We start from the raw sequence: 115343 nt of genomic DNA on the forward strand, positions 1-115343 counted from the left end.
GAGCAACAAAACCGATACCACAAGCGTCATGCTCCAGCTCCGGAGTATATAGACCTTGGGCATTTTGCTCTCTATCTACCATAGATACATCCTTCCAGTTAAAGAGGCGCGAAAGTGCTAGTCGAAACTAGTTCTACGACCTGTCCTTTATTATTTTGATTCGAAGTCAGCCTAGGTTGGCGACTTTGATTCCTTTCCGTATCTCGCAGAAATATATTGCGAGAAAAACAATCCTTGGTGATTTCCCGTTTTTTAGTATCACAATCTAGTGATTTATATAGGTGGGAGTGGGATAACACCGATGTTTCACCGAGTTTTCATGTAACAAAAATCACAAAAACCAGCGAAATCTGTAAGTATCCTACAATTTAGTAAGGATGAAATGCAATCAAAACTCGATGTTGTTGCCCACTTTTTTTGGGTTATAAATGAATATTATGTTTAACTTTTGCGTAACAATTTAACTGAAGCACATTATTTCTGCATGTTTATTGATATTGAATAATGCTGAGACTGTTTGAAATCATTACATTTGCCACTCTATTTTTTTCAATATTGTAATTTAATTACACCGATCTTAATGAGATTTATTTCGATCTCAAGCTGAGGACATCATGCAGCTTCATGAGTTGGTCAACACCATAGGACAAGATTTACAACGTCGTTATGGTGAGAAAGTGCACAAGCTTACCTTGCACGGGGGATTTAGCTGTCCTAACCGCGATGGCACTCAAGGCTCACTGGTAGATCAACCATTTGTATATATAAAACCAACAATAAAGGCTGATTATTAAGCATTAAGCTGATATCTTCTATACACTTACACAACGAGTGGCAATAACAGGTACGAGAGCTGAATGGAACAAGCATTAGGTTGGTTATGGGGTAGTTCCCATGAGCATGGACATGGACTTGCTCTCGTTGTCATTCTGCTTTCGATCTCGGCGCTCATCATCATATACACTCGCCACCAAGCCCATTTAACCCAATTACTTAAATCTGCTCCCAACCCGCTGCTGGTGGTTGATAGTAAATCGGGTGAACTCAAATTAGCCAACAGTGCGGCCAATCAAGTGCTGGGGGTGCGCAAAGTTGGTAAAAGTTATCTGTTACCAGAGATGGTGACAACGCAATTTCTCCTGTCTATTTTTTCTCCCTTCAGGGAGTCGAGCTTTTCGGCGCAAAAACTGAGTTGGCCAATCTCATCCAGTCGAGTAATTAAATTAAATGTCACTGGACGAAAAACCTCTTATCGTCGTCGCTCGGTGTGGTTGCTGAACTTTACTGCCTATCAACTGACTGAACTAGAGTTAAAGCAAGAGGTTGAATCGCTATCGATGATCAAGAGTGCGTTCGATAACTTGTCTGAACTGATATTCATTAAAAACAATCAAGGTCAGATTGTCTCGAGCAACCGAGCTTTTCAACGTTTCTGGCAGGATCGCGAAGAAGAGGGCGCAGCCGACATTCAGAGTGTCATCAAAGGTCGTGCTAGCAAACGCCGTTGGACCACTAATCCCGATGGTAAAAGTTGTTTGCTTGAGAGCTACCAAAGTGTGTTGATCTCTCAAGATGGTGAAGGTATTGGAACTTTGGGGATTAGCCACGATGTGACCGATTGGCACGATATGCAGAAAAATCTTCGTGACGAAATGGAAAAACGCAAAGATACCGAAGCAGCCCTCGCACAGCGAGATACTATCTTGCAGAATATTCTGGAGTCGAGTCCGGATTCTATCGGTATTTTCAATGAAAATATGGTTTATCAGGCGTGTAACCTCCCATTTGTCAAAGCATTGGGCATTGCTGATGTGGACGAACTTATCGGCAAGCGACTGCAAGACGTTATTCCGGGCGACACGTACACACGCTTTTCTGATACGGACAATAAAGTTTTGTATGAAGGAAAGTCATTGCGTTACATAGACCGTGTCATAAATAGTGATGGACATTCGACTTGGTACGATGTGGTGAAATCACCTTTTAGAGACCCTGCATCGGGTACCAATGGCGTATTGATTATGGCGCGAGATGTTTCTGAGCGTTACCTGGCGGAACAAAAACTTGAGGCAGCCAACCAAGAGCTGGAAAGATTGAGCTTTGTTGATGGACTGACTCAAATCTCCAATCGCCGTCGTTTTGACGAACAGCTAGAAACATTATGGTATCTGCATATTCGCGAGCAGCAACCGTTGACCGTGATGCTGTGTGATATTGATTATTTCAAAGGTTACAACGACAGATACGGTCACCAACGTGGCGATGAAGCCTTAAATAAAGTTGCCCAAGTATTTCAAAAAGTTCTCTCTCGCTCAACGGATTGCGTGGCTCGTTATGGGGGGGAAGAATTTGGTTTTATCCTACCGAACACCACAGTAGAGGGGGCCTTGCTGGTGGCTGACCGAATTCATACCGAAGTGCGCAATTTAGCGATTGAACATGAATCTTCCAAGGTATCTGAAGTGGTCACTGTGAGTATCGGCCTAGTGTCGATTATCCCGCAGAGGTTAGATCTCAGTGAAACGATTGTGGCTTTGGCCGACAGTGCGCTTTATCAAGCGAAAGCGAATGGCCGCAACCAAACTTGCGTGCATCACACATCAGATAATTAACCTGCTATGAACTGGGATTCTTTTCGCCGTCAATCGGGAAAACAGGTAGTATGAGCTATGGCCTTCTATTCAAGTCCTTGTTTAGATTGCCGTTGCTTTGTATTACCTTTCGGAGCTCTTGATGAAGCCGATAAAAAACCTCGCCCAATATTATGTCGACCTACTGGTTAAGTTGGGCATCCTTCGTTTCTCTATTCTGTTAGCCCTTGCTCTGGTTGCGCTAGCCGTAGTTGTTCAAGTCGGGATCACTCTGGTCTTAAGCGGCCATGTTGACGATATTGATATCGTCCGTTCCGTTTTCTTTGGCTTGTTGATTACACCGTGGGCGGTCTACTTTTTGTCTGTGGTGGTTGATCAGCTTGAAGAGTCGAGACAGAGATTGTCTAAACTCGTCTCTAAGCTCAAGGACATGCGTTCGCGAGATCAAGAGCTTAACCATAAGCTGCAACAAAATATCGCCAAACTCAATCAAGAGATTGAAGAGAGAATTAAGGCCGAAGAAGCCCGTGAAGAGGCGATGAAAGATCTTGAAAACGAGGTCTATCAACGTGAAAAAACGCAAGTAGAATTGGCTGAAAGGACTGCACTTTTACGTTCATTTATCGACGCGTCCCCTGATTTGATTTATTACCGCAACGCTGATGGTGTTTTCTCTGGCTGTAACCGGGCAATGGAAGAACTGACCGGCAAAAAAGAAAATCAGTTAGTCGGTTTGACTCCGTGGGATGTCTACAGCAAGGAAGTAGCCCAACAGATCGTTGATACTGACCAGAAAGTATTTTCAGACAACCAAGCACTCACTTATGAGCAGTGGCTTGAATACCCTGACGGACATCGTAACTACTTCGAGCTACGTAAAGTACCATTCTACAGTAAGGAAGGGCGTCACTTAGGTTTGGTTGGTTTTGGCCGTGATATTACAGAACGCAAGCGTCATGAAGAGTCTCTCGAAAAGGCGAGTCGAGATAAGACGACCTTCATTTCGACCATCAGTCATGAACTCCGAACGCCGCTCAACGGCATTGTCGGTTTAAGCCGTATGCTGCTAGATACGCCATTGACGTCTGAGCAGCGTAATCATATGCAAACTATCAATGTCAGCGCGATTACGTTAGGTAATATCTTTAACGACATTATCGATATGGATAAGTTTGATCGCCGCAAGCTCGAGCTGTTTCCATCGGCCCTCAATTTTGAAGAATTTGTCGCCGAAATGGAGAGTATTTCAGCCTTGATGGCCTCTCAGAAAGGGCTACGTTTCGACCTAGAGCGCCTGAGTGAGCTACCTAGCGGGATAGAAGTCGATGCGACGCGCCTACGTCAAGTGCTGTGGAACTTGGTTAGTAACGCCATGAAGTTCACTAAAGAGGGTGGCGTGGTGATGACAGTAAGCGCCGATGTTGAAGATGGCTTTGCCAACATTACCATGGAAGTTGAAGACAGTGGTATTGGCATTCCAGAAGCTGAACTAGATAAAATTTTTGCCATGTATTATCAAGTTAAATCGGGCAAAGATAACCTTCATGCGGTTGGTACTGGTATTGGCTTGGCCGTTTCCAAACAGCTTATCAATATGATGGATGGTGATATAAGTGTTAGCAGTGAGGAGGGCTTTGGCAGTACCTTTACGGTGACGATTCGTGTTCCACTGGTTGATGTTGAACAGCCCAACACAGATGCACCCCACTGCACACAAGAACTCAATATCTTTATGGTCGAAGATATCGAACTCAATATTACGGTTGCTCGCTCTTTACTAGAGAGTATGGGGCATGAAGTTTCTGTCGCCATGACGGGGGCAGATGCAATGGAAATGTTTGATCCAGAAATCTACGATTTGGTGTTCTTAGATATTCAATTGCCCGATATGACTGGCTTTGACGTCGCACAGTACTTTAGACGGACCTACTCAGATTTACCACCTCTGGTTGCGCTTACTGCCAACGTGTTGAAAAACAAACAAGAGTACTTAGATAACGGTATGGATGACGCGATCAGTAAGCCTTTATCTGTGACGGCGGTGCAGGATGTACTGGCTAAGTTCACCCAACCGAAAACGCTACAAGAGACTCGCGCAGTTCCAACGCCGGAACCTGTTGCAGAAGGTGGGGAAATATACGCTCGCTTGCTCGATCTCGATATGCTCGAGTCGTATATTGGCATCGTTGGTCCCAAGCCTGTGCTTGACAGCATCACCATGTTTGAAGAGATGATGCCTGATTATCTGCAAGTACTCGATTCAAATATGACCGCGAAACATCAAGAAGGCATTGTCTCTGAAGCGCATAAGATTAAGGGCGCAGCAGGCTCTATCGGACTAAAGCACATTCAGAGTGTTGCTCAGAAGGCTCAGTCGCCAGATTTACCAGCTTGGTGGGAAAATATTGATGATTGGGTTGAAGAAATGAAGAATGAATATAAAAATGATATTCAAATACTTAAAGAATGGTTAGGACAACAGTCGTAACGTCAGAGGTGATAAAATGAAAAAACTGGCATTGGTCGCTCTCGGAGTCTCATTGTTGGCTGGGTGTGTGAATGACGTCATTGATTGGCAGCAAAACAACCAAACTATCATCTCACAGACAAGCGTGACGTTAAAAAGCAATCTTTGGCTCAACAAAATGCCATCGATAGGGGAAGGGCAGGATAATACGCTACACGGCTCATTGTACTTAGAGTCAAACACCATGTTGCCTGCAGAACTGGATGTAAAAAGCCTGTCTATCGCTCAAGGTGGAGAAACTTGGTAGATAGAGGGTGATGCGCTTGAGCTTCGTACTCATAACCAAAATCAGTGGGAAGTCGCTTTCGAATGGCAAGTACCGGTTGATGTTGAAAAGCCAGTTGATATTGCGTTGATGCTCAGTGACCAAGGCAAGGTTGAGTGGTTAGTTGAGAAGCGTATTCAGATTGATACGGTGTATTAATCATTTCCTTGCATAATTAAAAAAGGCTTACTCCATTGGGGTAAGCCTTTTGCTTTTTAGGTCAAGTGGTTAGTTACTTGCCGCTTTAAGACCTGCGTTAATATCTAACACATCTTGCTCACTTAGCGTACCGACGGCTTGGCGTAGCTGAAGTACGCTAAGAATGTAGTCGTAACGAGCATTCGATAGGTTCTTGTTCGCATCGTAGAGGCGACGTGTTGAGTCTAGAACATCAACAATAGTACGTGTACCAACATCGAAGCCTGCTTCGGTTGCTTCTAGTGCAGATTGTGCCGATACAACGGTTTGCTCATAGGCACGCAGAGCACCAATCGAGGCACTGATATTGTTGTTAAACGCACGTACATCTTTAACCACACTACGGTAAGTTGCTTCAAGATCTTGGCTTGCAGCAACATAGTTAAATTCTGCTTGTTTGGTTAGTGAGGTTGTCGCGCCACCTGTGTAAAGAGGAACGGCAAGGTTTACCCCAATATTGAAATCGTCCGTTTGTGGGTCAGTCGATGTTGCGTTTGATACATCACTGTAGCTGTATCCAGCATCTAAGCTAAGTTTTGGAAGATGGCCTGAGCTCGCTTTTGAGATGTTGTCTTTAGCTATGTCTTGCGAGATTCGAGCAGACAGTAGGCTTAAGTTCTTTTGCTGTGCTTCTGAAACAAGTGCGTCAATGGCGGCCGCGGTTTTCTGTGCAGAGAAACGGTCAGTATCAAGAACGTCCAAGTTTGAGTGCTCTTGACCAGTGATTTCACGTAGACCTTCGTAGCTGTTTACTAGGCTGTTTTGTGCCAACACTTCATCTGCTAATACTGAGTCATATTGAGCTTGAGCATCATGCACGTCGGTAATTGCAGATAGACCAACTTCAAAGCGCTGTTTGGTTTGCTCTAATTGACGACCAACCGCCGCTTTTTCAGCTTGGACGAACTCTAAGTTGTCTTGAGCGCGGAGTACGTCAAAGTAGGCCGTTGAAACACGAAGAATCAGCGCTTGTTGAGCTGCGGCATAAGAGGCGTCACTCTGGCGAGCGGTCTTCTCTGCCGTATCAAGAGTGATCCAACTGCTGCGGTCATATAATGCTTGAGAAAATGTTACACCTGCAGAAAGCGCTTCAGTATCATTGTCTAGATCGGTTGTGTTCTGTAATTCTGTATCACCACGGGTAATGTTGTAGCCAGCAGTTAAATTGATTTGTGGCAAGAGGGCGGCGCGGCTTGAAGTAACGGCTTCAAAAGCAGCGTCACGTTGTGCTGCGGTACTTAGCAACGTTGGATCATTTTCTTTTGCCTGATTGTATATGTCCGTCAGAGTGTCAGCGAAAGCGTTTGTGCTTAGGCTGCCGAGTGCTGCACTGATAAATAGTGGAAGCAGTTTCTTCATAGTTCCTATTCCTGCCAAATGCGAAAGATATTTGTCTTCAAGAGTTTAACTTAAATGGTGTCGATTCACTCAAAAACTTTGCAAAGTTTTACACCTAACTATACATGTGTGCAATAAAAATAATTCATCAATTTAAATTAAATTATAAAAATTATATAAAAAGTTGAGCCATATCCTTGGAAGTTAAGCTTTTGTCTGCGTACACTATAAGATTCACTCACAGAGGTGCCAAATGCAACAGTCTAACCATCAACATCAGTCGTTTACCCCTAAAGATGTGGAAATAATCTCAAAAGAAACACTGTTTAACGGTTTTTTTAAGATGATTAAATACCGTTTTAAACATAAATTGTTTGCTGGCGGATGGAGTGAACCGATTGAACGGGAAATGTTTGAACGTGGGCATGCTGCCGCGATGTTACCGTACGATCCCGAGAGCGATCAGGTGGTTATCATTGAGCAAATCCGTGTTGGTGCACTCGAACATCACAGCCCATGGCAGTTAGAAATTATCGCTGGCATGATTGGTGAGGGAGAAAGTGCGCAAGAGGTTGTAAGGCGCGAAGCGGTAGAAGAAGCGGGAATTCGTATTGGTGAGCTTGAAAAAGTGACTTCTTATTACCCTTCTTCGGGAGGCTGCTCTGAGCTGTTGGACGTTTATGTGGGTCAGGTTGATGCGAGTACAGCGTTTGGCATTCATGGTTTAGACTATGAAGGGGAAGATATTCAAGTTCATGTTCTTTCCCGCCAGCAGGCATATCAATGGGTAACAGAAGGAAAGTTTGAAAATGGTGCGTCTATCATTGCCTTGCAATGGCTAGAGCTCAACTATCAACGATTACAGCAACAATGGCACAAGTAGCAATTAAGAAACCGTATCATGTTGATCTTGCAGATTTGATGCGGACATACGAAACTAATTACGCCAAGCTCAACGCTCTGTTACCTAATCAACCGAGCGTAGGAGAGGTTCGCTGCTACCAAGCCGCCTACTTGACTTATCAAGTTCAAGTGGTAGAAGTCACAAAGTACACAACTTTGGTCGATATCTGTCAAAGCGATGACGTTCCAGTGTTTCCATTACCAACAATGTCTGTCAGGCTCTACCACGATGCTCGCGTAGCAGAGGTGACAAGTTGTGAGCATCTCAAACGTGTCGATGCCCGATATGATTACCCAAATGATAAGATGCTTCAACAGGATGAGAAGGTTCAACTCAACCGCTTTTTAGGTGACTGGCTCTCGTTTTGTTTAAAGCTCGGTATTAGCCGTACACCATTGAATATTTAGGTTTTTAGTTTTGAAAGTAACGTCAAGTTCATCAGATAGCGACAGTATTAAGCTACTCCAGATTACTGACACTCATTTGTTTGAGCCTGCTGATGGCAGCCTGCTTAGTGTCAATACATTAGACAGCTTTAACGCAGTCGTTGAAGCGATCTTAGAAGATAATCGATGTTTTGATGCGATTATCTCGACGGGAGATATTTCTCAAGATCATACCGCGGTCTCTTACCAACGCTTTGAACAAGGCATTGCACCACTTGAGAAAACCTGTTTTTGGTTGCCCGGTAATCACGACTTTAAACCCAGTATGACCTCAGTCTTGCCTTCAGAACAAATTAAGCAGCTGCAACATGTACTGTTGGGAGAGTCGTGGCAAATGGTCATGCTCGACTCGCAAATTGTCGGTGTACCTCATGGCCGTCTGAGCGACTATCAGCTATCTCTGCTTGAAGAAAAATTGCTTGAGTACCCAGAGAGACACACTCTGGTTTTACTTCACCATCACCCACTTTTAGTCGGTAGTCGTTGGCTAGACCAGCATACGCTGAAAGATGCGCATCACTTTTGGCAAGTGGTCGAAAAGCACCAAAATGTCAAAGCGGTTGTTTGTGGCCACGTTCATCAAGATATGAACGTGCTTCATAACGGGGTTCGAGTTATGTCGACACCTTCAACATGTGTGCAGTTTAAACCTAATAGTGACGATTTTGCTCTTGATACGCTTTCTCCCGGTTGGCGTGAGCTAGAGCTGCACAGTGATGGCCGGCTTACGACACAAGTTAAACGTCTCGCTAAGGGCTGTTTCCAGCCTGACTTTAGTTCTGCGGGCTATTAAGGGAACACGATGAAACCATCACTTTTACTTTATATTCATGGCTTTAACAGCTCGCCGTTATCGCACAAAGCGAATGTGATGCAGAGTTACTGTCAGTCTCAACGCCCTGATATTAAACTCGTGATCCCTCGTCTACCTTGTTTTCCACAACAAGCGGCACAGCACTTGTTAGATCTAGTGAATCAATATAAAGATGATTTTTACATTGGTTTAGTTGGCAGTTCACTAGGTGGCTATTTGTCTATGTGGCTTAATGCGCAATTTGGTTTTAAAGCGGTTGTAATTAATCCTGCGATTAAACCTTATGAGCTACTGGCGGATTTCTTAGGAGAACAAGAAAACCCCTACACTAAGGAACGCTATCTGCTTGAGGCGAAACATATTGAAGAGTTAAAAGCCTTAGATACACCAAGCATCAATAATCCAAGCGATTTCTGGTTACTGCAACAAACTGGCGATGAAGTGTTGGACTATAAGCAAGCGGTGGATCATCTTCGCGGGGCAAAACAGAACGTCGAGCAGGGCGGCGATCATAGTTTTGTCGATTTCGAACGCTATCCTGCTCAAATCATAGATTTCTTACAACTCTGACCTTCATTGAGGGAGGAGTCATAATTTTGCTTGTTACTTCGCTATCTCTCTTGACATAATTGGGTCTGTTCCAGACTATGTCTCACCAGTACTTGTGTGGGTTTGACGCAATGTGAACGTTGTCTCCAGCTTGATTGCTCGCAGTCATGGCTGCATTTGTGAGCCAACGTCTTTATCTCATCCAACAAGTAACCTTTTCATTCTTTATAACGATATTCCGTATTATGACTGAACAATATAATGCTGGAGCCATTGAGGTTCTTAATGGTTTGGAGCCAGTACGTCGCCGACCAGGGATGTATACGGATACGGCGCGCCCAAACCATTTGGGCCAAGAAGTCATCGATAACAGCGTCGATGAAGCGCTTGCCGGACATGCTTCAAAGGTTCAAGTAATTCTCCATGCCGACCAGTCACTCGAAGTGATCGATGACGGCCGTGGTATGCCTGTTGATATTCACCCAGAAGAGAAAGTCTCGGGTGTTGAACTTATCCTGTGTAAACTGCATGCCGGTGGTAAGTTCTCGAATAAAAACTATCAATTTTCAGGTGGCCTACACGGGGTAGGTATCTCGGTAGTTAACGCTTTATCTAAGCGCGTTGAAGTGACCGTTCGCCGGGATGGCCAAGTGTACGAAATTGCATTTGAACATGGCGACAAGGTTTCTGATTTGACCGTGACAGGCACCTGTGGCCGTCGCAATAAAGGCACGAGCGTTCACTTCTGGCCAGAAGCTAAGTATTTTGACTCGGCGAATTTTTCTGTCACGCGTTTGGTGAATAACTTACGCGCCAAAGCCGTTCTTTGCCCAGGACTCGAAATCACCTTCAGCGACAAAGTTAACGGCAACGAGTACCAGTGGCGATATGAAGATGGCCTCAAAGACTACCTTGCAGAAGGGGTAAAAGGCTATACAGTTTTACCTGAAGAACCTTTCACTGGCGAGTTTTCCGCTGAAACAGAAGCGGCCAACTGGGCGGTGATTTGGCAGCCAGAAGGCGGTGATATGATCACCGAAAGCTACGTCAACCTGATCCCGACAGCCCAAGGTGGTACGCATGTTAACGGCCTACGCCAAGGTTTATTGGATGCGATGCGTGAGTTCTGTGAGTTCCGTAACTTGCTACCACGCGGAGTAAAACTCACTGGCGATGATGTTTTCGACCGCTGTTCCTACGTGTTGTCAGTCAAGATGCAAGATCCACAGTTTGCCGGTCAAACCAAAGAGCGTTTGTCTTCTCGTCAAACCGCAGCCTTCGTTTCTGGGGTAGTTAAAGATGTGTTCAGTTTGTGGCTCAATGAGAAGCCACAACTAGCCGAGCAGCTAGCTGAAGTGTGCATTGCCAACGCTCATCGCCGTATGCGTGCGAGCAAAAAGGTGGTGCGTAAGAAGGTCGCTTCTGGCCCGGCACTGCCAGGCAAGCTAACCGACTGCTCGGTACAAGATTTAAATCGTACCGAAATCTTCTTCGTCGAGGGTGACTCGGCGGGCGGCTCGGCAAAGCAAGCTCGCGACCGTGAATTCCAAGCGGTTATGCCGCTACGTGGTAAAATTCTTAATACTTGGGAAGTCTCTCCTGATCAAGTCTTAGCTTCGCAAGAGGTGCATGATATCTCGGTTGCACTCGGTATTGACCCAGACACAGATAATCTTGATGGTTTGCGCTACGGTAAGATCTGTATCCTTGCCGATGCGGACTCGGATGGTCTGCACATTGCGACTCTGTTATGCGCGCTATTCACGCGCCACTTCCGCGCCTTAGTTGAAGCGGGGCACATCTATGTTGCTATGCCGCCACTGTATCGTATCGACTGCGGTAAAGAAGTTTTCTATGCCTTAGATGATGATGAAAAAGAAGGCATTCTAGAGCGTCTGTCTAAGAAAAAAGCCAAAATCAACGTGCAGCGATTCAAAGGTCTGGGTGAGATGAACCCACTCCAGTTGCGCGAAACGACAATGGATCCCAATACTCGTCGTTTAGTGCAATTGACCATCGATGATGATCAAGCAACGATGGAAATGATGGATATGCTGCTTGGTAAAAAGCGGGCAGATGATCGCCGCTCATGGCTACAGAACTACGGCGATATGGCAGAGGTTTAACGTATGTCTACTGAAATAACTTATGATGGCGTTGAACAACTGCCAATGCGCAAGTTCACCGAAGACGCTTATCTAAATTACTCAATGTACGTCATTATGGACCGCGCGCTGCCATATATTGGCGATGGCTTAAAGCCTGTTCAACGACGTATTATCTACGCAATGTCAGAGCTTGGTCTCTCGGCAGCAGCGAAGTACAAAAAATCAGCTCGTACCGTTGGTGACGTGTTAGGTAAATATCACCCACATGGTGATTCCGCATGTTACGAAGCTATGGTGTTGATGGCACAACCATTCTCTTACCGTTATCCATTAGTGGATGGTCAAGGTAACTGGGGTGCACCGGATGATCCTAAATCCTTTGCTGCGATGCGTTATACCGAAGCAAAACTGTCAAAGTTTGCCGAAGTACTGCTAGGTGAATTGGGTCAGGGTACGGTCGAGTGGCAACCTAACTTTGACGGCACAATGAAAGAGCCGCAGATGTTACCTGCGCGTTTGCCACATATCCTACTCAATGGCGTAACCGGTATTGCTGTCGGTATGGCAACAGATATTCCCCCGCACAATGTACGTGAAGTGGCGGATGCGACGATTCATCTGATTGATAACCCGAGTGCGCAACTTAGTGACGTCATGAGCTTTGTTCAAGGGCCAGATTACCCGACCGAAGCTGAGATCATTTCACCACGAGCGGATCTAGAGAAAATTTACCGCACTGGCCGTGGTAGTATCAAAATGCGTGCGGTATGGCACAAAGAAGGCTCAGAGATCGTGATTACCTCTCTGCCGCATCAAGTATCTGGCGCCAAGCTGCTTGAACAGATCGCCAACCAGATGAGAGCGAAAAAGCTACCTATGGTTGATGATCTCCGTGATGAGTCGGATCACGAGAATCCAACCCGTATTGTGGTTGTTCCGCGTTCAAACCGTGTCGATTGCGATCAGTTGATGAACCATCTGTTTGCTTCTACGGATCTTGAGAAAAACTTCCGTGTTAACCTCAACATGATTGGCTTGGATAACCGTCCTCAGGTCAAAGGCCTAGTACAAATCTTGTCGGAATGGATTGAGTTTCGCCGTTCGACGGTACGCCGTCGTCTTCAATATCGTCTAGACAAAGTATTAGCTAGGCTGCACATCTTAGAAGGTTTGTTGGTTGCTTATCTCAACCTTGATGAAGTGATTGAAATCATTCGGACTGAAGACGATCCTAAAGCGGTTCTGATGGCGCGTTTTGGTATTACTGATATTCAAGCCGATGCGATTCTGGACACCAAACTTCGCCACCTAGCGAAGCTTGAAGAGATGAAGATCCGTGGTGAACAGGAAGAGTTAGAAAAAGAGCGCGAGAAACTAGAGCTGCTATTAGGCTCAGAGCGCCGTCTAAATACCCTACTCAAGAAAGAGATCAAAGCTGACGCCGAGAAATACGGTGATGATCGTCGTTCACCTATGGTTGAGCGTGAAGAAGCGAAAGCACTGACAGAGCGTGATCTTGTGCCTAGTGAGCCGATCACGGTTGTGTTGTCAGAGAAAGGCTGGATTCGTCATGCGAAAGGGCATGATGTTGATTCGGAAGGTTTGAACTACAAGTCTGGCGACAAGTATCTTGCTCACGCACGTGGTAAGAGCAATCAGCAAGCCGTCTTCTTGGGCACTGATGGCCGAAGTTACTCATTAGAGTCGCACTCATTACCATCAGCGCGTAGTCAGGGTGAGCCGATTACAGGACGTCTGAATATCAGTGCGGGCACCAGTATTCGTCACGTTGTTATGGGCGAAGAAGAGCAGTTGTGGTTGGTCGGTTCTGATGCAGGTTATGGCTTCGTATGTAAAGGCAGTGACTTACTTTCGAAAAACCGCAGCGGTAAAGCTTTGGTGAGTTTGCCGCAAAATTCAGAAGTTCTTTTGCCACAAACGGTGGGTAACCTAGATGCTGATGAAATCTTGGCGATCACTAACCAAGGGCGTATGTTGTTGTTCCCGATTAAAGACTTGCCACAGCTAGGTAAAGGTAAGGGCAATAAGATCATCAATATTCCAGCAGCTAAGGCGAAAGAGCGTGAAGAGTTAGTCTCTCATCTTATCGCTCTGCCTCAAGGAAGTGCGGTGACCTTATATGCAGGAAAACGCAAACTTGGCCTTAAACCAGCCGATTTAGACAACTTCCGTGGTGAGCGTGGACGCAGAGGTGCATTGTTGCCAAGAGGTCTACAACGAGTCACTCGGATTGAGGTAGAGTCCAACTCCACTCTTGAGCCAGATACCGACGTTTCTGAATAGTAATAAAAACCCATGCTCAGCATGGGTTTTTTATTTGTCGTTTTGTTAGATTTACTCGCGGGTATCTTCTCTAATTGTAACCGTCAATGTTGTCTCTACACCTTTACGTAAAACCAGTACATCTACTGTTGTCCCCGGTCTAAGTTCGGTGACAATGTCCATCACACTTTGTCGACCGTTAATCTTCTGCCCATCGATTTTTAGAATGATATCTTGAGTTTCAAAGCCCGCTTCTGCGGCAGGTCCGTTCGGGTCGATTCCTAACACGACAATACCACCCAGATGCTCGTTGCCGAGTAACCTTGAGGTGACCGAAGTTACGTCTTGACCGTCAATGCCAATATAGCCACGTATTACCCGTCCATCAGCAATGATTTTTTGCATGATTTTATTAGCTAATGAGAAAGGAATGGCGAACGAAATGCCGTAAGTTTCGAGTTCAGTCGCTTGTTGGAAAGATGCGGTGTTAATGCCGACAAGTTCACCGAGCGTGTTGACCAGAGCGCCGCCTGAATTACCTTCATTGATTGCAGCATCCGTTTGAATGAAAGCTTGATGACCATCCGCGCTAATTGAAGAGCGGCCGGTGGCGGAAATAATACCGAATGTGGTGGTTTGGCCTAGGTTATAGGGGTTGCCAATTGCCAGCACAATATCGCCCACTTTAGGTGAATATTGAGGGTTGAGCGGAATAACCGGTAGGTTTTCGCCTTCAACACGCAAAATCGCAATATCTGTTCGCCTGTCTTTACCAACCAGTTGAGCGGCGGCAATTCGCCCATCTTGTAGCGCGACAATGATTTGGTCGGCCTGAGCGACAACATGGTAATTGGTAATAATATAGCCTTTGTCACTAACAATGACCCCAGAGCCCAGCCCTTGAGTGAGTAATTTAGATCGATCGTTCTCTTGGTATTTACGACTGTATATGTTGACCACAGCAGGTGCTGCCTTGCGGACTGCTTGATTAAATGACACCTGGACATCAGAGTAGTCAGTCACTGTGGGTTGAGTGGTTTGAGGAAGAATGTTTGACCGCAGAGACGGTACCGCGATTAATAGCAGAGCAGCCGTTGCTAAGCCTAAGCCAACAGAACGCAACATAAATTGCAGCATGCTTTCCTCGTGAAGGTCATAAATGGATAAGTTGGTGAAGAATAGCATTAGATGAGAAAATAACAAAAGGACAGCGTTTGATGCCGCTGTCCTTTTAAAGCGATATCGCGTTTTTAGCTAAGCTAATTAGCGAATAACAAGATAAATACTTCGTTCGCCACGCTGGATATTGAGTGCTAGTACACCGGATTGTTTTTCAACCACTTTTCTAAAGTCGGCTAAATTTTTCACCCGTTGACGGTTCACACCAATAATGATGTCCCCTTTTTGCAATTGGTACGCTTCCGCATTGGAACCTTCTTCTACGTCGCTGACTTTAACCCCTTGCACCTTATCACTGGCATTGGTATTGGTCAGTTGAGATCCTGATAAGCCGTCGTGTAGCTTGTCGGCCGTGGTCTTGATGTTGGTTTGTTCTCCTAGTGTGACATCATAAGAGCTTTGTTTGCCGTCACGGATCACACCAAGCGTAATTTTTTTACCTGCGCCTAAGGTGGCGACTTTCGCCCGTAGCTCACTAAAAGAGTTAATCTCTTTGCCGTTAACGGAAACAATCACGTCACCGGCTTCAAGTCCGGCTTTATCCGCTGCGCTATCGGGGACTACTTGACTAACAAAGGCACCTTTACTCGATTCATAACCTAGCGCTTCAGCCAGTTCCGACGTGATTTCTCCGCCCTGCACACCGAGCATGCCGCGTTTCACCTCACCAAATTCAAGAATTTGGTTGGTGAGATTGTTCATCATGTTAGACGGAATTGCGAAGCCAATACCGACGTTGCCACCGTTTGGTCCCAAAATAGCGGTGTTGATGCCAATTAGTTCACCATTGAGGTTAACTAGTGCGCCACCTGAATTACCACTGTTGATTGCCGCGTCGGTTTGAATAAAGTTTTCAAAGTTTTCTAGATTCAACCCGCTACGACCGAGTGCAGAGACTATCCCTGATGTGACGGTCTGACCTAGGCCGAATGGGTTACCAATCGCTACTGTGAAATCACCAACGCGCAGTTTATCTGAGTCTGCGATTTTAATCTCAGTTAGGTTCTTAGCTTGCTCTAATTTGACCAGTGCAATGTCCGACATTTGGTCGCCACCGACCAATTCCGCATCGTATTCACGACCATCGCGTAGTTTGACTCGTATCTTCTCCGCGCCATTAATGACGTGATAGTTGGTTACAATGTAGCCTTGATCAGCATCGATAATGACACCTGATCCTAAGCCTCTGAATGGGCGCTCTTGGAGCTGTTCGGCTGGGAAGTCAGGGCCGAAGAAAAAGCGAAACTGATCTGGGATTCGTTGTTTAGAAACTTGAGTGCCCTCAACTGAGATACTGACAACCGCGGGTGTCACTTTCTCAAGCATTGGAGCGAGACTGGGGAGCTGTTCGCCATCAACCATAAAAGGCAAAGCGGCCGTAGCCTGCATTGGTGTGATGATTGAACTTAGGCTTAAAGATAGAACGGTTAATGCAAGCAAAGGTTTTTTCATCGGAAACTCCTCGTTAGTTAAGGACCTATCTCTGAAATTGGTTCAAAAAAACAAATTTCAATGGTCACTTGCAGGAGTTATGACTCAAAAACCTTTGCAAAGTTCAGCAAATATAGATTGCAATTATGACGCTTTCGCCGATACCACGTCTTGAGAATCTAAAATCTCTTTTTTCTGTTCTTTCAGCAAGCCAGTAGAACCAGATGCATAATCTTTTGGCGCTTCGCTTAGAGGCGCTAGATCGATGTCGTGGTGTATCTCTGATTCGTCAGTCGATTTCTGGGTAATCTTTTTCACAAATGGGTTATCTTGATCTGGGATATTCGGTAACAGCTCCGAAGAGGTCTTCGCCATTTGTTGGTACAGCTTAGTGTACTCTTTTCCGAGTGAATCCAGCATTTCCGCCGTTTGAGCAAAATGATCGGCAAGATCTTGTTTTTGCTGTTCTAATTCAAACTTGGCATTCTCTAGATCTTTTTGCACGCTCTTTTGTTTTTTGTAACCAGGCGTTGTTAAGCGAGAAATGACGACTCCCAACACTGCACCGATAAGCAAACCTACAAGGGCATAAATCCAAGGCATAATTGCTCCTTATCATTGTTATTTAACATGTTTTTTACTGGTTAGTTACACATGTTCAAATCACATGGTACTATGAGAACTTAAGCCAATAAAGAAAAATGCATGTGCTCTACATAGCAGTTTGACAGTCTTCTTGAGTAGGTAAAGAAGCAATGACCCCATTAGAAATTTATAACAACGATATAAAACAGCATGGTTTTCAAAAGGATGCTGCGCAGCTACAAGCGGTTTCGGCGCTTGATAAGCTCTATCATGAATTTATTGACTATATCAATACACCAGTCGAGCAGTCCGTAGGATGGAAAAGCTGGTTTGTGAAAAAGCAATCTAAGAAGGCTCAATCCCCAAAAGGACTCTACTTTTGGGGAGGAGTAGGGCGCGGTAAAACTTATCTGATGGATACTTTTTTTGAGGCTTTGCCAACAGACAAAAAGATGCGCGTTCATTTTCACCGATTTATGTATCGCGTCCATGATGAGTTAAATGGATTGGGTGATGTTAATGATCCACTAGAGCTGGTGGCTGATAAATTTAAAGCGGAAGCGGAGATCATCTGTTTTGATGAGTTTTTTGTCTCTGACATCACCGATGCCATGATTCTGGGGACGCTATTCCAAGCGTTGTTTAAGCGTGGAGTTATTTTGGTCGCAACGTCCAATATTCCTCCTGAAGATCTATATCGCAATGGTTTGCAACGCGCGCGATTCTTACCTGCGATCGCGCTGATTCAAGAAAATTGTCAAATATTGAATGTTGATAGTGGTATTGATTATCGCTTGCGCACGTTGGAGCAGGCTGAAATCTACCACTCCCCACTTGATGAACAAGCGAATAGAAACTTACGCCACTACTATGAGCAGCTAGTTGGTGAAGGCAAAGCCGCGTTGAGTACGATTGAAATCAACCATCGTGAAATCGCCATCATTCAAGCGTCAGACGGGGTATTGCACGCGAGCTTTGAACAATTATGCCAGTCGGCACGTAGCCAAAATGACTATATTGAGATTTCTCGCCTCTACCATACAGTGCTGCTCTCCGATGTTAGATTGATGGATAGAAGCATTGATGATGCGGCAAGACGTTTTATTGCCTTAGTTGATGAGTTCTATGAACGTCATGTCAAATTGATCATTTCCGCAGAGGTGCCTTTAGATAGCTTATATGCGGGAGGGCAACTTGAGTTCGAATTTAAACGCTGTCAGTCCCGTTTGATTGAAATGCAAAGCCATGATTATTTGGCGAAAGAACATTTGGCTTAACCTAGGCTGGCGTGCGTTGGTCTGAATAAAAAAATGAAATTTTCATACGAAAAAAGGTGATTTTTTCAACTGACTTCTCTATAATCCTGCGACCCACCGTTACTGCAGACCTTATTATCGAAGGTATTTCGACATAACGGGTCGAGAGTGCCAACCACTCGAAGGGGTGTTGACTGGACTCTTAGTCAGTGGGAGCGAAAGCTCCTTAAGTGTAAATTTAATTATTGAACGGGTTATTATTAGCATGAAAACTTTCGTTGCTAAACCAGAAACTGTAAAACGCGACTGGTACGTTGTAGACGCTGAAGGTAAAACTCTTGGCCGTCTAGCAAGTGAAATTGCATCTCGCCTACGTGGCAAACACAAAGCTGAATACACTCCACACTGTGACACTGGTGATTACATCATCGTTGTTAACGCGGAGAAAGTTACTGTAACTGGTAACAAGGCTAAAGGTAAGATTTACCACCGTCACTCTGAATTCCCAGGCGGCCTAAAATCAATCAGCTTCGAGAAGCTAATTGATCGTAAGCCTGAGATGGCTCTTGAACTAGCAGTTAAAGGTATGCTACCACGTGGTCCTCTTGGCCGTGCTATGTACCGTAAGCTGAAAGTTTACGCTGGCGCTGAGCACAACCATGCTGCTCAACAACCACAAGTACTAGACATCTAATCGGGGATTTCGAAAATGGCAGATAATCAATACTACGGTACTGGCCGTCGCAAAAGCTCAGCTGCACGTGTTTTTGTTAAACCAGGTAGCGGCAACATCGTAATCAACAAGCGTAGCCTTGATGAGTACTTCGGTCGCCCAACTTCTCGCATGGTTGTTAAACAGCCTCTAGAGCTAGTTGAACTAACTGAGAAACTAGACCTATACGTTACTGTTAAAGGTGGCGGTATTTCAGGTCAAGCAGGTGCTATCCGTCACGGTATCACACGTGCTCTAATGGAATACGATGAGTCTCTACGTCCTACTCTACGTGCTGCGGGTTACGTTACTCGTGACGCTCGTTGCGTTGAACGTAAGAAAGTTGGTCTACGTAAAGCACGTCGTCGTCCACAGTTCTCTAAGCGTTAATCTTTTTTCGAAAAGATTCGCTTCCAATATTTATATTGGAACGTGGTACCAAAAGCCTGGCTTATCGCCAGGCTTTTTTGTTTTTGTCGATTTAAAAAGTCCTTTCCCTGCGCTACTTATCGTTTGATTTCTCTCACTTAACCTCCTTTTGTGACCTCATAGGCGATTCGCCTCACAAATGTTACAAAAAGGTAGCTTTATCTTGTCAAAAAGTAGGGTTTTATTTATCATTTGCCATCAAATAAATACAACTAAATTCGTATTTTGTTAGCCATGCTCTTTAAGCGGAATAACAATAATCCACAAGGAGCAAATGGGAGAATGTTTGGATGAGCAATGCGCCTTTAAATAACGGTCGCAGACGTTTCTTAACCGCAACAACAGCTGTTGTTGGTGGTTTGGGAGCAGCTGCTGTCGCCGTTCCTTTTATAAAATCTTGGAACCCAAGTGAAAAAGCCAAAGCTGCGGGTGCCCCTGTTGAAGTTGATATCGGTAAACTTGAAGAAGGGCAAATGGTACGCGTCGAATGGCGTGGCAAGCCTGTTTGGGTTGTACGCCGTGCACAAACTGTAGTTGAAGGGCTAAAAGCGATTGACGGTCAATTACGCGATCCGTCATCCGGTGAAGAACAACAACCAACTTATGCTCAGAATGCTTATCGCTCAATCAAGCCTGAATATTTTGTTGCAGTCGGTATCTGTACTCACCTTGGTTGTTCTCCAACCTATTTGCCTGACAGTTTTAGCGAACAAGTTCAGGGTGTTAAGTCAGGTTTCTTCTGTCCATGTCACGGCTCTAAGTTCGACATGGCCGGACGTGTATTCCAAGGCGTTCCAGCGCCACTAAACCTAGTTGTTCCAAAACACATGTATTTAAGCGATACACGAATCCTTATCGGTGTTGACGAAGAAGGGGAGGCATAATGCAAGCTCTACTTGATTGGGTAGAAAAACGCATACCCGCAATGAATGCGTACAAGAAGCACCTTTCTGAGTATCCGATGCCGAAGAACTTCAACTTCTGGTATCTATTTGGCTCACTAGCGATGCTTGTTTTGGTAAACCAAATCCTGACGGGTATTTGGCTTACTATGAACTATGTACCATCAGGTGATGGTGCCTTTGCGTCAATTGAATACATCATGCGTGATGTTGAATACGGTTGGCTACTTCGCTACATGCATTCGACTGGTGCATCAGCTTTCTTCGTGGTTGTTTACTTGCATATGTTCCGTGGTCTTATCTACGGTTCATACCAGAAACCACGTGAGCTACTGTGGATCTTTGGCATGCTAATCTTCCTTGTGTTGATGGCGGAAGCATTCATGGGTTACCTACTTCCATGGGGACAAATGTCTTACTGGGGTGCTCAGGTAATCATTTCTCTATTTGGTGCGATCCCTGTCATCGGTGATGACCTAACACTATGGATTCGTGGTGACTACGTTATCTCAGGTGCGACACTGAACCGTTTTTTTGCCTTGCACGTAATCGCATTGCCAATCGTACTGCTGCTATTGATTGTTTTACACGTTCTAGCATTGCATGAGGTAGGTTCAAACAACCCTGACGGCATCGACACTAAGCTGCCTAAAGGTTCAATGGGCGACGATTACAAAACTCAGTTCAAGTTCCATGATGACTACACCAAGAAGTATGACATCATTGACTCTATTCCTTTCCATCCATACGGTACGGTTAAGGATATGGTTGGTGTCGCAGGATTCTTGTTCTTGTTCTGTTATGTTCTGCTCTTCAACCCAGAGATGGGAGGCTACTTCCTAGAGCCGCCTAACTTTGAAGCAGCAAACCCACTGAAAACACCTGAGCACATAGCTCCTGTATGGTATTTCACACCGTTCTACGCGATTTTGCGTGCGGTTCCAGACAAGCTAATCGGTGTGATCGCGATGGGTGCTTCGATTGCGGTTCTATTCGTACTGCCTTGGCTAGACCGTTGTCGTGTGCGTTCTTACCGCTACCGTAGTAAGTTCCATTTATTTAATATCATCCAGTTCACGATCAGCTTTATCGCGTTGGGTATTCTTGGTGCGCTACCAGCAACACCGACCTACACGCTATTGGCTCAGATCTTCAGCTTAGCTTACTTCATGTTCTTTGTATTGCTGTACTTCTACAGTAAGAACGAAGCGACTAAGCCACTACCAGAAAGGGTGACATTCAAATGAAAAAATGGATTGTAATTTTATTTGCAATGCTGCCTTCATTGGCAATGGCAGCGGGTGCGAACGTACCACTTGATAAAGCAAACAATGACCTGGGTGATCAAGCATCACTGCAAAACGGTGCGAAACTGTTCATGAACTACTGTTTCGGCTGTCACTCAGCGCAATATCAACGTTACGAGCGTGTTGCTCGCGACATTGGTATTCCTCTCGATCTGCTTAAAGAAAACCTCATCTTCAACCCTGAAGCAAAAGTGGGTGATTTGATGGAGAACGCGATTCCTGAGACGTCAGCGGCGAAGTGGTTCGGTGCTCCACCACCAGATCTTACCTTAGTCGCTCGTGTTCGTGGTACAGATTGGTTATACACCTACTTACGTTCATTCTACGAAGATCCAAGTCGTCCGTTTGGCGTTAACAACATTGTTTTCCCAAGTGTTGGTATGCCTCACGTGCTAGAAGAGCTACAGGGTATTCCTAAGCCAGTTTTCGAAACTCATATGGTTGACGGCAAAGAAGTTAAAAAAGTGGTTGGCGTACAATCAAGTGGTACTGGTGAGCTCAACAGCGATGAGTACGATGATGCAGTACGTGACCTAGTGAACTTCTTAGAGTACTCAGGCGACCCAGTGAAACTAGAGCGTCATGCGCTTGGTTGGTGGGTAATGGCGTTCTTAGTGATCTTCACTATTGTCGTTGTGCTTCTCAAGAAAGAGTATTGGCGTGATGTGCACTAATTGTGCTATCATGCCGTGCTAATTCCGATTTTTTAAACTTAACAATGGAGGCTTAGCCTCCATTGTTTTTATATTTGTAAGTGTGCTGGAGGGCTCCATGGCTGTAGCTGCCAATAAACGTTCTGTGATGACTCTATTTTCAAGTGCATCTGATATGTATAGCCATCAGGTACGTATTGTTCTAGCTGAGAAAGGTGTAAGTGTCGAAGTAGAGCTTGTCGATGAAGCAAATCTACCTGCTGAACTTATCGAGCTTAACCCGTATAAGACAGTACCAACGTTAGTTGACCGTGAACTAGCGCTTTATGACTCCAAGATCATCATGGAATACTTAGATGAGCGTTTCCCTCATCCACCATTGATGCCTGTTTACCCGGTCGCTCGTGGTAATAGCCGCCTAATGATCTTCCGTATTGAGAAGAACTGGTACACGCTTGCTGAAAAAGTAGTGAAAGGTAATGCTGAAGAAGCGGAAGCAGCACGTAATAAATTGCGTAATGACTTGCTAACTCTTGGACCAGTGTTTGCTGAATACGAATACTTCATGAGCGAAGAGTTCAGCCTAATTGACTGTTACTTAGCTCCGCTATTGTGGCGTCTACCTCAACTTGGTATCGAACTGGTTGGTCCTGGCTCTAAAGAGCTGAAAGTTTACATGAACCGCGTATTTGAGCGTGATTCATTCCTTGCTTCTTTAACGGAAGCTGAGCGTGAAATGCGTTTGGTTCGTTAATCGGCGAGAAGATGGATAACGTAAATATGACACCACGCCGACCATATATGCTTCGTGCATTTTATGATTGGCTGGTGGATAACGATTTGACACCTCACTTGGTGGTGGAAGCGGATTTACCAGGCGTTCGAGTTCCAGTCGAATTTGTTCAAGACGGCCAAATTATTCTCAATATTGCTCCTAGAGCAGTCGGTAATTTGGAACTGGGCAATGAAGCGATAACTTTCAATGCTCGCTTTAGTGGTCGTCCTCACTCTGTTATTGTCCCTTTGTATGCCGTTCAAGCTATCTATGCACGTGAAAACGGTGCAGGTACTATGTTTGAGCCTGAAGAGGCTTATATGGCTGAATATGAAGAAGACGATATGCAAGGTGGAGATCAGCCGTTAACGGTTGCAACAGAACTTGAGCCAGAAACAGTGGATTCCAACTTGTCTGGCGATGAACCGCCAAGACCGAAAGGTAGACCAAGCCTCAGAGTCATCAAATAATAAAAAAGCAGCACTGAGTGCTGCTTTTTTGTCTTTTCTGCCTAGAGCTTATTCTTGATAGAAAGCTCGAACAACCTGCTTTACTCCTGAAATATTGCGCGCAATATCCGTGGCAATATCTGCATGTTGTTGTGACACATATCCCAGCAAGAACACTTCTCTATCTTCAGTAATCACCTTGATTTTGATACTGCTTAGCTCTGAGTTAGCCAATAAAGCTGATTTAACTTTGGTCGTAATCCAACTATCTTGGCTAATTTGACCAACCGACAATGGTGGCTTAACACGTAACTGGTTATGAACTTGATCAACCCCTTTGATATCACGAACACGGCTTTCGACGTCACGTTTTAGCTGTTCGGTACTGGCTTGGCCGATTAAGACAACGGTTCCATTGTAAGAGCTTGCTGATACGCGGGCATTACCGTAAAACGGTGCTTTGTTTGCGATGCCAGCGACTTCCAGTTCGATACTGTTGTCGTTCCAGATTTCTTGAGTTGTTCGCGGGTCGATAACTATGCTAGCCGTGGTTGCTGCGCCGGCAACAAATAGCCCGGCACATCCGGTTAAGCTAAGTGCACATAATGAGAGAACAATGCCTTTGACTATCTTCATTTCTTACTCTTCATGAGCTGGGAACAGGACTTGGTCGATAAGATCGCACAAGCAATGCAGAGTCACCATGTGCACTTCGTGAATTCTTGCTGTTCTGTGAGATGGAATGCGGATCTCGACATCATTCTCACCAAGCAGGCCGGCCATTTCACCACCATCTTTACCTGTGAGGGCAATAATAGTCATGTCACGTGTTACAGCCGCTTCCATTGCTTTAATGATGTTCTTGCTGTTACCACTGGTTGAAACCGCTAACAGGATATCTCCTGTCTGGCCAAAAGCGCGTACTTGCTTGGAAAAGATTTCTTCGTAGTGATAGTCATTGGCAACGGCGGTTAAAGTGGTATTGTCGGCAGTTAAAGCCATACCAGGGAGGCTTGGACGCTCAGTTTCAAAACGGTTGAGCAAGCAAGAAACAAACTGTTGAGCGTTCGAAGATGAACCACCATTACCACAGCATAGAATTTTATTACCGTTGAGTAAGCTGGCTACCATAGCTTGCGCTGCGTGGGTGATAGCGTCTGGCAGTGCCTCTGCTGCTGCGATTTGAATTTGAATACTTTCTGTAAAGCTGTCTTTAATGCTATCTAGCATCGATTATCCTTGAGTAATTGCGTTTTTAATCCACTCGATTTGCTCGCCTTGCTGATGTATAGCGACAAGGTCAAAGCGAAAGTCGCTTGAATAGACAGATAAGCCTTGTTTGCCTAACCACAAGGTCGCAGCCTTGATGAGCTTCTTCATCTTGCTTGCGGTCACCGTTTCTGCAGCATGTCCATAGGCTTGGTTTTTTCGATAGCGAACTTCAACGAAAACAATCGTCTCTCCATCACTCATGATGAGATCAAGTTCACCGCCTTTGATATGGAAGTTTCTCTCAATTGGCGCCAAGCCGCAACTGATTAGATATTTTTCAGCTGCGACTTCATAGTGTTGCCCCTGCGCTCTTTTACTCAGCAGCACCGTACTCTGCCCAACTGATTTCTCGTTGAACGATGCAGTCAGCGTTGATGCTCAGTACGCCAGTATTGCCCTCAACCGTATAATCGTTGACGACTTTCATCTGCGGTAAATGTTCCATCAGGCGATAAGCGTCCATACCAAGGGCTTGTAGTCGTTTTTCAGCGTTCGAGTCTTTTGGCCAAAGCTGGTCCATCTGAGCCTTGAGTGCGGCATCAGGTTGAATTAGTAGTGGGATATCACTATACATCACGCCCGTGAGGTCTTCGTACTGCTGACGGCCGCTATTACTACGTGAGTTTGAATATAGCTTTGGCGGTGTAGTGTCTGGATTAATCGCCACCTCAATAAATGGCTTAATCAAGGTGAGCTCAGAGCCATTTGCCACTATGTATACCGCATCGATATCTCGGCGGCTTCGTGGTTGGCTTTCCAGTGGAATATCTAGCAGTGCTTCCATTTGCGCGATATGTTGCTGGCTATCTTGCAAGCCAAAGACTTTATTGATGTCGCGTTGCAGTTGACGTTTATCGCCAAACAAGTTTACAGCAACTTTGTTGTCACTGTGCTGTTGCCACTCTTGTTCAAATGCTTCGACAACGCGCGAGCCCAAACGACCTTGTGGTGCAAGGATTAACGGATATTGATAGCCTTGTTGTGCTAGGTGCTTAGCCGCTTGTGCCACTTCCTGTTCAGGCGAGAGTGCTAGGTAACAGGTATTGTTGCCGATTTGAATCTCATCTGGAATGTTAAGCGCCAGTGTTGGCAGTGGATTGGTAAAGTTTGCTTGAGCTTGTTGCAGTTTTTCAATATTGCTCTTAAGTAAAGGGCCAACGATTGAATCAATCTGCTTTTCTACCAGTGTTGCCTCAAGCTTTTCCACCGACTCGGTATTGGTGTCAATAACCGTCAATGTGGCATTTTCGTCGCGCTCGTTGTCATTCATCATGGCAAGAATAAAGCCATCGCGAATCAGTTGAGCTTGCTTGGCAAACTTACCAGACAGAGGCAGCAATAACGCGGTGTTGACTGGCTTTATGATCTCCAACGCGAGAATATCACTCACAGCTTGCGGTGTGTTTAAAGCGGCTGGATGGGTTGGATTATCCACAAACCATTGCTCAAGGCTTGATTTAAGCTGAGGAAGGTTGTTAGACAAGGTTTTGCTATAGCCTGAAACTTCGAGCCAACCAGCCATAACAGGATCGGTTTCTCGCTGCTTAAATGAAGCGATTTGCTGCGCAGTGTATTGGTTTAGGTTGTTCCAAATCCCCTGGGCAACGAACGCCTGTTCGCTTTCTGGCAAGTAACGGCTACTTAGCGACAGTTCACGAGCCGCGTTGAAAAAATCACCTTGCTTAGTAAACAACGCTGAACGTAGCTGGTGATAGCTTAACCACTGATCTTCGCCTAGCTGCCAGCTCGGTTGAAAATTAAGCGCTTGTAGTGCCTCCGAGTGTTCACCTTGAGCAATCAGGAGATCTGCACGAGCTAGTTGCCATTCTGCTTGCTGCATCTCAGTTAGCGACTGGCGGGCGAGTCTTTTGATCAGCAGTTGAGCTTGAACCGAATCGCCAGCATCAACCGATGCTTTTAATGCCATGATTAACCAATCATTTTGCAAGCTACCTTGGCTACTGTCCGCTCGCATCAGGTACGTTTGTACTGATTGGTTCGGATCTAAGGTAATATCGACACTTCGCGGCGTCTGGGGAGCAGAAGAACACGCTGCCAATGTGACAGCAAGTGCTACAGGAGTCAGTAAGCGTGTTACACTTAGACGCTTGTGGTTATTCATGGCCATGAGTTCTTTATTAATTCCGTATAAGATTGTGTCTATATTAATCGTTGAAGTGATGGTAAACAAATGACAGATAACAAAACCTTACCAACTGAGGTTCCGACCCTCTATATCGTTCCTACGCCAATTGGCAATTTAGGCGATATAACGCAACGAGCAATCGATGTTTTAACCAACGTTGATCTCGTTGCTGCTGAAGATACTCGTCATACTGGTAAGTTATTGTCTCACTTCGGTATCCAAACTAAAACATTTGCTCTCCATGATCATAACGAACAACAAAAAGCGCAAGTCTTAGTCGACAAATTGTTAGCTGGGCACTCTATTGCATTAGTTTCTGATGCGGGAACCCCATTAATTAGTGATCCAGGTTATCATCTTGTGACTCAGTGTCGTCAAGCGGGCGTAAAAGTTGTGCCATTACCTGGTGCATGTGCCGTTATTACTGCTCTTAGTGCCTCGGGTCTACCTTCTGATCGTTTCAGTTTTGAGGGTTTTTTACCTGCCAAGAGTAAAGGCCGAAAGGATAAGTTTTTAGAGATCGCCAAAGTGGAGCGTACATGCGTATTTTACGAATCCCCGCACCGCATTTTGGATTCATTAGACGATATGCTTGAAATCCTTGGCCCAGAGCGAGAAGTTGTTCTTGCCCGTGAGTTAACTAAGACTTTCGAAACGATACAAGGCATGCCACTTGGAGAGTTGGTTGAATGGGTAAAATCGGACTCCAATCAACAGCGTGGTGAAATGGCATTGCTGATTCATGGCTACCGTTCGACAGACGATGACTCGATTGCTGAGGAAGTGAAGCGTACGCTGGCAATTTTGACCAAAGAACTGCCACTTAAGAAGGCCGCAGCTATGACGGCTGAAATCTACAATTTGAAGAAGAACGCCCTCTATAAATGGGGATTGGAAAATCTAGATTAACCAATTTGCTATTAAGGCTGAAGCTGAGTCACTTTGGCTTATTTGTTCTTCGGCTGTTTTTTCGCCACTTAACTCGTCGATTGCAGCAATTCTGTGATCTCGCTAGACACTTAGCGCTTAACTCTATACAATCCGCCCTCGGAGCTGACTGGGTAGTCGCTGCTTTGTTGATGTCCTTCGGGAGACTGACGTTGAGGTCCTTTTGGAAACTGACGTTGACGTCCTTCGGGAGACTGACAAAGGGGAGGAAAGTCCGGGCTTCATAGAGCAAGGTGCCAGGTAACGCCTGGGGGGCGCAAGCCTACGACAAGTGCAGCAGAGAGAAGACCGCCGATGGCCCCTACTTTCGGGTAGTGGTGCACAGGTAAGGGTGAAAGGGTGCGGTAAGAGCGCACCGGACAACTAGTAATAGTTTGTAGCAGGGTAAACTCCACCTGAAGCAAGACCAAATAGGCCTCCACATTGCGTTGCTCGCGTAAGGAGGCGGGTAGGTTGCTCGAGCCAGTGAGTGATTGCTGGCCTAGACGAATGGCTACCGCCGCGCAAGCGGAACAGAACCCGGCTTATGTGTCGGCTCCACCTATTCGAGACCCATCGTAACTTTGTTATGATGGGTTTTTTGCTTTTAATTGACCAAATTTATTTTTGAAGCATTAAACTTAGCGCAAAATCACGTGTTCTCACTCGCTAGTGGTGGCGATAAGCCATTAAATCAGTACACTGGAGAGTCTGAATTCGTCAATGCGTCAGCCACATGAGATAACTATGACCGAAGCATTTAAACACATATCTGTACTCCTTCATGAATCGATCGATGGTTTAGCCATTAAACCAGACGGCATATACATTGATGGTACATTCGGTCGTGGTGGGCATAGCCGCACGATTCTCTCAAAGCTCGGTGAAAATGGTCGACTGTATAGTATCGACCGCGACCCTCAAGCAATTGCTGAAGCCAACAAAATCAAAGACCCACGTTTTACGATTATTCATGGCCCGTTTTCTGGTATGGCCGAGTACGCCGCTCAGTATGGTTTAGTCGGAAAAGTCGATGGTGTATTACTTGATCTCGGTGTTTCGTCACCTCAGTTGGATGACGCCGAACGTGGTTTCAGCTTTATGAAAGACGGTCCACTTGATATGCGTATGGACCCAACCTCAGGCATTCCGGTTTCTCAATGGTTAATGGAAGCTGATCTCGACGATATTACTTGGGTGATTCGTGAATTTGGTGAAGATAAGCACGCGCGCCGTATTGCTAAAGCGATTGTTGCGTACCGTGAAAACGAAGAAAACGAACCGCTTACCCGCACAGGTCAGCTCGCTAAGCTGATCTCCGAAGCCGCACCAAAAAGCTTTAAAGAGAAAAAGCATCCGGCCACTAGGTCATTCCAAGCGTTTCGTATCTACATCAACAGTGAACTCGAAGAGATAGACACTGCACTTAAGGGCGCAGCCAGCATTCTCGCCCCGCAAGGTCGCTTGTCTGTGATTAGTTTTCACTCCTTAGAGGATAGAATGGTTAAGCGTTTTATCCGTAAGGAAAGTAAAGGTCCTGAAGTGCCACATGGCATTCCAATGACAGAAGAGCAAATCAAAGCGCTCGGCAGTGCCAATCTAAAGCTGGTGGGTAAAGCGATTAAACCATCACAACAAGAAGTCGAAGAGAATACGCGCTCACGTAGCTCAGTTCTCCGTCTAGCTGAAAAACTGTAATATTATGAATCACTCTGCGCCCAACCTCGCTAAATTGATTGCACTCGATCTATTGAGTGTCGGTCGCGTCCCATTGATCTTATTGGTACTGATATTTAGTAGTGCGATGGGCGTTGTTTTTACCACGCACCACACTCGTCAAGCGGTGACTGAAAAAGATCAGGCGCTTGTCGAGCGTGAAAGACTCGATAATGAGTGGCGTAATTTATTAATCGAAGAGACAGCGCTCGCAGAACATAGCCGAGTTCAAGCGGTAGCAAAAAACGAGCTTGAGATGAAACGTCCCGATTCAGATAAAGAAGTTATCATTAACCTTCCATGAGCAAGAAAACTCCCCCGGTCGAGCCTAAAGATCAGCAGCCAACGACTTTAATTCGTTGGCGATTCTACGTGGTACTCTTTTTTGTCTTGTGCGCTTTTGCTGCATTGGCGGGGCGTATCGCTTACATTCAAATTGTTGAGCCTGATAATTTGATTAAAGAGGGTGACCTGCGCTCGATTCGTGCTAAAACTCTTCATTCGGCACGTGGCATTATTTCTGACCGCAATGGCGAACCGCTGGCTGTTAGTGTGCCAGTGGAGGCCGTATGGGCGGATCCAGTCGCTATTTTTAAAGCGGGTGGCCTACAAGATATTGATCGTTGGCATGCTTTGGCGGACGTTCTGGGTCTAAAGCGCCAAGGACTGATCGAGAAAATCAATCGCAACAAAACTAAACGATTTATCTATCTGCAGCGTCAGGTGAGCCCGGCGATGGCTCACTATATTCGCGAATTAAAGTTATCGGGTATCGGACTAAAAGCGGAGTCTCGACGTTACTATCCTGCAGGGGAAGTTAGTGCTCACTTGGTTGGTGTGACAGGTATTGACGGTCACGGTTTAGAGGGCGTTGAGCGTAGTTATGATAAGTGGTTAACAGGCGAAGCGGGTAAGCGCATTATCCGTAAAGATCGTTATGGGCGCGTCGTTGAAAACATCTCGCTTGAAGAGCGTGAAGAAGGCAAACCGCTAGAGCTGACCATAGATCAACGTCTTCAGGCGATCGCCTACCGGGCAATTAAGCAGGCGGTGGCAGACCACCGCGCAACTTCTGGCTCGGCGGTTATTTTGGATGTGAAAACAGGTGCTGTGCTGGCAATGGTTAATGCACCGTCATACAACCCTAACAACCGTTCTGACCTGCAATCCGCCAAAATGCGTAATCGAGTGATTACCGATGCCTTTGAGCCGGGCTCCACTGTTAAGCCATTTGTGGTACTTGCTGCGCTGGAAAATGGTACCGCAGATGACAATACCATTATCGACACTGGAAACGGCATCATGCAAATTGGTGGAAGTCGAGTACGTGATACCTCAAAAGTGGGCAAAGCCGATTTGACCACGATTTTGAAAAAGTCGAGTAACATCGGCGTGGCAAACCTTGCACTAGAAATGCCGCTTGAAGCCTTGCTCGGCATGTATAGCTCGGTTGGGTTTGGCGAAGTATCCGGGCTCAATTTGGTTGGTGAAACCCAAGGTATATTCCCAAATCGACGTCGTTGGTCTAAGTTTGAAATCGCGACGCTTTCCTTTGGGTACGGGTTAACCATAACACCACTTCAACTTGCGCATGCCTACGCGACGTTAGGTAATCTAGGCAAGTATCAGCCCGTTCATATCATAGAGAATAATCAGCAAGATTTTTCTAAGCAGGTTATTGACCGTAATAACGCACAAAAAGTGCTAACCATGCTTGAAACCGTAACCCAACCCGGAGGCACCGCAACCAAAGCCGCCGTTCCTGGCTACCGTGTTGCAGCAAAAACCGGTACCTCGCGTAAAGCCATTGCGGGTGGTTATGGTGACGAATATTTTGCTTATACCGCGGGAGTCGCACCAGCGAGCGATCCGCGAGTCGCACTCGTTGTGGTGGTGAACGAGCCGCAAGGTGACAGCTACTATGGTGGCTCGGTAGCCGGCCCTGTATTTGCCGAAATTTTAAAGGGTACGCTGCAAATTCTTAATGTCGCACCTGATGAAAACAAATTTAAACAAGATTAAGTGAGTTTACTATGTCGAAGGAACTGACCTTAGCGGTACTACTTTCTCCATGGTTAGACATCTCTAGCCAACATGAAGCGAGCATAGTTGTTCAGAGCCTTGAATTAGATAGCCGAAAAGTTGCCACGGGCTCAACCTTTGTGGCAATTAAAGGCCATGCTCTTGATGGACGGCGCTTTATTGCGTCTGCTATTGAGCAAGGCGCAAACGCCGTTATTGCAGACGCTTGCGAATCTCACCCACATGGAGAGCTGACCCTTGTCGATGGTGTCCCCGTCGTTTACCTAGATGATCTCACCAGTCACTTATCGGCATTGGCGCAGCGTCTTTATCCGTTAAGTCATAACAAGCTTATCGCTGTCACGGGAACCAATGGTAAAACCACCATCACTCAGTTGATCGCTCAATGGTTAGAATTGGTCGAGAAAAAAGCGGCGGTGATGGGAACGACAGGAAATGGTTTTCTTGCAGCTCTGCAAGTTGCGCAAAATACCACAGGGAATGCGATCGAAGTTCAACAAACCCTTGCTCAACTTGAGCAACAAGGGGCGGACTTTACTGCTTTGGAAATCTCTTCTCATGGTTTAGTTCAAGGCCGAGTGAAAGCGTTGGAGTTTGAAGTTGGCGCATTTTCAAACTTAAGTCGCGATCATTTAGATTATCACGGGACAATGGAAGAATACGCTGAAGCTAAGTTCTCTCTATTTAGCCAGCACCTGTGTCATCATGCGGTGATTAATATTGACGATCCTGTAGGAAGAACTTGGTTCGAGCACCTTGACTCTGCCATTGCGGTGTCATTGACGCCTAGTCGTGAGTCACGCGCGGTTTGGGCACAGCAAGTCAGTTATTCTGAAGCGGGGATTAGCCTTGCATTCAATGGGTTTTATGGTGCAGGCCGGTTTACCGTTCCCTTGATTGGCGAGTTCAATGCCAGCAATGTATTACTGGCAATGACAGTGCTACTTAGCCTCGGCATTGATAAACAGCAGTTACTTGAAACTGCCAGCTCTTTAAAGCCCGTTTTAGGTCGCATGGAGTTGTTTGCTACTGAAGGTAAAGCCAAGGTTGTAGTTGATTACGCACACACACCGGACGCATTAGAAAAAGCGTTGCAAGCTCTGCGCGTACATTGCCAAGGCAAACTGTGGGCGATTTTTGGTTGCGGTGGTGACCGTGATACAGGCAAGCGACCTATGATGGCTCGTATTGGCGAACAACTTGCCGACAACATTATCCTCACCGATGACAATCCGCGCAGCGAATCCCCACAAGCGATAGTGCAAGATATGCTAAAGGGCGTAATGGAACCTAGCCTTGTGACTGTTGAGCACAATCGTTTTGATGCCCTGAAATATGCATTGGACAACAGCAGTACTGACGACATTATTCTCCTTGCAGGTAAAGGCCACGAGGATTATCAAGTGATGGCTGAGCAAACTATTCACTATTCAGACCGCGAGTCTGCGGCATTGCTACTGGAGCTAGGATTATGATTTCACTAATGTTGAGCCAAATAGCACCGGCTTTAGATGCGGAGTTAGTGGGAAATGACCGAGTGATTAGCTCTGTTTCGACAGACACACGTGCTATTGAACCGGGTGCTTTGTTTGTTGCCTTAGTCGGAGAGCGGTTTGACGCGCATGACTTTGTCTCACAAGCGATTGAATCCGGCGCCGGCGCCCTGTTGGTCAGCCGTCCTGTCGAAGCGGATGTACCGCAACTGATTGTGAAAGACAGCAAAATCGCCTTGGGTCAATTAGGTGCGTTAGTTCACCAGACTTGCTTAACACCAACCGTCGCGATCACAGGCAGTTGTGGCAAGACTACGGTCAAAGAGATGGTTGCCAGTATCATGGATCAGAAAGGGCAGGTACTGTTTACCGCCGGAAACTTCAATAACGACATTGGCGTGCCGCTGACTTTATTGCGTTCAACCCCAGACGATGACTACGCTGTGATTGAAATGGGCGCAAACCATATCGGTGAAATCGCATATACCACGCAACTTGTTCAGCCTGATGTCGCCTTGGTGAATAACGTCGCGGCTGCTCATCTAGAGGGCTTTGGTTCAATAGATGGTGTAAAGCAAGCCAAAGGCGAGATTTACCAAGGCTTAAAAGCGGGGGCTGTGGCGATTGTTAATCTCGACAGCAACGGTGGAGAGTATTGGCAAGGCGTATTGGCAGATAAGCGGGTCAAAACTTTCTCTGTGCATGATTCGTCGGCTGACTACTTTGCACAAGATATTACAGTTAATGAACTTGGCGAAGCGCAATTTACGCTAATCACACCAGTAGGCAATATTGCATTGAAATTGGCTATTATTGGCCAACACAATGTTGCCAACGCTTTATCTGCATCGGCGCTGGCTATTGAACTGGGCGCTTCTCTTGAGATGATTCAGTCCGGACTGGCGAAATTAGCCAAGGTCAAAGGTCGAGTCGAACTGGTGAAGTTGAGCGAGACGGTTAAACTGATCGACGACAGCTACAATGCTAGCGTGCCTGCTATGAAAGCTGCTGCTGATCTACTGGCTGGCTTTGAAGGCATTCGCTGGCTAATTTTGGGCAATATGGCTGAGTTAGGTGATGAAAGTCTTGCACTTCACCGCCAAGTCGGACAACATGCTGCCCCATTCAAATTTGAACATGTGCTTACTTATGGTGCTGATGCAAAGGCGATCAGTACTGAGTGTGGTGGACTTCATTTTGATGATCACCAAAGCATGATTGATTATATAAAACAGCAGATTGAACAGCATCAACAACCGCAAACACTGTTAGTCAAAGGCGCTAACAGTGCAGGTATGAGTAAAATTGCTGCTGCTGTCAAGGAGATGTATTCATGATTATTTGGCTCGCCGAGCTGCTCCAGCCATATTTTTCATTCTTCCGACTGTTCGAATACCTATCGTTTCGTGCAATTGTTAGTGTTCTAACTGCATTAGGTATTTCGCTATGGATGGGGCCTATCATGATCAGACGTTTGCAGTTATTGCAAATTGGTCAGGTGGTGCGTAACGAAGGCCCAGAATCCCATTTTAGTAAACGTGGTACACCAACTATGGGTGGTATCATGATTCTAACGGCGATTGTCACGACCGTATTGTTGTGGACCGATTTGTCCAACCCTTATGTATGGGCGGTGCTAGCTGTTTTGATTGGCTACGGCGCGGTGGGATTTGTCGATGACTATCGTAAAGTTGTGCGTAAAAATACCGACGGGCTTATCGCACGTTGGAAATACTTCTGGCAGTCTGCCATTGCTTTGGTCGTTGCGTTCGCACTTTATGCGCACGGCAAAGATACTGCAGCGACTCAGCTCGTGGTGCCCTTCTTTAAAGAAGTGATGCCGCAGCTAGGCCTACTGTACATTGTTCTTACTTACTTCGTGATAGTGGGGACGAGTAATGCGGTTAACTTAACCGATGGTCTAGATGGACTAGCCATCATGCCTACGGTGCTTGTTTCTGCAGGCTTTGCGGCAATTGCTTGGGCAACGGGCAATATTCAATTTGCTAACTACTTACATATTCCCTATATCCCTCAAGCGTCTGAACTTGTCGTGGTCTGTACTGCCATTGTCGGCGCTGGGCTTGGCTTCTTGTGGTTCAATACTTACCCTGCTCAAGTGTTTATGGGGGATGTGGGTTCATTAGCACTGGGTGGTGCGCTCGGCACTATTGCTGTATTGGTTCGACAAGAATTTGTCTTGGTGATTATGGGCGGTGTTTTCGTCATGGAAACTCTGTCGGTTATCTTGCAGGTGGGTTCATACAAGTTGCGTGGTCAACGTATCTTCCGCATGGCACCGATTCATCATCACTATGAGTTGAAAGGCTGGCCGGAGCCACGGGTTATCGTCCGCTTCTGGATTATCTCCATCGTGCTGGTTCTTATTGGCCTAGCCACACTCAAGGTTCGTTAAGGAAGATTGCACCATGACCATGGATCACTGGCAAGGTATCAATAAAGTGGTGGTAGTAGGGCTCGGTATGACTGGGCTCTCTGTCGTGAACCATTTGCAAAAGCTAGCCAAATCACTGGATATTCGCGTGATCGATACTCGTGACAATCCTCCCGGTAGTGGTGATTTACCTCAAGGAGTGATGCTGCATTCTGGCGGCTGGAATCAAGAGTGGTTAATGGCTGCCGATCTGGTTGTAACTAATCCAGGTATTGCGCTTGCTTTGGATGAAATTCAGCAGGTAGCTAACGCAGGTATTCCCGTAGTGGGAGACATCGAGCTGTTTGCTTGGCAAGTGCGTAAACCTGTTATTGCTATAACGGGCTCTAATGGTAAGAGTACTGTTACCGATTGGACCGGGCAAGTGGCGAAAGCAACAGGACTGACGGTTGGTGTCGGTGGTAACATCGGTGTTCCGGCATTAGATCTTCTTGAGCAAGATGCAGACCTTTATGTGCTGGAGTTATCGAGTTTCCAACTGGAAACAACTAAGTCATTAGCCCCGGTAGCGGCTGCATTTCTCAACTTGTCTGAAGATCATATGGATCGCTACCAAGGCATGGAAGACTATCGCCAAGCCAAATTGCGTATTTTCAGTCACGCACATTCGTGCATTGTCAACGCGGATGACAGTCAAACCTACCCTGATCAAGCCAAGCATTTAGTTGAGTTTAGCCTGAATCAGCAGGCTCGTTTCTCTGTGGTTAATCAAGCTAATGGCGAGTATTTGGCCATTGATGGTAAAGCCGTCTGTGCCACGAACGAGCTTTCTTTGGTAGGTCGCCATAATGTCGCCAATGCGTTGGTCGTGTTAGCGCTGCTCACTGAAGCTGGCGTTGATGTTAATTCTGGGCTGTGTGCACTTAAGTCATATGCTGGTTTAACCCATCGCTGCCAAGTTGTCGCGGATAAACAAGGCATAAAGTGGGTTAATGACTCAAAAGCAACCAATGTGGCAAGTACTCTGGCCGCACTGGCTGGCTTAGAGTTAGCGGGCAAGTTGTACTTGCTTGTTGGTGGAGTGGGGAAAGGGGCTGATTTTACTGACCTAAGGCCGATTTTAAACACACTCAATGTGCAGTTGTGTTGTTTTGGTCAAGATGGTGATCAGTTTATGCCGCTACACAACAGCGCAAAACGTTTTGACACTATGCACGAAATTATCCATTGGGTTGCCACTCAGGTCTCTTCCGGTGATATGGTGTTATTGTCTCCGGCTTGTGCGAGCTTCGATCAATTTGATAATTTTATGGCTCGCGGCGACACCTTTACTGAGCTTGCAAAAGCCTACGCTTAATTACATCGAGAAATATGCAGATTCGAAACGTTTTTGCCAGCGCTAAACGTTGGATGGCGACTTCCTCTCCAGAGGTGCTGTACGATCGTCAACTAGTATGGATTTCATTGGGCCTTATGTTAACAGGCTTAGTGATGGTGACGTCTGCATCATTTCCAATCAGCTCGCGTCTCACAGACCAGCCGTTTCACTTCATGTTTCGTCATGCCATATTCTTAGTTTTGGCTCTCTCTACTTCGGCCGTTATCCTACAAGTGCCAACTAAACGTTGGGCTCAGTACAGTACTTGGTTGCTGTTGCTATCGATATTGTTGCTTTTTGTGGTGCTGGTGGCGGGGAAATCGGTTAATGGCGCATCGCGTTGGATTCCATTGGGGTTATTTAACTTACAACCTGCCGAAGTCGCCAAGTTGTCGCTGTTTATTTTTATGTCTGGCTATCTAGTGCGGAAAAATGAAGAAGTAAGATCAAGCTTCTTTGGCGGCTTTATTAAACCCATCATTGTTTTTGCAACCCTAGCCAGTTTGCTGCTGCTGCAACCAGATTTGGGCACTGTGGTGGTGATGCTAGTGACCTTGTTCGGCATGTTATTTATCGCCGGGGCTAAGTTGACTCAGTTTCTCGCCTTGATGGTGGTTGGATTGCTCTCTGTGGCTACGTTGATCTATATCGAACCTTACCGTATGCGCCGCGTCACCTCTTTTTTAGATCCTTGGGAAGATCCGTTCGGTAGTGGTTATCAATTAACTCAGTCGCTGATGGCATTTGGCCGTGGTGAATGGTTTGGTCAAGGGCTAGGAAATTCGATTCAAAAACTAGAGTACTTACCTGAAGCGCATACCGACTTTGTGTTTGCAGTACTGGCTGAAGAACTTGGTTATGTCGGGGTGGTGTTGGTTCTTATGCTGATATTTAGTTTAGTTCTTAAAGCTATCTTCATTGGACGTAAAGCATTTGAAAGTAACCAACTATTTGGCGGTTATTTGGCTTTTGGTATCGGTATTTGGTTTGCTTTCCAAACCTTAATCAATGTCGGTGCCGCTGCGGGGATGGTGCCGACCAAAGGCTTGACCTTACCGTTAATCAGTTATGGTGGCTCAAGTCTGATCATTATGTCGGTCGCGGTTTCGATACTTCTACGTATTGACCATGAGTGCCGCTTGCCTGCGAAAGAAACACAACACAATATAGATAATGATGAAAAACAGTAAAAAATTAATGGTGATGGCTGGAGGTACGGGGGGGCATGTGTTCCCTGGTCTTGCGGTTGCCAAACAACTCCAATCTCAAGGATGGGAGATACGCTGGTTAGGTACCGCTGATCGTATGGAAGCCGATCTTGTGCCAAAACACGGCATTGATATTGATTTTATCAAGGTTAAAGGGCTACGAGGACAAGGATTCACTCGCTTAATTAAAGCGCCTTTCCAAATCGTCAATGCGATTCTCCAAGCGAGAGCGCATATGAAAAACTGGCAGCCTGACGCGGTGCTTGGCATGGGGGGCTATGTTAGCGGTCCAGGTGGTATTGCGGCGTGGCTACTTGGTATCCCTGTTGTGCTGCACGAACAAAATGCGATCGCCGGTCTTACCAATCAATGGTTGTCCAAAATTGCAAAAAAAGTCTTTCAAGCCTTTCCCGGTGCTTTTGCCAACGCACAAGTGGTGGGCAACCCGGTAAGACAAGACGTTGTTGCTATCAGCGAACCGCAGGAGCGTATGACACAGCGTGAAGGCAGCGTGCGTATATTGGTCATGGGGGGCAGCCAAGGGGCGCAGATACTGAATCGTACTTTGCCTGATGTAATGGCAAAGCTGGGGGACGGTTTTGAGATTCGTCATCAAGCAGGCAAAAACAACGTCGCAGAAGTGACCCAAGCCTATCAGGCGAACAAGGTAGTTAATGCGCAAGTGACGGAGTTTATTGACGATGTAGCCAGCGCATATGAATGGGCTGACCTTTTAGTGTGCCGCTCTGGTGCGCTAACTGTATCTGAGGTCTCAGCGGCTGGTGTGGGGGCTATTTTCATTCCATTTATGCACAAAGACCGACAGCAAGCATTAAATGCTGACCACCTTGTCGAATGTGGCGCAGCGAAAATGATCGAACAGCCAGAGTTAACGGTTGATAAACTAGCGGCTGAAATTCAGGCGCTTGACCGTGATAAGCTAATAGATATGGCATACAAAGCCCGCGCGGCGGCTAAGTTAGATGCGGATAAAGTGGTGGCTGACGCCATCATTGCACTGACGAAATAACGAGAAGATTCATGACAATTAAACATACTCAAGATTTAGTTCAAATTCGCGCAATGGTACCAGAGATGCGTCGCGTGGAATGTATCCACTTTATTGGTATTGGCGGCGCTGGAATGAGCGGTATTGCTGAAGTCCTACTCAATGAAGGTTATCAAATCTCAGGCTCTGACATTGCCGCTAATCCAGTTACCGAGCGCTTGACTCAGAAAGGGGCGAAAGTCTATATCGGTCATGCCAAAGAAAATGTCTCCAAGGCCAGTGTGGTCGTGGTGTCTACCGCTATCAACGAAGAGAACCCAGAGATAATTGCTGCTCGAGCAGCGCGTATTCCTGTGGTTCGTCGCGCGGAAATGTTGGCTGAGCTGATGCGTTTTCGTCACGGCATTGCTGTGGCAGGTACACATGGTAAAACCACCACAACGGCGTTGGTCACTCAGATTTACTCAGAAGCTGGCTTAGATCCTACCTTTGTCAACGGTGGCTTGGTTAAAAGTGCAGGAACCAATGCACGTCTGGGTTCCAGCCGAATTTTGATTGCAGAAGCGGATGAAAGCGATGCTTCATTCTTACATCTACAGCCTATGGTTAGCATTGTGACTAATATCGAAGCCGACCACATGGACACCTATGGCGGTGATTTTGAGACCTTAAAGCAGACTTTTATCGATTTCCTCCACAACTTGCCATTTTACGGTCAAGCGATTGTTTGCATTGATGATCCTGTGGTGAGAGAGCTGGTGCCGAAAATCAGTCGCCAAGTGATCACCTATGGATTCTCACCGGATGCCGATGTTCGTATCGATAACTACCGCCAAGAAGGGCAACAAGGTAAGTTTACCGTGATCCGTCAAGGGAAAGCAGACTTAGAAATTACTTTAAATATCCCAGGTCGCCACAATGCACTTAATGCTTCGGCAGCAATCGCAGTCGCCACCGAAGACGATATTGCAGACGAAGCAATCTTAAAGGCAATGGCGGGCACTCAAGGTACTGGGCGTCGTTTTGATCATCTCGGTGAGTTTGATACTGGTAATGGACAAGCGATGCTGGTCGATGATTATGGTCATCATCCGACTGAGGTGGATGTGACGATTCAAGCGGCGCGTAATGGCTGGAAAGAAAAGCGTCTGGTGATGGTGTTCCAACCACATCGTTATAGTCGCACACGTGATTTATACGATGACTTTGCTAATGTCCTAGAGCAAGTCGATGTCTTGATTATGCTCGATGTTTACGCTGCGGGTGAAAAACCTATTGCGGGGGCTGATGGACGTGCATTGTGCCGAACGATTCGCAGTCGTGGTAAGCTAGATCCGATTTTTGTTCCAGAAAGCAAGGCGTTACCTTCAGTTCTCGCCAATGTTTTACAAGATGGTGACTTAGTACTAACTCAAGGTGCAGGTGATATCGGTAAAGTAGCAAAACAGCTTGCTGCTTTTGAGTTAAATGTCGATAAGATGACTCAGGCGTCGGTTTAAACATCGAATTTTAGGTATTTGCGTCACTTATTGAATTTTAAGTAGCGATTTATCACTTTCAATGTTTGATACTTTCTATGACGCCAGTATAATCCGAAGGTTAAAGTAAGTGCTTTTGCCTCTATATACGAATTGGGATAGGGAAAGATAAGCGAGCTAATGGCAAGGACTATGGACTTTGATTAAAAGTGCTTTTAATGAAGGCCGTCGTATAAACTCTGTGCCACTGCTAAAAGAACACGCCGTTGGTGGCAGTTTTTTACTGGTGGTCCTGTTATTAATTGGCTCTCTCCTCTACTCTACGATCTCTTGGATGTGGGACGACCAGCGTCTTCCTCTTTCAAAAATCGTACTTCAGGGTGAATTACACTACGTTTCTGCGTTAGATGTTCAGCGAGCTTTTGCTCGGCTGGAGCATGTGGGGACATTTATGTCTCAGGATGTCAATGTATTGCAGAACGTAGCGGAGTCTATTCCCTGGGTTTCTCATGCCTCTATTCGTAAACAGTGGCCAGACACCGTTAAAGTCTTTCTCACCGAACATCATGCAGAAGCTATCTGGAATGGTAATGCATTGCTTAACGACTATGGTCGAGTTTTTGATGGTGATATTGGTAAGCTGAACGAAGAACGGGTTAAGTTATATGGGCCGCAAGGTAGCAGCGAAGAAGTGCTACAAGTGTGGCGAGAAATTAGCCCGAAACTTGAAGCACTGAATTTAACGATTACATCCTTGGTTCTCAATGACCGTCGTGCGTGGCAGATAATCCTCGATAACGGCATTCGTTTGGAATTGGGTAAAGAGTCGTTAGAAGAGCGAATTGAACGCTTTATCTCGCTTTATCAAAATTTGGGTAGTGATACGCAAAGAGTAAGCTACATAGACCTCAGGTATGATACGGGAGCATCAATAGGATGGTTCCCAGAACAAGAGTTAGAACAAGAGAATACAGATGACTAAGACCGCTGATGACAACATTATTGTTGGTCTTGATATAGGCACTGCTACCGTATCGGCTCTCGTCGGCGAAGTATTGCCTGATGGTCAAATAAATATTATTGGTGCGGGCAGCAGTCCTTCGCGAGGAATGGATAAAGGCGGCGTCAACGACCTTGAGTCGGTGGTTAAGTCAGTTCAGCGCGCAGTTGATCAAGCTGAACTAATGGCTGAGTGCCAAATTAGCAATGTTTTTATTTCGCTTTCAGGGCGACACATTGCGAGCCGTATTGAAAAAGGCATGGGAACCATCTCTGACGAAGAGGTTTCTCAAGAAGACATGGATCGCGCGATTCATACGGCAAAATCAATCAAAATTGGTGACGAACAACGCATTCTGCATGTAATTCCTCAAGAATTTACGATTGATTACCAAGAAGGAATTAAAAATCCGCTAGGTTTATCAGGAGTGCGCATGGAAGTCAGCGTGCACCTAATCTCTTGCCACAATGATATGGCGAGAAATATTATTAAAGCGGTTGAACGATGTGGACTCAAAGTCGAGCATCTTGTTTACTCTGGTTTGGCGGCGAGTAACGCTGTAATCACTGAAGATGAACGTGAGCTTGGCGTATGTGTGGTCGATATCGGTGCTGGTACCATGGATGTATCCATTTGGACTGGCGGTGCATTACGTCATACTGAAGTTTTCTCGTATGCAGGTAATGCGGTAACAAGTGATATTGCTTTTGCGTTTGGCACACCAGTCAGTGACGCGGAAGAGATAAAAGTAAAATATGGCTGTGCTCTAAGTGAGTTGGTCAGCAAAGATGATACGGTTAACGTTCCAAGCGTTGGCGGGCGACCATCACGAAGTTTGCAAAGACAGACTTTGTCTGAAGTGATTGAGCCTCGTTATACTGAGCTTATGGGATTGGTTAACCAAACTATCGATACAGTTCAAGAACAGCTGCGTGAAGAAGGGATTAAACACCATCTTGCAGCAGGTGTGGTGCTCACTGGTGGTGCAGCACAGATTGAAGGGCTGGTCGAGTGTGCGGAGCGTGTCTTCCGCAACCAAGTACGAGTTGGCAAACCGTTAGAGGTGAGCGGCTTAACAGATTATGTGAAAGAGCCGTATCATTCTACGGCAGTTGGTTTACTTCATTATGCAAGAGACAGTCAAATTAACGAAGAAACTGAATACAACGAGCCTGCTCGAGCTTCAGTAACGGGGTTATTTGGTCGTTTGCGTAATTGGATACAAAAAGAGTTTTAACCTGAGCGGCAGGAAAAACGGAGATAACACATGTTTGAACCGATGATGGAAATGTCTGACGACGCAGTTATTAAGGTCGTTGGGGTTGGTGGCGGTGGCGGTAACGCCGTTGAACACATGGTACGTGAATCCATCGAAGGTGTTGAGTTTATTAGTATTAATACTGATGCTCAGGCGCTTCGTAAAACCAGTGTGAATAGTGTTATTCAGATTGGTGGTGATATGACCAAAGGTCTTGGAGCAGGTGCGAACCCTCAAGTAGGACGTGACGCAGCTCTCGAAGATCGCGATCGCATTAAAGAAGAGCTAAACGGTGCCGATATGGTATTTATCGCAGCTGGTATGGGCGGTGGTACTGGTACAGGTGCAGCTCCTGTTATCGCTGAAGTAGCGAAAGAGCTAGGCATCTTAACTGTTGCCGTAGTTACCAAGCCGTTTAGCTTTGAAGGTAAAAAGCGTTTAGCTTTTGCCGAGCAGGGTATCGAAGAATTGTCTAAGCATGTGGACTCGTTAATTACGATTCCAAATGAGAAGCTACTTAAGGTACTAGGCCGTGGTATCACGCTACTTGAGGCTTTTGCCAGCGCGAACGACGTATTGAAGAATGCAGTACAAGGTATTGCGGAACTGATTACTCGTCCAGGTATGATTAACGTCGACTTTGCTGACGTACGAACAGTGATGTCTGAGATGGGTCATGCCATGATGGGTAGCGGTGTTGCTAAAGGCGAAGATCGTGCTGAGGAAGCGGCTGAAATGGCAATTTCTAGCCCGCTTCTAGAAGACATTGATCTTGCAGGTGCTCGCGGTGTGCTAGTCAACATTACGGCTGGTCTAGATATGCGTCTAGATGAGTTCGAAACGGTGGGCAACACAGTTAAAGCGTTCGCTTCAGACAATGCTACTGTCGTTATCGGTACTTCATTAGATCCTGATATGGCTGATGAAATTCGTGTAACGGTTGTTGCTACTGGTATTGGCAATGAGAAGAAACCTGACATTACATTAGTTGCGGGTGGCAAGGCGAAAGTCGCTCCTGTTGCTCAACCGCAAGTTCAACCACAAACGGCAGCGACTCAGCAAGCTGTCAATAAAGTGGAAGAGAAAGCGGCACCAACTTTGCATGAAAAACCTCAGGTAACATCTCAGCCAGCGACATCAACACCATCTGGTTCAGGTGCAGGCCAAAGCGCTGCCGCACCTAAAGCAGATAAAGAAAGCGGTTATCTCGATATTCCTGCGTTCTTACGTCGTCAAGCTGACTAAATACACAACAATTTGACACTGTTCAATTTTGTGGTAGCATGCACGGTCAATGTCACAATTGACCGTGATTTGTAGCATTTTTACTGAGGCAAAGTAGATGATCAGACAACGTACTCTGAAAGAAATAGTGAAAACAACTGGTGTGGGTCTCCACTCTGGTCGTAAAGTCACGCTTACTCTTCGCCCTGCTGCTGCAAATACTGGTATTGTTTACCGCCGTACTGATGTGAATCCACCGGTCGATTTCCCTGCGGATCCGGCTTCAGTTCGCGATACGATGCTATGTACTGCACTGGTTAATGACGAAGGTGTACGCATCTCTACTGTTGAGCACTTAAATGCCGCGCTTGCTGGTATGGGTATCGATAACATCGTCGTAGAAGTTGACGCGCCTGAGATTCCAATTATGGATGGTAGTGCGAGTCCGTTCGTTTTCTTACTACAACAAGCTGGTGTTGAAGAGCAAAATGCTGCGAAGCGTTTTATTCGCATTAAAAAACCAGTACGTTTTGAAGACGGAGATAAGTGGGCTGAGTTTGTTCCATTCAACGGCTTCCGTATGGATTTCGAAATTGAATTTAACCACCCAGCAATTGATGCCGACGAGCAGCATTTACTGTTCGATTTCTCTTCACAAGGTTTTGTGAAAGAGATCTCTCGTGCTCGTACTTTCGGTTTCATGCGTGACATCGAGTACCTACAATCACAGAACTTAGTTCTAGGTGGTAGCTTCGATAACGCAATTGTTCTTGACGAATACCGAATTCTAAACGAAGAAGGTCTTCGCTTTGAGAATGAGTTTGTTACGCATAAAGTTCTTGATGCTATTGGTGACCTATACATGTGCGGTCATCCAATTATTGGCGAGTTCCGTGCCTTTAAATCGGGTCACGGATTGAACAACCAGCTATTACGCTCTGTACTCGCAGACCAAGAAGCTTGGGAATGGGTGACATTCGAAGAAGAAGCAACCTCACCAGTTGCATTTGCCGAACCGAATATGGTGTTGGCATAACAGATTGAATAGAAAAGCCAGACGAAAGTCTGGCTTTTTTGTCTCTGCTTGTTAACTAAACCGAGTTGCTTGGTTTAGTTACTCCTCCCTTTTAGCCAATTTCGCTAAGCTCTCTAATCGCGCTCTTACTTTGGGTGAAGCACCACTGGCAATCATTTCTAAATATTGAGCTGCTGTGTTAGAGATGGGATCGCGAGGCTTAGCTTTACTCTCTTTACTCTGTTTAGCGCGGTAGAGTTCGGGATTGATTTGTACGCTAACGGCTATCAGGCGCGCAAAACCTTTCGAACGTAACTGATTGAGAATACTCAGGCGTTCGTAATCGATTTTCATCTTAATCCCGGCACTCGCCACTTCAAGGATCAATTGATTGTCTCGAATGTTTGCCACACGGCAATGATCTTCCGTCCCTTTAGGTAGGATCGTTTTCAGCTCTTTGTTGATCAACATGATCTCTTTGGCATGCTGTTGTAATTGAGACAGGCGCGAATCTGCCATTATCTCGTCGCCCAGCGTCGGGCGGTGATCTCTCATATTGAGCCTCTAATCAAGTCGACAAGCTTATTTTAGTCAATCGGATAGAGTGAAGATAGAGCTAGAGGCGAATAAACTTCAAGCATATAAAAGGAAAAAACAAAGTGTGCATCAAACAAATCACCTTGTTATTGGTTGTGAGTGGCAAAATTTCATAAACTATGCGCCACTTATAGTGATACAAGCCTTGAAATCTATAGTTGTCATCACAATATCTGAGGAAAGTGATTTATCTCAGTATTCTTAGTTCAAAACTGTTAGAGACTGAAGGCATTAGAAGTAGATCGGGCCCGATCTTAGTAAAGAGAGATTCATAGCAAATGATAACTAAGCTACTGACAAAGGTAATTGGCAGTCGCAATGACCGAACACTGCGCCGCCTGAGAAAAATTGTAAAAGAGATTAACAACTACGAACCAACGTTTGAAGCTCTCACTGATGAAGAGTTAAAAGCAAAAACCGTTGAGTTCCGTCAGCGTTTAGAACAGGGTGAAACTCTCGATAATCTTCTTCCAGAAGCGTTCGCGACTGTACGTGAAGCGTCTAAACGTGTATATGGTATGCGCCATTTCGACGTACAGCTGATTGGTGGCATGGTGCTAAACGCTGGCCAAATCGCTGAAATGCGTACAGGTGAGGGTAAAACGCTGACCGCAACCTTGCCAGCATATTTGAATGCGTTAGCGGGGAAAGGGGTTCACATCGTTACTGTGAACGACTATCTCGCAAAACGTGATGCAGAAACTAACCGTCCACTGTTTGAATTCTTGGGTATGACAGTTGGGGTTAACGTGCCAAACATGCCGCCACAAGAGAAAAAGCAAGCTTACCTTGCCGATATCCTTTACGGGACAAACAACGAATTTGGTTTTGACTACCTACGTGACAACATGGCGTTCCGCGCCGAAGATCGTGTCCAGCGTGAGCGTTTCTTTGCTGTTGTTGATGAAGTGGACTCAATTCTTATCGATGAAGCGCGTACCCCGCTCATCATTTCTGGCCCTGCGGAAGATAGTTCAGAGCTATACACTCGCATCAATACCTTGATTCCACAGCTACAGAAACAAGATCAGGAAGATTCTGAAGAGTATCGTGGTGATGGTCACTACACCGTTGACGAGAAATCAAAACAAGTTCACCTAACGGAAACAGGTCAAGAGTTTGTTGAAGAGTTGATGGTTAAAAATGGCTTGATGGAAGAGGGTGATACACTTTATTCGCCAGCTAATATCAGCTTACTGCACCATGTTAATGCAGCACTTCGTGCTCACGTCTTGTTTGAGAAGAACGTTGACTACATCGTTAATGAAGATGGCGAAGTGGTTATCGTTGATGAACATACTGGCCGCACTATGCCGGGTCGTCGTTGGTCTGAAGGTCTTCACCAAGCGGTTGAAGCGAAAGAAGGCGTTAAGATCCAAAACGAAAACCAAACGTTGGCATCAATAACCTTCCAGAACTTCTTCCGTCTGTATGAAAAACTGTCTGGTATGACAGGTACCGCTGACACTGAAGCTTTCGAGTTCCAATCGATCTATGGTCTTGAAACGGTTGTTATTCCAACCAACAAACCTATGATTCGTGACGATATGCCAGATGTGGTTTATCGTACCGAAGCAGACAAGTTCAACGCTATTATTGAAGACATCAAAGATCGCGTAGCAAAAGGTCAGCCGTCTTTGGTGGGTACCGTTTCAATTGAAAAATCAGAACTGCTGTCGAACGCACTGAAGAAAGCTAAAATTAAGCACAATGTATTGAACGCTAAGTTCCACGAACGTGAAGCAGAAATCGTTGCTGAAGCGGGAACGCCAGGCGCGGTAACTATCGCGACCAACATGGCGGGTCGTGGTACCGATATCGTGTTGGGTGGCAGCTGGCAAGCGAAAGTCGAAGCGCTACAAGATCCGTCGCAAGAGCAAATTGATGCGATTAAAGCAGAGTGGAAAGTGGTTCATGATCAAGTTCTGGAAGCGGGTGGTTTACATATCATAGGTACCGAGCGCCATGAATCTCGCCGTATCGATAACCAGCTACGTGGTCGTTCTGGTCGTCAAGGTGATGCAGGTTCTTCTCGCTTCTACCTATCGATGGAAGACTCACTACTGCGCATCTTTACCTCTGACCGTATGGCAAGCTTAATCCAAAGTGGTATGGATGAAGGCGAAGCCATTGAATCTAAGATGCTTTCTCGCTCGATTGAAAAAGCGCAGCGTAAAGTCGAAGGGCGTAACTTCGACATCCGTAAGCAATTGCTTGAGTATGATGATGTTGCCAACGATCAGCGTAAGGTTGTCTACGAACTTCGCGATGAGCTGATGGTCGTGGATGACATCAGTGATATGATCGAGCAAAACCGCCAAGATGTTTTAACGTCAATTATTGATGAATACATTCCACCGCAATCGTTAGAAGATATGTGGGACGTTGAAGGTTTACAAGATCGTCTGAAAAATGATTTTGATCTAGATGCACCAGTCAAACAGTGGCTTGAAGACGATGATAAGCTTTATGAAGAAGCGCTTCGCGAGAAGATCATCGATACAGCCGTTGCTGTTTACAAACAGAAAGAAGAAGTGGTTGGTGCACAAGTACTGCGCAACTTCGAAAAATCTGTCATGTTGCAAACACTAGATACATTGTGGAAAGAGCACCTTGCAGCAATGGATCATCTACGTCAGGGGATTCACCTTCGTGGCTACGCGCAGAAAAACCCGAAACAAGAGTACAAGCGTGAGTCGTTTGAGCTATTTGAAGGTCTACTTGATGCGCTTAAATCAGACGTGATTACAATCTTGTCGAAAGTTCGAGTTCAGCAGCAAGAAGAAGTTGAGCGTATGGAAGCACAACGTCGAGCTCAAGCTGAAGAAGCTGCTCGTCGAGCTCAAGCACAACACGCGTCAGCGCAGAGTCAACTTGCGGAAGAAGGCGAAGAGGCAGAAGGTGCCCATCAACCTATGGTGCGTGAAGAGCGTAAAGTGGGTCGCAACGAACCTTGCCCTTGTGGTAGTGGTAAGAAGTATAAGCAGTGTCATGGCAAAATCGCCTGATGCTTTGCTGTAAAGGCTGATAACTGTGTCGTCGATGCTCATTTACTAACGTAAACTCCGCGTCGCCTCCTTGTTCTCAACCATTACAGCTTCGCCTCATACAAGTATTCAATATAGAGTCGCTTAGGCGGCTCTTTTTGTATCTAATCGTTATCTAAATAACAGCCGGCTCAATGCAGGGCACGGCTATGGAAACAAATAGGAAATTTGATGAAAAGAGTTCATATCGTAGCGGCAATCATCTTTAACCAAGACAAGTCTCAGGTGTTTATTACCAAGCGGCCAGATGACAAGCATAAAGGCGGCTTTTGGGAGTTTCCTGGAGGTAAGGTAGAGCAAGGAGAAACGGTTGAGCAAGCTATGGTGAGAGAGCTGGAAGAAGAAGTGGGGATAATCACAACGGCACAACAACGCTTTGAACATCTAGAGTTTGATTATCCAGATAAGTCGTTAGAGTTTGATTTCATTACCGTTACTCAGTTTGAAGGTCAGCCATTTGGGAAAGAGGGCCAACAAGGTCATTGGGTGGCGGTAAGCGATCTCAACGATTACGCGTTCCCAGAAGCCAATGTGCCGATTTTAGAGCGAGTAGTAAAAGAGTTTTCTTAAACCTATCAAAGCGCTACTAGCCAGCGATGATGAATACTGTTAGTTTTAACGGATTGGCTAAAAAACGATGATTAGAAACGGAGAAGTGCAATGGTACGTATTGCAGTTGCAGGAGCAGCTGGCCGCATGGGCCGCAACCTAGTTAAAGCAACTTACTTAAATCAACAAGCTCAAGTTGGCGCAGGTTCAGAGCGACCAGAGTCTTCGCTCGTCGGCGTTGATATTGGTGAACTATGTGGTGAAGGTAAGTTCGATGTTGTTTTGACTGACGACCTAGCAAAAGAGATTGAACAGTTTGATGTCATCATCGACTTTACGGCACCTGCAAGCACATTAGCCAACCTTGAACTGTGTCGTCAGCATGGCAAGAGTGTTGTCATTGGAACGACAGGTTTTAGCGATCAAGAACGAGAGCTGATTGAGTCGGTTGCGCAGCAAGTGCCAGTTGTGATGGCTCCTAACTATTCAGTTGGTGTTAATCTGGTATTTAAACTACTAGAGAAAGCCGCCAAAGTAATGGGTGATTACTGCGATATCGAAATCGTCGAAGCACACCACCGTCATAAAGTTGATGCGCCATCAGGAACCGCGATTGGTATGGGTGAAGCTATTGCGGAAGCGATGGGCAATAAACTAAATGATGTTGCCGTTTATGCTCGTGAAGGTATCACTGGCGAACGGACAAAAGATGAAATCGGTTTTGCCACCATTCGGGCTGGAGACATCATTGGTGAACATACAGCCATGTTTGCTGACATTGGTGAGCGTGTGGAGATCACTCATAAGGCGACCGATCGCATGACATTCGCCAATGGCGCGGTAAAGGCGGCCGTTTGGTTAAATGGGAAGCCTGCTGGTTTCTATACCATGACAGACGTACTGGGATTGAATGAGCTTTAATTCGAATTGATCTGTTAAGGGCGTTGGGGTTGAATCCAAAGCTTTTAACTCAAAGTAAATAATTATGCGCTGGGCTTACCCGGCGCTTTTTGTATTTGAACAATATATACTTCTGCTTTAACAAATTAAAGTTCGGTATTTTAGTTTGATTTTGTTGTTGATTTTGGTGGTTATTGGCTGCTTTTGTCTTTAATGCTCTAAAAGTGCAAGTAACTTTTGTGTGTTCAACGTTTGCGCACATTTTGATAGAAAAACTGTGATCTTAAATGTTCATAAAATGACGGGTTTCATAAAATATTCACCTCTCCCCCTTCAAATCAGGACTAAACTTAATTTTTTGGCCATCTAGAAAGGTTTTTGGCTTTAACGGCTCTAAATATTCAATTTATTTTTGTGTCTCTGTTGACACAATCCCATTGCGTATTTAGAATACCGCCAATTTGTCTAAATAACCTGAAAACGCCTTTTTATTGCGTGAAGGAAGGCAGATTTGCAGTTTAATTTATTATTTTTGCATTTTTATTCTGGAGGTTGTCTTGAGTAAATCAGCACTGTTAGTCCTAGAAGATGGGACAGTGTTCCACGGTGTTTCCATTGGAGCAGATGGTTCGTCCGTTGGTGAAGTTGTTTTTAATACCTCGATGACGGGGTACCAAGAAATCCTCACTGATCCTTCCTATTCTCAACAGATCGTCACCCTTACTTATCCCCACATTGGCAATACCGGTACCAATACCGAAGACGAAGAATCTTCTTCAATCCACGCACAAGGCCTTGTGATTCGCGATCTCCCTCTTATCGCTTCTAACTTCCGTAGTGAACAATCTCTTTCTGATTACCTTAAATCGCAAAATATCGTCGGCATCGCTGATATCGATACGCGTAAACTTACGCGCATTCTACGTGAGAAAGGTGCCCAAAACGGTTGTATCGTAGCGGGAGGTAATCTAGACGAGGCTTTAGCTCTGGCTAAAGCAAAAGATTTCCCTGGCCTAAAAGGTATGGACCTTGCGAAAGAAGTTACAACGAAAGAAGCGTATCAATGGAAACAAGGTTCGTGGACGCTTGAGGGGGGACTTCCTGAAGCGCAAGACGACAGCGAGTTGCCATATCACGTTGTTGCCTACGACTTCGGCGCAAAACGTAACATCCTGCGCATGTTGGTTGACCGCGGCTGCCGCTTAACGGTTGTGCCTGCACAAACCAGTGCAGAAGAAGTTTTAGCATTAAACCCAGATGGTGTTTTCCTATCAAATGGCCCTGGTGACCCGGAACCATGTACTTATGCGATTGAAGCGACCAAGGTATTCCTAGAAAAAGGCTTGCCTATCTTTGGTATCTGTTTAGGTCACCAAATCCTAGCGCTAGCATCTGGTGCTAAAACGGTGAAGATGAAATTTGGTCACCACGGTGCTAACCACCCGGTTAAAGACCTAGACCGTAATGTTGTCATGATTACTTCTCAGAACCACGGCTTTGCCGCTGACGAAGCAACACTACCTGACAATCTGCGCGCGACTCATGTGTCACTATTTGATGGCTCTCTACAAGGTATCCACCGCACAGATAAGCCAGCATTTAGCTTCCAAGGTCACCCAGAAGCCAGCCCAGGTCCACATGATGCGGCTCCGCTATTTGACCACTTTATCGAACTTATCAAAAAACACAGCGCTTAATTCGGAGTAGTAGAGAATGCCAAAACGTACTGATTTAAAAAGTATTCTAATTCTAGGTGCTGGCCCGATTGTTATCGGTCAGGCATGTGAGTTTGACTACTCTGGTGCTCAAGCATGTAAAGCACTGCGTGAAGAAGGTTACCGAGTTATTCTTGTTAACTCCAACCCAGCAACCATCATGACTGACCCGGACATGGCGGATGCAACCTACATTGAGCCAATTCAATGGGAAGTGGTTCGTAAGATCATCGAGAAAGAGCGCCCAGATGCAGTACTGCCTACTATGGGTGGTCAAACAGCACTTAACTGTGCGCTCGACTTAGAAAAACACGGCGTACTGGCTGAGTTCGGTGTGGAGATGATTGGTGCAACCGCTGATGCGATTGATAAAGCGGAAGACCGTTCTCGTTTCGATAAAGCGATGAAGTCTATCGGCCTTGAGTGTCCTCGTGCTGATACCGCTAAAACCATGGAAGAAGCTTACAAAGTTCTGGATATGGTTGGCTTCCCTTGTATCATCCGCCCGTCATTCACCATGGGTGGTACTGGTGGTGGTATCGCTTATAACAAAGAAGAGTTCGAAGAGATCTGTCGTCGCGGTCTCGACCTATCGCCAACTAACGAGCTTCTCATCGATGAATCACTTATCGGTTGGAAAGAGTACGAGATGGAAGTAGTTCGTGACAAAGCGGACAACTGTATCATCGTATGTTCGATTGAGAACTTTGATCCTATGGGTATCCACACTGGTGACTCAATCACAGTCGCTCCAGCGCAAACACTAACTGATAAAGAGTATCAGTTGATGCGTAACGCATCGCTCGCAGTACTGCGTGAAATCGGCGTTGAAACAGGTGGTTCAAACGTACAGTTTGGTATCAATCCGAAAGATGGCCGTATGGTTATCATCGAGATGAACCCACGTGTATCTCGCTCTTCTGCTCTTGCATCGAAAGCAACTGGTTTCCCAATCGCTAAGATTGCAGCGAAACTAGCGGTTGGTTTCACGCTTGATGAGCTACAGAACGATATCACTGGCGGCGCGACGCCAGCATCGTTCGAGCCAACCATCGACTACGTTGTGACTAAGATTCCTCGTTTTAACTTCGAGAAATTTGCAGGTGCGAATGACCGCCTAACCACTCAGATGAAGTCAGTGGGTGAGGTTATGGCAATTGGTCGTAACCAACAAGAATCTCTACAAAAAGCACTTCGTGGCCTTGAAGTTGGTGTGAACGGCTTCGATGAAATGGTTGATTTGGATGCACCAGACGCACTTACAACGATTCGTCACGAGCTCAAAGAAGCGGGCGCCGAGCGTATCTGGTACATCGCAGACGCATTCCGTGCGGGTATGTCAGTTGATGGCGTATTCAACCTAACCGCTATTGACCGCTGGTTCTTGGTCCAAATTGAAGAACTTGTTCAGCTTGAGAATGAAGTGAAAGCTGGTGGATTTGCTGGTCTGACTCAAGAAGTTCTGCATAAGATGAAGCGCAAAGGCTTCTCGGATGCGCGTCTATCAACGCTACTTGGTGTCTCTGAAAGTGAGATTCGTCGTCTACGTGACCAGTACGATATCCACCCAGTTTACAAGCGCGTCGATACTTGTGCAGCAGAGTTCTCTTCAGACACGGCTTACATGTACTCATCTTATGATGATGAGTGTGAAGCTCAGCCGACAGACAAAGATAAAATCATGGTATTGGGCGGTGGTCCAAACCGGATCGGTCAAGGTATTGAATTTGACTACTGCTGTGTACACGCGTCATTGGCACTACGTGAAGACGGTTACGAAACCATCATGGTTAACTGTAACCCAGAAACTGTATCTACGGACTACGACACATCCGATCGTCTCTACTTCGAACCAGTAACACTTGAAGACGTATTATCAATCGTACGTGTTGAGAAGCCAAAAGGCGTGATTGTTCAGTACGGTGGTCAAACGCCACTGAAATTGGCTCGTGCTCTTGAAGCGGCTGGTGTGCCAATTATTGGTACTAGCCCAGATGCTATTGACCGCGCAGAAGACCGTGAACGTTTCCAAGCGGCAGTTGAGCGTTTAGGTCTACTGCAGCCAGAAAACGCGACGGTTACCACTATGGAACAAGCGGTTGATAAATCGAAAGAGATTGGCTTCCCATTGGTTGTACGCCCTTCGTATGTACTGGGTGGCCGCGCGATGGAAATCGTTTACGACGAGCAAGACCTACGTCGTTACTTTAACGAAGCTGTTAGCGTTTCGAATGAATCACCCGTACTTCTAGACCGTTTCCTAGACGACGCAACAGAAGTAGATATCGATGCTATCTGTGACGGTGAGCGTGTGGTAATCGGCGGTATCATGGAACACATCGAGCAAGCGGGGGTTCACTCAGGTGATTCAGCATGTTCACTTCCTGCTTACACGCTAAGCCAAGAAATCCAAGACAAGATGCGTGAGCAAGTTGAAAAGCTCGCGTTTGAACTTGGTGTGCGTGGTCTGATGAACACTCAGTTTGCCGTTAAAGGCAACGATGTTTACCTCATCGAGGTGAATCCACGAGCTGCGCGTACGGTACCGTTTGTGTCAAAAGCGACAGGCGCACCACTTGCGAAAATTGCCGCACGTGTAATGGCGGGGCAATCTCTAGAGTCTCAAGGCTTTACCAAAGAGATCATCCCACCATACTACTCGGTGAAAGAAGTGGTACTGCCGTTCAATAAATTCCCTGGTGTTGACCCACTATTAGGCCCAGAAATGCGCTCTACAGGTGAGGTTATGGGTGTGGGTGCAACGTTTGCTGAAGCATACGCAAAAGCTGAACTTGGCTGTGGCAATATTTACCCAGAAGGTGGTCGCGCATTGTTATCTGTACGTGAAGGTGACAAGCAGCGTGTGGTAGACCTAGCGTCTAAGTTAACTAAACTGGGTTATCAACTGGATGCAACTCACGGTACGGCAGTTATCCTAGGTGAAGCGGGCATCAACCCACGCCTAGTGAACAAGGTACATGAAGGACGTCCACACATTCTTGACCGCATCAAGAACAACGAATACACCTACATCGTCAACACGGCTGCTGGTCGTCAGGCGATTGAAGATTCGAAAGTTCTACGTCGTGGAGCACTCGCTGAGAAAGTGAACTACACCACAACGTTAAACGCAGCGTTTGCGACTTGTATGTCTCACACTGCGGATGCAAAGAGCTCGGTAACGTCGGTTCAGGAACTGCATGCGAAAGTAGCGCAGAACGAAGCTTAATAAAAATCAGTAGGCTCGCAACAGAGCTTATATGACAACCTCATTGCCCGCTTATTCTAGCGGGCTTTTTTATTTCTGTATTATTGAAAAACTGGAATGAGTCATAGTTTAATCTTTCTCTAAAAGAATTGTTAACTTGATGATATTTTTATGGCTAGATGTAGATAATTAGTTGATTAACAATGGAACTGACGCTCGAAATTATTACGATACTTTTCTTTGTTGCCGGGCTAGCGGGCTTTATTGATGCGATGGCTGGTGGTGGTGGGTTAATTACCCTACCTGCTCTTTTGGCGGCGGGGGTTCCTCCGACTCAAGCATTGGCAACCAATAAACTGCAAAGCTCCTTTGGTAGCTTTTCAGCAAGCTGGTATTTCGTGCGCAACGGAATCGTCAGCATCAAGGAGATGCGTCTAGCGATTGGATGTACTTTTATCGGTTCAGCGATCGGTGCGGAAGCGGTGCAGTATATCGATGCTGGGCTGCTCACCAGCTTAATTCCGGTCTTGTTAGTCGCTATCTCGCTCTACTTCCTGTTGATGCCGAAAACCAAAGCGCAAACAGGGCAAGCCAAAATGTCACAAGCGATGTTTGCTTTGTGCGTCGGCGGTGGTGTTGGTTTCTATGATGGTTTTTTTGGGCCAGGTACAGGGTCGATATTCACCGTCTGTTTTGTTGCTCTCGGACATTTTTCGCTGGTTGAGGCGACGGCTAGGACTAAAGTGCTTAACTTTACCTCCAATATCGCGGCACTGCTATTTTTCATTCTTGCTGGGCTACCCGTATGGGAGCTTGGTTTAGTGATGGCGGTCGGTGGCTTTATCGGAGCACAACTGGGGGCAAAGGTTGTCGTGACGAAAGGGCAAAAGTGGATTCGCCCACTGGTGATTACCATGTCGATGCTGATGGCAATCAAGCTGCTTTGGCAAGAGCATGCACAATCGGTACTCTCACTGTTTAGCTAATGATGATTTCACGTTTTTCGCTGCAGTATTTAAAATAAGAATCGGCGCTCAATGAGCGCCTTTTTGGGAAGATAGTCTGAGATTATAGAGACTCAGTGAAAGTACGTGCGATTACGTCACGTTGCTGTTCAGTTGTTAGTGAGTTGAAGCGCACAGCGTAGCCAGATACACGGATCGTTAGCTGAGGGTACTTCTCAGGGTTTGCAACAGCATCTTCTAACGTTTCGCGCTTAAGGACGTTTACGTTGAGGTGTTGACCACCTTCGATGCGTGGTGCTGTTTCGATAGCAACTTCGCGGCTTTCGTACTCACCTAGTTCGTTGATTGCGACTACTTGGTCTGCTTCAAAGCCTGAATTTGCAGCAACACAACGAGCTTCGTTCTTTTCGCTATCAAGTAGCCAGATCGAGTTTAGTAGGTCATCGTTAGCTGCTTTTGTAATTTGGATACCTTGGATCATCACTATCTCCTAGTCCACTCTCGTGGATTATTGGTGTTTAATTTCGAATTTTATTGAGCTACGTATTATATAGCGAATATCCCTTGTAATAATATTGATTTAAGTCAAAAAACAACAATAAACATTGATTTAAGAGTGGTTATTTTATTGCTCTAAGTCAATAAAGTGTTTAAAAACATAGTAATTGCAATGTTTTTTATAATATAGAAAATATTTTATCATTAAAAATGTTGTAATTTTACTATATTTCGAGCCTAAAAATCACACTCTACTAGCTAAGTGTTTGTAAGTAGGTTCATGGACTGAAAGTGTAAAGTGATTAAATGACAAGACGTAAAAACCAGTATGGTAATAAGTTTATTGGTGCCCATGTTTCTGCTGCGGGAGGGGTCGATCAGGCGCCGATAAGAGCCAAGGAGATCGGAGCGAATGCCTTTGCGCTCTTTACCAAAAACCAGCGCCAATGGATGGCTAAACCCCTTGGTGAAAAGGCCATCTCTGCGTTTAAGGCTAACTGCAAAATGTTGGGCTTTAGTAGTGAACAAATATTGCCGCATGACTCCTATCTAATAAACCTAGGAGCTCCAGAGCAAGAAAAGTTAGACAAGTCACGGGCGGCTTTTATTGATGAGATGGAGCGTTGTAATCAGTTAGGTTTAACTTTGCTTAACTTTCATCCCGGAAGTCACCTTAAACAAATTTCTGAATCTGAGTGTTTGGCTTGAATTGCTGAATCAATCAATCTTGCTCACCAGGCGGTGCCCAATGTTATTGCCGTGATAGAGAATACAGCCGGGCAGGGAACCAATCTTGGTTGGCGCTTTGAACATCTTGCAGAAATCATTGCTCAAGTTAAGGATAAATCCCGAGTAGGCGTCTGCATTGACACCTGCCATACGTTTAGCGCTGGGTATGATCTGCGTACATTTGAGGCTTGCGAAGCAACGTTCGCAGAATTTGAACGGGTTGTTGGAATGCATTATTTGCGGGCAATGCACATTAATGACTCAAAGATTGCCTTAGGTGGCAAAGTCGATAGACATCACTCCTTAGGTAAAGGTGAGATTGGTTGGCACTGTTTTGAGTATATCGCAAAAGATCCACGATTTGACTCTATCCCATTGATTCTAGAAACAATAGATCCTGATCTTTGGCCGAATGAAATCGAGCAACTACGTGAATTTCATCATCAGGTAGCGGTTTAAATCACGTTGAGACTGAAAAGTGGCATCAATTTTTCATAGTTGTTTGTGAAGCAAGTTATATGAGGGTGCCACTATGCCGTATTCACGTTGTTATATCTCTGTTCGTTCCGTTCGTCTTCCTATGCCAAATCGCCACGTTACTGGGCAGGGACATCATCGCACCCCCCAGAAAAACTAGCGATTGATAGCCCTAAAACCTTTGTTCCTTTTATATATTCTGCGACAATCGAGTTAGACAAATAGTAAAAGGAACAGAGTATGAGTTCGTCACTGACATGGCAAGAGGTGATTGGCGCCGAAAAGCAGCAGCCGTATTTTCAGCAGACTTTATCGTTTGTTGAAGGAGAGCGGGCTGCGGGCAAAGTCGTGTTTCCGCCAGCCAAAGATGTTTTCAACGCATTTCGCGCGACTGAGTTCAGTGATGTAAAAGTTGTGATTATTGGGCAAGACCCGTATCACGGCCCGAATCAAGCTCATGGTTTGTGTTTTTCTGTTCTTCCAGGCGTCAAAATCCCCCCTTCGCTAGTCAATATGTACAAAGAGTTAGCGCAAGATATAGAGGGTTTTACGATCCCTTCTCATGGATATTTGCAGCATTGGGCTGAGCAAGGGGTGTTGCTATTAAATACAGTACTGACCGTTGAGCAAGGTAAAGCCCATTCTCACGCTAAAACGGGCTGGGAGACATTCACCGATAGAGTGATAGAAGCCGTCAACCAGCATCAATCTGGGGTGGTCTTTTTACTCTGGGGAGCGCATGCACAGAAGAAGGGACGTTTTATTGATCGTAATAAACATTATGTCCTCTCTGGGCCGCACCCGTCCCCCTTGTCTGCCCATCGTGGTTTTTTTGGTTGCCGCCATTTTTCTCAGGCAAATCAGCTATTACAGCAGCAAGGAAAAGAGGCGATTGATTGGCACTTGCCAGCTCAAATTGAAATGTAACTGGGTTTATATGACATTTGCCTAATATTTTAACAAGGTCAAAGCAATAAACTTACTTCTCTTATACACTGAATAAAAGTAGGTGTTTAAGGAGAGACGCTATGATGATTGAACGAATTCGGCGCGAACACGGCTATATGGTGCGTTTACTGGCTGTGCTACGGCATAAACTTACTCTGCTCAAAAGCGAACGTCAGGTGAATTATGCGGTACTAAGAGAACTCGTCGACTACCTTGCTAATCATTCTGAGAAAGTTCATCACCCTAAAGAAGATATCCTTTATCATTACTATCTAGAGCACTATGGCTATCATCATGAGATCGATAACTTAGAGTTAGAGCACCAGACGCTGTCGGAAAAAACGCATGAGTTTTTAAGCGTCGTGGATATGATTTTACAAGATGCCGTGATCCCACAGGATATGTTTATTGAGCAATTGGAATCATTTCTCGATGCGCAAAAACAGCATCTGGAGATAGAAGAAAAACGGGTGTTCCCATACTTGATTGAGAAGTTCACCGTTAAAGATTGGCAAGCGGTGGAAGAGCAGTGGAGCGTGAGCGAAGACGATCCTGTATTTGGTGAGACAATTGCAGAACAATATGCTCAGTTGGCAGAGCGAGTCCACCAAACCGAACATGAAGCTAACTAGGCTTCATGGTGATACCAATAAAAAAGAGGCGAAAGTTCGCCTCTTTTTAGTATTCGAGTTTGTCTAAATCATCAAAGCCTATATCCATCTCCATCAACTCTCGCTGTAAACGCTGACGGTCTTTAATCGCTTCGATTTCACGCCATTTACGCTTAACAGGCTTAGAGCGAGCAGCACGTCCTCTAGAAAAATCGTGATCTAAAAGTTCTTCAAAGTTTAAGCCATCCATAAGCTACCTCTTTATGATTTTTGTCCCTCTATATATAGGGCCGTTTTTTAATACCATAACCAAAACAAAGTTAACTTTGATTCGTTTCTCATTTGTTACGTTTCAATGAAGTTTTTGCGCATATTGTGCGAGCAAGTCACATAATTTTGCTGGTTAATTGTTGTTTTTTTGAACGGTTGAACTAGAGCAGGAAAGGATTTGCTATGTATCAGAATGTTACAGAGCTGTGCATGGCAGTGCGGGTGTGTCATTTTTGCACTTGTTTTTCAGTAGTGAGATTTGTCGCCGTTGGGTGGTAACAAGCAGAGTTTTATGATCTGCGTTTAATGCCTTATCTGACAAGGGCGGCGCGTTATTTGTCCATGCTGAAGAAATAATGTTTCGCAAAATGTCAAATGTAATAACTTATTTAATTGTTGGTTGAGGTTTTGTTGGGTGTTTGTGCTGGCTGGTGTTAATTGATAGTGACTATATAGTGAAAAATAACAATTATGAGCAAGTCAGCTCATATTGATTTTTGTTCCGCTTAACTGCATTATCCGCCCGTCAAAAAAGACGCTGACACGTAAAAGGGAAGCACGAGGCGAGTTTTACAGGTCTAAACTGCATACAAAATAAATCCAAGACTAAGCACTATTGACACTTAGTTGAGCAGTTAGATGGATGGCTAGGAAGCAGAGGTCAGCGAGAACTCAATATGAGGATGTTATGACAGATTTAATCAATTTAATGAATGACCTTTTGTGGGGCTCTATTCTTGTTTACCTACTGGTCGGTGTGGGAATCTATTTTACCGTTCGTTTAGGTTTCATTCAGTTCCGCCATTTTGGTCACATGTTTTCTGTTCTTAAGAACAGCCGCAAAGCAGACAACGCTGGTATCTCTTCTTTTCAAGCACTTTGTACCAGTCTAGCTGCTCGTGTTGGCACAGGTAACATGGCTGGTGTTGCAGTGGCATTGACTGCTGGTGGTCCAGGGGCAATTTTCTGGATGTGGTTGATTGCTATGCTAGGTATGGCGACTTCATTTGCCGAAAGCACACTCGCTCAGTTATATAAAACCAAAGATGATGATGGCAACTACCGTGGTGGTCCAGCGTACTACATGGAAAAAGGCCTTGGCATGCGTTGGATGGGGGTACTGTTTTCAGTATTTCTTATCATTGCATTTGGCTTGGTCTTCAATGCAGTACAAGCTAACTCTATCGCCAATGCGATGACCAATGCTTTCGGTTGGGAAACGAGCTACGTCGGCATTGCGGTCGTAATGCTTTCATCGATCGTTATTTTCGGTGGTATTAAGCGTATCGCGAAAGTGGCCGAACTTATCGTTCCAGTGATGGCATTTTCCTATCTTGTACTGGCGTTATTTGTCATGTTCTCTAATCTAGAGAAGTTACCTGCCGTTCTAACCTTGATCTTCAAGAGCGCGTTTGGCCTGCAAGAAGCAGCAGCGGGTGGTTTAGGTTACGCAATTGCACAAGCGATGATTAACGGTATTAAGCGTGGTCTGTTTTCGAATGAAGCAGGTATGGGTTCTGCACCAAACGCAGCAGCATCAGCAACGCCGTATCCCCCACACCCTGCGTCTCAAGGCTATGTGCAGATGTTGGGCGTATTTATGGATACCATCGTTATCTGTTCTGCGACAGTTGCGATTATCTTAATGTCTGGTGAATATGTGCCACACGGTGAAGTGACAGGTATCGAACTTACACAGGCGGCACTGAGCTCACAAGTAGGGGATTGGGGCGGTATTTTCGTTGCTGTAGCCATTTTCTTCTTTGCTTTTACGTCAATTATCGCCAACTATTCGTACGCTGAAACAAACCTTATTTTCCTTGAACATAACCACAAAGCGGGTTTAGGGATTTTCCGAATTGTCGTGTTGGGTATGGTCATGTTCGGTGCCGTTGCGTCTCTACCTGTCGTCTGGTCTCTAGCTGATGTATCAATGGGCCTAATGGCAATTGTAAACTTAGTCGCTATCATTTTGCTCTCAGGTATCGTGATTAAATTAGCGAAAGATTACAACCGTCAGCTGGCACAAGGCAAAGTACCAACGTTTGATGTCAACGACTTCCCTGAGCTTAAATCTCAGCTAGAAGATGGGATTTGGGATCAGAGTAAGAAATAATAGAAAGCCTCTATTAGAACGATTCACAAAGCCATGCAGACATTGCATGGCTTTTTTTGTAACCTATGGCTATCAAAAATAAATATACAGATAGAGTAAAGTCATGCTAATCGTTGTTTCTCCAGCGAAAACTTTAGATTACGAATCGCCATTAGTCACAGAAAAGTCGACTCAACCTGAGCTTATAGAGTATTCAAAGCAGCTCATTGATGTTTGCCGTAAGCTAACACCCGCTGACGTTGCTAATCTAATGAAGGTGAGCGATAAGATCGCTGATCTCAACGTGGGTCGCTTTCAAGAGTGGAGTGAAACTTTTACTGCCGAGAACTCGCGCCAGGCTATATTAGCTTTTAAAGGTGATGTTTATACTGGGTTAGATGCGCAATCATTGACAGAATCCGATTTCGACTACGCGCAAAAACACCTGCGTATGCTGTCTGGCCTTTATGGTTTACTTAAACCCTTGGATTTGATGCAGCCTTATCGTTTAGAGATGGGAACTAAGCTAGCTAACGACAAAGGCAGCAATCTATATCAGTTCTGGGGTAACGTCATTACCGATAAGCTTAACCAAGCTATTGATGAGCAAGGGGACAACGTTCTTATTAATCTTGCTTCGAATGAATATTTTAAAGCGGTCAAGCCAAAGAACCTCGAGGCTCAGGTAATCACACCTGTGTTTAAGGATTGTAAGAATGGGCAATATAAAGTCATCAGTTTCTATGCCAAAAAGGCACGCGGTATGATGGCGCGTTACATCATTGAAAATCGTATTTCTAGCGTCGCGGATCTGACAAAATTTGACACTGCTGGTTACTACTTTGTAGAACAAGAGTCGACACCCACTGAGTTGGTCTTTAAGCGCGAAGAGCAATAATCAATAGGGCGTTGGGATGATTATATGGTTCAAAAAATGGATCGCTCGTTATGACGCTTGGTGCCAGTCAATGGGGTTAACACCAGAGAATAAACGCAGTTGTGTCCCCTATCGCAGTGAACCCCGCTCTCCCAGCTCTGATGATAAAAAGGCGCAATCGTAATGCGCCTTTTTGATACTCACTGCCATCTTGATTTCGATGTATTTGCCGCAGATCTGGATGGTCATATCGACGCGGCTAAACAAGCAGGGGTGGAGCGTTTTGTCATTCCCTCTATTGGCCCTTCAAACTGGCGCAAGGTTGCTGACCTCGCTGATCAGTACTCTTCGATTTACTATGCTTTGGGCATTCATCCCTACTTTATCGACCCAGACAGCCATACTTATCAAAAGCAACTGCGCCAGTTACTTACTGAGCGGCCTGCGCAATGTGTCGCTGTCGGTGAATGTGGGTTAGATGCCATGGTGGGGATAGATCGCCTGCGTCAAGAGCAGATATTTGTCCAACAAGTTGAGCTTGCTCAAGCTTTTCAGTTACCTCTCATTATTCATATTCGGAAAACCCACAATCGCCTACTACAATTGCTTAAACAGTATCGTTTCTCGTATGGAGGTGTAATCCACGGTTTTTCTGGCAGTTATCAGCAAGCGATGCAGTTTGTCGATATGGGCTTTTTTATTGGCGTCGGTGGTGTGATTACCTACCCAAGAGCGAGTAAAACACGTCAAGCGATCATTCAATTACCGCTTGAATCGATTGTTTTGGAGACAGATTCGCCGGATATGCCATTGAATGGGCATCAAGGCAAAGAGAATCATCCAAAGATGTTAGCTCAAATTGTGTCCTGTCTCGCATCTCTAAAAGGTATGTCGAAGCAAACGGTTGCTGAACGTGTTTGGAAAAATAGCAATTCAGCGTTTGGTATTTGTGAATAATTTCTAAATAAATTGTGTTTTAAATGATTGCAAAACTGGTAAAGGGTGATCTTCTTCACGTAAATGAGTGAACGTTTAGTGAATCTTATTAGAAACTGTGAGGACGGCATTACTTTATCAATGGACGGATGAGTATAATTGCGCCTGCTTTTTAGCTCCATTTTGTAACACGCCAACAAATAACATATAAGGAAGTCATAAACTATGAGCCTGTTTATGAGCCTAGTCGGTATGGCAGTATTGCTAGGAATTGCATTACTACTGTCTGATAACCGCAAAGCTATCAATCTAAGAACTGTGGGTGGCGCTTTTGCTATCCAATTTATCATCGGTGGTTTCGTTCTTTACGTACCATGGGGTCGTGATCTTCTAGCTGGCTTCTCAGCTGGTGTACAGAACGTAATCGACTTTGGTAAAGACGGTACTGGTTTCCTATTCGGCAGCCTAGTTAACTTCTCAGTTGACGGTATCGGTTTCATCTTTGCTTTCCAAGTACTACCAACGCTAATCTTCTTCTCTGCGCTAATTTCTGTACTTTACTACATCGGTGTGATGCAGTGGGTTATCAAGATTCTTGGTGGCGGTCTACAAAAAGCACTAGGTACTTCACGTGCCGAGTCTATGTCTGCAGCAGCTAACATTTTCGTAGGTCAAACAGAAGCACCACTAGTTGTGCGTCCATTTGTTCCTAAAATGACTCAGTCTGAGCTATTTGCAGTAATGTGTGGTGGTCTTGCGTCTGTTGCTGGTGGTGTACTAGCAGGTTACGCATCTATGGGTGTACCTCTAGAGTACCTAGTAGCAGCGTCATTCATGGCGGCTCCAGGTGGTCTACTGTTCGCTAAGATCATTAAGCCAGAAACAGACACACCAGATGAGAATCTAGGTGAAGATATCGACGGTGGCGAAGACAAGCCTGCTAACGTAATCGATGCAGCAGCTGGTGGTGCTTCAGTTGGTCTACAACTAGCGCTAAACGTTGGTGCAATGCTACTAGCGTTCATCGGTCTAATCGCTCTAATCAACGGTATCCTAGGTGGCGTTGGCGGTTGGTTCGGTATGCCAGAGCTAACTCTAGAAATTCTACTTGGTTACCTATTCTCGCCTCTAGCATTCCTTATTGGTGTGCCATGGGAAGAAGCAACACTAGCTGGTTCATTCATCGGTCAGAAACTGGTTGTTAACGAATTCGTAGCTTACCTAAACTTCGTACCTTACGTTGGTGATGCAGCACAAGTTGTTCCAGCAACTGGTGAAGTAATGTCTACTAAGACAGCCGCAATTATCTCGTTCGCTCTATGTGGTTTCGCAAACCTATCTTCAATCGCGATTCTACTGGGTGGTCTAGGTGGCCTAGCGCCAAACCGTCGTCACGACATCGCTCGTATGGGTGTTAAAGCGGTTTGTGCTGGTACGCTATCTAACCTAATGGCAGCGACAATAGCTGGCTTCTTCCTATCTTTCTAATTAAGTAGATAGATTATATAGACGCCGTTTTACAAAACCCCGTAGCCACACTTGGTGTGCTACGGGGTTTTTTCGTTTCTTTCAGCATAGTTTGCGATAGCTGCGTTAACTGCGGTTTTCATCCTGATCGCGTAGCGAGCTAAGCTCCCTGGAATTCAAATCCTCGTTGCCTTGCTCTCACACTGACTATTTTGAAAGAACAACTGCATAAGATAATGACAGATGTGATTAGATTGTGCAGAAGGTCTGGCATAAGTTCAGGCAATAAGATTCATAACGTTTGAGTACTTAATGGGATTGAGCAATCGTTAAGCAGAATCTTTTTTGAGATACAAACCGTTTGCGCTCTATGAGCCACTACAGTTTCTCGATAAATATCTATAATGTATATGTGTAGAGAAAGTAGGGTAAACTCATGAATGAAGTTTTCCTCGCGACCCTAGCAGGTTTTTTCGTTGGAGTCCTGTTTTCCGCTATCAAATTACCCGTTCCTGCTCCGCCAGTTTTGGCTGGTGTGATGGGGATTGTTGGGGTATATCTTGGTGGTATAACTTATCATTGGATAATTGAGAAGTTTTTTAGCTAGCGATAATTGATACACGGAGTATGATTAACGTTGGCAGCAACCTCGTGTTGTTTAGGTGTACGCCTATATACGTTAGACACCGCAATCGTTGATTGTTGTGCCATAGACCAAACTGGTACTGTGCGGTGACAAGGATAGCAATTGGCATATTAAAATTCGCTGTATATGCCGAGTCTTCAGGGAACCAAGTCCGTTCATAAATGACTGCAGTTCTAAACAAGTTTTAGAACAGTAACTTTTTTGAATATTGATCGGAGATAGAAATGAGCGATTTAAAAGCAGCAGCACTACGTGCACTTAAACTAATGGACCTAACGACGCTGAATGATGACGATACTGACGCGAAAGTTATTTCACTTTGTCATGACGCAAAATCAGCAGTAGGTAATACCGCTGCAATCTGTATTTACCCTCGCTTTATTCCTATTGCTAAGAAGACACTTCGTGAGCAAGGTACACCAGAAGTTCGCATTGCGACTGTTACTAACTTCCCACACGGTAATGATGATATCGATATCGCTGTTGCAGAAACAAAAGCTGCTGTTGCGTATGGTGCCGATGAAGTAGACGTTGTTTTCCCTTACCGCGCTCTAATGGCCGGTAACGAAGAAGTGGGCTTCGAGCTAGTTAAGCAATGTAAACAAGCGTGTGGCGACATTCTTCTAAAAGTCATCATCGAAACGGGTGAGCTAAAAGAAGAAGCACTAATCAAGAAAGCATCTGAAATCTGTATTAAAGCAGGTGCAGATTTCATTAAAACTTCTACAGGTAAAGTGCCAGTAAACGCAACCCCAGAATACGCACGCATGATGCTAGAAGTTATTCGTGATATGGGCGTGGCAGAAACGGTTGGTTTCAAACCTGCAGGTGGCGTTCGTACTGCTGAAGACGCAGCGGACTACCTAGCGATGGCTGACGAAATCCTAGGTGATAACTGGGTTGATGCTCGTCACTACCGTTTCGGTGCGTCAAGCCTGCTAACTAACCTACTTAATACATTAGAAGTGACAGACGAGACTGCAGATCCTGCGGCCTACTAATTTTTCCTAGATGTCTGTTTGGTGGAGCGGCATATGCCGTTCCACACTACCTCTTTACCTGACAACCATCGCTATTCACAGCGTGGGAGGATCTAATGTACTTACCTCAAGAAATTATTCGTAAAAAACGCGACGGCGAAGTGCTAAGCGCGGAAGAAATTAACTTCTTTATTCAAGGCGTAGCCAAAAATACTGTTTCTGAAGGTCAGATTGCGGCTTTCGCTATGGCTATCTTTTTCAATGAAATGACAATGCCTGAACGTATCGCACTAACCTGTGCAATGCGTGATTCAGGTATGGTGATTGATTGGAGTCACAAGAACTTTGGCGGTCCAATCGTTGATAAACATTCGACGGGTGGTGTCGGTGATGTGACTTCACTGATGCTTGGCCCTATGGTGGCCGCATGTGGCGGTTTTGTACCTATGATTTCAGGCCGTGGCCTTGGTCACACTGGTGGCACGCTAGACAAGCTGGAGTCTATTCCTGGCTACAACATCACACCTACTAATGAAGTATTTGGTGATGTAACCAAAGATGCGGGTGTGGCGATCATTGGTCAAACCGGTGATTTAGCTCCGGCAGATAAGCGTGTTTATGCTACTCGAGATATCACAGCAACTGTTGATAATATCTCGTTGATCACGGCGTCGATTCTTTCTAAAAAGCTTGCCGCAGGGCTTGAATCGCTAGTGATGGACGTAAAAGTTGGCTCTGGCGCTTTTATGCCAACCTACGAAGCGTCTGAAGAACTTGCGAAATCTATCGTAGCGGTAGCAAACGGTGCGGGTACTAAAACGACAGCCATCCTAACCGACATGAACCAAGTGTTGGCATCTTCTGCGGGTAATGCAGTTGAGGTTCGTGAAGCTGTTAAGTTCCTAACGGGTGAATATCGTAACCCTCGTCTTTTAGAAGTCACTATGGCCTCTTGTGCAGAAATGTTGGTACTTGGCAAGCTGGCTGAAAACACCGAGCAGGCGCGCGCTAAACTCATGGAAGTGCTGGATAACGGTAAGGCTGCAGAGTGCTTCGGTAAGATGGTTGCAGGTCTTGGTGGCCCGGCAGACTTTGTAGAGAACTACGATAATTACCTAGAGAAAGCCGAAATTGTCAAACCAGTCTATGCCGATAAGAGTGGTGTGGTATCCGCTATGGATACTCGTGCAATCGGTATGGCCGTGGTTTCGATGGGCGGTGGTCGCCGTGTCGCAACGGATGAGATCGACTACGCTGTTGGTTTTGATAGATTTATCCGCTTGGGTGAAAAAGCCTCAAGCGACAAGCCTCTTGCGATGATTCACGCTCGTAGTGAAGAACAATGGCAAGAAGCTGCTGAAGCGTTAAAAGCGGCCATTACAATTGGTGGTGAGTACACACCAACGCCAGAGGTATACCGTCAGATTCGCGCTGAAGACATCTAACTCTTCATATGTGAACTTGCAGCCGCGTTAACTGCGCGCTCACCCGAACGCTGGCCGCCCCTGTCACATAGACGAGCTATGCTCAGGGGATTCGCTTGCTTGTTGTCTTGCTGCAAGTCCAACTATTTTGAGTTGAATTATTACAATTGGATTGGTTGATTGAGCTTATTGCTCTCAACCAGTCAAAGGAAGAGAGCAATGAAAAGAGCATTTATTTTAGTCCTAGACTCATTTGGCATCGGTGCAACTGCTGATGCGAAAGACTTTGGTGATGTCGGTTCTGACACCCTAGGTCATATCGCCGAGCAATGTAATAAAGGTTTAGCCGACAACACTGAGCGTAGTGGCGCACTTAAGCTACCTAATTTGTCCAAGCTTGGCTTGGCAATGGCACACAAAGAGTCGACAGGTAGCTTTGCTGCGGGTTTAGACGCCGACGTTGAGATCATTGGTGCTTTCGGACACGCAGCTGAGCTGTCTTCTGGTAAAGACACGCCGTCTGGTCACTGGGAAATTGCCGGCGTGCCTGTATTATTTGACTGGGGTTACTTTACTGATAAGCAAAACAGCTTCCCGAAAGAGCTTACTGACCGCATCCTAGAACGTGCCGGGCTTGATGGCTTCCTAGGTAACTGCCACGCATCAGGTACTCAGGTACTGGACGATCTTGGTGAAGAGCATATGAAAACAGGTCTGCCAATCTTTTACTCCTCGGCTGACTCGGTATTTCAAATCGCCTGTCATGAAGAGACATTTGGCCTTGAGCGTTTACTAGAGCTTTGCCAAATTGCACGTGAAGAGCTAGAAGATTACAACATTGGTCGTGTCATCGCGCGTCCATTTATTGGCCTAGGAAAAGGTCAGTTTGAACGTACTGGTAACCGTCGTGACTTATCTGTTGAGCCACCTTCGGCGACTGTGTTGCAAAAACTGGTTGAAGAAAAGCAAGGCGAAGTGGTTTCTATCGGTAAAATTGCCGATATCTACGCGAACTGCGGCATCACTCAAAAAGTGAAAGCAACGGGCATCCCTGCACTATTTGAAGCGACACTTGAGCAGATCAAAAAAGCCGGTGACAACACAATCGTATTCACTAACTTTGTTGACTTCGATTCTGCATATGGTCATCGTCGCGATGTCGCAGGCTATGCTGCCGCACTAGAATACTTCGACGGTCGTATCAACGAAGTACTCGAACTAATGGAAGAAGACGATGTGCTAATTTTGACGGCAGACCATGGTTGTGATCCAACTTGGCCGGGTACTGACCACACACGTGAGCACATCCCAGTGATCGTCTATGGTCAAAAAGTCCCAGTCGGTTCTTTGGGTCTTCGTGAAACATTTGCGGACATCGGCCAGACACTGGCAAGCCACTTTGGCACATCTCCAATGGATTACGGTAAAAATTTCCTCTAATACAAAATCAATATTCAGAGTAGAGGGCTTGCCCCTCTATTCTTTTTTAATTACCAACAAAAATCCGAGTAACAAAAGGAAATTAAATCATGGCAACTCCACATATCAACGCTGAAATGGGTGCATTCGCTGATGTAGTTCTAATGCCGGGTGATCCACTACGTGCAAAATACATTGCGGAAACTTTCCTCGAAGATGTTGTACAGGTATGTGATGTACGCAACATGTACGGTTTCACAGGAACTTACAAAGGCCGCAAGATCTCAGTCATGGGACATGGTATGGGGATTCCATCGTGTTCAATTTACGCGACGGAATTGATCAAAGATTTTGGTGTGAAGAAAATTATCCGTGTTGGTAGCTGTGGCGCGGTAAGTGAAGATATCAAAGTGCGCGATGTGGTTATTGGCATGGGCGCATGTACTGACTCTAAGGTCAACCGCATTCGCTTCAAAGGCCATGACTTTGCAGCGATCGCTGACTACAAAATGGTTCGCGCAGCAGAAGATGCGGCAAAAGCGCGCGGCATTGAAGTTAAGGTGGGTAACCTTTTCTCTGCTGAACTTTTCTACACACCGGATCCTGACATGTTTGATGTTATGGATAAGTACGGCATCGTTGGCGTTGAAATGGAAGCGGCCGGTATTTATGGTGTATGTGCCGAGTACGGTGCAAAAGCGCTGACTATCTGTACGGTTTCAGACCATATTAAGACGGGTGAGCAAACCACGTCTGATGAGCGTCAGACAACGTTCAACGACATGATGATCGTTGCGCTAGATTCAGTACTTCTAGGCGACGAAGAGTAAAGAGTGAAATGCTGCGCTGCTAGCTCAGGCGTGTGCTTCGATCATTGCTCGTAGTCAGTGAGTCGGCCGTTGTAGGCAGTAATATCTCTTTTTTGAACTCATAGTCTCAATTGAAAAAGAAAGGGTTGGCGTGTGCCAACCCTTTTAATTTTCTCACTTGTTGCTACATATCTTTCAACAACAAGTTCTCACCATTACGTTTGCTTGGTTTACGGCGCACAATGATGGCAAGTAGCAGCCCTGCGATAAAACTAAGCCCGACCATGGTGTACATATAGCGATCACTTTTTCGATAGTAGTGATCGGAGAAAGCGGTCAGTTTTCCTGTTTCAAAGGTAACGCGCACAAAACCAATGACGGTTTCATCATGTAATATAGGATCGACAAGTTGCTGTTTTCCTATCCGAGCGGTTTGAAGTGGCGTGTCTAGTCCTAGCATCTCACGCAGCGATTTTGCCTCTTCACTGGCGGCCAATTTTACCCCTTCCGCATCATAGATCGTCGCGTCGACAACCAGCTCATCTTTCGCGAGTTGTTCGGAGAGTTGCAGTAGTCGCTCTTGATCTTGATTGATGATCATATCGCTCGCAGATAGCGAGGCTTGAGAGATAAGGATATTGGTTAAAGTCTCTAATTGGTTGATCTGAATCTGCTCATTTCCTTTGGTAATTTTGACACTGTTGGTTGCTATGGTTGCGACCATAGCAATCAGAGAAATTGTCGCGAGCACTTTGATCGCAGTACGAAAAGAAAATAGAGATGAGTCCATTTTTCACCTAAATAGAGCTTTATTATATTTTAGAGCATATTGAGACTTGCGCATCCAAATTGCAATAGGTTAACGTGTTGAGAGATTTTTTAGGAATAGCTGACATGGACACGTTAAAGACGCTCTCTATACGTAAATACATACCTCTTATTAATCGCTTACCCGAGGCTCGATTGGCGACTCAGTTTGACAAAGCTAGTGCTGGTTGGGTCGTTTTTGGTGAGTACCTTTGCCCGAGCCAATTCGAAGACATCGACTTCTTTGTCGGTTACTACAATGCCGTCGTCGATGTGTGGAAAGTGGGCAAATATGAAGTCGCGCTAATGGCCGGGACTTTGACCAAGCAGCATGAGGAAATTTTGCAAGCGTTAGCTCTCGACTATTCAACCTTGGTTGATATGCCTGATCTGACTAAACCGGGTTTAATTGTTCTTGATATGGACTCAACCGCAATCCAGATAGAGTGTATCGATGAAATTGCTAAACTCGCTGGCGTCGGGGAAGAAGTTGCAGAAGTGACTGAGCGCGCGATGCAAGGTGAATTAGACTTTGAGCAAAGTCTGCGTCAACGCGTCGGCAAGCTTGCGGGGGCGGATGAATCTATCTTAAGTGAAGTTCGTGCCGAGTTACCTTTGATGCCTGATTTACCTGAACTGATAGGGACATTGAAGCAATATGGTTGGAAAACTGCGATTGCTTCTGGCGGGTTCACTTATTTTTCTGATCATCTTAAGCAGTTGCTTGCCCTTGACCACGCGCAATCGAATCAGTTGGAAATTGTCGATGGCAAACTCACTGGACAAGTATTGGGTGAGGTTGTGTCGGCGCAGACCAAGGCGGATATTCTTGTCGACCTCGCTGACAAGTATGAGATCGAGTCGCACAACACCATTGCCGTGGGTGACGGGGCAAATGATTTGGTCATGATGGAAGCAGCAGGTTTGGGGATTGCGTACCACGCTAAACCTAAAGTAGAGCAACAAGCTAAAAGTGCGGTTCGCTACGCTGGCTTGGGCGGAATTATTTGTATTCTATCGGCGCTACTGGTGAAGCAAAAACGGGTGAGTTTTAAACCCCAGCCATAGAAGTGTAAAGCGAGGCCCTTGCCTCGCTTTATTATTTACTCAAGCCTAAACGGATTAAGACCTCTTCGGTAATATCGGTTAGTTCGCCGTAACCAACAATATTGTGAATGTCTTTTTCCAGACTGCGTGCGTGATGCATGCTGATTTGGGTCAATTCATCGAGGTCTTTTCGGACCAGAGCGGTAATGGGGTCAAATACTGGCGCGCCACATATTCGAATCGCGTAAAATTCGCCCATCGCTTGTGCTTTTTTAACAAACATCATACGCTGTTTCAGGTTCTCAAAATCCGTACTGAGTTTCGATTCGACGGATTGTATCCGAGTGCCAAACCTCGATGCGGTTAGATAGAGTTCGTGATATTGCGGTTGAGCCCCTTCAATTCGCTTCATTGGTTGGGCAAGTAAAGTGTTGGTGCGTCCTTTATATATCGGACCTAGTGAGAAGTTTTTTTCGTCACCAAGCTTCGCCAAAATAGCAAGGTAAGGCTTAAGCGGATAGTTAACACCGATGGCTTTGGGCCTTAGGCTTCCCGCTTTCTTTTCGATAAATAGCGGTGAACTCACCATCTTATCGAGCAGAATATCATGCAGCCCTTCAAGTAGAGCGTTACTCGGCAACAGCTCTTTTTTCGCGCTCAGTTTATCTTGGTTATGCTCGATCAATTTACCGAAAAAGGCGATGGTACGCATGATCTGGCTGTCAGCTATGATGGCGAGCTGCAACTGCTTGCCATTCGGGCTGACTCTGATCACCTGATAAGGAACTTCGCTGAGCGGTAACTTCTTGTCGTACAGTTGTAACTCTTTGAAGTTAATTGTGCACGTTTCACCCGCTTTCAGTTTGCATGGCGCTGTCAACACAACACTCACGCCGTGTTTAGAAATATCAACACTGTTCCCTTCGTAGAGCGTATTGTCGGGCTCTGTCAGTTGTAACGGTGATTTAAACTGATACCTAGGCTCTTTGCGACGAGATTTGGCGTCAAAATAGATACAGACAGGATTGTTTTCCGGATTGCGTGCATGTCTAAATGGATTCAGTTCACTGCTGGCGATACGTGGCTTTTCTGCGAGTAGATAGTCTTGGCTACTGGTCTCGTCTGCGATCTCCTGCAAAATACCACAGTGGGTAAGAGAGGCCGCTTCAAGATCAAGCTCACTGGTGTGTTGACCCAGAGCTTGCTTTTCTTCTGATGAGAGTTCAAATACCGACAACCTAAATACTTTCCAGCTCTTTTTCTTCGCGCCAATGTGCCAGAACAGTTGGCGTACTTCGCGCGTCGCTTCAGGCATCATCATCGAGAAAAAGAGCGTTTTATCTTGGTGCTCATGGGTGAAGGTATAGAACACATTGCTACTGCCTCTCATCCCTTCGGTAGTGAGCAAAGACATACGCTGATTGTTAAATAAGTTGCTCAGGCTTTGTTGGTTACGCTCGTCATGGAAGTATTGCCAGATTCTCTGGTTGTTTTCCGTCATTAACGCCAGCTTGAGTTCACTGCCACTAAAAAACACCGGCAGGTTACAGGTGTGTTTAAGGTAAGTATGTTCAAAGCCTCGTGCTCTAGCGCGAATGATTTTGTCTTGGTTATCGTGACGTGTTTTTTGACTATCGCTTTTGAGCAGTTGTTCAATAACAGCTTCAACCAGATTCGAATTATCGAGTTTTAACAAGCGCAGAAATTTAACCGCATCGTTTTCGTAAGATTCGTCTATCGCAACAATTCGGTAAGAGAGGGGGGAATCAATCCCTTCCAAATCTAGGGTCTTAGCCAACTCAACGAGACGAACATTAATGACTTCGCCAAGTTTGTAGTTAAATGCAGAAGGCACTTTGAATTTGGCGCCAGATGGAGAAAGATCGACCGTGACAGCATGCACGATTTGCCTGCTAAGCAGTTCAATCTCTATTTGTGAGGAGACTTTTAAACGGTTTTCTCGGCGTTTAAGGTCGTAGCCCATGATCATCGCTTCAACGTCGATGCCGTTGATACCATCGATGCCAGCCGTGATTTCTCTGCCTATCGGTTTGCCGCGCTTTTGCATTACGCGGAAATTGTTATGCGTATTGCATAAGGCCTCCCATACCCCTTCGGTATAGCCGCCAAACTTACGGGTATTTTTGTGGTAGGCGTTAAATGCCACGTCGTCGAGCCAATGCTTTAGACCGTCAAGGTCATACTCTCGACACTCTCCCTTTACTCGCCCGCGCAAATCGATAGGTTTTGTGCATGGGGCCATGACTCGGTTGAGTTCCATCTTGACGAGTATTTTAACCGACGGCGGATCTCCCTCAGTCATTTGACCGAGAAGAAATTCAAAATCTTCTGAATGGTAAGCGGGAATTAAACGTTCCGCTAGAGAGAGTATTTCTGGCTGCTGCATATTTTTTTGTTAGAGTATCCCTTACTCAAAATATCGACCTTGATATAAAGATCTTTAATGATATGTTACAGCGAATCAAGTAAAGATGTGTGAGTAAAGCAAGCACGGATAGTGTATGCATCACAATTACAGTATTTAGAAACCTGAGGTTACATGGCAAAAGCGAAAAGAGCATACGTTTGTAATGACTGTGGGGCGGACTTCCCCCGTTGGCAAGGGCAGTGCAATGCGTGTGGGGCATGGAATACGATAAGCGAGATACGCTTGGCTGCTTCACCGACCGTGGCGCGTAATGAACGCCTTTCTGGGTATGCAGGCGCAACCACTGAGGCAAAAGTTCAGACTCTGTCAGAAATTGACTTGCAGGAGGTCCCGCGTTTTACCAGTGGTTTTAAAGAGTTAGACCGCGTTTTAGGCGGTGGAGTGGTTCCGGGAGCTGCGATTCTTATCGGTGGTAATCCAGGAGCGGGTAAGTCGACACTGCTCTTACAAACCATGTGTTATCTCGCCTCGCAAATGCCTACTTTGTATGTTACTGGTGAGGAATCGTTGCAGCAGGTTGCCATGCGTGCATCCCGTTTAGGCTTACCGAAAGACAATTTAAAGATGCTCTCTGAAACCAATGTCGATCGCATCTGTCAGATTGCAGAAAAAGAGCAGCCGAAGATCATGGTCATTGACTCGATACAGGTCATGCATGTATCTGATGTTCAGTCTTCGCCAGGCAGTGTGGCTCAGGTTCGTGAAGCTGCGACAGCGCTAACTCGCTACGCTAAACAAAATAACGTTTCTGTTTTTATCGTTGGTCACGTAACGAAAGATGGCACGTTGGCGGGGCCGAAAGTGCTCGAACATATCATTGATTGCTCTGTATTACTTGATGGCGGTACAGACAGCCGCTTTAGAACCTTACGTAGCCACAAAAACCGCTTTGGGGCCGTTAACGAACTGGGTGTCTTTGCCATGACAGGGCAGGGATTAAAAGAGGTGAGTAACCCTTCTGCTATCTTCTTGTCACGTGGAGAGGAAGAAACTTCAGGTAGCTCGGTAATGGTTGTTTGGGAAGGGACACGCCCACTGTTGGTCGAAATTCAAGCGCTGGTGGATTACTCGCAGCTGGCCAATCCTCGCCGAGTGGCCGTCGGCCTTGAACAAAACAGATTGTCATTGCTGCTAGCGGTATTGCACAAGCATGGTGGCTTACAAATGGCGGATCAAGACGTGTTTGTTAACGTTGTCGGTGGGGTGAAAGTAACGGAAACCAGTGCGGATCTGGCTTTGGTGATGGCTTTGCTGTCAAGCTTTAGAGACCGAGCCCTACCTAAAGATGTGGTGGTGTTTGGTGAAGTCGGTCTAGCGGGAGAAATTCGTCCGGTACCAAGTGGTCAGGAGCGTTTGAATGAAGCGTTTAAACATGGTTTTAAGAAAGCGATTGTTCCTGCTGCCAATATGCCCAAGGGCGGTATCGCGGGGATGCAAATCCATGGTGTGAAAAAGCTTTCTGAAGCGATAGAAGCTTTTGATGAGCTTTAAAGTAAAGCTCATCAAAATAGAGGGTTGATATAGTATCAACCCTCTATTTTTTTTTATTACAACATACCCACGGCTTTTTCGACGGCGTTGATCAGCCTGTCGACATCTTCTAACGTGTTGTATAGCGCAAATGAAGCACGAATAGTGCCTTTTACGCCCAATGCATCCATTAGCGGATGAGCGCAGTGATTGCCTGCTCTTACCGCGATGCCTTGCTGATCGAGCAGAGTCGCGACATCTTGGTGATGCACTCCGTCAACGATAAACGAAATAACGGAGGATCCGCGCTGAAAACCAAGGATTTCAACATCGTCGATTTGCTCAAGCCCTTGGTGAGCTCGTTCAACTAATTGTTCGATGTGTTGCTCGATTAGGGCTTGATCGAGAGATGCATACCAGTTAATTGCTTTAGCTAATGCAATTGCGCCGGCAACGTTAGGTGTACCCGCTTCAAACTTTCCAGGCACGCCGGTGAAGGTCGTACCGTTGAATGAGACTTTCTCGACCATTTTGCCGCCACCATGCCAAGGTGGCATCGCTTCAAGCAGACTAAGTTTGCCATAAAGAACGCCTATCCCTGCTGGCGCAAATAACTTATGGCCTGAAAATACATAAAAGTCAGCGTCCAGTGCTTGCACATCGACACATTCATGTACGATGCCTTGAGCACCATCGACGACGACAATCGCGTTGTGTTGATGGGCTATTTCGATGACTTGCTCAACCGGCTGTCTGGTTCCTGTCACATTAGTGATGTGCGCTAAGGCGACGATCTTTGTTCTGCCATTAATGAGTGACTTAAATTTGGCAAAATCCAACTGACACTCATTCGTCATCGGAATCTTGACCACGCTGGCACCTGTTTGCTGTGCCACAATTTGCCATGGCACGATATTGGCGTGGTGCTCCAGCTCACTGATGAGGATTTCGTCGCCGGGCTTGAGTGTTGAGCGCGCATAAGTTTGAGCAATCAAGTTCAGCGCTTCTGTTGCCCCGCGAGTCCAGATGATCTCTTTGCTCGATTTTGCGCTAATGAAGCTTGCAACACGCTCGCGAGCTGATTCAAATTCACTAGTGGCTTTAGCGGTTAAGCTGTGGCTGCCGCGATGGACGTTAGCATTCTGCTGACTGTAATAGTCACCGATGGACTCAATAACGCACCGAGGTTTTTGACTGGTGGCAGCGCTATCTAAATAGACTAACCTTTGCTGATTGACTTGTTGGTTTAATGCTGGAAATTGCGCTGCGATATGGGCTGCATCGAACATCATTCATCACCCACTTTGTGATAGTGCAGTGTTGGTAAGGTCACCATCGGCTCTGCAACGGTCCAGGCATGTTTTTTGCCCGACAAATTGATAATAATTTCCATAGCAAATTCGAGCGCAGTACCCGGCCCTTGGCTAGTGAGTAAATTATGGTTCACATCATAAGTGACACGCTTTACACGCCAGTTTTGTTTGGCAATATGGCTTTCAAAGCTAGGGTGACATGTCATTAAGGCGTCTGGGTAGAGATTGTGATGAGCTAAAACCAGAGCGGGGGCGGCGCAGATGGCAGCAACTAATTTACCTTCGTACATCTGTTGACGTACGATTTCTATTAATACTGTGCTATCACGAAAGATTTCCGAACCGTCTACGCCACCAGGTAGTATGACGGCATCAAACTCGTCATCCGCAACATCAACCAGTTTGCAATCGGCACTTAACATCACGCCTCGCGAAGCTTTCATTGTTAGCTGACCATCAAAGTCGGCACTGGCAACGATCACTTCGTAGCCTGCGCGCACCATCATGTCGATAATGGTGACAGCTTCCATTTCTTCGCTACCCGGTGCAATAGGGACAAGTACTTTTTTCGTCATTATAGATTCCAACTTTGTTCTATCTGTTTGATCGCTTGATACAGTTCGAGGTTTTTCGGCAATGAAATGCCGTGGCTTTTTGCACATTGCAGCAAGTAGCCGGTAATGAAGTCTATCTCGCTTGGCCGATGATGGAAAATATCTTGCTGCATGGAAGAGTGATTCTTCGCTGTGGCCGCAATCACGTGATCGACGGTCTGCCCCAGTTCATCGCGAGATATCGCAATCTGCTCTGCGCGCAATATCAGGTATACCTCATCGAGAACTTGAGATATTACAGCTGGATAGGGCTGCGATGTCAGTTGACCGTTGGTGATCTGATTGATTGCCGTCAATGGGTTAATCGCACAGTTGATCGCCAGTTTGATCCACAACGCATGGTCAATCTTAGGGTTCCAATGGGTGTCGGGTAGAGCATGATTGAAGACCGATTCGAGAAATGAGCACTGACTGCCAGATTGGTTGTAACCGCCAAGTTGAGTTTGTCCCTTTCCTGTATGCACCACACTCTGCTTACTGGGCTTAAACGCGCCATGCGTTGTGGTTGCGAGTACCAAAGGATTTTTCGGCAATAAGGATTGGAGTGACTCGGCTGTGCCCATGCCATTGTGCATCAAAACCAGAATTGTATCGTGGTGGATGTGGGCGATAAGTGGACTTAGCGCTTGTTCTACCTGCCACGCTTTGACCGTGACGAGTATGAGATCGGCATGCTTGATTTCACTCAGATTACGATTTGAAAATTGCTGGGCTGGCTGGTCTCCCAGTTGAAGAGCGAGTATTTTCTCTGATGAGGTCGACCACAATGAAACATTGTGACCTGCCGTTTTTAATTTGATTGCCCATAATGAACCAATGGCACCAGGGCCGACGATTGCAATATTCACTGCATGCTCGCAAATAGATCTATTTGCTCAAAGGATAATGTCTGTAAATGGGAAAGCAATAAAAATGGCACCTCAAGGTGCCATTTTCAATTTATTTACTTAGTAAGCGCGATTAGAACTTGTAAGTAACTGCAAAGTAGTGACCAACACCTGAAGAATCGTTAGTTTGTGCTGAGTTCCAAGGAACTGCTGCACCATCTTCAAAGCCGTATACGTCGTTGAATAGTTTCAGACCGTAACCAACCGCAAAGCGGTCAGAGTGCCAGTAGATACCGTTAAACATTGCAGTACCAGTGCTTGATTGAGAGTACTCGTCTTTCATACCAAATTGGAAATCTAGGTAACCTTGGTAAGAGATAAATGAACCGTTCTCGAAGAAGTAGAATGGTTTGAACCAGTTAGTTGATAGCTGGTAACCGTTCCAGTCTTTTTTAGAGTTGTCGTAGTTACCGTATAGGTTTAGGCCCATTTTGCCTAGCCAAGGTGCATTGATGTCAGAGCCTAGACCAATTTTGTATTGGCCTTCGCTAGAACCACCGTAGAAAATCATTTCAGAAGCAACGTAAACTTCTTGTACTGGGCCGAAAGATAGGTCTTTACCAGTTACTGCATCTAGAGACATACGAGGTGCAAACTTCATGAACAATTTGTCAGAGCCTGATTTATCGCTGCTAGAGTTGCCAGTAATGTTGAAGTAATCAACGTAGCCGTATAGATCGAAGATACCTGAACGACCACCAAATTCCATTTCTAGGTAATCGTGAGTAGATTCTTTACCAGGACCTTTCTCGTTTACCGCCGCCATTAAGTTGAACTGCATCCATTTGTAGTCGTTTTTATGGATATCGCCGTCAGTATAATCTGCTGCCATTGCTGGTGCTGAAACTGCTGCAACAACACCAAGAGCTAAAAGTGATTTACGCATAGTGGAAACTCTCTATAGTTTGTTAGTTTAAATATTCACTGAATACTTACTTAGTTGCACATTCTCGGTTGTGCTTTATGGGATGGATAATATAGACATTAATCTCAAAATCCATGTGCAACTAGTGTAAAAAAATCTAAAACCATAGATCTAGATCTCATTAATGAGCTAAAAGTTAATATGTAACGGAACTTTCATTTTATTGCACAAAAAGTGATGCGGGTATCGTTTACGCAAACGTTGGCTCTAATTTTTATGCTTATCAAGTATTCAACAGATTTGGTGAATGATCGGGTTGCCGTGTTGTAACGTAATGGTTAATGAGATGAATAGGAGAGGCAGTTATGGCTGAAGTTATGCTTTTTCCCCTAAGCTCTATCGTGTTGCCTGAGGGGAAAATGCGCTTAAGGATCTTTGAACCGCGTTACAAACGTTTGGTCTCTCAAGCGATGAAATCAGATGGAACATTTAGCGTGTGCTTGTTCGACAAAACGGATGAAGGTGTGGGCCGCGAGCTATCGAAAATCGGCACTTTAGTCAAAATTGTCGATTTTGAGTTACTTGATGATGGATTATTGGGGATTTCTGTTACCGGGATAAAAAAGCTATTTATTGATAGCATCAGGGTTGAATTTGATGGCTTGCGCTACGCTAGCGTAAGTTGGTTGCCGAGCTGGGAAGTGGCTAAGGTCGCACCTGAAGTTGAACCTTTGTGTCATTATTTAGATCGTGTTTACCAACAATTTCCAGATATCGGTGATTTGTATCAACAGAAATTTTTTGACGATGCGAGTTGGGTTAGTCAGCGTTGGTTAGAAATACTGCCGTTAACCAATCAACAGTTGGATCAGCTAGCGATGCAACCCGATTGTTCAACTTCTATGGCGTTTTTAAAACAGGCACTGATGAATGAGGCCACAAAGTGATCCTGTTTTTAGGTTTGGCGTATAACGATCAATAAGTTCAATCAGCACAAGAGCAATGAAGGATATCGATATGGACAATCTGGATCCCCAAGCTTTTTCTCGAAAGGATTGGGCATTGTGCATGGATAAAATCAAACAGCAGGATCAACAAGCTTTTTCACTGGTTTTCTATCATTTTTCACCGCGTTTAAAGCAGTTTGTTTTTCGCCACATGGGCAATGAACAAGTGGCACTTGAGATTGTTCAAGAAGCGATGGCAACGGTATGGCAGAAAAGCAGTTTATTTGATGGAGAGAAAAGTTCGTTGTCGACGTGGATATATACCATAGCCCGTAATCTGTGTTTCGACACGTTACGCAAGCAAAAGGGCAAAGAAGCACATATCCATTCGGAAGATATCTGGCCTAATGATTACTGTCCACCCGATATGGTCGAGCATTATTCTCCCGAAACTGAACGGCTCAAACAGCAAATCGTAAAATATTTAGACCAGTTGCCCGAGGCACAGAAAAAAGTCGTCAAAGCTGTTTATCTTGAAAATTTACCCCATCAACAGGTAGCGGATATGCTTGATATACCGCTTGGAACCGTTAAATCAAGGCTACGCTTAGCCGTAGAAAAACTCCGCAATTCTATAGAGGCAGATTAGTATGAGTTATCATCCACAAACATCGATGTTAGAAGCTTACGCTCAAGGCATACTCGATGATGTGAGTGCCTTTACTGTCGCCACTCACGTTGAAGGGTGTCCACAGTGTCGCCAATTTGTTAAGCAGGTCGAAGCCCAGTGCGGTGAAGAACTATTGAGTACCAGTGCAGACTTTGAACTGGGGCTAGAAAGTATGTTTGACAGTATCGTTTGTTTGGAGCAAAACAGTGAACCTTTGAGGCTACCGAGAATGCCAATATTTGTTGAGGTGAATGGTAAAAGCTTTAGGCTGCCGCTTTCTCTCTCTCGTTTTAAAGACAGAATTGGAGATTGGAAAAGTTATGGTGGAAAAGTCTACAGTGCCCCAATCGATATTTCAGATCGTGCACGAGTTAACTTGATGTATATTGCTGAAGATGTCGCAATTCCTCAGCACACTCACAAGGGGTTAGAAGCGACTTTAGTTATACATGGTCGTTTTAGTGATGAAGACGGAAATTACCAAGTCGGTGATTTCTTGCTCAAAGATGGCTCTATCAAACACAGCCCTTATACTCGCGCTGGGGAAGATTGTTTGTGTCTCACGGTGTTGACAGAACCTATGCTGTTCACTCAAGGGGTGGCGAGAGTGTTCAATCTTTTCGGCAAAGGCTTGTACCCTTAGAACTTAGCAAAGTGGTAAAAGAAAGGCTTGGATATTCCAAGCCTTTTCTGTTTATGTTTCGGAGGTTGTTTGTTGTTGCGATTCCTTGCTGTCGCGCTCTCTTGCTCTATCGAGCATGTCATTGAAGTAATGTCGGAGTGAGTAGAGCATTATCAGGCTAGGTATGACCATGACCGCCGTTAAGATAAAGAAGGTTGACCAGTCATTGAGGTAATCAACAAGCTCGCCAGAGAATGAGGCCAAGGTCGTGCGGCCAAAGTTACCTAAAGAAGCTAACAAGGCGTATTGGGTGGCAGAGAAAGCTTGTCCGGTTACTACAGTCAAAAACGAGACAAAGGCGACGGTTGAGAAAGCGGAAGTGAAGTTGTCGACTACCAGTGTTGCTAAGAACAACTGCTCGTTTGGCCCGACTTGTGCAATCCAGGCAAACATCAAATTGCTTGATGCCATTGCAATACCGCCGATCATCAGGCCACGAACAATGCCGAATTTCACATTGACCATACTGCCGATTAACGTAAACAGAATGGTTAAGCCCCAACCAATCAATTTTGAGTAGTAGCCAATTTGCTCATTGCTAAAGCCTATCTCTTTATAGAAGGTGATCGACATTCTACCTAAGAATGCTTCGCCGATTTTAAACAGGAACACAAACAGCAAAAGAGTCAGGGCAACGCGGAAACCATTACGTTTGAAGAAATCAAGGAAAGGCTCAACCACGGTAACGGTCAACCAAGCAAGTGCTCGATTGCCTACGACTTGATTGTGGCGTTGTTCCGCTTGTGCTTGTAGTGAATCCCTTTGAGTATGAGGTTCGCCAGTTAGCAGAGTGAATAGCATCAATACGCCAACGATAGCGGCCATGCCGTAATAGACCCCATTCCAACCAATCGCATCCGCGTTAATAAAGGCTAAATAGCCAGGTACGGAATAACCTGTCCACCAGCCGATAACTGCCATTGCCGAGGCTTGTGGTAGTTTGGAAGGTTCAGACTTGGGAAAACTATCAATTCGATACGCATCGATAGCGATATCTTGAGTGGCGGAAGAGATGGCAATACCGAGTGCTAGCATGGAAGTCAGCATGAGGTTCTCTGAAGGATTAACGCCTGCTATCAGTAAGGTGCAGACCAAGACGACCGACTGACAGAGAAATACCCAACTTCGCCGTTGACCTAGCATGGCATGCAGTACAGGAAGCCGCACGCGGTCAACCAATGGTGCCCAAAGAAAGTTAATGGCATAGACGGCAAACACGCTACCAAAGTAACCGATAGCAGCACGAGTTAAGCCAGCATCTTTGAGCCAACCAGACATATTTGAGCCGATCAATACCCAAGGGAAACCACTTGAGCAACCCAGCATAAAGACCCACATCAGGCGTTTGTCCATATAGCTTCGAATCGTTTCTAGCCAAGTCATGGAAGGGGAGTCAGAAGACATACTCTATTCCTTGTTGAGTTTCCGGTATGCGAGAAAAAGGCTCCAACCAAGATGGTCAGAGCCTAGAGGTGCTACTTAAGAAGAGTTGCTTTAGTAATAATGATTGGCTCGACTGGGACATCACGATAACGCCCAACAGAGTGAGTCGGCTTTTTGCCCATCTGTTGGATGACATCAAAGCCTTGCGTCACTTGACCAAACACCGCATAACCTGGTGGGCGCTGGTCATAATCGAGGAAGTTATTATCTGTAAAGTTGATAAAAAATTGGCGTGTCGCTGAGTTTGGATTGTTCGTCCGAGCCATCGCGATGGTCGCCGTATTGTTTTTCAATCCGTTTGACGCTTCATTCTGAATCGGAGAATAAGTGGCAAGCGGTTTCATCTCTTGGTCGAAACCACCGCCCTGTGCCATAAAGTTAGGAATCACGCGGTGAAACTGCGAGCCAACATAACTGCCGTCATCGACATACTTTAAAAAGTTAGCAACGGTAATCGGCGCTTTATCTTGGTTTAACTCGATGGTAAAAGCGCCAAGATTGGTTTCAAACTCTACTTTTGGGCCTGCAAATACAAAACTGCTGACTAAAGCAAGTGAGGCAATCGCCGCTTTCCACATTAGAAACGCTCCTGCATATAGTTTTGAAGTTCACGATCGTTGGACACTTCTTGCAGTACTAGGTTGATTACATCGTTAAGCACTTCTTCGATCTCTTCATTTGATGCGCTTAATGCGCCAGTACGCTTAGCCGTACCAGTGTAGGTCTTAACCAGTTTGCCTTGAGGCGTTTCAGCGGTGATTTGTAACACCACTTTGCCGTCCATCTGGTTTTCCATCACACTGTGCTTGACAGAAACCAGCGCTTCTTGAACTTCAACTTCAACCGAATTTTCGCTATTAACTGTGCTACGGAAACCTTGTGACTTAAATTGATCCAGCAAAGCGTTCTCTATTGAGATACGAACATTTTGCTTGGAGTGTATTGGCTCAATGTTCGAACGACCGCTATCAACCAAGGCAACATACTGTGCTGAACGCATATCTTTGCTGGTAAGCGTAAAAGCGGCATCTTGCACGATATCACTGTTGCTCAATACTGCTTTCGGCATGAAGTTAATTTGCTCTTGCTGTGGTGCGCTACACGCAGCAAGCAATGCCATTGACGCGACCAGAACCAGTTTTCTCATTGTAATTTCCTTTGTTGTTAACTCTGTGAGCCTACTGAAACGTATAGACAGATAATAGTGAACTATTTAGTCGCTTGTAAAATAACAAATTTCTTATTGGAAGCGACAACATTTACGTTCGGCTTACCAAACAGTCTAGCTAGCTTTCCATCGTAGCCGAGGTGACGGTTGCCGATAACTAATAATTGCCCACCAACACTAAGAATTTGCTTTGCATCACAGAACATCTGCCAAGCAATGTGATCGGTAATCGCCTGTTGCTGGTGGAAGGGCGGGTTACACAACACCATATCGAGCGATTTTTCGCTCATACCATCCAAACAGTTATTCGCGATACAGGTGAACTCTCGCTGAGATCCTAAATTGGTGAGCAGGTTTTGCCGCGCCGATTCCACCGCCATAAAACTCTCATCAACACAAGTAATCTTGAGCTGCGGGTTGAGTTGGCCCATTTTTACCGATAGCACACCATTGCCACAACCTAAGTCGAGGACATGTTTGAGTGATGAGTTTTGCGGTAAATGCTCAAGCATAAAGCGTGCGCCCAAATCTAAACTCTCACCAGAATAGACATTAGGTAGATTATTTAGCTCGATTTGCTGGTTATCGACCTGCCATCGAGTATCAGGTGACACATCAATTACGGTAGGAGTGTCGGCCTGACAAAACACAAGGCGGTGTTTTTTCCATGCCAGAGAGGTTTTGCTTTCACCCAGGTACTTATCAAACAGTTTCAGTGTTGAACTGTGAATTTCTTTGGCTTTATTGACGGCAATAATTGGCACTGTTGCGTTTAAAACACGGCGAAGTCGACTCAAAAGCCAAGTTAAATGTCGATTACTTTTAGGCAGTTGGAATAGTACCAAATCAATATTACTCGGAACTTCTTCCATGGTCGTCATATAGGTAATCTCTGGGCATTGATTGAGACTTAAGTTCTCTTTTGTCCCTTGATGAGAGATAAATGAGTCACTCATGAGTGTGACATTGTGCGACTGACTGAACCAACAACTCAAGGCGCCAAAGTGATCATTGATGATAAGAATATTTTGGCCGGGTGCTAAATTCATTTCCTCGACGTGGTTGATTAGATATTCGTCCCCAGCATCCCATGCTTGAAGCGTTTCTTGGTTTCTTTTGGGATAGCGTAATAGAGAAAGGGTACGCTCATGTAGCGTAAGCTCGGTTTTCATAGTAGCAATGCCAACTGGTCATCAATGGGTAAATTGTCGCAAAAGCTGACGGTAGAGGAAACTAAAACCTTTAGCTTTATTGGTTAGACGCTTATTATCAAGCATTACACAGTTGTTCATATCTGATGGTGAATACCGATGATACAAGAAATTATAGAAAGTAAGTTGAGTGAGGCTTTTAATCCAGATCACCTAAGCGTGGTTAATGAAAGCTATATGCACAACGTGCCGGCAGGGTCTGAAAGTCACTTTAAAGTTGTGATTGTGAGTGAGAAGTTTGCTGGGGCGCGATTGATCGCTCGTCATCGTCAAGTTAACCAAGTGCTTGCGGATGAGTTAGCTAACCACATTCACGCATTATCGATGCACACTTACACGGGAGCTGAGTGGCAAGAACAAAACCAGCTCGCCCCAGATAGCCCAATGTGTCTCGGTGGTTCAAAATAACATACAAAATAGGGTAGCGTTTGCTACCCTTTTTCATTAGTTGCGTAATGTTGACATTAACAAGGTAGAAACAAAATCACGCGATGTTTAGTTTTAAAACAGATTGTTTCACCCTGTGAATGAATCTAAAAAATAATGAATTTCGCGCAGTTTTACGTTTGTGCGGTGGCTCAAAATTATGACTATTCCTTACGCTTTTGAACCTTATTCGTACAAAATATCTCTGTTAATCATAGTATTCATCATGGCGTCTAGTTCCCAAAAGATGATAGACTATCGCACCTGATAAATCTCACTTCTTCCTTGTAGTGAGATTTTTAATAGGATGTTGCGATTTTGGTGTTTAAAACTTCACCAAAACCGGACACTAGTGTCGTGTCTAAAAGTTACGCAAACAAAGAATCTTTTTCCCGATAAAAGTAGTGCAAGTGCGTATGATTACAATAAAGAAGGGTTTGGACCTTCCTGTAGCAGGAACTCCTACCCAGGTGATTAATGATGGTAAAACCATCAAAAAAGTCGCCTTGCTTGGCGAAGAGTACGTCGGCATGCGTCCTACTATGCATGTCCGCGTAGGCGATGAAGTAAAGAAAGCTCAAGTTCTTTTTGAAGATAAGAAGAATCCGGGAGTGAAATTTACTTCACCAGCAGCTGGTAAAGTGATCGAGGTTAACCGTGGCGCTAAGCGTGTACTTCAATCTGTAGTGATTGAAGTCGCAGGTGAAGAGCAGGTGACATTCGATAAGTTTGAAGCTGAAAAACTAGCAGGTCTTGACCGTGAAACGGTTAAAGCTCAACTGGTTGAATCAGGTCTTTGGACTGCTTTACGTACTCGTCCGTTCAGCAAGGTTCCAGCAATCGAATCTTCTACACAGGCTATTTTCGTAACTGCTATGGATACTAATCCACTGGCAGCTCAGCCTGAGTTGATCATTAATGAACAAAAAGAAGCGTTCGTTGCAGGTTTAGATCTGCTTTCAACTCTGACTGATGGCAAGGTTTACGTATGTAAATCTGGTACTAGTCTTCCTCGTTCTTCTCAGCCTAATGTTGAAGAACACGTATTTGATGGCCCTCACCCAGCAGGTCTTGCTGGCACTCACATGCATTTCCTTTACCCAGTGAATGCTGAAAATGTGGCGTGGAGTATCAACTATCAAGACGTTATTTCGTTCGGTAAGTTGTTCCTAACTGGTGAACTTTATACTGACCGTGTTATTTCTCTGGCTGGCCCAGTAGTGAATAACCCTCGACTTGTTCGTACAACTCTTGGTGCTAGCCTTGAGGATGTGACTGACAGCGAGCTTATGCCAGGTGAAGTTCGTGTGATTTCTGGTTCAGTACTAAGCGGTACACATGCAACTGGTCCTCATGCATACCTAGGTCGTTACCACGTACAGGTTTCTGTATTACGTGAAGGCCGTGAAAAAGACCTGTTCGGTTGGGCAATGCCTGGCAAGAACAAGTTCTCAATTACTCGCTCATTCCTTGGTCACGTATTCAAAGGTCAGTTGTACAATATGACAACGACGACCAATGGTAGTGATCGTTCAATGGTTCCAATTGGCAACTACGAACGCGTAATGCCTCTAGATATGGAACCAACTCTGCTACTTCGTGATCTGTGTGCAGGTGACACTGACAGCGCTCAAGCGCTTGGTGCACTCGAGCTAGACGAAGAAGATTTAGCATTGTGTACCTTTGTGTGTCCAGGTAAATACGAATATGGCGTACTGCTTCGTGAATGCCTAGATACCATCGAGAAGGAAGGGTAATTTTTCATGGCTCTTAAAAAGTTTATTGAAGACATCGAGCATCACTTTGAGCCTGGTGGAAAGCATGAGAAGTGGTTTGCGCTTTACGAAGCAGCAGCGACTCTGTTCTACACGCCAGGTCTTGTGACAAAGAAAAGCTCGCACGTTCGTGATAGCGTTGACCTAAAACGTATCATGATCATGGTTTGGTTCGCGGTATTCCCAGCAATGTTCTGGGGTATGTACAACGCGGGTGGCCAAGCTATCGCAGCACTTAACCATATGTATGTGGGTGATCAGCTTGCAGCGGTTGTTGCTGGTAACTGGCACTACTGGCTAACAGAAATGCTTGGCGGCACTTTAGGCGCTGATGCAGGCGTTGGCAGCAAGATGATCTTAGGTGCAACATACTTCCTACCTATCTACGCGACGGTATTTATCGTTGGTGGTTTCTGGGAAGTACTGTTCTGTATGGTGCGTAAGCACGAAGTTAACGAAGGCTTCTTTGTTACTTCTATCCTGTTTGCCCTTATTGTTCCGCCAACACTTCCTTTATGGCAAGCAGCCCTAGGTATTACCTTTGGTGTTGTTGTTGCTAAAGAGATTTTTGGTGGTACCGGTCGTAACTTCCTTAACCCAGCACTAGCTGGCCGTGCTTTCCTATTCTTCGCCTACCCAGCGCAGATTTCTGGTGACGTGGTTTGGACTGCGGCGGATGGCTTCTCTGGTGCGACAGCACTTAGCCAATGGGCTCAGGGTGGTAACGGTGCGCTGCTGAATACAGTAACAGGTGCTCCAATCACTTGGATGGATGCATTCATTGGTAACATTCCTGGTTCTATTGGTGAAGTTTCAACACTGGCGCTAATGATTGGCGCAGCAATGATCGTTTACATGCGCATTGCTTCATGGCGCATCATCGCTGGTGTAATGATCGGTATGATCGCAGCGGCGACGCTGTTTAACGTCATCGGTTCAGATACTAACCCAATGTTCAACATGCCATGGCACTGGCACCTAGTTCTTGGTGGCTTTGCATTCGGTATGTTCTTTATGGCGACAGACCCAGTATCTGCTTCATTTACCAATAAAGGTAAATGGTGGTACGGCGCTCTTATCGGTGTGATGTGTGTCTTGATTCGTGTTGTTAACCCAGCCTACCCAGAAGGTATGATGCTGGCGATTCTATTCGCGAACCTGTTTGCACCTCTGTTCGACCACGTAGTTATCGAGAAGAACATCAAGCGGAGACAAGCACGCTATGGCAAGTAATAACGACAGCATTAAAAAGACGCTGGGTGTTGTTATCGGGTTGAGCCTTGTTTGTTCAATCATCGTATCAACAGCAGCCGTGGGTCTACGCGACAAGCAAAAAGCTAACGCTGTACTAGATAAGCAAACTAAGATCGTTGAAGTTGCAGGCATCGAAACTCAAGGCAAAAAAGTTCCTGAGCTATTTGCTGAGTTTATTGAACCACGCCTAGTTAACTTTGAAACGGGTGAGTTTGTTGATGGCAATGCTGCAACATACGATCAGCGTAAAGCGGCAAAAAATCCAGCTGAGTCTATCAAGCTTTCTGCAGAAGATGACAAAGCGAAGATCATTCGTCGTGCCAACGTAGGTACCGTTTACCTAGTGAAACAAGACAGTGCAATATCTAAGATCATCCTTCCAGTTCATGGTAACGGTCTATGGTCAATGATGTACGCATTTGTTGCGGTTGAAACTGACGGTAACACAGTATCTGGTATCACATACTACGAACAAGGTGAGACTCCTGGATTGGGTGGTGAAGTTGAAAACCCAGCTTGGCGTGACCAGTTTGTAGGCAAGAAGTTGTTTGATGAGAACCACAAACCAGCTATCAAGGTAGTGAAAGGTGGTGCTCCAGCAGGTTCTGAGCACGGTGTTGATGGCCTATCAGGTGCGACACTAACTAGTAACGGTGTTCAACACACATTTGACTTCTGGTTAGGCGATATGGGCTTTGGTCCATTCCTAGCAAAAGTTCGTGACGGAGGTCTGAACTAATGTCTAGTGCACAAAACATTAAAAAGAGCATTCTAGCGCCAGTATTGGATAACAACCCAATCGCGCTACAGGTTCTTGGTGTTTGTTCTGCTCTTGCAGTAACAACTAAACTAGAAACAGCATTTGTTATGACACTAGCGGTAACCTTCGTAACTGCATTGTCTAACTTCTTTGTTTCTCTTATCCGTAACCACATTCCTAACAGTGTGCGTATCATCGTTCAGATGGCCATTATCGCATCGCTAGTAATCGTGGTAGACCAAATTTTGAAAGCGTACTTGTACGATATCTCTAAGCAGTTATCGGTTTTCGTTGGTCTTATCATCACCAACTGTATCGTAATGGGGCGTGCTGAAGCATTCGCAATGAAGTCTGCGCCAGTGCCATCTCTTATCGATGGTATTGGTAACGGTCTAGGTTACGGTTTCGTTCTAATTACGGTCGGTTTCTTCCGTGAACTGCTAGGTAGCGGCAAGCTGTTTGGTATGGAAGTGCTTCCTTTACTGAAAGACGGCGGTTGGTATCAGCCAAACGGTCTGATGTTATTGGCGCCTTCAGCGTTCTTCCTAATCGGCTTCATGATTTGGGCGATTCGTACCTTTAAGCCTGAACAAGTAGAAGCGAAGGAGTAAGGTCGTCATGGAACATTATATTAGTTTGCTAGTTAAATCGATTTTCATCGAGAACATGGCACTTTCTTTCTTCTTGGGTATGTGTACATTCCTTGCCGTATCTAAGAAAGTTAAGACTTCATTTGGTCTAGGTATTGCGGTAACTGTCGTGTTAACCATTGCAGTACCCGTGAACAACCTAGTATATAACCTTGTGCTAAAACCGGACGCACTGGCTGAAGGTGTGGATTTAAGTTTCCTTAACTTCATTACCTTCATCGGTGTTATTGCAGCATTGGTACAGATCCTAGAAATGATCTTAGATCGCTTCTTCCCACCTTTGTACAACGCATTGGGCATCTTCCTACCTTTGATCACAGTTAACTGTGCGATCTTCGGTGGTGTATCTTTTATGGTCCAACGTGACTACAACTTTGCTGAATCTGTTGTTTACGGCTTCGGTTCTGGTGTGGGTTGGATGCTGGCAATCGTAGCGCTTGCAGGTATCCGTGAGAAAATGAAGTACTCTGACGTACCTCCAGGTCTACGTGGTCTTGGTATCACGTTTATCACTGCTGGTTTAATGGCGTTAGGCTTTATGTCTTTCTCTGGTGTTCAACTGTAAGTCGGGTAAACCGCAACAATTAAGGAATAGTTAATGGATATTATTCTTGGTGTCGTGATGTTTACTCTGATCGTACTGGCGCTAGTTTTAGTGATTCTTTTCGCTAAGTCTAAGCTGGTACCAACAGGTGACATTACAATTTCTGTGAACGACGACCCTAATCTGGCGATCGTTACACAACCAGGCGGTAAACTACTGGGTGCGCTAGCTGGTGCTGGTGTATTCGTATCTTCTGCTTGTGGTGGCGGTGGCTCTTGTGGTCAGTGTCGCGTAAAAATTAAATCAGGTGGTGGCGACATTCTACCAACCGAGCTTGACCATATTTCTAAAGGTGAAGCACGTGAAGGTGAGCGTCTAGCGTGTCAGGTTGCAATGAAAACTGACATGGATATCGAGCTTCCTGAAGAGATCTTTGGTGTTAAGAAGTGGGAATGTTCGGTTATCTCTAACGATAACAAAGCAACATTCATCAAAGAGCTTAAGCTGCAAATTCCAGATGGCGAATCAGTACCGTTCCGTGCGGGTGGTTACATCCAGATTGAAGCGCCTGCTCACCACATTAAATACGCTGACTTCGATGTACCACAAGAGTATCGTGAAGATTGGGACAAGTTTAACCTGTTCCGTTACGAGTCTAAGGTCAACGAAGAGACAATCCGTGCTTACTCGATGGCTAACTACCCAGAGGAAGAAGGCATTATTATGCTAAACGTGCGTATCGCTACGCCGCCGCCTAATAATCCTGATGTTCCACCAGGTATCATGTCTTCGTTCATCTGGTCTCTAAAAGAAGGCGACAAGTGTACTATTTCTGGTCCATTTGGTGAGTTCTTCGCTAAAGACACTGATAACGAAATGGTATTCGTCGGTGGTGGTGCCGGTATGGCGCCAATGCGCTCGCACATCTTCGATCAACTTAAGCGTCTGAAGTCTAAGCGTAAGATGTCTTTCTGGTACGGTGCTCGTTCTAAGCGTGAAATGTTCTATGTAGAAGATTTCGACGGTCTACAAGCAGAAAACGACAACTTCGTTTGGCACTGTGCATTGTCAGATCCAATGCCAGAAGATAATTGGGATGGCTACACAGGCTTCATCCACAACGTACTGTACGAAAACTATCTGAAAGACCATGAAGCGCCTGAAGATTGTGAGTACTACATGTGTGGTCCACCGATGATGAACGCGGCTGTTATCGGCATGCTGAAAGACCTCGGTGTAGAAGACGAAAACATTCTATTGGATGACTTCGGCGGTTAATCCACCTAAGTATCAGAATGTTATGGCTGACTCACTAGAGTCAGCCATTGTTTTTTCTAAGAACGGTAATAGTCGATGCGCTCTATTTTAGAAGCATGCGCTATTCTCGTTTAGAAATTAAGGAGTCAAACAAGTGAACAAGTGGCTTGTTGCATTCGCTTCTCTATTGGTTCTTGCTGGCTGTGAAAAACCAGCTGAGCAAGTACATTTGACGGGCCCTACTATGGGGACCACTTATAATATTAAATACATTGTTGCTGATGGCATACCGACACCGGAAGCCCTGCAAACAGAAGTCGATCGTCTGCTAGAAGAAGTAAATGATCAAATGTCGACTTATCGTAAAGACTCTGAATTAAGTCGTTTTAACCAGTTGCAATCATCTGAAGCGTTTGAAGTATCCCCACAAACGGTCACTGTGGTGAAAGAAGCGATCCGCTTGAACGGTCTGACTCAAGGTGCGTTAGATGTCACGGTTGGGCCATTGGTGAACTTGTGGGGCTTCGGCCCGGAAGCTCGCCCAGAAGTTGTTCCTAGCGATGAAGAGTTAGCGGCTCGCAAAGCGTTAACCGGTATTGAACACCTTTTCGTAGCAGGCAATACCTTAAGTAAAGATATTCCCAACCTATATGTTGATTTGTCGACCATCGCAAAAGGCTGGGGGGTAGACGTTGTTGCGGACTATATTCAGTCTCAAGGGGTTGAAAATTATATGGTGGAAGTGGGTGGCGAAATGCGACTAAAAGGCTTGAACCGTGAAGGGGTTAAGTGGCGTATCGCAATTGAGAAACCCTCTGCGGATGAGCGCGCGATTCAAGAGATCATCGAGCCTGGCGATATGGCGGTAGCGACTTCCGGTGATTACCGTATCTATTTTGAGCGTGATGGCGTACGATACTCGCATATAATTAACCCGCAAACGGGTAAGCCTATCAATCACAAAGTAGTCTCTGTGACTGTGTTAGATAAATCGTCTATGACTGCGGATGGATTAGCCACAGGTCTGATGGTGCTTGGTGAGGAGCTAGGAATGCAAGTCGCCAACGAACACAATATTCCGGCCTTTATGATTGTAAAAACTGAAGATGGCTTTAAAGAGCTGGCATCGGAAGCTTACCAGCCGTTTATGAATCAATAATTTAAGAGTCTGTCATTATGAGTACATTTCTAATTACCTTTGGTGTGTTTATGGCTGTGATTGCGGCCATGTCAATCGGCTATATTATCCAGAAGAAAGTCGTCAAAGGCAGTTGTGGTGGTTTAGGCGCAGTTGGCATTGAAAAAGTATGTAACTGCCCAGAACCGTGTGATGCACGCAAAAAACGTGAAGCTCGTGAAGCTGCACGTGCTGAAAAACTGGCAGCGTGGGAAAAGGATCGCATCGCGTAAACGCAGTTATTGCTTAAATGATTTCAATGAAACCCAGCTTCGGCTGGGTTTTTTACTATCTTGAGAAAAGAATAAAATAGTTTGAAAAGGTTGGCAGTTAAAAAGGCGATTAGCGGAGCGAGGGTTATACTCTAGGATAGCGTTGACGATCAGGGAGGCGAAAATGGAATTACATCAGCACAATATGGCGGATCTATTCAATCAACTTGGCTTAGGCAGTTCATCTCAAGAAATCAAACAGTTTGTCAATAGTCATCGTCAGCAGCACAGCTCTGAGCCTTTGCACCATGCAAGCTTTTGGAATCCATCACAAGCGGCATTCTTAAAGCAAGCAATAGAGGAAGATGCCGACTGGGCTGAATTAGTTGATCAGCTCAATATCATGTTACGTGACTAGCAAGCAGTGCCTCTAAGCCCATGCGAATCCTATTCAGGGGGGGCGTGGGTGTTTGCTTGTATCGTTAAATAATTTATACTGTTTTTATATACAGCTTTTTATTGTTGAGTAATCATGGCGAGCGAGCGAATACGCAAGATAATCCATGTTGATATGGATTGCTTCTATGCTGCGGTAGAGATGCGAGACAATCCCGCTTACCGAGGTCGTCCACTTGCGGTTGGCGGTCACGAGAAACAGCGTGGTGTATTAAGTACTTGTAATTACGAAGCCAGAAAGTTCGGCATTCGCAGTGCCATGCCTACTGCGAAAGCATTGCAACTTTGTCCGCAGCTTTTAGTTGTGCCAGGCAGAATGCAGGTTTATAAAGCCGTATCGAAACAGATTAGGGAAATTTTTTCTCGCTATACCTTGCTCATTGAACCTTTGTCATTGGATGAGGCGTTTCTCGATGTCACTGAATGTACGCATTATCAAGGATCTGCAACGTTAATCGCTGAAGCAATACGGCGAGATATATGGCAAGAATTGGCTTTAACGGCTTCAGCCGGTGTCGCGCCGGTAAAATTTTTAGCCAAAGTCGCTTCAGATATGAACAAACCCAATGGTCAATATGTTATTCCTCCTGATAAAGTTCAGCAGGTGGTCGACAAGCTACCCCTTGAGAAAATTCCCGGTGTCGGCAAAGTCAGTCTAGAGAAGCTGCATCAAGCGGGTTTTTATATCGGTGAAGATATCAAGAATAGCGACTATCGTGAATTGCTGCTCAAGTTCGGTCGATTGGGTGCATCGCTATGGAACAAGAGTCACGGGATAGACAATCGTGAAGTTGTTGTTGAGCGTGAGCGGAAATCGGTCGGCGTCGAGCGCACCTTTAGTCAGAATATCACCTCTTATGAACAGTGTTGGCAGGTGATAGAAGAAAAGTTGTTTCCCGAGCTGGAAAGCCGCTTGAGCAAAGCATCGCCAGATAAAGCGATCATCAAACAAGGCATCAAGCTAAAGTTTGCCGATTTTCAGTTGACCACAATTGAACATATTCACACTGAATTAGAGTTGGAATATTTCAAACAGTTGCTGCGCGACATATTAAAGCGCCAGCAAGGACGAGAGATCCGCTTACTCGGGCTAAGTGTGATGCTGAAACCTGAAGAACAGACCAAGCAGTTGAGTTTCTTTTAGCCGTCAATTTGCTCTAGCACTTGGGCGAATGGTGTCGCTTCGAGCTTAGCGAAGCCAGATAAACCGCGCGCCTTTAGCTTGGTAAACTTGGGGGTTGCAATCCCGCACAAAAACTTAGCTTTAAGCTGTAACGAGAGCTGTTTACCCGCCCTGTCCTCAAGCTCGTTTACCCAAATCATTATCTGCTCGCGGGAATGCTGCTCATAGTTTGGTTTAGGTAAGCGAGCAATATCGCCTCGACATACACTGCAATGACCGCATTGAGAGGGCGCATTATGGTCAGCGAAATAGTTAGCTAGTCCTGCGCTCAAACATTGCTGTGACTGAAAGTAATTCAATAGGTTGTGTATTCGTTCAACATCACTACGCTCTTTGTCTTTAAACAGAGCTGATAGATGTTCGGTCAGCTCGTCAACACTTTGATTGACAGGCGTTACTTGATATACCTCAGTCATCAGTTTGCTTTCGAGCTCTATCCAGCCTTTTTCATTAAAGTAATCGAGTGCTGCAATTGCGCGTTGTCGTTCTCCTTGGAACTGCATCCACAAAGCATCAAAATCGACCTGGCACCAAATCTTTGCTTGGCTCGAGCATTCAAATAACGCAGAGACGAAATGCTGTCGCTCAGTATCAAATTGATTGATAATAAACTGCTTATCTTGAACAAACTTAAAGCGATAGTCGGCATAGTAACTGTATTTCGCGGCAATCACACCGGCCATTTCCATATACACTAATAAGGTTTTGAGTGGCAGTTGGCGAATGTTAGTCTCAGTTGAGAGTCGCGAAAGCACGACTTCCCATTGGGGGGCACTATCCAAGGCTTGCTCAAGAAGATTGCGTATATCGCTTGGTTCAGGTGTATCGCCGTAGATAAAGTTCTCAAGAGTACTCAAGCCATTTTGATTGGCGAGCAAGACACATTTTGCGGGCAAGCCATCGCGCCCGGCGCGGCCAATCTCTTGCGCATAGTTCTCGATGGACTTCGGTAGATCAAAGTGGATTACCCGGCGAATATCTGACTTATCAACTCCCATACCAAAGGCGATAGTAGCAACGATACAATCGAGTTCGCCGCGCATAAACTGATCTTGGATTGACTCACGAACGTCCGGTTTCATTCCTGCGTGATAGGCGTGGGCATTGATGCCCGCTTTGAGCAGTACTTTCGCGACAGATTCAGCGCTTTGCTGAAGCGTGACATAGACGACAGTTGGTTGCGTTGGTGCGGGGCGGATGAGTTCGAGCAGCATCTCTGTTTTGTTTTCGTCTTCGCATGGCACGACAGTTAAATCTAAGTTTGCCCGATAAAACCCCGTTACGACCACATCGCTGTCAGCAATCGAGAATTTCTCTTTCATATCATCAATTACCGCTTGGGTGGCAGTGGCAGTCAGGAGTAACGCTTGGGGAATATTGAACTGTTTTAAGTAATGAGGCAGCTTTAAATAATCGGGGCGAAAGTTATGCCCCCATTCTGAGATACAGTGCGCCTCATCAACGACCAACATGGATATTGGAACTTGAGCGATAAATTGGCGAAAGCGTTCGTTCTTAAGTCTTTCTACTGAGATCATCAGAACTTTAATCTCACCCTGACGCACTCGTTCCATCACTTGCTGTGTATCTTCACGGCTCTGGCTGGAATCAATTGAAGCGGCGGCGATATTTTTACTGTGTAAAAAAGCCAGTTGATCTTTCATCAACGCAAGCAGAGGAGAAACAACCAAGGTTAGGTGAGGTAAAATCGTTGCGGGGAGCTGATAACACAATGACTTTCCTGAACCAGTGGGAAAGATTGCCGCACACGAGCGTCCTGCGAGTATGGTTTCGATCGCCTGTTTCTGACCTGCGCGGAGATGCTCAAAGCCAAATGTCTGTTTAAGTGTTTGCTCAATGAGTGATTGGTGCGTCAAAGTGTCCATGTGGCTGTCCTGCTATTCTCTTCTCGCGTGGTCACAGGTATTCTAATGGTTATAACGAGCATGGAACATGATTTTAGTATGAATAAATTGGACTTGCGCCAAGCAATTGTGTCGTTTTTGCGTAGCAAGCTCGCGGTGGCGGTTAGTTCGGCGCAGAGAGCCATTGAGTCAGCAACGGATGAAGAAACGGTGCCCGAACATAAATATGATACGCTGGCATTAGAAGCGTCTTATCTAGCCCACGGGCAAGCGATGCGTGTTCAGGAGTGCGAGCAAGAAATACAACGTATCACCACTATGTTACTGCCAGACGCGCCCGATAAGGTCATGCTTGGAAGTCTCGTTTCATTGCTAGACGTTGACGATAAACGCCAATGTTTTTTTCTCGCGCCCTGTGCTGGTGGGTTAAAAGTCCCCCTTCAACATCACTCGATTATGCTGGTGACCTTCGATTCACCACTAGGAAAAGCACTAAAAGCCAAGAGGGTGGGCGATGAAGTCAGTTACAAGATTGGTAAAATTGACTACAACTATGAAATAGAAACTATAAGCTGACAAACCAGCGTGTAGATTTGCTATGTTAGTCATCAATGAAATGAGTGGAATGACGATGAAAAAAGTATTACTTGCCTTGCCTTTGCTGCTTTCGAGTCCAGTTTACGCTGTACAGTGTAAGGTGGATTTGGAAAATGAAATTCATCTCAATGGTGAACGATTGGAAATTGTTCAAACCAGTGGTGATAAAGCAGTGATTGATTCTGACAATAACTTACTGATTCACGGTGAAAAAATTGAACTGAGCCGTGACCAGCAACAGGCTGTTGAGCAATACCGCGATAGCTTGAATGACTATTTGCCTAGAGCGAAGCAAATAGCACAAGACGGTTTAGCGCTAGCAAATGATATTGTCGATGATGTGGCACAAAGTTTTGATGCCCCTGAAGCGTTTGAAAGTGTAAAACAAGCCATGCAGCAATTTTATGCAGACATTGAAGCTCGTTACTATCAAAACGGTGACTTGGTTCTACCTGCTGATAGTTTTGGATCCTTGAGTGAAACCTGGTCTGAAGATTTTGAAAAGGCTAAAGCGATCTTTAATGAAGAATTCATTACCAGTGCGTTCAACGCCATGTCAGAAAAAATGCAGGCAGAAAGCGGGATAAATTTAACCGAGATGGCGAACTCGATGACCGAACTCAAAGAGCGCATAGCGGAACGTTTGAAGCAGCACTCTGCTGAAGTGGAAGAGCAAACCGAAGCTTTCTGCGATTCATTGGATCAAATGGCAGAGCAAGAACAGCAATTGCACAATAAGATACCAGCTCTAAAGGATTACCAAGTTTTTACGATTTAATCTAATCGCTTTCATGGCAGTTAGTTATTTGGCAGCAACACCACGCTATCCTCGTGTTGCTGCTAATACGTTCTAGCGATCCCCACTCCCGATATTACTTTGCCTTCTTATAGATAACTTGATGTGTCAATGTTAGTTTACAAGTTTGTTTTGCTGTAGATTTGACCTGGAGCCTCTCATAACTGCTATTTATATTGTGATTGATAGTGTTTTGTATTAATGTACTAGCTAACTAGTTCATTGGTGCGAATTTAAGTGGTATGGCACAAGTAGACAACGCTCAATCAAGGGAGCATTTCGGCTCTCGTCTTGGATTTATTCTTGCCGCAGCGGGTGCCGCTGTTGGTCTCGGCAACATTTGGGGATTTCCAACTCAAGCAGCAAGTAATGGCGGTGGCGCCTTTCTGGTTGTTTATCTGCTTATGATCCTAGTCGTTGCCTTTCCTATGTTGGTGGTGGAAATGGCGATCGGACGTCATGGTCAAGCAAACCCGGTTGATAGTATGCGTTCACTAACCTCCAATCCGATGAGCCAAAAAGTCGGAGCGGCGGTCGGTTGGATTGGTCTTAGTGTGCCAAGCGCAGTGCTTGCGTTTTATAGTATCGTTGGCGGTTGGTTGATCTGTTTTTTACTCGGGGCAATCACCGACCTACTGGGTATGGAAGCAGCAACAACCTGGTTTAAAGGCTTTAGTGTAGAGCGCAATTTGTTCGGTACCATCAGCTTTTATGTGTTGACGGTATTAATTGTTCAAGGTGGGGTGAAGCAGGGTATAGAAAAGTGGTCGACACGGTTAATGCCTGCGCTATTTGCACTGTTTGCGTTGTTGTTTGTATATATCATGACGCAAAGCGGCGCAATGGAAGGACTTAAGCATTACTTGGTTCCTGATTTTGACAAGGTTATGGATCGTAAGCTGATTTTAGCCGCAATGGGACAGGGTTTTTTCTCGCTGACCATTGGCGGCTGTTCAATGCTGATCTATGGTTCGTATTTGAGTAAGAAAGAAAACCTACCCAAGATGGCAATGAACGTCACCTTGGTTGATACAGCTGTGGCGTTTGTTGCAGGTTTGGTGGTGATGCCAGCCATGTTTGTGGCAATGCAAAAAGGCGTGCAAATCTACGCGCAAGATGGCTCGCTGTTGAGTTCTGATACCTTAGTGTTCACCGTATTACCGCTAATGTTTGACAGTCTAGGCTGGCTTGGGCAGATCTTTTTAATTGTGTTCTTTTTGTTGCTGACGATTGCTGCCTTGACTTCATCAATTTCAATGCTTGAATGCCCGGTAGCTTTAGTCAGTGAACGCTTCCATACTAAACGCACCTCTACCAGTTGGGTATTGGGAGGTTTAATTGCGCTGTTTAGTGTCATTATTGTCTACAACTTTGCTGCCATGTTTGGCCTAGTGGCGATGATTGCTACGCAATATTTGCAACCGGCTGCTGCGCTGCTGTTTTGTCTATTTGGTGGCTGGGTGTGGAGTCGACACTCCAAGATAAAAGAGTTAGAGCAGGGGTGTCCTGAATTTACCCAAGGTTGGTTTGGTAAGCTTTGGCCTGCGTATGTCAAATTCGTCTGCCCGATTTTAGTGGCGACTGTTATTTGGGCATCGTTTGGTTAAACCTAATACGTAAACAAACAGCCCGCACTAAGCGGGCTGTTTTGAATTTAGGTTATGAGGGGGAGTTTATTTGACCCGTTGTGAGCGGCTCTAAATCGGCATCTGAGACTTCGCCAATAAACTCTTCTACCACTTGTGATACTTCTTGATCATCTTCTTCAAAGTAAGCTAAGTGGAAAATTGCATCGCCCTCATTAACTAACGGCAGGGTTTGTTGACCAATAACAATTCCCCCTTTACGTGCTGTAATTTCTATCTCGCTGTGACCAAGTGGGGCACTGATGTATGCCAGAACCTGTCCGCGGTTAACTTTTTCCCCGAGTGTCACCACGGTACGTAAAATGCCATCGTTTTCTGCTCGTAGCCAGCTGGTCGATTTGGCGATGACTGAGGTCGGCAATTTTTTGCGACTTTTTCGCACCATACCAATCGCCTGCATAACGCGTTTGACGCCTAAAAAGCCAGCATTGATACAGATTGGCTCAAAGCGTAACGCTTCTCCTGCTTCATAAGTGAGGACTGGAATATTGAGTCGTTCCGCTTCGCTGCGCAGTGAACCTTCTCTCAATGGAGAGTCAATGACGACAGGAGTTGCAAAGGCTTGCGCGATTCGCAGGGTTTCCGGATTACTTAGATCAGCGCGGATTTGCGGTAAATTGGTACGATGAATCGCTCCGGTGTGAAGGTCGAGAATATAGTCACAGCGCTGGGCCACTTGAGAAAAGAAAGTATGCGCCATGCGTGAGGCAAGCGAACCTTTTTCACTGCCTGGAAAGCAGCGGTTGAGATCCCGTCTGTCCGGCAGATAGCGCGATTTATGTATAAAGCCAAATACATTGACGATAGGCACAGCGATTAAGGTACCTTTGAGTTTTTTCGCGTCAATGGTGTTGATCAACTGGCGAACGATTTCGACGCCATTAAGCTCATCACCATGTATCGCCGCATTGACCATTAGAACTGGGCCTGCATTCAGACCGTTAATGATCTCCACCGGAATCGACAGTGGTGAATGGGTATAGAGCTTGGCGGATTCTAACTCTATGACCCGCCTTTCTCCCGGCGAGACAGACTCGCCGAGAAATTCAAATACACTGTTTTTTTTAACCTTTGCCACGGGTTTTCGTCCTTCTGCTCGCCGCATTTCTCTCAATAAACTCGATAATCATTCCAGCGATATCTTTGCCAGTCGCGGCCTCTATACCTTCAAGACCTGGAGATGAGTTTACTTCCATAACCAATGGACCACGCTCTGATCTTAGCAGATCGACACCTGCGACATTAAGCCCCATAATTTTAGCCGCCGCAACTGCTGTGCGGCGCTCTTCCGGCGTGATTTTCACTAAGGAAGCACTACCTCCGCGGTGAAGGTTGGAACGAAACTCGCCTTCAGCCCCTTGTCGTTTCATCGCGGCAATGACTTTGTCACCGATAACAAAACAACGAATGTCCGCACCACCCGCTTCTTTAATATATTCTTGTACCATAATGTTGGCTTTCAAACCCATAAAGGCTTCGACAACACTCTCTGCTGCTTTACGCGTTTCTGCCAGCACGACACCAATTCCCTGAGTCCCTTCGAGTAGTTTGATCACGACTGGGGCTCCGCCAACCATATCAAGCAGATCTTTTACGTCATCCGGTTTACTGGCAAAACCTGTGATTGGCATGCCGATCCCTTTACGCGACAGGAGCTGCATCGAACGCAACTTGTCACGTGAACGGGTAATGGCAACCGATTCATTGACCGGGTAAACGCCGAGCATTTCAAACTGGCGTAGTACGGCAGTGCCATAGAAAGTAACCGAGGCACCAATTCGAGGAATAATCGCGTCGAAGCCAGAGAGCTCTTCACCTTTGAAATGAATCTCAGGTTTATCCGAGTTGATATTCATATAGCAACGAAGTGCATCAACAACCTTGACCTCATGACCACGGTTTTTAGCCGCTTCAATCAAACGTTGGGTTGAATACAAGCGTGAGTTACGAGATAGAATACCAATTTTCATTATTTATTTTCCTCGAAAGGGATTAAAAACGATTCGACAGGGTCAACCGCGATACGATGGTGCATAGCGCTGCGGCCTAGTAACATTCGAAAAGCCATGTTTTCGCGATTGGTTAAGGTAATTTCGATTGGCCAGCTTTTACCACCGATGCTCAATTCAGATTCGATCACGTAGCGCAGTTCTTCGTGGCCGCCAGAATCGCGTACAACACGTTCGTCAACCACCAGAGCTTCGCACACGGTTTCTACGTCAGTATTGTGCTGAATCGGGTGGAGCCAGAAGCGAACCCACAGAGCGTCTTGCTTCTTAAAGCTCTCTACTTTGAATGCGTGTAAACAAGAGGTTTTGGCTCCGGTATCAATTTTTGCATTAATTTTCTCAATGCCAAGGTTTGGCAGGCTAAGAGTTTCTCGCCAACCAACAAGTAGCTTTTCTTTCATCGCAGTAACAATATTTAAGAGAGTATTTAAGATGCTCGAATGAGGAGAGCATCACCAACGGAACACGGTCGTTTAATGCCGAGTATCGTGCCTGAAGAGGGTAAAGAATATACCCATGGGTGCTTCAAGGCTGGCGACTGTAGCAACCATATTGAGTGTTGACTAACGAAAATAAATCACCGTTACGACAAAATAAATTTATGGTTTGTTTGTGAAAAAGAACAAAAAAGCCAGCGCGATTACGCTGGCTTTAAGGTGAGATTTGAACGGTGGTGATTACGCTTTTTCAGGAATCGCTTCTAGTAGCGCGACCATTTGTTCCCAGTATAGAGCGACAGTATCAATTTTCACTTTTTCATCTGGCGAGTGAGGGAATTTAATTGTTGGACCAAATGAGACCATATCCATGTTTGGGTAAGGTTCTTTGAACAGACCACACTCAAGACCTGCGTGAATGACCATGATGTTAGGTTTGTGACCGTAGATACCTTGGTACATATCACGGAAGATCGCCATGATTTCTGAATCTGCATCAGGTTTCCAGCCTGGATAAGCCCCAGAGAACTCAATGCTAGCACCGGCTAATTCAGCAACAGAAGCTAGTGTGCTCTCCACTTGCTGGCGGCCTGAATCGATCAATGAGCGCACTAGGCAAAGCACATTAATCTTGTTCTCTTCCGTCGTAACAACACCGACGTTGAGCGATGTTTCAACGACGCCTTCAATCTCATCACTCATGCGAAGGACACCGTTCGGACAAGCATTCAGTGCAGCGATGAAGCGCTGTTGGTCTGCCAAACAGATTGCTTGCTCATGAGTTGTAATTGCTTCGTTGAAAGAAACGATGTTGGTTTCTACTTTACCTAGTTCTTGCGTTAACAGATCAGTGTAATAGGTGAAAAGCTCGGCAAGTTTCGCTTCGTTTGCAGCAGGCAGTGCAACCGTAACAAACGCCTCACGCGGAATCGCATTACGCAGGCTACCACCGCGGAATTCGATCAGGCGTAGATCCAGCTCTCGCACGTGACCGGCAAGGAAACGCGCAATCAGTTTGTTGGCGTTGCCGCGACCGGTATGAATGTCACACCCTGAGTGACCGCCTTTTAAACCTTTCAAGATAAGTTGACGAGTAACAAAACCCGCTGGAATGGCTTCGCGCTTAATATCGAATGTCATTTGGCCATCAATACCGCCAGCGCAACCCATGTAAACTTCGCCTTCTTGTTCTGAATCAGTATTGAGAAGGATATCGCCTTCCAACCAGCCAGCTTCAAGGCCAAATGCCCCTGTCATCCCTGCTTCTTCATCAATGGTCAGTAGAACTTCAATCGGACCGTGCTGAATATCAGTAGAAGCAAGCACCGCAAGACATGACGCCATGCCGATACCGTTGTCTGAGCCAAGTGTGGTGCCTTTCGCCGTCACCCATTCACCATCAATATAAGGTTGAATCGGATCTTTTGCGAAGTCATGATCTGTGTCTTCGTTCTTTTGTGGCACCATGTCTATGTGCGCTTGAAGTACTACACCTTTCTTATTTTCCATCCCTGCGGTTGCTGGCTTTTTAATGAACACGTTGCCAGTTGTATCGCGACGAACGTTTAAACCTTGCTCTTTAGCCCAAGTAACTATGTATTGAGCAAGGGCTTCTTCGTGCTTTGATGGGTGAGGGATTGAACAGATCTTATCGAAAAACTGCCACAGTGGAGTGGGTGATAAGCTGCTAATTTCAGAATGGAATTCAGACACGGATAACTCCTTTGATGGGATAATGCCAGATTAAATGTATTTTATTTCTACTCAGGTAGGATAAAAAACCATCTTGATCATGGGGTAGTGGCGCACAGAATAGCATTCCCGCACTTAAGGGTGTAGTAAAAGCGCAGGCCAAATGTTTCGCTGTTATCACAAAATCGAGATTACGTACGGTTTTTGATGTGCATCTATACTCAATACAATCTTAATGATTGGAAAGGCTAAATTGATATTTTTGTAATTTAATTACACGATTAGGTTGTTCTTGGTCATTTTTTGAAATTTATGTGATTTTTGTCACCATTTAGCTTGTAATTAAATTTCTTTGAGGTATATTTATAACCAACTTCCAAAGCGAAGAAAAAATGCTCAAAGGATGAGTCCGAATTTATCGCCTCCAAGGAACTGAGAGATCAATACGTATAGTCTGTTTTCATTGATTTAGAAGGTGATAGTTATGAAAGGTTTACCAAGTGCAGCGTTCTGGTTAAACAACTCTGTTTACACTGGCAGCTTTACTTACCCAACAAGCTTCGGTTACTAAGCCACTGCTTGTTACTCTCGAACAGTTTGTTCACCCCCTATTATTGGAATTTTTTTACAGCTTATTGTTAGCTGAAGTGATTCAACCGCCACTCAATTTGAGTGGCGTTTTTTTATCTAACGCAAATTGTGTTCATAATTTGCTCACCAACCCTAAGGTTTTTCATCCTAGCTCAATGCTTGCCAATTTATTCGCATAAATTCATATCAAGAAGAGGCAAATTAACTTCTTTGTGCCTGAAAGTTTGCAACATGGTACAAAAAATCCACTTTTTTAAACATTACGTTTATTTTTTGTTAGTTACTGATAAATAAAGCCTTATCTATATCCTATTTCAAATGTAATCGATTGAATAACTTAGTTGTCGTTAGAAATATTATTTAGAGTCTTAATTCTATCTGGAATTTACTATTTGATGACTTTATAATTCGTGCCAATCGATTACGCAACCGTTTACTTTTTACCTCTTTAGGATTCGATCATGTTCGAAAAACTGTTCAAACTCAGTGAGCACGGCACAAACGTCAGAACTGAAATTATCGCGGGTATCACTACTTTCCTGACGATGGCTTACATTATTTTTGTTAACCCTGCGATGCTAGCTGATGCAGGCATGGACAAAGGCGCTGTTTTCGTTGCGACCTGTCTTGCTGCGGCTATTGGCTGTTTCATTATGGGTTTTGTCGCCAATTACCCGATCGCATTGGCGCCTGGTATGGGTCTAAACGCCTTTTTCACCTACGGTGTCGTACTTGGCATGGGACATACATGGCAAGTTGCTTTGGGTGCGGTGTTTGTGTCCGGTATTATTTTTATGGCATTGAGTGTGTTTAAGATCCGCGAATGGATCATTAACTCGATTCCAATGTCACTGCGCACGGGTATTTCGGCGGGTATTGGTTTATTCCTCGCGTTCATTGGTCTGCAGAACTCAGGCATTGTTGTTGATAATCCAGCGACTTTAGTTGGCCTTGGTCATATCACAGGTCTTCAGCCTGCATTGGCTGCACTTGGCTTCTTCCTGACGATTGGTTTGGTTTATCGCGGCGTTCGCGGCGCTGTGATGATTGCCATCTTAATTATTACTGCGCTTGGTTTGGTTATTGGTGACGTGCAATGGGGTGGCGTTATGTCGACACCTCCGAGTATTGCCCCGACATTGTTGGAAATGAACATTGTTGATGTATTCGAAGTGGGCATGATCTCTGTGGTTTTCGCATTCTTGTTTGTTGATTTATTCGATACCGCGGGCACCTTAGTCGGCGTCGCGACCAAAGCGGATTTAATCAAAGAAGATGGCAAATTGCCGCGTTTGAGCAAAGCACTGCTAGCGGATTCAACGGCAACATCTGTGGGTGCGATGCTAGGTACTTCGAGCACAACCTCTTATGTTGAGTCTACTGCTGGCGTTGCTGCGGGTGGCAGAACCGGTCTTACTGCTGTCGTGGTTGGTGTTTTATTCCTTTTAGCACTCTTTTTCTCACCACTAGCGGGTATGATTCCTGCGTATGCAACCGCAGGTGCGTTATTCTACGTCGCTATCTTGATGATGTCTGGTTTGGTCAGTATCGATTGGCGTGATCTAACAGAAGCTGCACCTGTTGTCGTGACATGTTTGCTGATGCCACTAACTTACTCTATCGCAGAAGGTATTGCGCTGGGCTTCATCTCTTATGCCGCAATTAAGTTACTCAGTGGTCGCGGCCGTGAAGTTTCTGTGAGTGTATGGGTATTGTCAGCTGTGTTCATCATCAAGTATTTGGTGGCTTAATACTCGCTTGTAATATTATTCGTTAAATTACAGCAACAGCATTATTTTTCGCCATAGCAGGGTATCTGCTATGGCGATTATTTTTGTAAAACAGAGAAATTCGCCATTGGTATTGTATAGCGCCTGCGTTAAAATAAACGTTTGCGTAGCTTTTCCCCCACATTGTCTTTTTGCAATCGTCCGTTAACGCGTGACGTGTTGAGGGGATGCAGATTTTAAAAACTATTAGGTTATTACAATGAGTAAAAAATTCATTATCACTTGGGACCAAATGCACACACTTTGTCGTGAATTGGCAGAAAAACAAATGCCAGCTGAGCAATGGAAAGGTATCTGGGCGGTAAGTCGTGGTGGTCTGGTTCCAGGCGCTATTTTGGCGCGTGAGCTTGGTATTCGTCATGTCGATACCATCTGTATCTCTAGCTACGACCACGACCACCAACGTGATATGACGGTTGTCAAAGCGCCTGAAGGTGACGGTGAAGGCTTCCTGATCGTTGAAGACCTAGTAGACAGTGGTGATACGGCACGTAAGTTACGTGAAATGTACCCGAAAGCGAAATTGATTGCGGTTTGTGCTAAGCCAGCAGGTGTTGAATTGCTTGATGATTATGTTGTCGATATTGCGCAAGATACATGGATTGAACAGCCTTGGGACATGTCAATTCAGTACGTTGAACCAATCAACCGCAAACAAAAGTAGTGAATTGAGCCATATCGATGCACATTCTTGATAAATGACCCTTTCTTGGGTCATTTTTTTTATTACTATTGAGTAAATGTCATTATTTAGGTCGTAACCTATGTCTGAGGAAGTCAGTAAGAACCTCTCCGAGTCACTGTTTACCAATCATAAGCAAGCCAAAGAGACATCGGCACTCACGCAATATATGCCCACTAGCCAAACGTTTTTGGAGCAAAAGCGCGAAGAAGATGGTTACAAGTGGTATCGCAACTTGCGCCGAATGCAGTGGTCGTGGCAAGGGCTAGACCCGATTGAAATTGAAGCTGTTTTAGCAAAGATTGCCGCGTCAAAGCACTCTCGTACTCATGATGACTGGTTAGATACCGTCATGGGGTATCACAGTGGAAACTGGACGTATGAGTGGATAAAGCTGGGTATGTTGCATCAACAGCGCTCTGCCAAACTGAAAGGTGAAGAGGCGGCTGATGAAATGTTTAATGCGTCGTTATGCTTCAGTATTGCCGGATACCCACATCTAAAGAACGACAACCTAGCGACTCAAGCTCAAGTGTTGGCGAGCAGTGCCTATACCGAAGCGAGCAATAAAACCAAATACATAATTAAGCGCATTGAGGTTCCTTACCAACGTAAATCGATCGTCGCTCATTTGCATCTCACTAGTACTGAAAAACCTCAGCCGGTTGTTATGGTCAGTGCTGGGTTAGATAGCTTGCAAACGGACATGTGGAATCTATTTAGAAACTACCTAGCAGAAAAGAATATCGCGATGTTAACCGTTGATATGCCTTCGATTGGTCACAATACTCATTGGAACCTTACTGAAGATACGTCGTGTCTTCATCAGGCGGTATTGAACGAGCTGCGTAGCATTCCATGGGTAGATCACCACAAAGTCGGTCTGATCGGTTTTCGCTTTGGTGGCAACGCGATGGTGCGTTTATCCTTTATGGAACAAGATAAGATCAAAGCTTGTGTGTCTCTGGGTGCTCCTATTCATGATGTTCTCTCTTCACCTGCTAAATTGAAAAAAATGCCGCAAATGTACCTTGATGTTTTGGCGTCAAGAATTGGTAAAAATACGGTCGATATTAGTAGCTTATCTGGTCAACTTATGGCGTGGTCACTCAAGGTTCAGGGGATCTTAGGCAGCCGCAAGACTCGTGTGCCGATACTGGCGATGAGTTTAGAAAACGATCCCATTTCTCCGCATAGCGATAACCAGCTAGTGGCGCTGTTCAGCGACTACGGTAAAGCGAAGAGAATTAGTTCCAAGACGATTACACAAGGATATGAGCAATCCCTCGATTTAGCGATCAAGTGGTTGGAGGAGGAGCTAATTAGATGACATTTCGACTAATTTAGACAACACTTAACTATACGGGTTACCCAGACTTCTTAGTCCTGAGTGGCGCGTTACAATAATAAGTTAATGAATATGGAGATTCATTATGTCTGAACAGACGAAAGGTCCGACCCATTACCGTTTACTGTCGACGCTTAGAGCCATTGGTCCTTATTTGCGCGAAGTGCAATGTAAGGAAGATGCGTATTTATTTGATTGTTTGTCAGTATGCGTCAATGACAAAAAATCCCCTGAGCAACGCGAATTTTGGGGCTGGTGGTTAGAACTAGAACGAAATGGTGAAGTGTTTGAGGCTCGCTATCGTTCAGGTCTTTATGACGCCAGCGGGGAGTGGCAAGAAAAAGCGCTACCAAAAAAATCTATCCAAGATGTCACTCGAACTCAAGAAGCTTTCCATCAGAAACTGGTCAAAACACTACAGAGTGAATTTGAAATTTCAGTAGAGATGCATGAAGAATCTGTCGAATTCGTCTAATTTCTTTTACTTATCATTTTTCTGATACAAAAAGGCGCTATATAGCGCCTTTTCTGCTTGTTAAATTATCAGTAGATTGCTAAAACATCAGGTCCAATCAATCATTTTCGCCCCAAATGGCGAGTGTTGATTGTGTCGAATTTTATTTTTCATAGTAGAAAGGCAATGACTAAACAAAGCGGAAATGCATCTCAGTCGAAAACTGTGGTGGTTAAACTAGGTACGAGTGTTTTAACAGGTGGAACATTGGCGTTGGATCGCGCTCACATGGTTGAGTTAGTGCGTCAATGTGCTGAGCTTAAAAAACAAGGCCACTCAGTGGTCATGGTTTCGTCAGGCGCGATTGCGGCAGGGCGCGAACACCTAGGTTACCCCGCACTGCCCAATTCTATGGCAAGTAAACAACTCCTCGCTGCGGTAGGACAAAGTCAATTGATTCAAACTTGGGAATCTTTGTTTGCTATCTATGGACTAAAAATCGGCCAGATGCTGTTGACGCGTGCTGATCTAGAAGATCGTGAGCGATTTTTAAATGCGCGCGACACCATTAATGCTTTGGTCGAGCACGATATTATTCCGGTCGTTAATGAAAACGACGCCGTTGCAACTAGTGAAATCAAAGTGGGTGATAACGACAACCTTTCTGCTCTGGTGGGGATTTTGTGCGGTGCAGATAAACTCTTATTGCTCACAGATCAAAAAGGGTTGTTTACCGCAGATCCGCGTAAAGACCCAAACGCTGAATTGATCAAAGAAGTCAAAACCATCGACGATACTTTGCGTAAGATTGCCGGTGGAAGTGGCACCACACTAGGCACTGGTGGTATGGCGACTAAGCTGCAAGCGGCCGACATTGCTCGCCGTGCGGGAATCGAAGTCATTATTGCTGCGGGAAGCGCGCCAAACGTCGTATTTGATTCACTGGGCGATCAGCCACAAGGCACGCGATTCTTGCCATGTGAAGAGGCATTAGAAAACCGTAAGCGTTGGATTTTGGCAGGCCCAGCGGCGTCTGGCGACATCGTGATTGATGATGGCGCGGTTAACGCTGTGATTGGCAAAGGCAGTAGCTTGCTCGCCAAAGGTTTAACCAAAGTCAGCGGTCATTTTGCCCGTGGAGATGTGGTTCGTGTCACCGATAGCAAAGGCACTTTAATTGCGCGTGGGATTGCCAGCTACTCGAGCCAAGATATGGCGAAAATCGTCGGCAAACACAGTAAAGACATTATTGGGATTTTAGGTTATGACTACGGTAATGAAGTGCTTCACCGTGATGATATGGTCGTAATCCAAGAGTAAGGAAAGAGAACGTGGAATTGATTTCAATGGGTATGGCTGCCAAAGAGGCGGCTTTCCAATTAGCAACAGCGTCAACGGCGCAAAAAAACCAAGCTCTGGCGATTATTGCTGATGAATTAGAAGCGAATGCGGAAACTATTCTAGCCGCGAACGCCAAAGATATCGCTAAAGGGCGCGAAGCGGGTCTGACTGAAGCACTGCTTGACCGATTGCTGCTTAACCAAGAGCGCTTAGCTGGTATCGCGAATGATGTGCGTAATGTGATTACTCTTAACGATCCTGTCGGGAGTGAACTCGACGGTAAAGTGTTAGAAAATGGCATGTCGTTATCTCGTCGCCGTGTGCCACTTGGTGTGGTTGGTGTGATATACGAAGCACGTCCTAACGTCACCATCGACATCGCGGCGCTGTGTCTTAAAACCGGTAACGCGAGTATCTTGCGTGGCGGTAAAGAGACCTTCTTCTCCAACATGGAGCTGGTTAAGGTGATTCAGTCCGCATTGGCCAAAGCAAAACTTCCTGCCGCATCGGTACAATACATCGAAAAACCAGATCGCGAGCTTGTATCTCAACTACTTAAACTGGATGACTATGTGGATATGATCATCCCGCGTGGTGGGGCAGGCTTGCACAAAATGTGTAAAGAAAACAGCACTATTCCGGTCATCATTGGTGGCTTTGGTATCAGCCACATTTTTGTTGATGAGAGTGCCGATCTTGCTAAGTCTTTGGCCGTGGTTGAAAACGCTAAAGTTCAGCGTCCATCGGCCTGTAACTCATTAGATACTTTACTGGTTCACGAAACAGTAGCGCCTGAGTTTTTACCTATGCTAGCGGAACGTTTAACGGATAAGGTTACTCTGGTTGCAGAACCAAAAGCGAAAGCACTGCTGAGTAATGCAAAAGAATTGCGCGATGCGGGCGAAGGTGACTTTGATACCGAGTGGTTGAGTTTTACCTTAGGCGTAAAAGTTGTTGCCGATGTGGCAGAGGCGATTGAGCATATGCGCGTGCATAATGCGAGTCACTCCGATGCGATCATGACCAACAGCTTAGAAAATTCAGAACGATTTATTAACTCAGTCGGTTCTGCCGCTGTGTATGTTAATGCTTCGACGCGCTTTACCGATGGCGCTCAGTTTGGACTCGGTGCCGAAGTCGCGGTTTCTACGCAAAAGCTGCATGCGCGTGGGCCGATGGGTTTGGAAGAGTTAACCAGCTATAAATGGGTCGGCAAAGCCAACTACTTGTCGCGTAGTTAACAAATCTAGCTAAACATTGATTGAAAAGGGGCTAACAAGCCCCTTTTGCTTTTGCGCGCTTTGTTTAATCCGGTAAACTGTCATTCACTAATATGGAGGTGATATGCATTGTCCTTTTTGTTCTGAGAATGACACCAAAGTGATCGATTCTCGTTTGGTTGCTGATGGTCATCAGGTTCGTCGCCGTCGTCAATGTTTGGCGTGTAGTGAGCGCTTCACAACCTTTGAAACCGCTGAGCTGGTGATGCCGAGGGTGATTAAATCTAACGGCAACCGTGAACCGTTTAATGAAGACAAGATGGTTGGTGGTCTGCAACGCGCTTTGGAGAAAAGACCAGTCAGTGCCGATGCTGTCGATGTTGCGATCAGTTTGATCAAGTCGCAACTGCGCGCGACAGGTGAACGAGAAGTGCCGAGTGAAATGATCGGTAACCTAGTTATGGATCAGCTCAAAGAATTGGATAAGGTTGCCTACATTCGTTTTGCTTCTGTGTATCGAAGCTTTGAAGATATCCGAGAATTTGGCGAAGAGATCGCTCGCTTAGAGGATTAAAAACGAATTGCAATGACCACTTTTACCCCCCAGGATTTTCAGATGATGTCGCGTGCCATTGAATTGGCAAAAGGCGGCATCTTTACCACTGCACCTAACCCGAATGTTGGCTGTGTCATCGTCAATAACGGTGAGATTGTCGGTGAAGGTTTTCACTTTCGAGCGGGTGAGCCGCATGCGGAAGTTCATGCGCTACGAATGGCTGGTGAAAAAACGCTTGGCGCCACGGCTTATGTCACGCTAGAACCTTGCTCCCACTATGGACGTACACCACCTTGTGCTGAAGGGCTCATCAAAGCCAAAGTCGCAAAAGTGATCTGTGCAATGCAAGACCCCAATCCACAAGTGTCTGGGCGCGGTATTCAAATGCTACGCGACGCAGGGATTGAGGTTGAGGTAGGGTTACTTGAGCAAGATGCGCTTGCGCTAAATCCGGCGTTCATTAAAAAAATGAAAACCGGGATGCCGTTTGTACAATTGAAACTGGCGGCCAGCCTTGATGGCCAAACTGCATTAGCCAATGGTGAAAGTCAGTGGATTACCTCACCCGAGGCTCGTCGAGATGTGCAAAGGTTTCGTGCTAAGAGTGGTGCAATCCTCTCGACGAGTAAAACGGTAATAGACGACAATGCGTCACTCAATGTGCGCTGGGACGAGTTGCCAGACAGCGTGCAGTGTCTTTACCCGCAAAAGGATTTACGCCAACCTACCCGAGTAATTTTGGATCGCCAGCAGCAACTGACCCCAGAGCTAAAACTATTTTCCACTCAAGGGCAGCGGCTGATTGTTTCTCCGAGCGGAGATATCTCACCTAGCTTGAATAGTTCGCAGCAAATTGATTTAGCCTCAATGTTAAAAGTGCTGGCTGAACAGCATAATATCAATCATGTCTGGGTTGAGGCGGGGGCGACCTTGGCGAGCAGCCTGATCAAACAAAACTTGGTCGATGAGCTGGTCGTCTATCTAGCGCCTAAAATTATGGGCAGTGATGGGCGTGGTTTGCTTGGCGCTTTAGGCCTAGAATCCATGGCACAGGTTATCGAACTCGATATTAAAGATGTAAGACAAGTGGGCAAAGATCTTCGTATCATTGCCACTTTAAACCAAAAAGAATCGTAATCATGTTTACAGGTATTGTAGAAGCAGTCGGAACCTTAACTGCGATAACGCCAAAAGGCGAAGACATCAGCGTGACTGTTGAGGTTGGCAAGTTGGATATGTCAGACGTAAAACTCGGTGACAGCATTGCCACCAATGGAGTTTGCCTGACTGTTGTTGACTATAGCGCAACCAGCTACAGCGCTGACCTTTCATTGGAAACCTTGCAAAAAACCGGCTTTGCTGATTATCAGGCAGGTGACAAGGTCAATTTGGAAAAAGCGATGTTGCCGACAACCAGGCTTGGAGGTCACATTGTGTCTGGCCACGTCGATGGTGTGGGCGAAATCGTTGAACGCAATATGGTCGGTCGGGCGATTGAATTTTGGGTCGCGATGCCGAGTGAAATTAGCAAGTATGTTGCAGAAAAGGGCTCAATTACTGTCGATGGCATCAGCTTGACGGTCAATGATTTACGTAAGAACGCATTTAAGTTGACTATAGTCCCTCATACTAGTGAGGAAACGACCATTGCTGATTTCCATGTCGGACGTAAAGTGAATCTCGAAGTTGATGTGCTAGCGCGCTATATGGAGCGACTGTTAACCAGTCAACAGCAGCAACCTGAGTCTCGTATTACGATGGACTTTTTACAGCAAAACGGTTTTGCATAATAAAAGCAGTGCCGATACATTTATTCGCACAAGCTAGAACAATAGGAATACCAAGATGCCAATTAGTACGCCACAAGAAATTATCGAAGATATCCGCTTAGGAAAAATGGTCATTTTGATGGATGACGAAGATCGCGAAAATGAAGGCGATCTGATCATGGCGGCTGAGCATGTCACTCCTGAAGCGATTAATTTTATGGCGACGCACGGTCGTGGTTTGATTTGTTTAACTATGACCAAAGAGCGTTGTGAGCGTCTGGGGTTACCCCCAATGGTGCAAGATAATAATGCTCAGTACACCACCAATTTTACGGTATCCATTGAAGCCGCCGAAGGTGTGACTACGGGGATTTCGGCTGCTGACCGCGCTCGCACGGTTCAAGCTGCTGTCGCCAAAGATGCTAAAGCCGCGGATCTTGTTCAACCCGGGCATATTTTCCCACTCGCTGCGCAAGAAGGTGGTGTGTTGACGCGTGCTGGTCATACAGAGGCGGGCTGCGACTTAGCAAGACTGGCTGGATTAGAACCTTCTGGCGTGATTGTGGAAATCCTCAACGATGACGGCACCATGGCGCGCCGCCCTGATTTAGAAGTGTTTGCAGAAAAACACGATATTAAACTGGGTACGATTGCCGACCTGATCGAATATCGTAATAACACTGAGACGACCATTGAACGTGTGGCTGAATGTAAGCTCCCGACGGAATATGGTGAGTTTGATCTGGTTACCTACCGCGACACTATCGATAACCAGGTTCATTATGCGTTACGTAATGGCGACTTAACGGCTCAAACGCCACTCGTTCGTGTTCATTTGCAAGATACCTTTACT

105 protein-coding genes, 1 other RNA gene and 3 pseudogenes (2 of these 109 cut by a window edge) are annotated in these 115343 nt (G+C 45.5%); 82 read left to right on the top strand and 27 right to left on the bottom strand.

The genetic code is table 11. The annotated features are described in order from the left end of the window. Positions 1 to 82, bottom strand: partial view of a glutamate synthase large subunit gene (gene gltB, locus TW81_RS13950; RefSeq protein WP_045956342.1) — the start only. 4466 nt of this gene lie to the left of the window's left edge; 82 of the gene's 4548 nt are visible here — the first part of the coding sequence; the start codon lies at positions 80 to 82; its stop codon lies beyond the left edge, outside the window. 532 nt (positions 83 to 614) lie between these two features. Here gltB and TW81_RS13955 point away from each other — a divergent pair. From TW81_RS13955 to TW81_RS13970, 4 genes and pseudogenes are all read left to right on the top strand, one after another. Continuing rightward, positions 615 to 737, top strand: a pseudogene (locus TW81_RS13955) (TIGR01212 family radical SAM protein); the annotation flags it as partial. 120 nt (positions 738 to 857) lie between these two features. Further along, positions 858 to 2612, top strand: coding sequence for a diguanylate cyclase domain-containing protein (locus TW81_RS13960; RefSeq protein ID WP_045956344.1), 1755 nt, complete (start codon positions 858 to 860; stop codon positions 2610 to 2612). 121 nt (positions 2613 to 2733) lie between these two features. Beyond that, entirely contained in the window at positions 2734 to 5079 is a 2346-nt protein-coding gene (gene arcB, locus TW81_RS13965) for an aerobic respiration two-component sensor histidine kinase ArcB (RefSeq protein ID WP_045956345.1), read from the top strand. A 16-nt stretch (positions 5080 to 5095) separates the two neighbouring features. Beyond that, positions 5096 to 5542: pseudogene (locus TW81_RS13970) on the top strand (hypothetical protein). 69 nt (positions 5543 to 5611) lie between these two features. Here the strand turns inward: TW81_RS13970 and tolC are convergent. Continuing rightward, positions 5612 to 6940, bottom strand: a complete 1329-nt coding sequence (gene tolC / locus TW81_RS13975; protein WP_045956346.1) for an outer membrane channel protein TolC — start codon at positions 6938 to 6940, stop codon at positions 5612 to 5614. 232 nt (positions 6941 to 7172) lie between these two features. On the opposite strand from tolC, the gene nudF reads away from it, so the two are divergent. From nudF to parC, 6 genes are all read left to right on the top strand, one after another. After that, on the top strand, positions 7173 to 7802 hold the full coding sequence (nudF, locus tag TW81_RS13980) for an ADP-ribose diphosphatase (RefSeq protein ID WP_045956347.1): 630 nt from the start codon (positions 7173 to 7175) through the stop codon (positions 7800 to 7802). Further along, positions 7790 to 8230: a DUF1249 family protein gene (locus tag TW81_RS13985; RefSeq protein ID WP_045956348.1), complete on the top strand. Its 441-nt coding sequence runs from the start codon at positions 7790 to 7792 to the stop codon at positions 8228 to 8230. Before nudF ends, TW81_RS13985 begins: the two co-directional genes overlap by 13 nt. A gap of 10 nt (positions 8231 to 8240) precedes the next feature. Further along, positions 8241 to 9062 (top strand): 3',5'-cyclic-AMP phosphodiesterase, encoded by an 822-nt coding sequence (cpdA, locus tag TW81_RS13990; protein WP_045956349.1) that lies wholly within the window; start codon positions 8241 to 8243, stop codon positions 9060 to 9062. Positions 9063 to 9071: 9 nt separating this feature from the next. Then, positions 9072 to 9653: an esterase YqiA gene (yqiA, locus tag TW81_RS13995; RefSeq protein WP_045956350.1), complete on the top strand. Its 582-nt coding sequence runs from the start codon at positions 9072 to 9074 to the stop codon at positions 9651 to 9653. 224 nt (positions 9654 to 9877) lie between these two features. Continuing rightward, complete coding sequence (gene parE, locus TW81_RS14000) at positions 9878 to 11758, top strand: DNA topoisomerase IV subunit B (protein ID WP_045956490.1); 1881 nt, start codon at positions 9878 to 9880, stop codon at positions 11756 to 11758. Between the two features lie 3 nt (positions 11759 to 11761). Then, positions 11762 to 14044 carry a DNA topoisomerase IV subunit A gene (parC, locus tag TW81_RS14005; protein ID WP_045956351.1) on the top strand — a complete coding sequence of 761 codons (2283 nt, stop codon included), beginning with the start codon at positions 11762 to 11764 and terminating at the stop codon, positions 14042 to 14044. A 51-nt stretch (positions 14045 to 14095) separates the two neighbouring features. Here parC and degS read toward each other — a convergent pair whose 3' ends face one another. The 3 genes from degS to zapG form a co-directional block, all read right to left on the bottom strand. Continuing rightward, positions 14096 to 15160 (bottom strand): outer membrane-stress sensor serine endopeptidase DegS, encoded by a 1065-nt coding sequence (gene degS / locus TW81_RS14010; protein ID WP_045956352.1) that lies wholly within the window; start codon positions 15158 to 15160, stop codon positions 14096 to 14098. Between the two features lie 126 nt (positions 15161 to 15286). After that, entirely contained in the window at positions 15287 to 16654 is a 1368-nt protein-coding gene (locus TW81_RS14015; RefSeq protein WP_045956353.1) for a DegQ family serine endoprotease, read from the bottom strand. A 123-nt stretch (positions 16655 to 16777) separates the two neighbouring features. Continuing rightward, positions 16778 to 17236, bottom strand: a complete 459-nt coding sequence (zapG, locus tag TW81_RS14020; protein ID WP_045956354.1) for a Z-ring associated protein ZapG — start codon at positions 17234 to 17236, stop codon at positions 16778 to 16780. A gap of 152 nt (positions 17237 to 17388) precedes the next feature. On the opposite strand from zapG, the gene zapE reads away from it, so the two are divergent. The 8 genes from zapE (at position 17389) to sspB (ending at position 23722) form a co-directional block, all read left to right on the top strand. Continuing rightward, entirely contained in the window at positions 17389 to 18495 is a 1107-nt protein-coding gene (gene zapE / locus TW81_RS14025; RefSeq protein WP_045956355.1) for a cell division protein ZapE, read from the top strand. Positions 18496 to 18739: 244 nt separating this feature from the next. Continuing rightward, positions 18740 to 19168 (top strand): 50S ribosomal protein L13, encoded by a 429-nt coding sequence (gene rplM / locus TW81_RS14030; RefSeq protein ID WP_045956356.1) that lies wholly within the window; start codon positions 18740 to 18742, stop codon positions 19166 to 19168. A gap of 15 nt (positions 19169 to 19183) precedes the next feature. Next, positions 19184 to 19576 (top strand): 30S ribosomal protein S9, encoded by a 393-nt coding sequence (gene rpsI / locus TW81_RS14035; protein ID WP_004415472.1) that lies wholly within the window; start codon positions 19184 to 19186, stop codon positions 19574 to 19576. A 329-nt stretch (positions 19577 to 19905) separates the two neighbouring features. After that, positions 19906 to 20499, top strand: coding sequence for a ubiquinol-cytochrome c reductase iron-sulfur subunit (gene petA, locus TW81_RS14040; RefSeq protein WP_045956357.1), 594 nt, complete (start codon positions 19906 to 19908; stop codon positions 20497 to 20499). Then, complete coding sequence (locus TW81_RS14045; protein WP_045956358.1) at positions 20499 to 21764, top strand: cytochrome b; 1266 nt, start codon at positions 20499 to 20501, stop codon at positions 21762 to 21764. Before petA ends, TW81_RS14045 begins: the two co-directional genes overlap by 1 nt. Further along, positions 21761 to 22498 carry a cytochrome c1 gene (locus tag TW81_RS14050; protein ID WP_045956359.1) on the top strand — a complete coding sequence of 246 codons (738 nt, stop codon included), beginning with the start codon at positions 21761 to 21763 and terminating at the stop codon, positions 22496 to 22498. The genes TW81_RS14045 and TW81_RS14050 overlap by 4 nt, the downstream gene beginning before the upstream one ends. Positions 22499 to 22595: 97 nt before the next feature. Next, on the top strand, positions 22596 to 23231 hold the full coding sequence (gene sspA, locus TW81_RS14055; RefSeq protein ID WP_045956360.1) for a stringent starvation protein SspA: 636 nt from the start codon (positions 22596 to 22598) through the stop codon (positions 23229 to 23231). An 11-nt stretch (positions 23232 to 23242) separates the two neighbouring features. Beyond that, positions 23243 to 23722, top strand: a complete 480-nt coding sequence (gene sspB / locus TW81_RS14060) for a ClpXP protease specificity-enhancing factor (RefSeq protein ID WP_045956361.1) — start codon at positions 23243 to 23245, stop codon at positions 23720 to 23722. Between the two features lie 48 nt (positions 23723 to 23770). Here the strand turns inward: sspB and TW81_RS14065 are convergent, their stop codons facing one another. Genes TW81_RS14065 through TW81_RS14080 form a run of 4 tightly spaced genes read right to left on the bottom strand, consistent with a single transcriptional unit; the run spans position 23771 to position 27101 of the window. Continuing rightward, the gene (locus tag TW81_RS14065; RefSeq protein WP_045956362.1) at positions 23771 to 24337 is read right to left on the bottom strand and encodes a BON domain-containing protein; all 567 of its coding nucleotides are present in this window, start codon (positions 24335 to 24337) and stop codon (positions 23771 to 23773) included. Between the two features lie 3 nt (positions 24338 to 24340). After that, complete coding sequence (locus tag TW81_RS14070) at positions 24341 to 24931, bottom strand: phosphoheptose isomerase (RefSeq protein ID WP_045956363.1); 591 nt, start codon at positions 24929 to 24931, stop codon at positions 24341 to 24343. A 3-nt stretch (positions 24932 to 24934) separates the two neighbouring features. Continuing rightward, the gene (locus TW81_RS14075; protein ID WP_084715915.1) at positions 24935 to 25300 is read right to left on the bottom strand and encodes a YraN family protein; all 366 of its coding nucleotides are present in this window, start codon (positions 25298 to 25300) and stop codon (positions 24935 to 24937) included. Further along, on the bottom strand, positions 25287 to 27101 hold the full coding sequence (locus TW81_RS14080) for a penicillin-binding protein activator (RefSeq protein WP_045956364.1): 1815 nt from the start codon (positions 27099 to 27101) through the stop codon (positions 25287 to 25289). The genes TW81_RS14075 and TW81_RS14080 overlap by 14 nt, the downstream gene beginning before the upstream one ends. 63 nt (positions 27102 to 27164) lie before the next feature. Here TW81_RS14080 and rsmI point away from each other — a divergent pair, with 63 nt between their 5' ends. The 16 genes from rsmI (at position 27165) to lpxC (ending at position 45284) form a co-directional block, all read left to right on the top strand. Then, positions 27165 to 28028: a 16S rRNA (cytidine(1402)-2'-O)-methyltransferase gene (gene rsmI, locus TW81_RS14085; RefSeq protein ID WP_045956365.1), complete on the top strand. Its 864-nt coding sequence runs from the start codon at positions 27165 to 27167 to the stop codon at positions 28026 to 28028. Positions 28029 to 28168: 140 nt separating this feature from the next. After that, positions 28169 to 28610: RNase P RNA component class A (gene rnpB, locus TW81_RS18875), an RNA gene on the top strand. A gap of 183 nt (positions 28611 to 28793) precedes the next feature. Continuing rightward, positions 28794 to 29744, top strand: coding sequence for a 16S rRNA (cytosine(1402)-N(4))-methyltransferase RsmH (gene rsmH, locus TW81_RS14090; RefSeq protein WP_045956366.1), 951 nt, complete (start codon positions 28794 to 28796; stop codon positions 29742 to 29744). A 4-nt stretch (positions 29745 to 29748) separates the two neighbouring features. Then, positions 29749 to 30066, top strand: a complete 318-nt coding sequence (gene ftsL, locus TW81_RS14095) for a cell division protein FtsL (RefSeq protein ID WP_045956367.1) — start codon at positions 29749 to 29751, stop codon at positions 30064 to 30066. Then, positions 30063 to 31784: a penicillin-binding transpeptidase domain-containing protein gene (locus TW81_RS14100; protein WP_045956368.1), complete on the top strand. Its 1722-nt coding sequence runs from the start codon at positions 30063 to 30065 to the stop codon at positions 31782 to 31784. The genes ftsL and TW81_RS14100 overlap by 4 nt, the downstream gene beginning before the upstream one ends. An 11-nt stretch (positions 31785 to 31795) precedes the next feature. After that, a complete protein-coding gene (gene murE / locus TW81_RS14105) occupies positions 31796 to 33280 on the top strand; it encodes a UDP-N-acetylmuramoyl-L-alanyl-D-glutamate--2,6-diaminopimelate ligase (RefSeq protein WP_045956369.1) in 1485 nt (494 codons plus the stop codon). After that, entirely contained in the window at positions 33277 to 34635 is a 1359-nt protein-coding gene (gene murF, locus TW81_RS14110; protein ID WP_045956370.1) for a UDP-N-acetylmuramoyl-tripeptide--D-alanyl-D-alanine ligase, read from the top strand. The genes murE and murF overlap by 4 nt, the downstream gene beginning before the upstream one ends. Further along, the gene (gene mraY / locus TW81_RS14115) at positions 34632 to 35714 is read left to right on the top strand and encodes a phospho-N-acetylmuramoyl-pentapeptide-transferase (RefSeq protein WP_045956371.1); all 1083 of its coding nucleotides are present in this window, start codon (positions 34632 to 34634) and stop codon (positions 35712 to 35714) included. Before murF ends, mraY begins: the two co-directional genes overlap by 4 nt. Before the next feature lie 13 nt (positions 35715 to 35727). Continuing rightward, positions 35728 to 37050, top strand: a complete 1323-nt coding sequence (murD, locus tag TW81_RS14120; protein WP_045956372.1) for a UDP-N-acetylmuramoyl-L-alanine--D-glutamate ligase — start codon at positions 35728 to 35730, stop codon at positions 37048 to 37050. Positions 37051 to 37064: 14 nt separating this feature from the next. After that, positions 37065 to 38261, top strand: a complete 1197-nt coding sequence (ftsW, locus tag TW81_RS14125; protein WP_045956373.1) for a cell division protein FtsW — start codon at positions 37065 to 37067, stop codon at positions 38259 to 38261. After that, positions 38248 to 39309 carry an undecaprenyldiphospho-muramoylpentapeptide beta-N-acetylglucosaminyltransferase gene (gene murG, locus TW81_RS14130; protein ID WP_045956492.1) on the top strand — a complete coding sequence of 354 codons (1062 nt, stop codon included), beginning with the start codon at positions 38248 to 38250 and terminating at the stop codon, positions 39307 to 39309. Before ftsW ends, murG begins: the two co-directional genes overlap by 14 nt. 11 nt (positions 39310 to 39320) lie before the next feature. Then, positions 39321 to 40787, top strand: coding sequence for a UDP-N-acetylmuramate--L-alanine ligase (gene murC / locus TW81_RS14135; RefSeq protein WP_045956374.1), 1467 nt, complete (start codon positions 39321 to 39323; stop codon positions 40785 to 40787). 178 nt (positions 40788 to 40965) lie between these two features. Then, a complete protein-coding gene (locus TW81_RS14140; protein ID WP_045956375.1) occupies positions 40966 to 41748 on the top strand; it encodes a cell division protein FtsQ/DivIB in 783 nt (260 codons plus the stop codon). Beyond that, positions 41741 to 43003, top strand: a complete 1263-nt coding sequence (gene ftsA / locus TW81_RS14145; RefSeq protein ID WP_045956376.1) for a cell division protein FtsA — start codon at positions 41741 to 41743, stop codon at positions 43001 to 43003. Before TW81_RS14140 ends, ftsA begins: the two co-directional genes overlap by 8 nt. 30 nt (positions 43004 to 43033) lie before the next feature. Beyond that, positions 43034 to 44269, top strand: coding sequence for a cell division protein FtsZ (ftsZ, locus tag TW81_RS14150; protein WP_045956377.1), 1236 nt, complete (start codon positions 43034 to 43036; stop codon positions 44267 to 44269). Between the two features lie 97 nt (positions 44270 to 44366). Further along, positions 44367 to 45284 (top strand): UDP-3-O-acyl-N-acetylglucosamine deacetylase, encoded by a 918-nt coding sequence (lpxC, locus tag TW81_RS14155; RefSeq protein ID WP_045956378.1) that lies wholly within the window; start codon positions 44367 to 44369, stop codon positions 45282 to 45284. 78 nt (positions 45285 to 45362) lie between these two features. On the opposite strand, the gene TW81_RS14160 is transcribed toward lpxC, so the two are convergent. Further along, positions 45363 to 45818, bottom strand: coding sequence for a DUF721 domain-containing protein (locus tag TW81_RS14160; protein ID WP_045956379.1), 456 nt, complete (start codon positions 45816 to 45818; stop codon positions 45363 to 45365). A 320-nt stretch (positions 45819 to 46138) separates the two neighbouring features. Here TW81_RS14160 and secA point away from each other — a divergent pair, with 320 nt between their 5' ends. The 6 genes from secA (at position 46139) to TW81_RS14190 (ending at position 56265) form a co-directional block, all read left to right on the top strand. Next, a complete protein-coding gene (gene secA / locus TW81_RS14165; RefSeq protein WP_045956380.1) occupies positions 46139 to 48868 on the top strand; it encodes a preprotein translocase subunit SecA in 2730 nt (909 codons plus the stop codon). Between the two features lie 210 nt (positions 48869 to 49078). Then, positions 49079 to 49477: an 8-oxo-dGTP diphosphatase MutT gene (mutT, locus tag TW81_RS14170; protein ID WP_045956381.1), complete on the top strand. Its 399-nt coding sequence runs from the start codon at positions 49079 to 49081 to the stop codon at positions 49475 to 49477. Positions 49478 to 49567: 90 nt separating this feature from the next. Further along, complete coding sequence (dapB, locus tag TW81_RS14175) at positions 49568 to 50377, top strand: 4-hydroxy-tetrahydrodipicolinate reductase (RefSeq protein WP_045956382.1); 810 nt, start codon at positions 49568 to 49570, stop codon at positions 50375 to 50377. 536 nt (positions 50378 to 50913) lie between these two features. Beyond that, the gene (carA, locus tag TW81_RS14180; RefSeq protein ID WP_045956383.1) at positions 50914 to 52053 is read left to right on the top strand and encodes a glutamine-hydrolyzing carbamoyl-phosphate synthase small subunit; all 1140 of its coding nucleotides are present in this window, start codon (positions 50914 to 50916) and stop codon (positions 52051 to 52053) included. Positions 52054 to 52069: 16 nt separating this feature from the next. Beyond that, a complete protein-coding gene (carB, locus tag TW81_RS14185) occupies positions 52070 to 55300 on the top strand; it encodes a carbamoyl-phosphate synthase large subunit (RefSeq protein ID WP_045956384.1) in 3231 nt (1076 codons plus the stop codon). A 182-nt stretch (positions 55301 to 55482) separates the two neighbouring features. Further along, positions 55483 to 56265 carry a TSUP family transporter gene (locus TW81_RS14190; RefSeq protein ID WP_045956385.1) on the top strand — a complete coding sequence of 261 codons (783 nt, stop codon included), beginning with the start codon at positions 55483 to 55485 and terminating at the stop codon, positions 56263 to 56265. A gap of 82 nt (positions 56266 to 56347) precedes the next feature. On the opposite strand, the gene grcA is transcribed toward TW81_RS14190, so the two are convergent. Beyond that, the gene (gene grcA / locus TW81_RS14195) at positions 56348 to 56725 is read right to left on the bottom strand and encodes an autonomous glycyl radical cofactor GrcA (RefSeq protein ID WP_045956386.1); all 378 of its coding nucleotides are present in this window, start codon (positions 56723 to 56725) and stop codon (positions 56348 to 56350) included. Positions 56726 to 57048: 323 nt separating this feature from the next. On the opposite strand from grcA, the pseudogene nfo reads away from it, so the two are divergent. The 3 genes and pseudogenes from nfo to TW81_RS14210 all read left to right on the top strand — a co-directional run bounded on the left by nfo (position 57049) and on the right by TW81_RS14210 (position 59528). Further along, positions 57049 to 57930: pseudogene (nfo, locus tag TW81_RS14200) on the top strand (deoxyribonuclease IV). Positions 57931 to 58188: 258 nt separating this feature from the next. After that, positions 58189 to 58875, top strand: a complete 687-nt coding sequence (gene ung / locus TW81_RS14205; RefSeq protein ID WP_045956387.1) for a uracil-DNA glycosylase — start codon at positions 58189 to 58191, stop codon at positions 58873 to 58875. A 101-nt stretch (positions 58876 to 58976) separates the two neighbouring features. After that, positions 58977 to 59528, top strand: a complete 552-nt coding sequence (locus TW81_RS14210) for a hemerythrin domain-containing protein (protein ID WP_045956388.1) — start codon at positions 58977 to 58979, stop codon at positions 59526 to 59528. 46 nt (positions 59529 to 59574) lie between these two features. On the opposite strand, the gene TW81_RS14215 is transcribed toward TW81_RS14210, so the two are convergent. Then, positions 59575 to 59757, bottom strand: a complete 183-nt coding sequence (locus TW81_RS14215; RefSeq protein ID WP_045956389.1) for a DUF3545 family protein — start codon at positions 59755 to 59757, stop codon at positions 59575 to 59577. A gap of 708 nt (positions 59758 to 60465) precedes the next feature. On the opposite strand from TW81_RS14215, the gene TW81_RS14220 reads away from it, so the two are divergent. The 10 genes from TW81_RS14220 to deoD all read left to right on the top strand — a co-directional run bounded on the left by TW81_RS14220 (position 60466) and on the right by deoD (position 70451). Further along, entirely contained in the window at positions 60466 to 61893 is a 1428-nt protein-coding gene (locus TW81_RS14220) for an alanine/glycine:cation symporter family protein (protein WP_045956390.1), read from the top strand. A gap of 103 nt (positions 61894 to 61996) precedes the next feature. After that, positions 61997 to 62770, top strand: coding sequence for a peroxide stress protein YaaA (gene yaaA, locus TW81_RS14225; RefSeq protein WP_045956391.1), 774 nt, complete (start codon positions 61997 to 61999; stop codon positions 62768 to 62770). A gap of 16 nt (positions 62771 to 62786) precedes the next feature. Next, the gene (locus tag TW81_RS19355) at positions 62787 to 62933 is read left to right on the top strand and encodes a DUF5363 family protein (RefSeq protein WP_162197057.1); all 147 of its coding nucleotides are present in this window, start codon (positions 62787 to 62789) and stop codon (positions 62931 to 62933) included. Then, on the top strand, positions 62933 to 63706 hold the full coding sequence (locus tag TW81_RS14230) for a TatD family hydrolase (RefSeq protein ID WP_045956392.1): 774 nt from the start codon (positions 62933 to 62935) through the stop codon (positions 63704 to 63706). The genes TW81_RS19355 and TW81_RS14230 overlap by 1 nt, the downstream gene beginning before the upstream one ends. Before the next feature lie 204 nt (positions 63707 to 63910). Beyond that, positions 63911 to 65173, top strand: a complete 1263-nt coding sequence (locus TW81_RS14235; protein ID WP_045956393.1) for a NupC/NupG family nucleoside CNT transporter — start codon at positions 63911 to 63913, stop codon at positions 65171 to 65173. 415 nt (positions 65174 to 65588) lie between these two features. Then, the gene (locus tag TW81_RS14240) at positions 65589 to 65759 is read left to right on the top strand and encodes a XapX domain-containing protein (protein WP_045956394.1); all 171 of its coding nucleotides are present in this window, start codon (positions 65589 to 65591) and stop codon (positions 65757 to 65759) included. A 263-nt stretch (positions 65760 to 66022) separates the two neighbouring features. Continuing rightward, positions 66023 to 66799 carry a deoxyribose-phosphate aldolase gene (deoC, locus tag TW81_RS14245; protein WP_045956395.1) on the top strand — a complete coding sequence of 259 codons (777 nt, stop codon included), beginning with the start codon at positions 66023 to 66025 and terminating at the stop codon, positions 66797 to 66799. A 95-nt stretch (positions 66800 to 66894) separates the two neighbouring features. Next, positions 66895 to 68223, top strand: coding sequence for a thymidine phosphorylase (gene deoA / locus TW81_RS14250; protein ID WP_045956396.1), 1329 nt, complete (start codon positions 66895 to 66897; stop codon positions 68221 to 68223). 198 nt (positions 68224 to 68421) lie between these two features. Beyond that, the gene (locus tag TW81_RS14255; protein ID WP_045956397.1) at positions 68422 to 69642 is read left to right on the top strand and encodes a phosphopentomutase; all 1221 of its coding nucleotides are present in this window, start codon (positions 68422 to 68424) and stop codon (positions 69640 to 69642) included. Positions 69643 to 69731: 89 nt separating this feature from the next. Next, entirely contained in the window at positions 69732 to 70451 is a 720-nt protein-coding gene (gene deoD, locus TW81_RS14260; RefSeq protein WP_045956398.1) for a purine-nucleoside phosphorylase, read from the top strand. 163 nt (positions 70452 to 70614) lie between these two features. Here the strand turns inward: deoD and TW81_RS14265 are convergent, their stop codons facing one another. Continuing rightward, positions 70615 to 71220, bottom strand: coding sequence for a YtjB family periplasmic protein (locus tag TW81_RS14265; RefSeq protein ID WP_045956399.1), 606 nt, complete (start codon positions 71218 to 71220; stop codon positions 70615 to 70617). Between the two features lie 104 nt (positions 71221 to 71324). Here TW81_RS14265 and serB point away from each other — a divergent pair, with 104 nt between their 5' ends. Next, positions 71325 to 72305: a phosphoserine phosphatase gene (serB, locus tag TW81_RS14270; RefSeq protein WP_045956400.1), complete on the top strand. Its 981-nt coding sequence runs from the start codon at positions 71325 to 71327 to the stop codon at positions 72303 to 72305. 31 nt (positions 72306 to 72336) lie between these two features. Here the strand turns inward: serB and TW81_RS14275 are convergent, their stop codons facing one another. Beyond that, positions 72337 to 74691 (bottom strand): PilZ domain-containing protein, encoded by a 2355-nt coding sequence (locus TW81_RS14275; RefSeq protein ID WP_045956401.1) that lies wholly within the window; start codon positions 74689 to 74691, stop codon positions 72337 to 72339. Positions 74692 to 74844: 153 nt separating this feature from the next. Between TW81_RS14275 and radA the strand changes: the two genes are divergently transcribed. Next, positions 74845 to 76224: a DNA repair protein RadA gene (gene radA, locus TW81_RS14280; RefSeq protein ID WP_045956402.1), complete on the top strand. Its 1380-nt coding sequence runs from the start codon at positions 74845 to 74847 to the stop codon at positions 76222 to 76224. A 56-nt stretch (positions 76225 to 76280) separates the two neighbouring features. Here the strand turns inward: radA and csdA are convergent, their stop codons facing one another. From csdA to TW81_RS14300, 4 genes are all read right to left on the bottom strand, one after another. Continuing rightward, a complete protein-coding gene (gene csdA, locus TW81_RS14285; RefSeq protein WP_045956493.1) occupies positions 76281 to 77492 on the bottom strand; it encodes a cysteine desulfurase CsdA in 1212 nt (403 codons plus the stop codon). Continuing rightward, the gene (locus TW81_RS14290) at positions 77492 to 78091 is read right to left on the bottom strand and encodes a DJ-1 family glyoxalase III (protein WP_045956403.1); all 600 of its coding nucleotides are present in this window, start codon (positions 78089 to 78091) and stop codon (positions 77492 to 77494) included. The genes csdA and TW81_RS14290 overlap by 1 nt, the downstream gene beginning before the upstream one ends. Further along, on the bottom strand, positions 78091 to 78978 hold the full coding sequence (gene panE / locus TW81_RS14295; protein ID WP_045956404.1) for a 2-dehydropantoate 2-reductase: 888 nt from the start codon (positions 78976 to 78978) through the stop codon (positions 78091 to 78093). Before panE ends, TW81_RS14290 begins: the two co-directional genes overlap by 1 nt. A 112-nt stretch (positions 78979 to 79090) precedes the next feature. After that, the gene (locus tag TW81_RS14300) at positions 79091 to 79903 is read right to left on the bottom strand and encodes a nucleoside-specific channel-forming Tsx family protein (protein ID WP_045956405.1); all 813 of its coding nucleotides are present in this window, start codon (positions 79901 to 79903) and stop codon (positions 79091 to 79093) included. A gap of 344 nt (positions 79904 to 80247) precedes the next feature. Here TW81_RS14300 and TW81_RS14305 point away from each other — a divergent pair, with 344 nt between their 5' ends. From TW81_RS14305 to TW81_RS14315, 3 genes are all read left to right on the top strand, one after another. After that, positions 80248 to 80829 (top strand): LON peptidase substrate-binding domain-containing protein, encoded by a 582-nt coding sequence (locus tag TW81_RS14305; protein WP_045956406.1) that lies wholly within the window; start codon positions 80248 to 80250, stop codon positions 80827 to 80829. Positions 80830 to 80899: 70 nt separating this feature from the next. Then, positions 80900 to 81478, top strand: coding sequence for a sigma-70 family RNA polymerase sigma factor (locus TW81_RS14310; RefSeq protein ID WP_045956407.1), 579 nt, complete (start codon positions 80900 to 80902; stop codon positions 81476 to 81478). 1 nt (position 81479) lies between these two features. Beyond that, positions 81480 to 82142, top strand: a complete 663-nt coding sequence (locus TW81_RS14315) for a ChrR family anti-sigma-E factor (RefSeq protein ID WP_045956408.1) — start codon at positions 81480 to 81482, stop codon at positions 82140 to 82142. A 51-nt stretch (positions 82143 to 82193) separates the two neighbouring features. Here TW81_RS14315 and TW81_RS14320 read toward each other — a convergent pair whose 3' ends face one another. The 4 genes from TW81_RS14320 to TW81_RS14335 all read right to left on the bottom strand — a co-directional run bounded on the left by TW81_RS14320 (position 82194) and on the right by TW81_RS14335 (position 85964). Further along, the gene (locus tag TW81_RS14320) at positions 82194 to 83585 is read right to left on the bottom strand and encodes an AmpG family muropeptide MFS transporter (RefSeq protein WP_045956409.1); all 1392 of its coding nucleotides are present in this window, start codon (positions 83583 to 83585) and stop codon (positions 82194 to 82196) included. Between the two features lie 71 nt (positions 83586 to 83656). Beyond that, a complete protein-coding gene (locus TW81_RS14325; protein ID WP_045956410.1) occupies positions 83657 to 84202 on the bottom strand; it encodes a peptidylprolyl isomerase in 546 nt (181 codons plus the stop codon). Then, the gene (locus TW81_RS14330) at positions 84202 to 84771 is read right to left on the bottom strand and encodes a YajG family lipoprotein (protein WP_045956411.1); all 570 of its coding nucleotides are present in this window, start codon (positions 84769 to 84771) and stop codon (positions 84202 to 84204) included. Before TW81_RS14330 ends, TW81_RS14325 begins: the two co-directional genes overlap by 1 nt. A 62-nt stretch (positions 84772 to 84833) precedes the next feature. After that, the gene (locus TW81_RS14335) at positions 84834 to 85964 is read right to left on the bottom strand and encodes a methyltransferase (RefSeq protein ID WP_045956412.1); all 1131 of its coding nucleotides are present in this window, start codon (positions 85962 to 85964) and stop codon (positions 84834 to 84836) included. Between the two features lie 138 nt (positions 85965 to 86102). On the opposite strand from TW81_RS14335, the gene bolA reads away from it, so the two are divergent. The 11 genes from bolA (at position 86103) to dinB (ending at position 95658) form a co-directional block, all read left to right on the top strand. Next, positions 86103 to 86411, top strand: a complete 309-nt coding sequence (bolA, locus tag TW81_RS14340) for a transcriptional regulator BolA (protein ID WP_045956413.1) — start codon at positions 86103 to 86105, stop codon at positions 86409 to 86411. A 434-nt stretch (positions 86412 to 86845) separates the two neighbouring features. Then, on the top strand, positions 86846 to 88186 hold the full coding sequence (locus TW81_RS14345; protein ID WP_045956414.1) for a Na(+)-translocating NADH-quinone reductase subunit A: 1341 nt from the start codon (positions 86846 to 86848) through the stop codon (positions 88184 to 88186). Between the two features lie 6 nt (positions 88187 to 88192). Beyond that, the gene (locus TW81_RS14350) at positions 88193 to 89437 is read left to right on the top strand and encodes an NADH:ubiquinone reductase (Na(+)-transporting) subunit B (protein WP_045956415.1); all 1245 of its coding nucleotides are present in this window, start codon (positions 88193 to 88195) and stop codon (positions 89435 to 89437) included. Continuing rightward, positions 89427 to 90197, top strand: coding sequence for a Na(+)-translocating NADH-quinone reductase subunit C (locus TW81_RS14355; RefSeq protein WP_045956416.1), 771 nt, complete (start codon positions 89427 to 89429; stop codon positions 90195 to 90197). Before TW81_RS14350 ends, TW81_RS14355 begins: the two co-directional genes overlap by 11 nt. Then, complete coding sequence (locus tag TW81_RS14360; RefSeq protein WP_045956417.1) at positions 90197 to 90829, top strand: NADH:ubiquinone reductase (Na(+)-transporting) subunit D; 633 nt, start codon at positions 90197 to 90199, stop codon at positions 90827 to 90829. Before TW81_RS14355 ends, TW81_RS14360 begins: the two co-directional genes overlap by 1 nt. Positions 90830 to 90836: 7 nt before the next feature. Then, positions 90837 to 91433, top strand: a complete 597-nt coding sequence (gene nqrE / locus TW81_RS14365; RefSeq protein ID WP_045956418.1) for an NADH:ubiquinone reductase (Na(+)-transporting) subunit E — start codon at positions 90837 to 90839, stop codon at positions 91431 to 91433. 33 nt (positions 91434 to 91466) lie between these two features. Further along, complete coding sequence (nqrF, locus tag TW81_RS14370; protein WP_045956419.1) at positions 91467 to 92690, top strand: NADH:ubiquinone reductase (Na(+)-transporting) subunit F; 1224 nt, start codon at positions 91467 to 91469, stop codon at positions 92688 to 92690. A gap of 133 nt (positions 92691 to 92823) precedes the next feature. Then, positions 92824 to 93828: an FAD:protein FMN transferase gene (locus TW81_RS14375; protein WP_045956420.1), complete on the top strand. Its 1005-nt coding sequence runs from the start codon at positions 92824 to 92826 to the stop codon at positions 93826 to 93828. 17 nt (positions 93829 to 93845) lie between these two features. After that, the gene (gene nqrM / locus TW81_RS14380) at positions 93846 to 94079 is read left to right on the top strand and encodes a (Na+)-NQR maturation NqrM (RefSeq protein ID WP_038174054.1); all 234 of its coding nucleotides are present in this window, start codon (positions 93846 to 93848) and stop codon (positions 94077 to 94079) included. A gap of 163 nt (positions 94080 to 94242) precedes the next feature. Next, positions 94243 to 94476, top strand: coding sequence for a DUF2789 domain-containing protein (locus TW81_RS14385; RefSeq protein ID WP_045956421.1), 234 nt, complete (start codon positions 94243 to 94245; stop codon positions 94474 to 94476). 114 nt (positions 94477 to 94590) lie between these two features. Continuing rightward, on the top strand, positions 94591 to 95658 hold the full coding sequence (gene dinB, locus TW81_RS14390) for a DNA polymerase IV (protein WP_045956422.1): 1068 nt from the start codon (positions 94591 to 94593) through the stop codon (positions 95656 to 95658). Here dinB and TW81_RS14395 read toward each other — a convergent pair. Next, positions 95655 to 97583: a RecQ family ATP-dependent DNA helicase gene (locus TW81_RS14395; protein ID WP_045956423.1), complete on the bottom strand. Its 1929-nt coding sequence runs from the start codon at positions 97581 to 97583 to the stop codon at positions 95655 to 95657. The two genes, dinB and TW81_RS14395, sit on opposite strands and share 4 nt — an antisense overlap. Before the next feature lie 78 nt (positions 97584 to 97661). Here TW81_RS14395 and TW81_RS14400 point away from each other — a divergent pair, with 78 nt between their 5' ends. From TW81_RS14400 to TW81_RS14410, 3 genes are all read left to right on the top strand, one after another. After that, a complete protein-coding gene (locus tag TW81_RS14400) occupies positions 97662 to 98138 on the top strand; it encodes a GreA/GreB family elongation factor (protein ID WP_045956494.1) in 477 nt (158 codons plus the stop codon). A gap of 55 nt (positions 98139 to 98193) precedes the next feature. Continuing rightward, on the top strand, positions 98194 to 98937 hold the full coding sequence (locus TW81_RS14405; RefSeq protein WP_045956495.1) for a YggN family protein: 744 nt from the start codon (positions 98194 to 98196) through the stop codon (positions 98935 to 98937). A gap of 260 nt (positions 98938 to 99197) precedes the next feature. Next, a complete protein-coding gene (locus TW81_RS14410; protein WP_045956424.1) occupies positions 99198 to 100562 on the top strand; it encodes a sodium-dependent transporter in 1365 nt (454 codons plus the stop codon). A gap of 52 nt (positions 100563 to 100614) precedes the next feature. Here the strand turns inward: TW81_RS14410 and TW81_RS14415 are convergent, their stop codons facing one another. The 4 genes from TW81_RS14415 to TW81_RS14430 form a co-directional block, all read right to left on the bottom strand. Beyond that, positions 100615 to 101679 (bottom strand): succinylglutamate desuccinylase/aspartoacylase family protein, encoded by a 1065-nt coding sequence (locus TW81_RS14415; RefSeq protein ID WP_420835065.1) that lies wholly within the window; start codon positions 101677 to 101679, stop codon positions 100615 to 100617. Then, positions 101666 to 102571: a 30S ribosomal protein S6--L-glutamate ligase gene (gene rimK / locus TW81_RS14420; protein WP_045956426.1), complete on the bottom strand. Its 906-nt coding sequence runs from the start codon at positions 102569 to 102571 to the stop codon at positions 101666 to 101668. The genes TW81_RS14415 and rimK overlap by 14 nt, the downstream gene beginning before the upstream one ends. Then, on the bottom strand, positions 102571 to 103011 hold the full coding sequence (locus TW81_RS14425) for an ATP-dependent zinc protease family protein (RefSeq protein ID WP_045956427.1): 441 nt from the start codon (positions 103009 to 103011) through the stop codon (positions 102571 to 102573). Before TW81_RS14425 ends, rimK begins: the two co-directional genes overlap by 1 nt. A gap of 276 nt (positions 103012 to 103287) precedes the next feature. After that, positions 103288 to 104760, bottom strand: coding sequence for an aminoacyl-histidine dipeptidase (locus TW81_RS14430; RefSeq protein ID WP_045956428.1), 1473 nt, complete (start codon positions 104758 to 104760; stop codon positions 103288 to 103290). Between the two features lie 1031 nt (positions 104761 to 105791). On the opposite strand from TW81_RS14430, the gene TW81_RS14435 reads away from it, so the two are divergent. From TW81_RS14435 to ribBA, 10 genes are all read left to right on the top strand, one after another. Then, a complete protein-coding gene (locus TW81_RS14435; RefSeq protein ID WP_045956429.1) occupies positions 105792 to 107081 on the top strand; it encodes an NCS2 family permease in 1290 nt (429 codons plus the stop codon). Positions 107082 to 107319: 238 nt separating this feature from the next. Then, complete coding sequence (gpt, locus tag TW81_RS14440) at positions 107320 to 107784, top strand: xanthine phosphoribosyltransferase (RefSeq protein WP_045956430.1); 465 nt, start codon at positions 107320 to 107322, stop codon at positions 107782 to 107784. Between the two features lie 100 nt (positions 107785 to 107884). Beyond that, on the top strand, positions 107885 to 109132 hold the full coding sequence (gene frsA / locus TW81_RS14445) for an esterase FrsA (protein ID WP_045956431.1): 1248 nt from the start codon (positions 107885 to 107887) through the stop codon (positions 109130 to 109132). A gap of 103 nt (positions 109133 to 109235) precedes the next feature. Then, positions 109236 to 109625: a sigma factor-binding protein Crl gene (crl, locus tag TW81_RS14450; protein ID WP_045956432.1), complete on the top strand. Its 390-nt coding sequence runs from the start codon at positions 109236 to 109238 to the stop codon at positions 109623 to 109625. 165 nt (positions 109626 to 109790) lie between these two features. Continuing rightward, a complete protein-coding gene (proB, locus tag TW81_RS14455) occupies positions 109791 to 110924 on the top strand; it encodes a glutamate 5-kinase (protein WP_045956433.1) in 1134 nt (377 codons plus the stop codon). An 11-nt stretch (positions 110925 to 110935) separates the two neighbouring features. After that, positions 110936 to 112186 (top strand): glutamate-5-semialdehyde dehydrogenase, encoded by a 1251-nt coding sequence (locus TW81_RS14460; RefSeq protein WP_045956434.1) that lies wholly within the window; start codon positions 110936 to 110938, stop codon positions 112184 to 112186. Positions 112187 to 112289: 103 nt separating this feature from the next. Continuing rightward, positions 112290 to 112739, top strand: coding sequence for a transcriptional regulator NrdR (gene nrdR, locus TW81_RS14465; protein ID WP_004744882.1), 450 nt, complete (start codon positions 112290 to 112292; stop codon positions 112737 to 112739). 12 nt (positions 112740 to 112751) lie between these two features. Then, positions 112752 to 113858 (top strand): bifunctional diaminohydroxyphosphoribosylaminopyrimidine deaminase/5-amino-6-(5-phosphoribosylamino)uracil reductase RibD, encoded by a 1107-nt coding sequence (gene ribD, locus TW81_RS14470; protein ID WP_045956435.1) that lies wholly within the window; start codon positions 112752 to 112754, stop codon positions 113856 to 113858. 2 nt (positions 113859 to 113860) lie between these two features. Next, positions 113861 to 114511: a riboflavin synthase gene (locus tag TW81_RS14475; RefSeq protein WP_045956436.1), complete on the top strand. Its 651-nt coding sequence runs from the start codon at positions 113861 to 113863 to the stop codon at positions 114509 to 114511. 55 nt (positions 114512 to 114566) lie between these two features. Further along, positions 114567 to 115343, top strand: partial view of a bifunctional 3,4-dihydroxy-2-butanone-4-phosphate synthase/GTP cyclohydrolase II gene (gene ribBA, locus TW81_RS14480; protein ID WP_045956437.1) — the 5' portion only. The gene runs 333 nt beyond the window's last position; only the first 777 of its 1110 coding nucleotides appear in the window; the start codon lies at positions 114567 to 114569; the stop codon falls past the right edge of the window.

The organism is Vibrio galatheae, assembly GCF_000967545.1.
GTDB classification, from domain to species: Bacteria; Pseudomonadota; Gammaproteobacteria; order Enterobacterales; family Vibrionaceae; genus Vibrio; species Vibrio galatheae.

Excerpts from the sequence above, each read along its gene's own strand:
- ftsZ (WP_045956377.1), top strand. The coding sequence starts at position 43,034 with ATGTTTGAACCGATGATGGAAATGTCTGACGACGCAGTTATTAAGGTC.
- rsmI (WP_045956365.1), top strand. The coding sequence starts at position 27,165 with ATGACAGATAACAAAACCTTACCAACTGAGGTTCCGACCCTCTATATC.
- TW81_RS14080 (WP_045956364.1), bottom strand. The coding sequence starts at position 27,101 with ATGGCCATGAATAACCACAAGCGTCTAAGTGTAACACGCTTACTGACT.
- dinB (WP_045956422.1), top strand. The coding sequence starts at position 94,591 with ATGGCGAGCGAGCGAATACGCAAGATAATCCATGTTGATATGGATTGC.
- TW81_RS14240 (WP_045956394.1), top strand. The coding sequence starts at position 65,589 with ATGAATGAAGTTTTCCTCGCGACCCTAGCAGGTTTTTTCGTTGGAGTC.
- TW81_RS14290 (WP_045956403.1), bottom strand. The coding sequence starts at position 78,091 with ATGACGAAAAAAGTACTTGTCCCTATTGCACCGGGTAGCGAAGAAATG.
- TW81_RS14070 (WP_045956363.1), bottom strand. The coding sequence starts at position 24,931 with ATGCTAGATAGCATTAAAGACAGCTTTACAGAAAGTATTCAAATTCAA.
- nqrF (WP_045956419.1), top strand. The coding sequence starts at position 91,467 with ATGGATATTATTCTTGGTGTCGTGATGTTTACTCTGATCGTACTGGCG.
- TW81_RS14435 (WP_045956429.1), top strand. The coding sequence starts at position 105,792 with ATGTTCGAAAAACTGTTCAAACTCAGTGAGCACGGCACAAACGTCAGA.
- deoC (WP_045956395.1), top strand. The coding sequence starts at position 66,023 with ATGAGCGATTTAAAAGCAGCAGCACTACGTGCACTTAAACTAATGGAC.
- mraY (WP_045956371.1), top strand. The coding sequence starts at position 34,632 with ATGATTATTTGGCTCGCCGAGCTGCTCCAGCCATATTTTTCATTCTTC.
- ftsA (WP_045956376.1), top strand. The coding sequence starts at position 41,741 with ATGACTAAGACCGCTGATGACAACATTATTGTTGGTCTTGATATAGGC.
- rpsI (WP_004415472.1), top strand. The coding sequence starts at position 19,184 with ATGGCAGATAATCAATACTACGGTACTGGCCGTCGCAAAAGCTCAGCT.
- deoD (WP_045956398.1), top strand. The coding sequence starts at position 69,732 with ATGGCAACTCCACATATCAACGCTGAAATGGGTGCATTCGCTGATGTA.
- TW81_RS14475 (WP_045956436.1), top strand. The coding sequence starts at position 113,861 with ATGTTTACAGGTATTGTAGAAGCAGTCGGAACCTTAACTGCGATAACG.
- TW81_RS14230 (WP_045956392.1), top strand. The coding sequence starts at position 62,933 with ATGCGCCTTTTTGATACTCACTGCCATCTTGATTTCGATGTATTTGCC.
- TW81_RS13960 (WP_045956344.1), top strand. The coding sequence starts at position 858 with ATGGAACAAGCATTAGGTTGGTTATGGGGTAGTTCCCATGAGCATGGA.
- zapG (WP_045956354.1), bottom strand. The coding sequence starts at position 17,236 with ATGCCTTGGATTTATGCCCTTGTAGGTTTGCTTATCGGTGCAGTGTTG.
- crl (WP_045956432.1), top strand. The coding sequence starts at position 109,236 with ATGTCTGAACAGACGAAAGGTCCGACCCATTACCGTTTACTGTCGACG.
- yqiA (WP_045956350.1), top strand. The coding sequence starts at position 9,072 with ATGAAACCATCACTTTTACTTTATATTCATGGCTTTAACAGCTCGCCG.
- ung (WP_045956387.1), top strand. The coding sequence starts at position 58,189 with ATGAGTTCGTCACTGACATGGCAAGAGGTGATTGGCGCCGAAAAGCAG.
- TW81_RS14330 (WP_045956411.1), bottom strand. The coding sequence starts at position 84,771 with ATGAGAAAACTGGTTCTGGTCGCGTCAATGGCATTGCTTGCTGCGTGT.
- tolC (WP_045956346.1), bottom strand. The coding sequence starts at position 6,940 with ATGAAGAAACTGCTTCCACTATTTATCAGTGCAGCACTCGGCAGCCTA.
- TW81_RS14255 (WP_045956397.1), top strand. The coding sequence starts at position 68,422 with ATGAAAAGAGCATTTATTTTAGTCCTAGACTCATTTGGCATCGGTGCA.
- TW81_RS14335 (WP_045956412.1), bottom strand. The coding sequence starts at position 85,964 with ATGAAAACCGAGCTTACGCTACATGAGCGTACCCTTTCTCTATTACGC.
- rsmH (WP_045956366.1), top strand. The coding sequence starts at position 28,794 with ATGACCGAAGCATTTAAACACATATCTGTACTCCTTCATGAATCGATC.
- TW81_RS14410 (WP_045956424.1), top strand. The coding sequence starts at position 99,198 with ATGGCACAAGTAGACAACGCTCAATCAAGGGAGCATTTCGGCTCTCGT.
- dapB (WP_045956382.1), top strand. The coding sequence starts at position 49,568 with ATGGTACGTATTGCAGTTGCAGGAGCAGCTGGCCGCATGGGCCGCAAC.
- grcA (WP_045956386.1), bottom strand. The coding sequence starts at position 56,725 with ATGATCCAAGGTATCCAAATTACAAAAGCAGCTAACGATGACCTACTA.
- TW81_RS14065 (WP_045956362.1), bottom strand. The coding sequence starts at position 24,337 with ATGAAGATAGTCAAAGGCATTGTTCTCTCATTATGTGCACTTAGCTTA.
- TW81_RS14355 (WP_045956416.1), top strand. The coding sequence starts at position 89,427 with ATGGCAAGTAATAACGACAGCATTAAAAAGACGCTGGGTGTTGTTATC.
- deoA (WP_045956396.1), top strand. The coding sequence starts at position 66,895 with ATGTACTTACCTCAAGAAATTATTCGTAAAAAACGCGACGGCGAAGTG.
- carB (WP_045956384.1), top strand. The coding sequence starts at position 52,070 with ATGCCAAAACGTACTGATTTAAAAAGTATTCTAATTCTAGGTGCTGGC.
- ftsW (WP_045956373.1), top strand. The coding sequence starts at position 37,065 with ATGCAGATTCGAAACGTTTTTGCCAGCGCTAAACGTTGGATGGCGACT.
- murE (WP_045956369.1), top strand. The coding sequence starts at position 31,796 with ATGTCGAAGGAACTGACCTTAGCGGTACTACTTTCTCCATGGTTAGAC.
- lpxC (WP_045956378.1), top strand. The coding sequence starts at position 44,367 with ATGATCAGACAACGTACTCTGAAAGAAATAGTGAAAACAACTGGTGTG.
- ribD (WP_045956435.1), top strand. The coding sequence starts at position 112,752 with ATGACCACTTTTACCCCCCAGGATTTTCAGATGATGTCGCGTGCCATT.
- rimK (WP_045956426.1), bottom strand. The coding sequence starts at position 102,571 with ATGAAAATTGGTATTCTATCTCGTAACTCACGCTTGTATTCAACCCAA.
- TW81_RS14045 (WP_045956358.1), top strand. The coding sequence starts at position 20,499 with ATGCAAGCTCTACTTGATTGGGTAGAAAAACGCATACCCGCAATGAAT.
- TW81_RS13985 (WP_045956348.1), top strand. The coding sequence starts at position 7,790 with ATGGCACAAGTAGCAATTAAGAAACCGTATCATGTTGATCTTGCAGAT.
- murD (WP_045956372.1), top strand. The coding sequence starts at position 35,728 with ATGACCATGGATCACTGGCAAGGTATCAATAAAGTGGTGGTAGTAGGG.
- gpt (WP_045956430.1), top strand. The coding sequence starts at position 107,320 with ATGAGTAAAAAATTCATTATCACTTGGGACCAAATGCACACACTTTGT.
- TW81_RS14320 (WP_045956409.1), bottom strand. The coding sequence starts at position 83,585 with ATGTCTTCTGACTCCCCTTCCATGACTTGGCTAGAAACGATTCGAAGC.
- murC (WP_045956374.1), top strand. The coding sequence starts at position 39,321 with ATGACAATTAAACATACTCAAGATTTAGTTCAAATTCGCGCAATGGTA.
- TW81_RS14210 (WP_045956388.1), top strand. The coding sequence starts at position 58,977 with ATGATGATTGAACGAATTCGGCGCGAACACGGCTATATGGTGCGTTTA.
- rplM (WP_045956356.1), top strand. The coding sequence starts at position 18,740 with ATGAAAACTTTCGTTGCTAAACCAGAAACTGTAAAACGCGACTGGTAC.
- TW81_RS14350 (WP_045956415.1), top strand. The coding sequence starts at position 88,193 with ATGGCTCTTAAAAAGTTTATTGAAGACATCGAGCATCACTTTGAGCCT.
- arcB (WP_045956345.1), top strand. The coding sequence starts at position 2,734 with ATGAAGCCGATAAAAAACCTCGCCCAATATTATGTCGACCTACTGGTT.
- TW81_RS14015 (WP_045956353.1), bottom strand. The coding sequence starts at position 16,654 with ATGAAAAAACCTTTGCTTGCATTAACCGTTCTATCTTTAAGCCTAAGT.
- frsA (WP_045956431.1), top strand. The coding sequence starts at position 107,885 with ATGTCTGAGGAAGTCAGTAAGAACCTCTCCGAGTCACTGTTTACCAAT.
- TW81_RS14160 (WP_045956379.1), bottom strand. The coding sequence starts at position 45,818 with ATGAGAGATCACCGCCCGACGCTGGGCGACGAGATAATGGCAGATTCG.
- bolA (WP_045956413.1), top strand. The coding sequence starts at position 86,103 with ATGATACAAGAAATTATAGAAAGTAAGTTGAGTGAGGCTTTTAATCCA.
- TW81_RS14425 (WP_045956427.1), bottom strand. The coding sequence starts at position 103,011 with ATGAAAGAAAAGCTACTTGTTGGTTGGCGAGAAACTCTTAGCCTGCCA.
- TW81_RS14315 (WP_045956408.1), top strand. The coding sequence starts at position 81,480 with ATGAGTTATCATCCACAAACATCGATGTTAGAAGCTTACGCTCAAGGC.
- TW81_RS14265 (WP_045956399.1), bottom strand. The coding sequence starts at position 71,220 with ATGGACTCATCTCTATTTTCTTTTCGTACTGCGATCAAAGTGCTCGCG.
- yaaA (WP_045956391.1), top strand. The coding sequence starts at position 61,997 with ATGCTAATCGTTGTTTCTCCAGCGAAAACTTTAGATTACGAATCGCCA.
- nrdR (WP_004744882.1), top strand. The coding sequence starts at position 112,290 with ATGCATTGTCCTTTTTGTTCTGAGAATGACACCAAAGTGATCGATTCT.
- TW81_RS19355 (WP_162197057.1), top strand. The coding sequence starts at position 62,787 with ATGATTATATGGTTCAAAAAATGGATCGCTCGTTATGACGCTTGGTGC.
- TW81_RS14300 (WP_045956405.1), bottom strand. The coding sequence starts at position 79,903 with ATGCGTAAATCACTTTTAGCTCTTGGTGTTGTTGCAGCAGTTTCAGCA.
- petA (WP_045956357.1), top strand. The coding sequence starts at position 19,906 with ATGAGCAATGCGCCTTTAAATAACGGTCGCAGACGTTTCTTAACCGCA.
- TW81_RS14310 (WP_045956407.1), top strand. The coding sequence starts at position 80,900 with ATGGACAATCTGGATCCCCAAGCTTTTTCTCGAAAGGATTGGGCATTG.
- TW81_RS14400 (WP_045956494.1), top strand. The coding sequence starts at position 97,662 with ATGAATAAATTGGACTTGCGCCAAGCAATTGTGTCGTTTTTGCGTAGC.
- sspB (WP_045956361.1), top strand. The coding sequence starts at position 23,243 with ATGGATAACGTAAATATGACACCACGCCGACCATATATGCTTCGTGCA.
- proB (WP_045956433.1), top strand. The coding sequence starts at position 109,791 with ATGACTAAACAAAGCGGAAATGCATCTCAGTCGAAAACTGTGGTGGTT.
- TW81_RS14220 (WP_045956390.1), top strand. The coding sequence starts at position 60,466 with ATGACAGATTTAATCAATTTAATGAATGACCTTTTGTGGGGCTCTATT.
- radA (WP_045956402.1), top strand. The coding sequence starts at position 74,845 with ATGGCAAAAGCGAAAAGAGCATACGTTTGTAATGACTGTGGGGCGGAC.
- serB (WP_045956400.1), top strand. The coding sequence starts at position 71,325 with ATGGACACGTTAAAGACGCTCTCTATACGTAAATACATACCTCTTATT.
- TW81_RS14305 (WP_045956406.1), top strand. The coding sequence starts at position 80,248 with ATGGCTGAAGTTATGCTTTTTCCCCTAAGCTCTATCGTGTTGCCTGAG.
- TW81_RS14405 (WP_045956495.1), top strand. The coding sequence starts at position 98,194 with ATGAAAAAAGTATTACTTGCCTTGCCTTTGCTGCTTTCGAGTCCAGTT.
- TW81_RS14235 (WP_045956393.1), top strand. The coding sequence starts at position 63,911 with ATGAGCCTGTTTATGAGCCTAGTCGGTATGGCAGTATTGCTAGGAATT.
- TW81_RS14275 (WP_045956401.1), bottom strand. The coding sequence starts at position 74,691 with ATGCAGCAGCCAGAAATACTCTCTCTAGCGGAACGTTTAATTCCCGCT.
- TW81_RS14395 (WP_045956423.1), bottom strand. The coding sequence starts at position 97,583 with ATGGACACTTTGACGCACCAATCACTCATTGAGCAAACACTTAAACAG.
- degS (WP_045956352.1), bottom strand. The coding sequence starts at position 15,160 with ATGCTGCAATTTATGTTGCGTTCTGTTGGCTTAGGCTTAGCAACGGCT.
- ftsL (WP_045956367.1), top strand. The coding sequence starts at position 29,749 with ATGAATCACTCTGCGCCCAACCTCGCTAAATTGATTGCACTCGATCTA.
- parE (WP_045956490.1), top strand. The coding sequence starts at position 9,878 with ATGACTGAACAATATAATGCTGGAGCCATTGAGGTTCTTAATGGTTTG.
- nudF (WP_045956347.1), top strand. The coding sequence starts at position 7,173 with ATGCAACAGTCTAACCATCAACATCAGTCGTTTACCCCTAAAGATGTG.
- TW81_RS14190 (WP_045956385.1), top strand. The coding sequence starts at position 55,483 with ATGGAACTGACGCTCGAAATTATTACGATACTTTTCTTTGTTGCCGGG.
- mutT (WP_045956381.1), top strand. The coding sequence starts at position 49,079 with ATGAAAAGAGTTCATATCGTAGCGGCAATCATCTTTAACCAAGACAAG.
- TW81_RS14325 (WP_045956410.1), bottom strand. The coding sequence starts at position 84,202 with ATGTGGAAAGCGGCGATTGCCTCACTTGCTTTAGTCAGCAGTTTTGTA.
- TW81_RS14215 (WP_045956389.1), bottom strand. The coding sequence starts at position 59,757 with ATGGATGGCTTAAACTTTGAAGAACTTTTAGATCACGATTTTTCTAGA.
- secA (WP_045956380.1), top strand. The coding sequence starts at position 46,139 with ATGATAACTAAGCTACTGACAAAGGTAATTGGCAGTCGCAATGACCGA.
- zapE (WP_045956355.1), top strand. The coding sequence starts at position 17,389 with ATGACCCCATTAGAAATTTATAACAACGATATAAAACAGCATGGTTTT.
- TW81_RS14100 (WP_045956368.1), top strand. The coding sequence starts at position 30,063 with ATGAGCAAGAAAACTCCCCCGGTCGAGCCTAAAGATCAGCAGCCAACG.
- TW81_RS14385 (WP_045956421.1), top strand. The coding sequence starts at position 94,243 with ATGGAATTACATCAGCACAATATGGCGGATCTATTCAATCAACTTGGC.
- csdA (WP_045956493.1), bottom strand. The coding sequence starts at position 77,492 with ATGTTCGATGCAGCCCATATCGCAGCGCAATTTCCAGCATTAAACCAA.
- sspA (WP_045956360.1), top strand. The coding sequence starts at position 22,596 with ATGGCTGTAGCTGCCAATAAACGTTCTGTGATGACTCTATTTTCAAGT.
- parC (WP_045956351.1), top strand. The coding sequence starts at position 11,762 with ATGTCTACTGAAATAACTTATGATGGCGTTGAACAACTGCCAATGCGC.
- nqrM (WP_038174054.1), top strand. The coding sequence starts at position 93,846 with ATGAGTACATTTCTAATTACCTTTGGTGTGTTTATGGCTGTGATTGCG.
- murG (WP_045956492.1), top strand. The coding sequence starts at position 38,248 with ATGAAAAACAGTAAAAAATTAATGGTGATGGCTGGAGGTACGGGGGGG.
- TW81_RS14360 (WP_045956417.1), top strand. The coding sequence starts at position 90,197 with ATGTCTAGTGCACAAAACATTAAAAAGAGCATTCTAGCGCCAGTATTG.
- murF (WP_045956370.1), top strand. The coding sequence starts at position 33,277 with ATGATTTCACTAATGTTGAGCCAAATAGCACCGGCTTTAGATGCGGAG.
- nqrE (WP_045956418.1), top strand. The coding sequence starts at position 90,837 with ATGGAACATTATATTAGTTTGCTAGTTAAATCGATTTTCATCGAGAAC.
- TW81_RS14050 (WP_045956359.1), top strand. The coding sequence starts at position 21,761 with ATGAAAAAATGGATTGTAATTTTATTTGCAATGCTGCCTTCATTGGCA.
- TW81_RS14345 (WP_045956414.1), top strand. The coding sequence starts at position 86,846 with ATGATTACAATAAAGAAGGGTTTGGACCTTCCTGTAGCAGGAACTCCT.